108 protein-coding genes and 1 tRNA gene (2 of these 109 cut by a window edge) are annotated in these 112,960 nt (G+C 69.3%); 67 read left to right on the top strand and 42 right to left on the bottom strand.

Annotated features, from left to right (window positions below):
• From AC1MFI_RS01410 to AC1MFI_RS01395, 4 genes are all read left to right on the top strand, one after another.
• On the top strand, positions 1 to 258 hold the final stretch of the coding sequence (locus AC1MFI_RS01410; protein ID WP_479819058.1) for a tripartite tricarboxylate transporter TctB family protein. 285 nt of this gene lie to the left of the window's left edge; 258 of the gene's 543 nt are visible here — the last part of the coding sequence; its start codon lies off the left edge, out of view; the stop codon is at positions 256 to 258.
• Positions 251 to 1,870 (top strand): tripartite tricarboxylate transporter permease, encoded by a 1,620-nt coding sequence (locus tag AC1MFI_RS01405; protein ID WP_479820965.1) that lies wholly within the window; start codon positions 251 to 253, stop codon positions 1,868 to 1,870. The genes AC1MFI_RS01410 and AC1MFI_RS01405 overlap by 8 nt, the downstream gene beginning before the upstream one ends.
• Positions 1,867 to 2,262, top strand: a complete 396-nt coding sequence (locus AC1MFI_RS01400; RefSeq protein ID WP_479819056.1) for a universal stress protein — start codon at positions 1,867 to 1,869, stop codon at positions 2,260 to 2,262. Before AC1MFI_RS01405 ends, AC1MFI_RS01400 begins: the two co-directional genes overlap by 4 nt.
• Before the next feature lie 238 nt (positions 2,263 to 2,500).
• Positions 2,501 to 3,037 (top strand): GAF domain-containing protein, encoded by a 537-nt coding sequence (locus AC1MFI_RS01395; protein ID WP_479819054.1) that lies wholly within the window; start codon positions 2,501 to 2,503, stop codon positions 3,035 to 3,037.
• Positions 3,038 to 3,221: 184 nt separating this feature from the next.
• Here the strand turns inward: AC1MFI_RS01395 and AC1MFI_RS01390 are convergent, their stop codons facing one another.
• Positions 3,222 to 3,347: a hypothetical protein gene (locus AC1MFI_RS01390; RefSeq protein WP_479819052.1), complete on the bottom strand. Its 126-nt coding sequence runs from the start codon at positions 3,345 to 3,347 to the stop codon at positions 3,222 to 3,224.
• A 738-nt stretch (positions 3,348 to 4,085) separates the two neighbouring features.
• Here AC1MFI_RS01390 and AC1MFI_RS01385 point away from each other — a divergent pair.
• The 7 genes from AC1MFI_RS01385 to AC1MFI_RS01355 all read left to right on the top strand — a co-directional run bounded on the left by AC1MFI_RS01385 (position 4,086) and on the right by AC1MFI_RS01355 (position 11,104).
• Positions 4,086 to 5,198, top strand: a complete 1,113-nt coding sequence (locus tag AC1MFI_RS01385; protein ID WP_479819050.1) for a glycosyltransferase family 2 protein — start codon at positions 4,086 to 4,088, stop codon at positions 5,196 to 5,198.
• Complete coding sequence (locus tag AC1MFI_RS01380) at positions 5,198 to 5,365, top strand: hypothetical protein (RefSeq protein WP_479819048.1); 168 nt, start codon at positions 5,198 to 5,200, stop codon at positions 5,363 to 5,365. Before AC1MFI_RS01385 ends, AC1MFI_RS01380 begins: the two co-directional genes overlap by 1 nt.
• Positions 5,362 to 6,858, top strand: coding sequence for a glycosyltransferase family 39 protein (locus tag AC1MFI_RS01375; RefSeq protein ID WP_479819046.1), 1,497 nt, complete (start codon positions 5,362 to 5,364; stop codon positions 6,856 to 6,858). Before AC1MFI_RS01380 ends, AC1MFI_RS01375 begins: the two co-directional genes overlap by 4 nt.
• A gap of 109 nt (positions 6,859 to 6,967) precedes the next feature.
• A complete protein-coding gene (locus tag AC1MFI_RS01370; RefSeq protein WP_479819044.1) occupies positions 6,968 to 7,798 on the top strand; it encodes a polysaccharide deacetylase family protein in 831 nt (276 codons plus the stop codon).
• Positions 7,799 to 7,843: 45 nt separating this feature from the next.
• A complete protein-coding gene (locus tag AC1MFI_RS01365) occupies positions 7,844 to 9,022 on the top strand; it encodes a glycoside hydrolase family 18 protein (RefSeq protein ID WP_479819042.1) in 1,179 nt (392 codons plus the stop codon).
• A 90-nt stretch (positions 9,023 to 9,112) separates the two neighbouring features.
• On the top strand, positions 9,113 to 10,132 hold the full coding sequence (locus tag AC1MFI_RS01360) for an LLM class flavin-dependent oxidoreductase (RefSeq protein ID WP_479819040.1): 1,020 nt from the start codon (positions 9,113 to 9,115) through the stop codon (positions 10,130 to 10,132).
• A 156-nt stretch (positions 10,133 to 10,288) separates the two neighbouring features.
• Complete coding sequence (locus AC1MFI_RS01355; protein WP_479819038.1) at positions 10,289 to 11,104, top strand: GAF domain-containing protein; 816 nt, start codon at positions 10,289 to 10,291, stop codon at positions 11,102 to 11,104.
• 38 nt (positions 11,105 to 11,142) lie between these two features.
• Here the strand turns inward: AC1MFI_RS01355 and AC1MFI_RS01350 are convergent, their stop codons facing one another.
• The gene (locus tag AC1MFI_RS01350) at positions 11,143 to 11,862 is read right to left on the bottom strand and encodes a GAF and ANTAR domain-containing protein (protein WP_479819036.1); all 720 of its coding nucleotides are present in this window, start codon (positions 11,860 to 11,862) and stop codon (positions 11,143 to 11,145) included.
• A gap of 258 nt (positions 11,863 to 12,120) precedes the next feature.
• Between AC1MFI_RS01350 and AC1MFI_RS01345 the strand changes: the two genes are divergently transcribed.
• Positions 12,121 to 12,876 carry a GAF and ANTAR domain-containing protein gene (locus tag AC1MFI_RS01345; protein WP_479819034.1) on the top strand — a complete coding sequence of 252 codons (756 nt, stop codon included), beginning with the start codon at positions 12,121 to 12,123 and terminating at the stop codon, positions 12,874 to 12,876.
• 13 nt (positions 12,877 to 12,889) lie between these two features.
• Here the strand turns inward: AC1MFI_RS01345 and AC1MFI_RS01340 are convergent, their stop codons facing one another.
• Positions 12,890 to 13,600 carry a GAF and ANTAR domain-containing protein gene (locus AC1MFI_RS01340; protein WP_479819033.1) on the bottom strand — a complete coding sequence of 237 codons (711 nt, stop codon included), beginning with the start codon at positions 13,598 to 13,600 and terminating at the stop codon, positions 12,890 to 12,892.
• Positions 13,601 to 13,676: 76 nt separating this feature from the next.
• Positions 13,677 to 14,570, bottom strand: coding sequence for a hypothetical protein (locus AC1MFI_RS01335; RefSeq protein WP_479819031.1), 894 nt, complete (start codon positions 14,568 to 14,570; stop codon positions 13,677 to 13,679).
• A gap of 295 nt (positions 14,571 to 14,865) precedes the next feature.
• On the opposite strand from AC1MFI_RS01335, the gene AC1MFI_RS01330 reads away from it, so the two are divergent.
• Positions 14,866 to 15,675, top strand: coding sequence for a hemerythrin domain-containing protein (locus tag AC1MFI_RS01330; protein ID WP_479819029.1), 810 nt, complete (start codon positions 14,866 to 14,868; stop codon positions 15,673 to 15,675).
• A 172-nt stretch (positions 15,676 to 15,847) separates the two neighbouring features.
• Positions 15,848 to 16,003 (top strand): hypothetical protein, encoded by a 156-nt coding sequence (locus tag AC1MFI_RS01325; protein ID WP_479819027.1) that lies wholly within the window; start codon positions 15,848 to 15,850, stop codon positions 16,001 to 16,003.
• Between the two features lie 12 nt (positions 16,004 to 16,015).
• Here AC1MFI_RS01325 and AC1MFI_RS01320 read toward each other — a convergent pair whose 3' ends face one another.
• Together AC1MFI_RS01320 and AC1MFI_RS01315 are read right to left on the bottom strand one after the other, a co-directional pair.
• Entirely contained in the window at positions 16,016 to 16,249 is a 234-nt protein-coding gene (locus tag AC1MFI_RS01320) for a hypothetical protein (RefSeq protein ID WP_479819025.1), read from the bottom strand.
• A gap of 105 nt (positions 16,250 to 16,354) precedes the next feature.
• Positions 16,355 to 16,801, bottom strand: a complete 447-nt coding sequence (locus tag AC1MFI_RS01315; RefSeq protein ID WP_479819023.1) for a hypothetical protein — start codon at positions 16,799 to 16,801, stop codon at positions 16,355 to 16,357.
• Positions 16,802 to 16,876: 75 nt separating this feature from the next.
• Here AC1MFI_RS01315 and AC1MFI_RS01310 point away from each other — a divergent pair, with 75 nt between their 5' ends.
• The gene (locus AC1MFI_RS01310; protein ID WP_479819021.1) at positions 16,877 to 17,689 is read left to right on the top strand and encodes an SDR family oxidoreductase; all 813 of its coding nucleotides are present in this window, start codon (positions 16,877 to 16,879) and stop codon (positions 17,687 to 17,689) included.
• An 84-nt stretch (positions 17,690 to 17,773) separates the two neighbouring features.
• On the opposite strand, the gene AC1MFI_RS01305 is transcribed toward AC1MFI_RS01310, so the two are convergent.
• Together AC1MFI_RS01305 and AC1MFI_RS01300 are read right to left on the bottom strand one after the other, a co-directional pair.
• A complete protein-coding gene (locus AC1MFI_RS01305) occupies positions 17,774 to 18,748 on the bottom strand; it encodes an aldo/keto reductase (protein WP_479819019.1) in 975 nt (324 codons plus the stop codon).
• A gap of 263 nt (positions 18,749 to 19,011) precedes the next feature.
• Positions 19,012 to 19,659 (bottom strand): ScbR family autoregulator-binding transcription factor, encoded by a 648-nt coding sequence (locus AC1MFI_RS01300; RefSeq protein WP_479819017.1) that lies wholly within the window; start codon positions 19,657 to 19,659, stop codon positions 19,012 to 19,014.
• Between the two features lie 355 nt (positions 19,660 to 20,014).
• Between AC1MFI_RS01300 and AC1MFI_RS01295 the strand changes: the two genes are divergently transcribed.
• Entirely contained in the window at positions 20,015 to 21,394 is a 1,380-nt protein-coding gene (locus AC1MFI_RS01295; RefSeq protein WP_479819015.1) for an AI-2E family transporter, read from the top strand.
• A gap of 43 nt (positions 21,395 to 21,437) precedes the next feature.
• The gene (locus AC1MFI_RS01290; protein WP_479819013.1) at positions 21,438 to 22,403 is read left to right on the top strand and encodes a D-2-hydroxyacid dehydrogenase; all 966 of its coding nucleotides are present in this window, start codon (positions 21,438 to 21,440) and stop codon (positions 22,401 to 22,403) included.
• Here AC1MFI_RS01290 and AC1MFI_RS01285 read toward each other — a convergent pair.
• A complete protein-coding gene (locus tag AC1MFI_RS01285) occupies positions 22,400 to 23,353 on the bottom strand; it encodes an NAD-dependent epimerase/dehydratase family protein (protein WP_479819011.1) in 954 nt (317 codons plus the stop codon). The two genes, AC1MFI_RS01290 and AC1MFI_RS01285, sit on opposite strands and share 4 nt — an antisense overlap.
• A gap of 138 nt (positions 23,354 to 23,491) precedes the next feature.
• On the opposite strand from AC1MFI_RS01285, the gene AC1MFI_RS01280 reads away from it, so the two are divergent.
• A complete protein-coding gene (locus AC1MFI_RS01280) occupies positions 23,492 to 24,235 on the top strand; it encodes a TetR/AcrR family transcriptional regulator (protein WP_479819009.1) in 744 nt (247 codons plus the stop codon).
• A gap of 85 nt (positions 24,236 to 24,320) precedes the next feature.
• Complete coding sequence (locus AC1MFI_RS01275) at positions 24,321 to 25,580, top strand: hypothetical protein (RefSeq protein WP_479819007.1); 1,260 nt, start codon at positions 24,321 to 24,323, stop codon at positions 25,578 to 25,580.
• On the opposite strand, the gene AC1MFI_RS01270 is transcribed toward AC1MFI_RS01275, so the two are convergent.
• The 4 genes from AC1MFI_RS01270 to AC1MFI_RS01255 form a co-directional block, all read right to left on the bottom strand.
• The gene (locus AC1MFI_RS01270) at positions 25,567 to 26,412 is read right to left on the bottom strand and encodes an NAD(P)H-binding protein (protein WP_479819006.1); all 846 of its coding nucleotides are present in this window, start codon (positions 26,410 to 26,412) and stop codon (positions 25,567 to 25,569) included. The genes AC1MFI_RS01275 and AC1MFI_RS01270 overlap by 14 nt on opposite strands.
• A 98-nt stretch (positions 26,413 to 26,510) precedes the next feature.
• Complete coding sequence (gene glsA / locus AC1MFI_RS01265) at positions 26,511 to 28,325, bottom strand: glutaminase A (protein WP_479819004.1); 1,815 nt, start codon at positions 28,323 to 28,325, stop codon at positions 26,511 to 26,513.
• Between the two features lie 48 nt (positions 28,326 to 28,373).
• Positions 28,374 to 28,835, bottom strand: a complete 462-nt coding sequence (locus AC1MFI_RS01260; RefSeq protein ID WP_479819003.1) for a hypothetical protein — start codon at positions 28,833 to 28,835, stop codon at positions 28,374 to 28,376.
• A 70-nt stretch (positions 28,836 to 28,905) separates the two neighbouring features.
• Entirely contained in the window at positions 28,906 to 30,369 is a 1,464-nt protein-coding gene (locus AC1MFI_RS01255; RefSeq protein ID WP_479819001.1) for an APC family permease, read from the bottom strand.
• 276 nt (positions 30,370 to 30,645) lie between these two features.
• On the opposite strand from AC1MFI_RS01255, the gene AC1MFI_RS01250 reads away from it, so the two are divergent.
• Positions 30,646 to 31,242, top strand: coding sequence for a pentapeptide repeat-containing protein (locus tag AC1MFI_RS01250; protein WP_479818999.1), 597 nt, complete (start codon positions 30,646 to 30,648; stop codon positions 31,240 to 31,242).
• 59 nt (positions 31,243 to 31,301) lie between these two features.
• Here AC1MFI_RS01250 and AC1MFI_RS01245 read toward each other — a convergent pair whose 3' ends face one another.
• The 4 genes from AC1MFI_RS01245 to AC1MFI_RS01230 all read right to left on the bottom strand — a co-directional run bounded on the left by AC1MFI_RS01245 (position 31,302) and on the right by AC1MFI_RS01230 (position 34,439).
• A complete protein-coding gene (locus AC1MFI_RS01245; RefSeq protein ID WP_479818997.1) occupies positions 31,302 to 31,535 on the bottom strand; it encodes a hypothetical protein in 234 nt (77 codons plus the stop codon).
• A gap of 165 nt (positions 31,536 to 31,700) precedes the next feature.
• Positions 31,701 to 32,165: a Fur family transcriptional regulator gene (locus tag AC1MFI_RS01240; protein WP_479818995.1), complete on the bottom strand. Its 465-nt coding sequence runs from the start codon at positions 32,163 to 32,165 to the stop codon at positions 31,701 to 31,703.
• 143 nt (positions 32,166 to 32,308) lie between these two features.
• The gene (locus tag AC1MFI_RS01235) at positions 32,309 to 33,712 is read right to left on the bottom strand and encodes a CPBP family intramembrane glutamic endopeptidase (protein WP_479818993.1); all 1,404 of its coding nucleotides are present in this window, start codon (positions 33,710 to 33,712) and stop codon (positions 32,309 to 32,311) included.
• A 4-nt stretch (positions 33,713 to 33,716) separates the two neighbouring features.
• A complete protein-coding gene (locus AC1MFI_RS01230) occupies positions 33,717 to 34,439 on the bottom strand; it encodes a YoaK family protein (RefSeq protein ID WP_479818991.1) in 723 nt (240 codons plus the stop codon).
• Between the two features lie 125 nt (positions 34,440 to 34,564).
• On the opposite strand from AC1MFI_RS01230, the gene AC1MFI_RS01225 reads away from it, so the two are divergent.
• The 6 genes from AC1MFI_RS01225 to AC1MFI_RS01200 are packed head-to-tail and all read left to right on the top strand — an operon-like array spanning position 34,565 to position 42,257.
• The gene (locus tag AC1MFI_RS01225; protein WP_479818990.1) at positions 34,565 to 36,244 is read left to right on the top strand and encodes an ABC transporter substrate-binding protein; all 1,680 of its coding nucleotides are present in this window, start codon (positions 34,565 to 34,567) and stop codon (positions 36,242 to 36,244) included.
• A gap of 1 nt (position 36,245) precedes the next feature.
• Positions 36,246 to 37,199, top strand: a complete 954-nt coding sequence (locus AC1MFI_RS01220) for an ABC transporter permease (protein ID WP_479818988.1) — start codon at positions 36,246 to 36,248, stop codon at positions 37,197 to 37,199.
• Complete coding sequence (locus tag AC1MFI_RS01215; RefSeq protein ID WP_479818987.1) at positions 37,199 to 38,089, top strand: ABC transporter permease; 891 nt, start codon at positions 37,199 to 37,201, stop codon at positions 38,087 to 38,089. The genes AC1MFI_RS01220 and AC1MFI_RS01215 overlap by 1 nt, the downstream gene beginning before the upstream one ends.
• Positions 38,090 to 38,094: 5 nt before the next feature.
• A complete protein-coding gene (locus tag AC1MFI_RS01210) occupies positions 38,095 to 39,903 on the top strand; it encodes a gamma-glutamyltransferase family protein (RefSeq protein ID WP_479818985.1) in 1,809 nt (602 codons plus the stop codon).
• On the top strand, positions 39,887 to 41,542 hold the full coding sequence (locus tag AC1MFI_RS01205) for a dipeptide ABC transporter ATP-binding protein (protein ID WP_479818983.1): 1,656 nt from the start codon (positions 39,887 to 39,889) through the stop codon (positions 41,540 to 41,542). The genes AC1MFI_RS01210 and AC1MFI_RS01205 overlap by 17 nt, the downstream gene beginning before the upstream one ends.
• The gene (locus tag AC1MFI_RS01200) at positions 41,508 to 42,257 is read left to right on the top strand and encodes a GntR family transcriptional regulator (RefSeq protein ID WP_479818981.1); all 750 of its coding nucleotides are present in this window, start codon (positions 41,508 to 41,510) and stop codon (positions 42,255 to 42,257) included. Before AC1MFI_RS01205 ends, AC1MFI_RS01200 begins: the two co-directional genes overlap by 35 nt.
• Here AC1MFI_RS01200 and AC1MFI_RS01195 read toward each other — a convergent pair.
• Both AC1MFI_RS01195 and AC1MFI_RS01190 read right to left on the bottom strand, forming a co-directional pair.
• Positions 42,226 to 43,482, bottom strand: coding sequence for a phospholipase D-like domain-containing protein (locus tag AC1MFI_RS01195; protein WP_479818979.1), 1,257 nt, complete (start codon positions 43,480 to 43,482; stop codon positions 42,226 to 42,228). The two genes, AC1MFI_RS01200 and AC1MFI_RS01195, sit on opposite strands and share 32 nt — an antisense overlap.
• A gap of 52 nt (positions 43,483 to 43,534) precedes the next feature.
• Positions 43,535 to 44,278, bottom strand: coding sequence for an MBL fold metallo-hydrolase (locus AC1MFI_RS01190; RefSeq protein ID WP_479818977.1), 744 nt, complete (start codon positions 44,276 to 44,278; stop codon positions 43,535 to 43,537).
• A gap of 190 nt (positions 44,279 to 44,468) precedes the next feature.
• Here AC1MFI_RS01190 and AC1MFI_RS01185 point away from each other — a divergent pair, with 190 nt between their 5' ends.
• Positions 44,469 to 44,738 carry a hypothetical protein gene (locus AC1MFI_RS01185; protein WP_479818975.1) on the top strand — a complete coding sequence of 90 codons (270 nt, stop codon included), beginning with the start codon at positions 44,469 to 44,471 and terminating at the stop codon, positions 44,736 to 44,738.
• On the opposite strand, the gene AC1MFI_RS01180 is transcribed toward AC1MFI_RS01185, so the two are convergent.
• Positions 44,735 to 45,490, bottom strand: coding sequence for an SOS response-associated peptidase (locus AC1MFI_RS01180; protein ID WP_479818973.1), 756 nt, complete (start codon positions 45,488 to 45,490; stop codon positions 44,735 to 44,737). The two genes, AC1MFI_RS01185 and AC1MFI_RS01180, sit on opposite strands and share 4 nt — an antisense overlap.
• Positions 45,491 to 45,568: 78 nt before the next feature.
• The gene (locus tag AC1MFI_RS01175; protein WP_479818971.1) at positions 45,569 to 45,979 is read right to left on the bottom strand and encodes a hypothetical protein; all 411 of its coding nucleotides are present in this window, start codon (positions 45,977 to 45,979) and stop codon (positions 45,569 to 45,571) included.
• A 292-nt stretch (positions 45,980 to 46,271) separates the two neighbouring features.
• Between AC1MFI_RS01175 and AC1MFI_RS01170 the strand changes: the two genes are divergently transcribed.
• Entirely contained in the window at positions 46,272 to 47,150 is an 879-nt protein-coding gene (locus AC1MFI_RS01170; RefSeq protein WP_479818969.1) for a phosphodiesterase, read from the top strand.
• Between the two features lie 42 nt (positions 47,151 to 47,192).
• Here the strand turns inward: AC1MFI_RS01170 and AC1MFI_RS01165 are convergent, their stop codons facing one another.
• The 5 genes from AC1MFI_RS01165 to AC1MFI_RS01145 form a co-directional block, all read right to left on the bottom strand.
• Positions 47,193 to 47,993 (bottom strand): MSMEG_6728 family protein, encoded by an 801-nt coding sequence (locus tag AC1MFI_RS01165; protein ID WP_479818968.1) that lies wholly within the window; start codon positions 47,991 to 47,993, stop codon positions 47,193 to 47,195.
• Between the two features lie 42 nt (positions 47,994 to 48,035).
• Positions 48,036 to 49,667 (bottom strand): stealth family protein, encoded by a 1,632-nt coding sequence (locus AC1MFI_RS01160; RefSeq protein WP_479818966.1) that lies wholly within the window; start codon positions 49,665 to 49,667, stop codon positions 48,036 to 48,038.
• Between the two features lie 93 nt (positions 49,668 to 49,760).
• Positions 49,761 to 50,924 carry a glycosyltransferase family 4 protein gene (locus AC1MFI_RS01155; RefSeq protein WP_479818964.1) on the bottom strand — a complete coding sequence of 388 codons (1,164 nt, stop codon included), beginning with the start codon at positions 50,922 to 50,924 and terminating at the stop codon, positions 49,761 to 49,763.
• Between the two features lie 84 nt (positions 50,925 to 51,008).
• A complete protein-coding gene (locus tag AC1MFI_RS01150) occupies positions 51,009 to 51,788 on the bottom strand; it encodes a potassium channel family protein (protein ID WP_479818963.1) in 780 nt (259 codons plus the stop codon).
• Between the two features lie 87 nt (positions 51,789 to 51,875).
• The gene (locus AC1MFI_RS01145) at positions 51,876 to 52,511 is read right to left on the bottom strand and encodes a DUF1684 domain-containing protein (RefSeq protein WP_479818961.1); all 636 of its coding nucleotides are present in this window, start codon (positions 52,509 to 52,511) and stop codon (positions 51,876 to 51,878) included.
• A gap of 81 nt (positions 52,512 to 52,592) precedes the next feature.
• On the opposite strand from AC1MFI_RS01145, the gene AC1MFI_RS01140 reads away from it, so the two are divergent.
• Together AC1MFI_RS01140 and AC1MFI_RS01135 are read left to right on the top strand one after the other, a co-directional pair.
• Entirely contained in the window at positions 52,593 to 53,345 is a 753-nt protein-coding gene (locus AC1MFI_RS01140; RefSeq protein ID WP_479818959.1) for a TSUP family transporter, read from the top strand.
• Positions 53,346 to 53,425: 80 nt separating this feature from the next.
• Positions 53,426 to 54,706: a cell division protein PerM gene (locus AC1MFI_RS01135; protein WP_479818957.1), complete on the top strand. Its 1,281-nt coding sequence runs from the start codon at positions 53,426 to 53,428 to the stop codon at positions 54,704 to 54,706.
• Positions 54,707 to 54,726: 20 nt separating this feature from the next.
• On the opposite strand, the gene AC1MFI_RS01130 is transcribed toward AC1MFI_RS01135, so the two are convergent.
• Positions 54,727 to 55,167, bottom strand: coding sequence for a hypothetical protein (locus tag AC1MFI_RS01130; RefSeq protein WP_479818955.1), 441 nt, complete (start codon positions 55,165 to 55,167; stop codon positions 54,727 to 54,729).
• Positions 55,168 to 55,222: 55 nt separating this feature from the next.
• Here AC1MFI_RS01130 and purN point away from each other — a divergent pair, with 55 nt between their 5' ends.
• Together purN and AC1MFI_RS01120 are read left to right on the top strand one after the other, a co-directional pair.
• Positions 55,223 to 55,807 carry a phosphoribosylglycinamide formyltransferase gene (gene purN / locus AC1MFI_RS01125; protein ID WP_479818953.1) on the top strand — a complete coding sequence of 195 codons (585 nt, stop codon included), beginning with the start codon at positions 55,223 to 55,225 and terminating at the stop codon, positions 55,805 to 55,807.
• A gap of 1 nt (position 55,808) precedes the next feature.
• Positions 55,809 to 56,825 (top strand): magnesium and cobalt transport protein CorA, encoded by a 1,017-nt coding sequence (locus tag AC1MFI_RS01120; protein ID WP_479818951.1) that lies wholly within the window; start codon positions 55,809 to 55,811, stop codon positions 56,823 to 56,825.
• A gap of 96 nt (positions 56,826 to 56,921) precedes the next feature.
• On the opposite strand, the gene AC1MFI_RS01115 is transcribed toward AC1MFI_RS01120, so the two are convergent.
• Complete coding sequence (locus AC1MFI_RS01115) at positions 56,922 to 59,639, bottom strand: alpha-amylase family glycosyl hydrolase (RefSeq protein WP_479818949.1); 2,718 nt, start codon at positions 59,637 to 59,639, stop codon at positions 56,922 to 56,924.
• Positions 59,640 to 59,790: 151 nt separating this feature from the next.
• On the opposite strand from AC1MFI_RS01115, the gene AC1MFI_RS01110 reads away from it, so the two are divergent.
• On the top strand, positions 59,791 to 60,393 hold the full coding sequence (locus tag AC1MFI_RS01110) for a DUF6318 family protein (protein ID WP_479818948.1): 603 nt from the start codon (positions 59,791 to 59,793) through the stop codon (positions 60,391 to 60,393).
• An 82-nt stretch (positions 60,394 to 60,475) separates the two neighbouring features.
• On the opposite strand, the gene AC1MFI_RS01105 is transcribed toward AC1MFI_RS01110, so the two are convergent.
• Positions 60,476 to 61,828, bottom strand: coding sequence for an MFS transporter (locus AC1MFI_RS01105; RefSeq protein WP_479818946.1), 1,353 nt, complete (start codon positions 61,826 to 61,828; stop codon positions 60,476 to 60,478).
• Positions 61,829 to 62,063: 235 nt separating this feature from the next.
• On the opposite strand from AC1MFI_RS01105, the gene purH reads away from it, so the two are divergent.
• The 4 genes from purH (at position 62,064) to AC1MFI_RS01085 (ending at position 69,976) form a co-directional block, all read left to right on the top strand.
• Positions 62,064 to 63,668: a bifunctional phosphoribosylaminoimidazolecarboxamide formyltransferase/IMP cyclohydrolase gene (gene purH / locus AC1MFI_RS01100; RefSeq protein WP_479818945.1), complete on the top strand. Its 1,605-nt coding sequence runs from the start codon at positions 62,064 to 62,066 to the stop codon at positions 63,666 to 63,668.
• Between the two features lie 178 nt (positions 63,669 to 63,846).
• The gene (locus AC1MFI_RS01095; RefSeq protein WP_479818943.1) at positions 63,847 to 66,066 is read left to right on the top strand and encodes an NADP-dependent isocitrate dehydrogenase; all 2,220 of its coding nucleotides are present in this window, start codon (positions 63,847 to 63,849) and stop codon (positions 66,064 to 66,066) included.
• Between the two features lie 139 nt (positions 66,067 to 66,205).
• Entirely contained in the window at positions 66,206 to 67,288 is a 1,083-nt protein-coding gene (locus AC1MFI_RS01090; RefSeq protein WP_479818941.1) for a hypothetical protein, read from the top strand.
• An 87-nt stretch (positions 67,289 to 67,375) separates the two neighbouring features.
• On the top strand, positions 67,376 to 69,976 hold the full coding sequence (locus AC1MFI_RS01085) for a hypothetical protein (RefSeq protein ID WP_479818940.1): 2,601 nt from the start codon (positions 67,376 to 67,378) through the stop codon (positions 69,974 to 69,976).
• Between the two features lie 84 nt (positions 69,977 to 70,060).
• On the opposite strand, the gene AC1MFI_RS01080 is transcribed toward AC1MFI_RS01085, so the two are convergent.
• The 4 genes from AC1MFI_RS01080 to AC1MFI_RS01065 all read right to left on the bottom strand — a co-directional run bounded on the left by AC1MFI_RS01080 (position 70,061) and on the right by AC1MFI_RS01065 (position 73,916).
• Positions 70,061 to 71,140, bottom strand: a complete 1,080-nt coding sequence (locus tag AC1MFI_RS01080) for a Gfo/Idh/MocA family protein (protein ID WP_479818938.1) — start codon at positions 71,138 to 71,140, stop codon at positions 70,061 to 70,063.
• Positions 71,141 to 71,319: 179 nt separating this feature from the next.
• Positions 71,320 to 71,841, bottom strand: a complete 522-nt coding sequence (locus AC1MFI_RS01075; RefSeq protein WP_479818936.1) for a gamma carbonic anhydrase family protein — start codon at positions 71,839 to 71,841, stop codon at positions 71,320 to 71,322.
• Between the two features lie 53 nt (positions 71,842 to 71,894).
• The gene (purU, locus tag AC1MFI_RS01070) at positions 71,895 to 72,755 is read right to left on the bottom strand and encodes a formyltetrahydrofolate deformylase (RefSeq protein WP_479818934.1); all 861 of its coding nucleotides are present in this window, start codon (positions 72,753 to 72,755) and stop codon (positions 71,895 to 71,897) included.
• Positions 72,756 to 73,916 (bottom strand): FAD-dependent oxidoreductase, encoded by a 1,161-nt coding sequence (locus tag AC1MFI_RS01065; RefSeq protein ID WP_479818932.1) that lies wholly within the window; start codon positions 73,914 to 73,916, stop codon positions 72,756 to 72,758.
• 367 nt (positions 73,917 to 74,283) lie between these two features.
• Here AC1MFI_RS01065 and glyA point away from each other — a divergent pair, with 367 nt between their 5' ends.
• The 6 genes from glyA to AC1MFI_RS01035 are packed head-to-tail and all read left to right on the top strand — an operon-like array spanning position 74,284 to position 79,336.
• Positions 74,284 to 75,591 (top strand): serine hydroxymethyltransferase, encoded by a 1,308-nt coding sequence (gene glyA, locus AC1MFI_RS01060; RefSeq protein ID WP_479818931.1) that lies wholly within the window; start codon positions 74,284 to 74,286, stop codon positions 75,589 to 75,591.
• Positions 75,585 to 75,770: a hypothetical protein gene (locus tag AC1MFI_RS01055; RefSeq protein ID WP_479818929.1), complete on the top strand. Its 186-nt coding sequence runs from the start codon at positions 75,585 to 75,587 to the stop codon at positions 75,768 to 75,770. Before glyA ends, AC1MFI_RS01055 begins: the two co-directional genes overlap by 7 nt.
• Positions 75,745 to 76,638, top strand: a complete 894-nt coding sequence (locus tag AC1MFI_RS01050) for a bifunctional methylenetetrahydrofolate dehydrogenase/methenyltetrahydrofolate cyclohydrolase (protein WP_479818927.1) — start codon at positions 75,745 to 75,747, stop codon at positions 76,636 to 76,638. Before AC1MFI_RS01055 ends, AC1MFI_RS01050 begins: the two co-directional genes overlap by 26 nt.
• Positions 76,639 to 76,696: 58 nt before the next feature.
• Positions 76,697 to 77,638, top strand: coding sequence for an ABC transporter ATP-binding protein (locus AC1MFI_RS01045; RefSeq protein WP_479818925.1), 942 nt, complete (start codon positions 76,697 to 76,699; stop codon positions 77,636 to 77,638).
• Entirely contained in the window at positions 77,631 to 78,506 is an 876-nt protein-coding gene (locus AC1MFI_RS01040) for an ABC transporter permease (protein WP_479818924.1), read from the top strand. The genes AC1MFI_RS01045 and AC1MFI_RS01040 overlap by 8 nt, the downstream gene beginning before the upstream one ends.
• Positions 78,503 to 79,336: an ABC transporter permease gene (locus tag AC1MFI_RS01035; protein WP_479818922.1), complete on the top strand. Its 834-nt coding sequence runs from the start codon at positions 78,503 to 78,505 to the stop codon at positions 79,334 to 79,336. The genes AC1MFI_RS01040 and AC1MFI_RS01035 overlap by 4 nt, the downstream gene beginning before the upstream one ends.
• A gap of 3 nt (positions 79,337 to 79,339) precedes the next feature.
• Here the strand turns inward: AC1MFI_RS01035 and AC1MFI_RS01030 are convergent, their stop codons facing one another.
• Together AC1MFI_RS01030 and AC1MFI_RS01025 are read right to left on the bottom strand one after the other, a co-directional pair.
• Entirely contained in the window at positions 79,340 to 80,014 is a 675-nt protein-coding gene (locus tag AC1MFI_RS01030; protein ID WP_479818920.1) for a class F sortase, read from the bottom strand.
• Between the two features lie 15 nt (positions 80,015 to 80,029).
• Positions 80,030 to 80,809, bottom strand: coding sequence for a CHRD domain-containing protein (locus tag AC1MFI_RS01025; protein WP_479818918.1), 780 nt, complete (start codon positions 80,807 to 80,809; stop codon positions 80,030 to 80,032).
• A gap of 171 nt (positions 80,810 to 80,980) precedes the next feature.
• Between AC1MFI_RS01025 and AC1MFI_RS01020 the strand changes: the two genes are divergently transcribed.
• The 5 genes from AC1MFI_RS01020 to AC1MFI_RS01000 all read left to right on the top strand — a co-directional run bounded on the left by AC1MFI_RS01020 (position 80,981) and on the right by AC1MFI_RS01000 (position 85,065).
• Positions 80,981 to 81,469, top strand: coding sequence for a hypothetical protein (locus AC1MFI_RS01020; protein WP_479818916.1), 489 nt, complete (start codon positions 80,981 to 80,983; stop codon positions 81,467 to 81,469).
• A gap of 42 nt (positions 81,470 to 81,511) precedes the next feature.
• Entirely contained in the window at positions 81,512 to 82,345 is an 834-nt protein-coding gene (locus AC1MFI_RS01015; protein WP_479818914.1) for an exodeoxyribonuclease III, read from the top strand.
• A 16-nt stretch (positions 82,346 to 82,361) separates the two neighbouring features.
• On the top strand, positions 82,362 to 83,399 hold the full coding sequence (gene trpS, locus AC1MFI_RS01010; RefSeq protein WP_479818912.1) for a tryptophan--tRNA ligase: 1,038 nt from the start codon (positions 82,362 to 82,364) through the stop codon (positions 83,397 to 83,399).
• Positions 83,400 to 83,474: 75 nt separating this feature from the next.
• A complete protein-coding gene (locus AC1MFI_RS01005) occupies positions 83,475 to 84,002 on the top strand; it encodes a 2'-5' RNA ligase family protein (protein ID WP_479818910.1) in 528 nt (175 codons plus the stop codon).
• The gene (locus AC1MFI_RS01000) at positions 83,962 to 85,065 is read left to right on the top strand and encodes a YihY/virulence factor BrkB family protein (RefSeq protein WP_479818909.1); all 1,104 of its coding nucleotides are present in this window, start codon (positions 83,962 to 83,964) and stop codon (positions 85,063 to 85,065) included. The genes AC1MFI_RS01005 and AC1MFI_RS01000 overlap by 41 nt, the downstream gene beginning before the upstream one ends.
• A gap of 126 nt (positions 85,066 to 85,191) precedes the next feature.
• Here the strand turns inward: AC1MFI_RS01000 and AC1MFI_RS00995 are convergent, their stop codons facing one another.
• The 4 genes from AC1MFI_RS00995 to sdhC form a co-directional block, all read right to left on the bottom strand.
• Entirely contained in the window at positions 85,192 to 85,977 is a 786-nt protein-coding gene (locus AC1MFI_RS00995; protein WP_400484543.1) for a succinate dehydrogenase iron-sulfur subunit, read from the bottom strand.
• Positions 85,977 to 87,755 (bottom strand): succinate dehydrogenase flavoprotein subunit, encoded by a 1,779-nt coding sequence (gene sdhA / locus AC1MFI_RS00990; protein WP_479818907.1) that lies wholly within the window; start codon positions 87,753 to 87,755, stop codon positions 85,977 to 85,979. Before sdhA ends, AC1MFI_RS00995 begins: the two co-directional genes overlap by 1 nt.
• Before the next feature lie 88 nt (positions 87,756 to 87,843).
• Entirely contained in the window at positions 87,844 to 88,311 is a 468-nt protein-coding gene (locus AC1MFI_RS00985; protein ID WP_479818905.1) for a succinate dehydrogenase hydrophobic membrane anchor subunit, read from the bottom strand.
• Positions 88,312 to 88,317: 6 nt separating this feature from the next.
• Entirely contained in the window at positions 88,318 to 88,701 is a 384-nt protein-coding gene (gene sdhC, locus AC1MFI_RS00980; RefSeq protein ID WP_479818903.1) for a succinate dehydrogenase, cytochrome b556 subunit, read from the bottom strand.
• A gap of 303 nt (positions 88,702 to 89,004) precedes the next feature.
• On the opposite strand from sdhC, the gene AC1MFI_RS00975 reads away from it, so the two are divergent.
• The 19 genes from AC1MFI_RS00975 to AC1MFI_RS00885 all read left to right on the top strand — a co-directional run bounded on the left by AC1MFI_RS00975 (position 89,005) and on the right by AC1MFI_RS00885 (position 110,706).
• Complete coding sequence (locus AC1MFI_RS00975) at positions 89,005 to 90,144, top strand: mannose-1-phosphate guanylyltransferase (RefSeq protein ID WP_479818901.1); 1,140 nt, start codon at positions 89,005 to 89,007, stop codon at positions 90,142 to 90,144.
• Positions 90,145 to 90,217: 73 nt separating this feature from the next.
• Complete coding sequence (locus AC1MFI_RS00970; RefSeq protein WP_479818899.1) at positions 90,218 to 91,423, top strand: amidohydrolase; 1,206 nt, start codon at positions 90,218 to 90,220, stop codon at positions 91,421 to 91,423.
• Positions 91,424 to 91,668: 245 nt separating this feature from the next.
• Positions 91,669 to 92,781, top strand: coding sequence for a BMP family lipoprotein (locus AC1MFI_RS00965; protein ID WP_479818897.1), 1,113 nt, complete (start codon positions 91,669 to 91,671; stop codon positions 92,779 to 92,781).
• A 154-nt stretch (positions 92,782 to 92,935) separates the two neighbouring features.
• Positions 92,936 to 94,480 (top strand): ABC transporter ATP-binding protein, encoded by a 1,545-nt coding sequence (locus AC1MFI_RS00960; protein ID WP_479818895.1) that lies wholly within the window; start codon positions 92,936 to 92,938, stop codon positions 94,478 to 94,480.
• Positions 94,477 to 95,874, top strand: a complete 1,398-nt coding sequence (locus AC1MFI_RS00955) for an ABC transporter permease (RefSeq protein WP_479818893.1) — start codon at positions 94,477 to 94,479, stop codon at positions 95,872 to 95,874. Before AC1MFI_RS00960 ends, AC1MFI_RS00955 begins: the two co-directional genes overlap by 4 nt.
• On the top strand, positions 95,871 to 97,157 hold the full coding sequence (locus AC1MFI_RS00950) for an ABC transporter permease (protein ID WP_479818892.1): 1,287 nt from the start codon (positions 95,871 to 95,873) through the stop codon (positions 97,155 to 97,157). Before AC1MFI_RS00955 ends, AC1MFI_RS00950 begins: the two co-directional genes overlap by 4 nt.
• 13 nt (positions 97,158 to 97,170) lie before the next feature.
• On the top strand, positions 97,171 to 97,581 hold the full coding sequence (locus AC1MFI_RS00945) for a cytidine deaminase (protein WP_479818890.1): 411 nt from the start codon (positions 97,171 to 97,173) through the stop codon (positions 97,579 to 97,581).
• A gap of 107 nt (positions 97,582 to 97,688) precedes the next feature.
• Positions 97,689 to 98,975 carry a thymidine phosphorylase gene (locus tag AC1MFI_RS00940; RefSeq protein WP_479818888.1) on the top strand — a complete coding sequence of 429 codons (1,287 nt, stop codon included), beginning with the start codon at positions 97,689 to 97,691 and terminating at the stop codon, positions 98,973 to 98,975.
• Between the two features lie 259 nt (positions 98,976 to 99,234).
• On the top strand, positions 99,235 to 99,918 hold the full coding sequence (locus AC1MFI_RS00935; RefSeq protein ID WP_479818886.1) for a DedA family protein: 684 nt from the start codon (positions 99,235 to 99,237) through the stop codon (positions 99,916 to 99,918).
• Positions 99,919 to 99,942: 24 nt separating this feature from the next.
• Positions 99,943 to 101,100, top strand: a complete 1,158-nt coding sequence (locus AC1MFI_RS00930) for an adenosine deaminase (protein ID WP_479818884.1) — start codon at positions 99,943 to 99,945, stop codon at positions 101,098 to 101,100.
• 20 nt (positions 101,101 to 101,120) lie between these two features.
• Entirely contained in the window at positions 101,121 to 101,819 is a 699-nt protein-coding gene (locus tag AC1MFI_RS00925; protein ID WP_479818882.1) for a MazG nucleotide pyrophosphohydrolase domain-containing protein, read from the top strand.
• 155 nt (positions 101,820 to 101,974) lie between these two features.
• Positions 101,975 to 103,255 carry a phosphopyruvate hydratase gene (gene eno / locus AC1MFI_RS00920; RefSeq protein ID WP_479818880.1) on the top strand — a complete coding sequence of 427 codons (1,281 nt, stop codon included), beginning with the start codon at positions 101,975 to 101,977 and terminating at the stop codon, positions 103,253 to 103,255.
• 331 nt (positions 103,256 to 103,586) lie between these two features.
• Entirely contained in the window at positions 103,587 to 104,216 is a 630-nt protein-coding gene (locus tag AC1MFI_RS00915) for an FtsB family cell division protein (RefSeq protein WP_479818878.1), read from the top strand.
• 79 nt (positions 104,217 to 104,295) lie between these two features.
• Complete coding sequence (locus AC1MFI_RS00910) at positions 104,296 to 105,000, top strand: DUF501 domain-containing protein (protein WP_479818876.1); 705 nt, start codon at positions 104,296 to 104,298, stop codon at positions 104,998 to 105,000.
• On the top strand, positions 105,000 to 105,944 hold the full coding sequence (locus AC1MFI_RS00905) for a Ppx/GppA phosphatase family protein (protein ID WP_479818875.1): 945 nt from the start codon (positions 105,000 to 105,002) through the stop codon (positions 105,942 to 105,944). Before AC1MFI_RS00910 ends, AC1MFI_RS00905 begins: the two co-directional genes overlap by 1 nt.
• A gap of 4 nt (positions 105,945 to 105,948) precedes the next feature.
• Entirely contained in the window at positions 105,949 to 107,397 is a 1,449-nt protein-coding gene (locus AC1MFI_RS00900; protein WP_479818873.1) for a S8 family serine peptidase, read from the top strand.
• Positions 107,398 to 107,431: 34 nt separating this feature from the next.
• On the top strand, positions 107,432 to 108,871 hold the full coding sequence (locus AC1MFI_RS00895) for an NAD(P)/FAD-dependent oxidoreductase (RefSeq protein WP_479818871.1): 1,440 nt from the start codon (positions 107,432 to 107,434) through the stop codon (positions 108,869 to 108,871).
• A gap of 124 nt (positions 108,872 to 108,995) precedes the next feature.
• Positions 108,996 to 109,068 (top strand) — tRNA-Leu (locus tag AC1MFI_RS00890).
• A 237-nt stretch (positions 109,069 to 109,305) separates the two neighbouring features.
• Complete coding sequence (locus AC1MFI_RS00885; protein WP_479818869.1) at positions 109,306 to 110,706, top strand: ABC transporter substrate-binding protein; 1,401 nt, start codon at positions 109,306 to 109,308, stop codon at positions 110,704 to 110,706.
• A 139-nt stretch (positions 110,707 to 110,845) separates the two neighbouring features.
• On the opposite strand, the gene AC1MFI_RS00880 is transcribed toward AC1MFI_RS00885, so the two are convergent.
• The 3 genes from AC1MFI_RS00880 to AC1MFI_RS00870 form a co-directional block, all read right to left on the bottom strand.
• Positions 110,846 to 111,556, bottom strand: a complete 711-nt coding sequence (locus AC1MFI_RS00880) for a hypothetical protein (RefSeq protein WP_479818867.1) — start codon at positions 111,554 to 111,556, stop codon at positions 110,846 to 110,848.
• A gap of 198 nt (positions 111,557 to 111,754) precedes the next feature.
• Complete coding sequence (locus AC1MFI_RS00875) at positions 111,755 to 112,495, bottom strand: ABC transporter ATP-binding protein (RefSeq protein ID WP_479818865.1); 741 nt, start codon at positions 112,493 to 112,495, stop codon at positions 111,755 to 111,757.
• Positions 112,495 to 112,960 carry the 3' end of an ABC transporter ATP-binding protein gene (locus tag AC1MFI_RS00870; RefSeq protein ID WP_479820963.1) on the bottom strand. 518 nt of this gene lie beyond the right edge of the window, so only the last 466 of its 984 coding nucleotides appear in the window; its start codon lies beyond the right edge, outside the window; it ends in the stop codon at positions 112,495 to 112,497. The genes AC1MFI_RS00875 and AC1MFI_RS00870 overlap by 1 nt, the downstream gene beginning before the upstream one ends.

Genomic DNA, 112,960 nt, shown 5'->3' with positions numbered 1-112,960 from the left:
AAGACCGACTGGCTGACCGTCGGCAAGCTCGCCGCGTTCGTGCTGGTGCACGCCTTCCTCATCGTCCCGCTCGGCTGGCCCGTCGCCGCCGCGTTCCTGTTCTTCGGAGCGGCCTGGTCGCTCGGGGCACGCCCCTGGTGGCGCAACCTCGTCACGGCCATCGTCCTGGCCCTGGTGCTGCAGTTCGTCTTCGGCGGACTCCTCGGCGTCTCGCTGCCCCCCGGCTTCCTCGAAGGGTTCGGTGTCTTCGGTGGATAACTTCCTCATGCTGATGGAGGGCTTCGCCACGGCGATGCAACCCATCTACCTCCTCTTCGCGCTCGGCGGCGTGCTCGTCGGCACCGCGGTCGGCGTCCTGCCCGGCATCGGCCCGGCCATGACCGTCGCGCTGCTCATGCCCATCACCTACAGCCTCGAGCCGACGGCCGCGATCATCGTCTTCGCGGGCATCTACTACGGCGGCATGTACGGCGGATCGACCACGTCCATCCTGCTCAACACCCCCGGCGAGTCCTCCTCGATCGTCACGGCGCTCGAGGGCAACAAGATGGCCAAGGCCGGCAGGGGAGCGGCGGCACTGGCGACGGCGGCGGTCGGTTCCTTCGTCGCGGGCACCATCGCGACGGTCCTGCTCAGCTTCGTGGCTCCGTACGTAGCGGCCTTCGCCGTGCAGATCGGTCCGGTGGAATACGTGGCCCTGATGATCGTGGCCTTCCTGACGGTCGGTGCGCTCCTCGGCTCCTCCGTGCTGCGCGGTCTCGCCTCGCTCGGCCTCGGCCTCTTCATCGCGCTCGTCGGCTTCGATGCCCTCACCGCCCAGCAGCGCTACACCTTCGGCAGCCCCTTCCTGGCGGACGGGATCGACGTCGTCCTGGTCGCCGTCGCACTCTTCGCCGTCGGCGAGGCGCTGTACGTGGCGTCCCGCCTCCGTCACGGCCCCATCAAGGTCATCCCGGTGACCGGCGGCTGGACGAGCTGGCTCCGCAAGGACGATCTCCGACGGTCCTGGAAGCCGTGGCTCCGCGGTACCCTGATCGGCTTCCCCGTCGGGACCATCCCGGCAGGCGGTGCCGACGTCGCGACCTTCCTGTCCTACGCCTCCGAGCGGAAGCTCGCCAAGGGTGAGAACAAGTCGCAGTTCGGCAAGGGCGCCATCGAGGGCGTCGCCGGCCCGGAGGCCGCGAACAACGCGGCGGCCGCGGGCGTCCTCGTGCCCCTGCTGACACTGGGCATCCCGACGACGGCGACGGCCGCCATGATGCTCGTGGCCTTCCAGCGCTACCAGATCCCGGTCGGACCGCAGCTCTTCGAATCCAACAGCGCGCTCGTCTGGGCACTCATCGCGAGCCTGTACGTGGGCAACCTGATGCTGCTCGTGCTGAACCTGCCGCTGGTGGGCATCTGGGTCAAGATCCTCCAGATCCCGCGGCCCTACCTGTATGCGGGCATCCTGGTGTTCGCCGTGCTGGGCGCGTTCTCGGTGAACTTCACGCCGATCGACGTGATCATCCTGCTCATCGTCGGCATCCTCGGGTTCTTCATGCGGCGCTTCGGCTACCCGATCGCGCCGATGGTGGTGGGCCTGATCCTCGGGCCCATCTTCGAGAGCCAGCTGCGGCGCTCGCTCGCCATCTCGCAGGGTGATCCCGTGGCGCTCGTGCAGTCACCGGTCGCGGCGACCATCTACGTCGTCCTGATCGTGATCTTCGCGCTGTCCTTCTTGCTCAAGCGCCGCCAGCGCCAGTTCGAGGCGATGGTCGCCGCGAACGCGGATGCGCCCGACGTCGTCCGTGGTTCCGCAGGGACTCCCGAGGCCGCCGTCGCACCGACGACGACCGCCCCGACGTCCAGAGAGGACACCGACCGATGAACACGATAGTCGTTGGCTACGTGCCCAACGCCCTGGGCGATGCCGCCGTCGCAGAGGCGGTGGAGGAGGCCCGACGCCGGGACGCGGAGCTCGTGGTCATCAACACCACACGAGCCGACCGCCTCGTCAATCCGGCCTATGCCGACTCGGAGGACGTCTCGAGGCTCGAGGGCATGCTCAACGCCACGGGCGTCCCCTACTCGGTCCGCCACAGCATCTCGGAGGCCACCGCGGCCGAGGAGGTCGTGGACACGGCGCAGGAGCTGGACGCGGAGCTGATCGTGATCGGGCTCCGGCACCGGACCCCGGTGGGCAAGCTCATCATGGGCTCGACGGCACAGACCATCCTGCTCTCGGCCCGCTGCAACGTCCTGGCGGTCAAGCTGCCCTGACTGCCCTCTGGCAGGAGAAGGACGACGACGGCGGGCCGCCCTGGAAAGTCGGCCCGCCGTCGTCGCGCTGTATACGAGCAGGAAACTCCTGTTGCTTCGGGGAAAGCTCGCCAAACCCTGCACCAGGTGACGGCCGGCAGAGGGGTGACTTGAGGTTGACCGTGCAGAATGGAGTTATCCGGTTGCCGTGGCGAACGGAATCCCACGCTGCCACCCCCATCTGAGCGGACACCCCTTCTTGACCCTGCCCCACTTCGGCTACGTGCCACCCCACGGAGCCCCCCTGCGTGTCCCGGCCGCGCCCCTGGAGATCGAGCGCCAGCGGCTCCGTTCCCTGGAGCGCAGCGGTCTGCTCGATACCGGGGACGAGGAGCGTTTCGATCGGCTCACGCGACGGGCGCAGGTTCTCTTCGGCGTCACCACGGCCGTCATCTCGCTCATCGCCCGGGACCGGCAGTACCTGAAGTCGGTCGTCGGGCCCTTCCCGCGCAATATCCGGCGCGAGGAGGCGTTCTGCACCATCACCATCCAGGGTGAGGAGCCCCTCGTGGTGCCGGACCTCCGTGAGGACCGGCGCTTCCAGGAGAGCCCCCTGGTGGTGGGCTCGCCCTTCATCCGGTTCTACGCGGGAGTTCCCCTTCGCGGTCCCGGGGGTTGGTTCATCGGCAGCATGTGCATCCTCGACACCGAACCGCGAGACCTCAGCAGCACCGACCAGGCGCACCTGCGACGCCTCGCGGACGAAGCCGAGCTCGAGGTGAACGTTCCGGTCTGACCGTTCCCTCCAGGGCGCACCGAGGCCTACCCGCCCGGCCGCGGTGCTGCTCGTCAGCACGGCCCTCGCCGCCGTCATCGCTCCGGGCTCAGCAGTACTGTCCGCCAGGCCATGGCCGCGAAGAGTTCCAGTGCGATGCTGTCCGGATCGCGGAACTCCAGGAGGTAGCCCGCACCGATGTCCTTCACGCCGGCGTGAGCGACGCCCTGGTGGTCGAGCAGTGCGGCGGCCTCATCGAGGACCGCGCGGCTGCCACGCTGAAGGCGAGGCGGTCCAGGCCCACGCGGTTCTCGTCGAAGCTCTCCTTCACTACGGCCGGAGTCCCAGGAGCGTGTCCCCGAGCTGGCCGATGACGCCGCCGTAGAGGAAGCCGGCGGTGCCGCCTGGATCCGTCCCGCGGCGCATTGGGCCCCGATAAGCGCAGGCCACCACCTGACCCGTGCCCGGCCATCGCGAATCGAGTGAAACGAACGGGCCGGCCGAGTAGCCACCCTTCGATCTGGGGTACCACCTACTCGTGATCAGGCGTGATGGCGCAGCCATGCTTTCTACTGTGGCCAAGTCAAAGAGGACCCCATTCCCCTTCCGACTGTCGAGCGAGCTGTCATCGAGTGCTCCTTTGCATGCGCAAGAACGCATACCGGACCTCGGCACGGCAACCTGGCCATTCGAACGGCGGCGGTCACCTTCCGTCCTGATGCTGTGCGCTTCTCCTGCGGGTACAAGCGCATGGCCACGCGGAGGTCAGTGGGCGAGCAACCGGGCTTGGACAGGCCCTCCGGATCCATCAGCTTCGAAAAGGTCTCAATGAATCTCATTCGTTCAGTCCGACGTCACGAGCGCGGATCGCTGCGCACCCGCACCGTCGTGAGTCGTCCCGAGCCCGTGACCCCGCCCCAGGAGGATCAGCAGCCATGACCACCACGATCGATGCCCCTGCCCTGACGGCCGCCGTGCCGCGGGAGCGGCCGCAGCCCGAGCAGCAGGAGCGGGTCAGGGTAAGTTGCCGCCGCTGCGCCGAAGTCCAGCACGGAGGCCCGTCGTGCACGTGAGCAGCGACATCAGCCAGCGCCCCCTCGGGCAGGCGGTCGGGAAACCCCGGCCGCCCGCCCGCGTGATCGCGATCATCCCCGCCCACAACGAGGAGATCGGGATCGCGCAGACGATCGACAGCCTCCGCCGCCAGACCCAGGCCCCCGACCACATCCTCGTCACGGCTGACAACTGCACCGACGGCACCGTGGACATCGCCAGGGCCATGGGGGTCGAGGTCCTGGAGACCTGGGACAACACGGCGAAGAAGGCAGGAGCCCTGAACCAGGGGCTCGCCAAGATCCTCCCGGCGCTCCAGCCTCACGACGTCGTGCTGATGATGGACGCGGACAGCCGCCTGGACCTCCACTTCGTGGCGGCCGGCATGGCCTACTTCGAGCACTGGCCGATGCGAGGGGGTATCAGCGGCTCCTACGTCGCAGCCGACCACCCGTCACGGGTGGCCCTGCTGCAGAAGATCGAGTACACCCAGGGGCTGCGCTCGGTACATCGGCGTGCCGGGCGCATCCATGTGCTGTCGGGCGCGGCCACCATGTTCACGGTCGAGGCGCTGCGCAAGGTGGCCGAGATGCGAGGCACCCGTGTCATCCCCGGTGTCAAGGGACTGGTCTACGAGGAGTCCTCACTCACGGAGGACTACGAACTGACCGTGGCGCTGAAGCGAGTGGGCTACGACCCGCGATGCGCCGCCGACTGCATCGTCGACACCGACGTGATGCCGACGTGGCACGACTGGATGATCCAGAGACTGCGCTGGCAGCGCGGAACGCTGGAGACCCTGTTCACCTACGGATTCGTCGAGCACACCCGCAAGGCCTGGGTGGTGCAGGCGTGGACCTACTTCCGGACCATCATCCCGCTGCTGATGGTGCTGATCTGGACCTACGCCCTGACCCTCGAGGAAGTGGCGTTCCACCCGTTCTGGCTGCTCATCATCCCGGTGTTCATGCTCGACCAGTTGGTGGCCACCTGGAACGCCGGCTGGAGAGCGCGGATCTATGCCGCCCTCATCATCCCGCTATGGATCTATGAGGTCTACCAGTCGATCGCCTATTGGAAAGCACTTCGCCTCGCGCTGCGCGGCGGAGAGAAGGAGTGGCTGACCTGATGGATACCTTCCTGGGACTTCTGGAGGAGGTCACGCACCACGGCTTCATGGCGGGGGTTGTCGGGCTGACTGCTCTCACGCTGGTGGTCCTCGGGATCGCCGTCCGCCGCATGCTGCCCAAGCACGAGCACGACGCCACGCTGCCTCCGAGGAGGAAGCTCCCATGACCGACACTCTCGGCCGCCCGGTCGACGCGTACCGTCGCCCGGCCTGGAACGAGGCCGTCACCCAGGCGCTGCCGCACAGGCTCCAGGTCGAGAGCACGCCGCGCTGGGTGGGGCGTGCTCCGCTGATCGCCGTGCTGGCCGTGCTGGCCGTACTCGCTCTCCGGCTGTCCAACACCGCCTTCATCGATGAGGCGCTCTACCTCAACGCAGGGCATGACTACCTCACACACTGGCTGACGGGCGACGGCGTCGATGCCTACGGCGGTTCGTTCTCCGGTCTGCCGTTCGCCTATCCCGTGCTCGCTGCCGTCCTGGACACCCTCGGCGGGCTTCAGCTGGTCAGGGGATTCAGCCTGCTCTGCGTGCTGGCGGCGACGGTCTTCGTGTACCGCGCGATGGCTGCCCTGGGCTACCGGAGCGAGGGCATGCTCGCGGCCGCCGTCTTCGCACTGACCGGTCCCGTCGTGTTCACCGGTGCATTGGCCACCTTCGACGCCCTGGTGCTCGCCATGCTCGCCGCCGCTTTCTGGACAGGTGTCCGGAATGGCCGGGTATCCGCGGTGGCCACCGGAGCGCTCCTCGGGTTGGTTCCGATCATCAAATACACCGGCGCGATCTTCATCCCGGTGGTGCTCGTCGTGGTGCTCCTCACCTCGCAGCGCCGGCGGGCGGTGCTGGCCGGCGTGATCGCGATAGCGATCCCTGGGGCCGCCTGGCTCGCCTGGTCGCCCCTGATCACATCGGGCATCGCCCGCACCGTGACCGATCGAAGCGCATCAAGCCCGACGCCGACGGGCGACCTGGCGGCGTGGATGACGCTCGACATCGGCATCCTCATCCTCATCGCACTGGCCGGAGTGCTGCTGCTGGTCCGGCGCGGGCCGGGCCATGCCCTGCTGGGACTGGGACTGTTCGCCGGTGGTCTGGCGCTGCCCGCCGCCCATGTGGCGCTCGGCGAGGGTGTCTCCTTCGACAAGCACATGGCGTATGCCGCGCTCTTCCTGGCTCCCCTGGCCGGCTACTCCTTGGCGGAGCTGTCCAGGGGCGCATGGAAGCTGCTCCCGGTGGCGGTGCTGCTGCTGGTGGTCCTGCTGTTCGGGTTCGCCCGGTCGGAGGCCATCTACAACTCCTGGGCCAGCGTCCAGCCCGTCGTCGACGTGATAGCGGAAGATCCTCAGCGGGGCACCTACATCTCGCCGGCCACGGACGCCCTGAGATACCACCTGCGCGACCGCGCCGGGAGCCAGGGCCTCACCTTCTCCGATTATCCCGCCGACGAGGCCCTGATCAGGGTGGCGGTGGAGGACCAGCAGTTCCAGTCCGCCATTCTTCGCACGGTCAGCACCGGGTCACCCGATCAGGACGCAGCACAGGTGACGCTGCTCCAGGCGCTCCGGGACAGCCCGTACTACGAGCTCACCGCAACGATCCCCGCGCGGGAGCACTCGGAAACCGACTTGTGGCTGGTCTTCACCCAGAAGGGGACAGAATGAACACCCGCCGGAAGCGAGCCGACATGTCGACGCGGCAAGCACGGAACGCCGCGGCCGGGACGTCACCGGCATCCGAGGACGGCGTGGCCCGCGGGAAGGGCGACGCGGCATGAGCCGCACCCGACGCCGCAGATCGACGACGGTGACCGCTTCGGCCGCAGCCGCCGTCGTCCTCGCCGGGGCCATCCAGATGGTTGTCCAGGATCACTCGGCCTCGGTGGCTGCTGTCACCCCCGCCGCAAGCCGGAGCACTCCGATCGTGGAGCGTCCCCTGGACAACAGCTGCTCGGGTGGCCACGTCACCTTCACCTTCGACGACGGCCCGCGCGAGAACACCGAGAAGGTGCTCGATGCGCTGGATGGCTACGGCATCGATGCCGTCTTCTTCTGGAACGGCCAGAAGATCAAGGGGCGCGAGCGCACCGTGACCCGTGCCCTCGCCGAGGGCCATGTGATCGGTAATCACAGCTGGGACCACCCCGACCTGACGACCGGCGAGCTGCCCGACGGCAGCTCGCACGCCTGGTCCGCAGCGTGGGTCCATACCGAGCTGGAGCGGACGAACGAGGCCCTCGAGGCCGCTGGTGCACCTCGCCCCACGCTCTATCGCCCGCCCTACGGCGCGATCAACAAGCAGGTGGACGAGGTCGCCCAGAAGCTCGACCTGCGTCTCGTGATGCCGTGGGGGTACCACGAGGACGACAACATCGTGGACACCCACGACAACGAGGGTGCGAGCCCCCAGGAGATCATCGACGCCACGGTCCGGGGTATGAAGGACGAATCGATCATCACGATGCACGACGGCCAGGGACCGGCGACGCTCAAGTCCATCGACGCACTCCAGGCGATCGTGGACGCGATGAACGAGAAGGGACTGTGCGCCACCACCGCGATGCGCGAGGATACTACTGGAAACGTCCTGCAGATGTACGGCTGAAGAGATCCCGTCGTCCGGACCGACCCCCACGCAGAGGACGCTCCTGTGACTGCATTGCCGAGCAAGGTCGTCGCCGTCTACTGGACGCGCTGGAACCCCGACATCCGGCTCACCGAAATCCCGCAGTCGTACAACGTGCTCTACCTGTTCGCCGCTGGTCGCTCCGGCGGCGCCGGGGGTATCGGGTGGGGGATGAACGACATCGCCGCCGACATCCGGACCGTCCGCGCCAGGGGCCAGCGGGTCGTGCTCTCGACGGGCGGTGCCGGCCAGGGTATCGACTTCTCCTCGCGGGCCGTGAGCAGGCGCTTCGTGGACAGCGTGGTGCGCATCAACGCCGAGCTCGGTGGCACCCTGGCCAGCCCCGTGATCGACGGAGTGGACTTCAACACCTTCGAGGCCGAGGCCACACCGAACACCCCCGAGTACCTGTGGATGTTCGCCGAGCTGAAGCGCCGGTTCGGCCAGGACTTCGGGATCACGTCCCCACCTGCCCCCTGGAATGCAGAGGACAAGGCGATGATCCGCGATGCCCTGTCGAAGGACCTCATGACCTACGCCGGGCCGCAGTTCTACGACGGTCCGGGACTGGCCGACCCGGGATACATCATCGACACCACACGTGACTGGGTGCGGGACGTGGCCGGCGGGGACGCGAGCAAGATCGTCGTGGGCTTCGGCATGGAGGACATGGAGGACTACTCCTCCATGGCGCAGATCCGCACGGCCTGGCGTGCAATCGAGAAGGAGTTCCCGGCGATCCGCGGTGCGTTCCTGTGGCAGCACAAGACCGACGCCGACCGGGGCTGGGCCTTCGCGAGGCAGCTCGCCCCGCTCGTGCTGGACCATGCCGTTGCCTGGCGGACGATGCCCTCGACCCCGCCGCCGATGCCGTTCCAGCCTCCCGGCCTCGTCGTGACGATCGGCTCGGCCTCCTACCCGCTCGCCGGTATCGATGTCGCCCGGGAGCTCGATGCCCTGGTGGCGTACACGGACAGCGCGGCGACCACGTCCACCAATCCTTACGGCTGTGAGGTGACCGTGAGCGGAGGCAGGGTCATCCAGATCAACGATCGCCAGGGCGGCGGATCGGTGACCGGGACATCGATCCCGCAGGGTGGCTTCGTGCTCTCGGGGCACGGTGAGGCGCGTACGTGGCTCCTGGCCAACGCCGACGTCGGTGCAACGGTGGAGGGCGTCACCGTGGACCACGCCCGCTCGTGACGGTGCCCAGCGCAGCGATCGGACGGGGAGGGGGCCGGTGCCCGTCTGCCGGCCGGGAATGCGCGAGGGCTTCTTGGCGCTTCACCCGGCATGAAGAAGATCGGATTCCTGTCCTTCGGCCACTACCAGGACGTGCGCGGATCACTCGTGCCCACTGCACAGGACGCCCTCGTGCAGGCGGTGGAGCTCGCCGTGGCCGCCGAGGAGCTCGGGGTCGACGGCGCGTACATGCGCGTGCACCACTTCGCGCCGCAGTACTCGGCGCCGTTCCCCCTGCTCGCCGCCATGGCGGCGCGGACGAAGACCATCGAGCTCGGTACCGGCGTCATCGACATGCGGTACGAGAACCCGCTCTACATGGCGGAGGAAGCCGCGGTCACGGATCTCATCAGCAACAGGCGGCTGCAGCTCGGCATCAGCCGGGGGTCGCCCGAAACCGCGCTCGACGGCTCGCGCACCTTCGGGTACCTCCCCGAGGAGGGGTCGACCGACGCGGACCTGGCGCGGGGGAAGACTGACCTGTTCCGTCGGGCGATCGCCGGCCAGGGCGTCGCCGACGCCAATCCGCGTATGACGGGCAGCACCGGGAGGTTGCCGATAGATCCGCTCTCGCCCGGCCTGACCGAGCGCATCTGGTGGGGTTCCGGCACCCGCGCGACCGCCCGGTGGGCGGGGGAGCAGGGTATGAACCTCATGAGCTCCACGCTGCTGACGGAGGACACCGGCGTCCCGTTCGACGAGCTGCAGGCCGAGCAGATCTCCATCTTCCGCGAGGCGTGGGCTGACGCCGGGCACGACCGGACCCCGAGGGTCTCGGTCAGCCGCAGCATCCTGCCGATCGTGAGCGAGGCCGACGAGTACTACTTCGGCGTCCGCGCCCAGCGGGAGTCGACGGACCAGGTGGGCATCCTCGACGGCGCCCGGTCCCGTTTCGGGCGCAGCTATATCGGGCCGCCGGACGTCATCGCGGAGCAGCTCGCCGCCGACGCGGCCGTGCAGGCCGCGGACACCCTGCTCGTGACGATTCCGAACCAGCTCGGCGTGGACTTCAACGCGGCGCTCCTCGGGAACATCGTGAAACTCGTCGGACCGGCGGCGGGCCTGCGCTGAGGCCGATGCGGCGCCGACTACGCCGCATCGGCGACGGGGAAGCGCTGGGTCCAACCGTCCACGGGGTTTCCCGCCTGGCGAACCTCGGGTAACGTCGATCAGTAAGGGTGCTGACCATTTCGGCGACAGCATCGATGACGACCTCGAGGAGACGCAGTGGACCCGGTCCAGCGACGACTCATGCTCGAGGCTCTCGCGCTCTGCAACCTGCCGCTCGAGAAGGTATGGCTCCACTACTGCGGCAATGGTGGACACCTCTGCGAAGCACAGGTGGACCTCTTCCTGCGGGGCGCGGCGCCGATGGGGGAGCTCGAGCGGGACATCCTGGCGCACGCGATCAATGAGATGCTCTGGGATCGCCGGCTACCGAGCCTCGTACCCTACGCCTCCTCGCCCGCCGCCGACCGGGAGGCATCGGACGGCCCCGAGATCAGCGCGGCAGCAGCGTGGCTGCTGACCGACGGCGAAGCAGAGGCCGAACGGCTGCGGTCACTCGCCGCCACCGGGCTGATGCATCCGGGCCCGGCGCCGGCGCTGGGCGCGCTCGTCGCGGAAGCGCGTGAGGCCTTCGGTGTCAGCTCCGCAGGCGTGTCGCTCGTCGGTGCGGACCACCAGTACCTCAAGGCGTCCGTCGGAGCCTTTCGGCAGCACCTGCCCCGGCGGGAGGCATTCTGCGACGAGGCGATCAGGACGGCAGACCCGCTCGTGATTCCTGATACGCACGCCGACGACCGCTACAGCGACCACCCGCTGGTCGTGGGCGAACCCTACCTGAGGTTCTATGCGGCGCACCCGCTGCGGGGCCCGGGAGGCTGGAACATCGGTACCTTCTGCATCCTCGATCAGCGTCCCCATGTCTTCTCCAGCGCGGAGCGGCATAGCTTCCGCTCATTCGCCCGCCGCGCCCAGCAGGAGATCGGCCGGACACGGCACGCCGAGGAGGCGTGGCGGCGGACCGCCGAGAGCAACTGACGGTGGGTGGGTCGCTCCCGGTCAACCGCCGACGGCGTCTAGGCGTCCGGCGCGCCGGTACCACCGGTCAGTTCCAGGGCGACGTCGGCCACCGAGCGTCGTGTGTGCTCGGCGCGCGCGACGAGTTCCCGGAACGCACTGCGGTCGTCGACGCCGAGCTGCGCCATCAGGATCCCCTTGGCCATGCCGATCCGGTCCCGCATCTGCAGGGCGGTGGAGAGCTCTGAGCGGATCTGCTGGGGCGTCTCCGTGGTCTGGACGTGGCTGAGCAGCGCGGCAGCGGGCACGGCGAAGCGCGTCAGAGCCCTCTCTGTGGTCTCGTCGAAGGCGCCGGCCTCGGTCGAGTAGACCTTCATGGCCCCGATCGCGGTCCCGTTCTGGATCAGGGGTACGCTCTGGCACGATCGCACGGACATCGCGGCTGCGGCCGCCGCCCACCGGGGCCAGCGCTGGTCCTCCGACATGGTGTCGTCGGCCCGGACCGGGGTGGCGGTCGACCACGCGCTCAGGCAGGGACCCTCCGACAGTTCGTACTGCAGTTCATCGGCGCGGGTGACGAGGCGGTCGGTTGCGCCGGTGCTCGTCCGTCGTCCGCGATGAATGAGCGAGACGCCCGCCCCGATCGCCCCGGGGATGAGGTCACGGGCCGCTTCGGCGAGGAGGTCCACGGCGTGCTGCACCGTCTCTTCGGTGAGCAGGAGTCCGCGAACACGGCCGAAGACCACGGCGAGTTCGTTGAGGTTGGGCTCAGAATTCAAGGTAAGCCTCGATATGTCCTGATGCCGGCCGTGCCGGCGGTAGTCAGCGCCCACTTCTGGACGTCGATTAATGTAGTCATCTCCCGGAATCAAGGCAAATCAGGCGTCGAAGCGCTACTCGTTTTCAGCTGCCTCGGACCGCGCATCTGGTCTGACCACCACCTGCTCAGTAGGATTATCTGCAGTTGTTCAGCATGTAGCAGCGTTCCTGTTCGCCGTGCCGCACGCCAGGTACAGGCAATCCGAGGGGGATGTGCAATGAGTGACTCACTGGGGTTCCGGTCCGCACCGGACACGAGGAGCATGCTGGACGACCTGGTGGTCGTCAGTGCCGATCTGGACGAGTTCCTCGAAGGGCTCGTGGGCGCAGCGGCGGCGATCCTGTCCGACGACGACGCCGAGATCCTCACGAGCGTGACGCTCCTCCGACCGCGTACCAGGGCCACGATCGCGAGCAGCTGCCAGACGGCGCGGCGCCTCGCGGACCTCCAGTATCGTTTCGACGACGGACCGTGCATGAGGGCTGCCGCCACGAGCAGGACCGTCGGGGTGGAGGACTTCGCGCAGGACGCCACCTTCCCCCTGTACAGCTCTGCGGCGCTGCAGAAAGGTATCCGCTCCGGACTCGGAGTGCCGGTGCAGCTCGACGGCCTGGAGAAGGCCGCCGTCAATTACTACTCGCCCCGGCCCGGTGCCTTCTCGGACGCGAAGGTGGAACTGGCGGAACTCTTCGCCGAGGAGGCGTCCACGCCGTTGCGGCTCGCGCTCCGCCTCGCACGCCTCACGGAGAAGGCGGACCATCTGGCCGCGGCGATGGAGTCCCGCACGACCATCGACCTGGCGGCGGGTGTGATCATGGCCCAGAACCGATGCAGCCAGGACGAGGCCATCGAGATCCTGCGGGCGGCGTCGAGCGCCCGGAACATGAAGCTCCGCGACCTCGCTTCGAACGTGCTCACCAGCACCGCGGACGCCCCCGTCAGTACCCACTTCGACGGCCCCGAACCCGCCTGAGCCGTAGTCCGGATCAGCTCTGCCGGGTCGCCGACTCCACCACGTGTTCGGCTATCAGCCGGAGCTTCATGTTCCGGCTGCTGGAGGCGCGCTGGAGGATCGCCAGGGCGTCCGCCTGTGAGCACTTGTTCTGGAACATGATGACGCCGACCGCGGTGTTGATGGTCTGGCGTGAGGCCAGCGCGGCGGCCAGGTTGTGCTGTTCGTCCTCTGCCGACGCCGCCCGCACCGCGAACCTGAGGGACGAGGACGCGGTCTCCGCGAGGCCTTCGGCGGCCTTGATGCTCGCCGGTGTGAACGCGTCGGGTTGGGGGGAGTAGAGGTTGAGTGCAGCGCGCCCACTGTCCTCGAGTGCGAAGGAGACCCCGAGGATGGAACGGATCCGGGTCGTGTCGAGGCGCCCGAGGTACGCAGGCCAACGCGCGTCCAGGGTCGCGTCCGGGCAGTACACGGACGTTCCCGTGGCCGCGGCCTCGAGGCAGGGGCCCTCGTGGAAGCGGTTCTGGAACTCGTCGGCCGAGCGTGCGAGAGCGTCGCTCACTGCGAGGGTTCCGGCCTTCTTCCGACGAACCAGGGTGATCGCGCAGGAGACCTCACTCGTGCGTGAGAGACGGCGCGCGGCCATGACGGCGAACTCGTCGAGGAATTCCTGGATGCCCGCCGTCTCGGCCAGGAGGGCGAACAGCTCGTCGTTGACGTCGCTCAGTACTTCCTGCTCGGTCACAATTCTTCCCTCGGCTGGCGGTTGCCGTTCTTGTCCGTCACATCCTACGCCGTCGCCGCATCGCCGAGGCGCTCCGTCAGGCGCCGAGACCCTCCATGGCTGTTCGTGCAGTTTCCTCCGCGTGCTTCGCATCCGTGACCGACCGTTCGGCGTCCTCTGCTTCGTGCTCGAGGCCTTCGGCTTCCGTGTCGAGATCGGAGAGTTCCCGCCGCAGCGCAGCGAGCCGCTCCTCCAGATCCTCGATGGAAGCCGTCAGTCCGTCGTGCCGCACCGTGAGCCGCTGCGATTTCCGCTGGATCTTCGCAGCGGTGTCCTCTGCGGACGCGAGGGCATCGCGCGCGGCCGCGAGACGGTCCTGCGCCTCCTTCCGCTGACGCGCGGAGTACTGCCCGGGCGGCCGCGTCCGCTCATCGGCAGCAGCGGAGCCGTCCCCCTCCGGCCCGTCGTCCTCCATGCCCGGGGGAGTGAACGGGCCGGCGACGGCGCCTGCCAGGTCCGCCGCGTCCCACCCGGTCGCCTCGAGCGTCCGCACCAGCCGTCCGGTGAGTACGGCCGCTGCCGCCCGAGGGTCCGCGAGTGCCGCGCGGAGTGTCTGTTCGACGCCGGGCAGGGCCGTGTCTCCGGTGTCCTGGCCTGCTTCGGCGGCTGCGTCCAGAGATTGGCGGGCGACGGCGGCGAGGAGTCGCTGGCGTTGCTGGCCGAGCGCATGGAGCTGCGCCCGGTCGAGGCTCGCCTGCGCCTCCTTGAGAGAAGCACCGAGCTCGAGCACCTGCGCCACCTCGTCCCTCCGCCGGGTGACGAGCATGTTGACGAGCCAGGCGGCCGTTGCGGGCTTGGGAAGCCTGCGCAACGTGGCGGCGAGCTCCTTGTCGCCCTGCCTGGCCGCCTCCTTGGCCGCGGCGTTCCGCGCTCCGACGAACTGGTCGAGTGGGAGCGCGTAGAGGGCCGCCGCCCGGTCCGCCGGATCCATGTGTGCCGTCCTTCCGCGATGTCCGCCGCCCCGAAGCGGGGCGAGGTCCCTCCCACCGTCCCATGGCGCCTGCACCCCGGCCACCGGATGGGACCGGTCGGGCACGGCGAGGGCCGTGCCTCCCGCTTCGGCCGCGGGGCCCAGCCCAGGCGGTGAGCACGGCCGATTATAGGCACCGGTGGCAGGGCACACCAGAACGAAGCGTGACTGTATCGGCCGGCGTGACGCGGGTAGGAATGGGGGGTCCTTCCGGTGCCGCGCAGGGCGCCCTGTCCGTCCAGTCCCAGGAGAACGCATGTATACCTCGGTTGCAGACCAGACCACCGACCAGCTCGGCGGGCCGCTCAGCGTCCTCGTGCGGCAGAAGCGGGACCATGTGAAGCTCCATGGCCTGATCGAGCAGCTCAGGGGGACCACGGGCGAGGACCAGGCCGCCGTGCTGCTCGACATCTACCGGCTGGTGTTCCCCCATGCCTTCGCCGAGGAATCGGTCCTGTGGCCGGTCATGCGCAGGGTCCTGCCCGACGGCGGTGAGCTCACGCTCGAGGTGGAGCGGGAGCACCAGGAGGTCAACGAGCTGGTGCAGAAGCTGGAGGGCCTCGCGGACGGGTCTGCCGAGCGCGCGGACGTGCTCGGCCGGCTCACCGAGGTGCTCGACGACGACGTCCGTGACGAGGAGGACGCCCTCTTCCCGAGGCTCCAGGCCCGCGTCACCCGCCGGGAGCTCCAGGTGCTGGGCGTGCTGTGGGAGCTGGTGCGGCGCATTGCCCCCACCCGCGCCCACCCCGTGGTGGCGCGGCGGCCACCCGGGAATGTCGTCGCCGCCCTGCCCCTGTCGGTGCTCGACCGCGGACGCGACGTCGTCGACCACGCGCTCCTCGGCGCACCCGGGATACTCGAGCCGGCGCTCCACCGGCTCAGCTCCGTGCTCACGCGCGCCTCGCACGCCGTGGAACTCCTGCCGATCATGCGCGCCGGCGAGCACCCGTCGACGAGGTATGTGGCAGGCAGGCCGTCCTTCCCATGGGTGACGGCGATCGTCGCCGGTGCCGCCGTCGGCCTGGTGGTCACAGCGGTCCGGAAGAAGACCCGCAGGGCCGCTTAGCTCCTGGCCGGCGGCTCGTCCAGAACCCTCCGGAGCCACCGGTCCCGGTGGCGCGGGCGTCGCGGCCGGTGTGTACTGGGCCGGGTACTGGGCCGGGTACCGTCCCCACTGCTGGTGCACGACGGATCAGTCGCGCCGCGCCGGTCCTGATGCGAGGAGAGGATTCAGAACGATGGATACCCGATGCCCCAGTTGCGGTTCCGGACTGATCGAGGTGAGCGAGGACCAGTGGCCCGCCGAAGGGCCCGTCCCCGACGGGACTCTCGCGGTCTTCCACTGCGAACAGAACCACCGGATCACCGTGGGACGGACGCAGGTCCAGGCATAGGTCCCGGCGTCTTCAGGAGCCGGAGCTGCCGGCGTCCTGGATGATGCGCGTCAGCTCGTCCCGCAAAGCACGTGCCTCGTCCACCGATATCTCGAGCCGCTGGCCCTCTTCCACCCAGCCGACGCTGATCATCGGCAGGCCCTGGTCATCCGCCGCGTGGGCCAGCCCGACCGCCAGCGCCCGGCCGCCGGTATGCGTGACGTCTCCGACGATCAGTTCGCCGCCGTCGTCCCCTGCAACCGCCATGGTTCCTCCTCCGTCCGGCCTTCCTGTCCACCCCATGCTAGGCGCGCCGGGCAGGGCGGTGTCCAGCCCTTCCTCGTGGCACCGCTCAGGCACCCGGATCAGCAGCTAGTCGGCCTCGGCAGGGCGGACCGCCAGATTGGGATGCAGCAGGTCGAAGCCTTCATCCGCAAGGGCGTTCCGGTCGACGTCGTCGGGCAGGAGCGCGGCCGTGACCCTGCTGTCGCGGATCGTCGCGCCTGCCCTGCCCCGCTCGAGCGGCGCGCATTCCAGTCCTACTCCGATGCCCTCCTCGACGAGCAGGCAGACGGTGCCCTCCGCACTACTGCCGTCCACCGGTGTCGCCGCGAAGTACTCGACGCCGTCGCGCTCGGCCAGGAACCGCGTGCTCGCGAGGTCGATGCCTTCGAGGTCCGTCCGGATGGTCAGGATGTCGCGGTCCGCCTGGTCCTTCTCCAGCACGCCCAGCACCGGACCGGCGCACCCGGCCAGTACGAGCACTACCGCGCACATCCCCGCAGCGATCACGCCTGAGCGGTCGGGCAGACTGCGCATGGTTCTCCTCGGCACGGGCACGGATGGATCGGCGTGCTCCCAGCCTAGCGAAGGGCGCGCGCCTAGGCTGTGGCCATGAGCACCTCCGCGGCACTGTCAGGGCGTACGTTCGTGATCACCGGGGTGAGCCGCCGCAAGGGCATCGGGTACGCGGTCGCCGCACGCCTCGCCGACATGGGAGCGAGCCTCTTCCTGCACCACTACAGCCCGCACGACGCCGAGCAGCCGTGGGGCGCGGACAGCGTCGACGACATCATGGCCGCCCTGCGGGGGCGGCTGCAGGAGGGCGCCTCGCTCGCCGAGGCCGGCATCGACCTCGGGCAGCGGAACGGTGGCGAGCGGCTCATCGCGGAAGCCGGCGCGGCACTCGGGCACCTCGACGGGCTCGTCTGCAACCACGCGAAGAGCGGAGGGGACGGGCGCCTCGACGAGATCTCCTGGGAGGACCTCGACGCGCACTGGCAGGTGAACGCCCGCTCCACCATCCTGGCGACCAAGTACTTCGCCGAACAGCATGACGGCCGGGAGGGAGGCCGCGTGATCTGGATGACCTCCGGGCAGGTCGCGGGGCCGATGGCGGGGGAGATCGCGTACGCCGCATCGAAGGCGGCGCTCGCCGGGTTGACGGCTTCCGTCGCGGACCACCTCGCGGGGCAGCGCATCCTGCTCAACACGGTGAACCCGGGCCCGGTCAACACGGGCTACCTCGACGACGACACGGCCGACCGGCCACTCGACACACTCCGGGCCGTCCTCGCGCATTTCCCCTCGGGTCGCTTCGGCGAGCCGGACGACCCGGCACGGCTCATCGCCTGGCTGCTGAGCGACGAGGGCCGATGGATGGTGGGCCAGGTGCTGAGCACCGAGGGAGGCTTCCGGCGCTGGTGACGGTGGTGGTGCTAGCGGAGGTTCCGTCCCGGGATCAGCGGGCGCGCGGCACCTCGTGGGGCCCGACCGCCGTGAGGATGAGCATCAGAACCCGACGAGGGGGTGCGGCACGTAGTGTTCCTCCAGGGCACGGACCTCGTCCTCGGAGAGCTCGAGGTCCAGTGATGCGAGCGCGTCCTCGAGGTGCCGCGGCTTGCCGACCCCGACGATCGGCGCGGAGACCACGGGATTGCGCGAGACCCAGGCGAGGGCGACCTGCGCACGGGTGACGCCACGGGACTCGGCCACCGCCCCGACGGCGTCGGACACGCGGCGGTCGGAGTCGAGCGTGCCGTACAGGGTCTTGCCGAACTGGTCCGACTCGGAACGCGACGTCGTCTCGTCCCAGGGGCGCGCGAGCTTGCCGCGGGCGAGCGGGCTCCCGGGCAGGACGCCGATGCCCTGGTCGGCGCACAGCCCGTACATCTCGCGTTCCTCCTCGCGGTTGATCAGGTTGTAGTGGTCCTGCATCGTCACGAACCGGGTCCAGCCGTTGATGCGCTGCAGGTACAGCGCCTTCGAGAACTGCCAGGCGTACATCGACGACGCACCGAGGTAACGCACCTTGCCCGCCTGCACCACGTCGTGCAGGGCCTCGAGAGTCTCCTCGAGGGGAGTCAGCGGATCGAACCGGTGGATCTGGTAGAGGTCCACGTAGTCGGTGCCGAGGCGCCGGAGGCTGTTGTCCAGTTCCGTCATGATCGCCTTGCGGGACAGCCCGGCTCCGTTGGGCCCGTCATGCATGCGGCCGTGGACCTTCGTGGCGATCACGGTCTCATCCCGGCGCGTGAACTCCGCGAGTGCGCGTCCGACGATCTCCTCGCTGGAGCCATCGGAGTAGACGTTCGCCGTGTCGAAGAAGTTGATGCCGGCATCGACTGCGGCGCGGATCAGGGGGCGGCTCTCGTCCTCCGGCAGGGTCCATGCGTGATTCCCGCGGTCGGGAGTGCCGTAGCTCATGCATCCGAGGGCGAGCGGCGAGACGTCGAGGCCTGTGGAGCCGAGTTTCACGTAGTGCATGGGATCACCTTTACTGGCATCGGGGGTTTTCCCCCACCCTAGTCCGGCCCCGTCCGGAATGGGCGGGAGCGGAAGGAGAGTCCCCCCGATGGCATTCCGCGGTAGGGGTGCGGAGGGCGGGCGCCCGCGGCCCGTTCGCGGCCGCGGGTGCCCGCAGGCACGACCCTCGCGGGTCGAGGCAGGAGGCTTCCCCCACGGATTCCCTGCCGTGCCAGAAGCAAGAGTAGTCGCGATCGACGCCGAAACAAACCGCGTGACCGGTTTTACGCCGTCCTGCCGTGGCGGAAGAGGCTCACCAGGTGCGGAACGTCCTCCTGCCGTTCCGCAGTGACCACTCCGGGGAGCAGCATCTCCCACAGGTCGCCGAGGCGCTCGAGCACGTCCTTCCGGCCCGTGAGGATGTTGGACACCATCTGCACGCCGGTATAGGAACCGACGATCAGGCGGGCGAAAGCGTCAGCGTCCAGATCGGGGCGGAGGTCGCCGTCCTGCTGGGCTGCCCGCGCCAGCTCGCCGAAGCGCGACGCCCAGTCGAGGTAGGGCTTCCGGACGTCGTGCCCGAAGGCCGACGCTTCGAAGGTGAGGCGTATTCCTGCCCGCATGACCGAGTGCTCGATCAGCTGCAGTGCGAATCCCCGGGTGATCAGCACCATGGTCTCCAGTGCCGGGCGACCGAGGGCCTGCACGCGCGCTCCGTCCGCCGAGGCGATGGCATGCTGTTCCTCGATCACCGCGACAGCGAGCTCCTCCTTCGCGGCGAAGTGGAAGTAGAGCGCACCCTTGGTGACACCGGCGCCGGCGGAGACCGCGGCCAGGGAGGTCCCGCCGTAGCCGTACTCCTCGAAGATCCGGGCGGCAGCACGGATGATGGCAGAGCGCGTGGACCGCGCTCGTTCCTGCTGGGCCCTCATGAAACCGTCCTCGGCGTTCTGCGCTCGCCGGCGGTGATGCGGCGAGCGCGGCGGGTGCGGGGAGTGCGGCCCGGACCTACGCGGACGCACGGAACGCGGGTGTGGCCGCCGGGACATGTCGCTTGCCTCATGCTCCAATTGTCCGCCAGGGAACGACGTCGGCCCGGGACGCCCGCTCATCCCGGCCGGGCCCGCTGCCGGGCGGCGGCGAGAGCGTCGTGGGGCGGGAGCCTTCCGACGGCGGGAGCGGGGTGCCGCCCGATGGCACGAGCAGGAGGCACTTCCCGGGGGTGCAAGGGACGCAGTCCTCCGCACCGCTACGGCTGCCTTCTCCCGACTAGGGCAGGATGGCTACGTGACACGTGCAGATTCCGGGCGGCCGGACAACCAGGACACAGTCGACGGCGGACCGGACGGCCCCGGGCCGGCCGGTTCCGGAGCGGCGCAGTCCGGAACGCCCGCACGACCGGGCAGGCGCTGGAGGCCCCAGGCTCCTCCGGCACCGCCGGAGCCGCACGGGTCCTCCGTAGCCCGCCGATTCCGCCCGCATGCCTTCGCTGACGGACTCAAGGTCAGCGCTGCCTGGACCGCCCGCTGCATCATCGTCCTCGCGGGCCTGGTGATCCTCTGGTACGTCACGAAGGCCCTGTGGTCGATCGTCCTGCCCACGCTGTTCGCGCTGCTCCTCGCCTCGGTGCTCTGGCCGGTCAACCGGTTCCTGCGCAAGGCGCTCCCCAAGGTCTTCGCCGCACTCGTGACGCTGATCGGATTCATCGGCGTCGTCGTCGGAATCGGCGCGCTCACGGTGCCCGCCATCGCGACCGGGATCACCGAACTCTCCCGCCTCGCCCGGGACAATGTCGCCGACCTCGCCGAGTTCGCGGCCGGGCCGCCACTGAACCTCGACGGCGCGAACCTCGACGACATCGTCGACACCGCCCTGGCGCAGCTGCAGTCCAATGTGGGGAACATCGTCTCGGGCATCACCACGGGGCTGGGTGAGCTGACGTCGGGAACCGTCGTGGTGCTGCTGGCACTCGTCTTCACCTTCTTCTGCCTGAAGGACGGGGACCGCTTCATGCCGTGGGCGTCCCGCTGGACCAACTCGGCCGCCTACGGACACGCCTCGACCATCGCCAGCGGGACCTGGAGGACGCTGTCCTCCTACATCTTCGCGCAGGCCACCGTCGCCCTGGTGGACGCGGTGTTCATCGGGCTGGGCCTGGTCCTCCTGGACATCCCGCTCGCCATCCCGCTGGCCGTGCTCGTGTTCTTCTCCGCCTTCATCCCGGTGGTCGGCGCCGTCGTGTCCGGCCTTGTCGCCACGCTGGTCGCCTTCCTCGCATACGGCTGGGTCACGGCGCTGATCGTGCTCGGGCTGGTCGTGCTCGTGCAGCAGCTCGAGAGCAACTTCATCCAGCCGCTGCTCGTGGGCCGGACGCTCGAGATCCATCCGGCCGTGGTGCTCGCCTCCGTCACCGCAGGCGGCACGATCTTCGGGATCATCGGCGCCTTCTTCGCCGTTCCGGCCACGGCCGTGGCCATCGTGGTGCTCAGGTACCTGCGGGACCTGTCCATCGAGAACCGGCCCGAGACCGGTGTCGCCTCCGGTGATCCCGGAGCCCAGCCGGCGACCGTCGCCGGGCACGACGACGCAGGGCCGGGACGGACGCCGGACGCCGACGTGCCGGAGGCCGGACCCGTGGGACACCGTGCGGGCCAGGCCGATGACTAGGGGAGTGCGGGAAAGCGCTGTCCGGCCCCCTGGGAAGCGTCCTGTGGTCGCCGTCCTGGAGGGTGCGCGGCCGGTGCGCGGCCTGGAGCGCGTCGCCGGGCTCGCGGACGTACGGGTGGCGAGGGCCTCGGACCTGGACCGGGCGCTCGACGGCGCCGACGTGCTGTACCTCTGGGACTACTTCTCCGGTGCCCTGCCGGCTGCATGGCATGCGGCCGGTTCCCTGCGCTGGCTGCACGTGGCCGCGGCCGGCGTCGACAAGCTCCTGTTCCCGGACCTGGTGGCCTCCGACGTCGTCGTGACCAATGCGCACGGTATCTTCGACCAGCCGATGGCGGAGTACGTCCTGGGTGCGATGCTGCATTCCGCGAAGGGCTTCGGGCCCCTGCGGGACCAGCAGGGCGCCGAGGAGTGGACGTGGCGCGAGGGCCGCAATATCGCCGGCTCCCACGCCCTCGTCGTGGGGACGGGCAGCATCGGCCGCCACACCGCACGCCTCCTGCGGGCCGTCGGCGTCCGGGTGGCAGGGGCCGGGCGCCGTGCCGTGGAGCACGACGACGACTTCGGCGTCGTCCACGCCTCGGCCGACCTCGCCCGCGTGGTCGCCGACGTCGACTGGCTGGTCCTCGTCGCGCCCCTGACACCTGCCACGGAGAACCTCGTCAGCGCCGGTGTGATCGACGCGCTGAAGTCCTCCGCCGTCCTGATCAACGTCGGCCGCGGCAGGCTCGTGGACGAGGACGCGCTCGTCCGCCGCCTGCACGCGGGAACGCTCGGCGGCGCCGTGCTGGACACCTTCGCCGTCGAGCCTCTCCCGCAGGGACATCCCCTGTGGTCCCTGCCCTCCGTGCTCGTCACGCCCCACATGGCGAGCAATGCCGACTCCTGGCTGGACGACCTCGCTGCGCAGTTCGAGCGGAACTTCCTGCTGTGGCGGGAGGGCCGACCGCTGCCCGGCGTCGTCGACAAGGCGCTCGGGTACGTGCCGTCGGGGAACGGCACCGCCTAGGCGGAGGCAGGCGATGCCGGAGCGCCGAGCTCCCCGCGCCACCAGCGCAGGGTCTCCGCGACGGCGTCCGCGAGGGGGGTGGGTGCCAGCGCGAGCACCTCCTCCGAGGCCGAGGAGTGCATGACGAACGGCCGGTCGAACTGGTAGGTCATCTCGCCGATCTCGCGCATCGAGGGCATGACCACTCCGAGTGCGCGGACCAGTCGGCCGGGAGTTCCGGCGAGCCGCGGGGCAGCGGCACCGGCCTCCTGAGCGAATGCCTCCGCGAGCCTGCGCTGCGTTAAGGCGGGCAGCGTCGGGGCATGCAGCACCCGGTCCGGTGTCCGCGGCAGGCCGACGGCCGCGATCATGGCGGCCGCGAGGTCCGGGACGTAGGTGAACGAGTGGGGCACGTCCGGTCCGCCGATCAGCTGGATCCGCCGTCCCCGCAGGACGGCCGGCACCATGCGCTCGCCGGCATGGGACATGCGCACCCGGGGGCCGAAGAAGTCTGCGGCCACCACGGAGACGGTGTCCGTGGTGGAGGAGGCCCGCGCGGCGAGCAGCGCGGTGCGGACGCCGCGCTTTCCGCCGTCGGCTGCCCGCTCGCTGTCCTCCCGCATCACCTGGTCCGGACGGCTGTAGGAGTACAGGCTCTCCGGGAAGACGACGACGGCGCCGTGCCGGCCCGCGGCGTCGAGCACCACGGCCTCGGCCGCCGGTAGTTCGCGCTGCCACGCCGCCGCGGTGTAGGCGCTCCCATGGATGCAGTGGAACACGGCTTCCGCTCCGGTCACGGCGGCCGGGAGCGCCGATGCATCCGACGCATCGACTCGCCGCTTCTCGATCAGGGGATGGTCCGGGCCGCTTCCGGACCGGGTGAGGATGCGCACGGAGTCCCCGCGCTCGGCGAGTTTCTCGGCGACGGTCCAGCCGACGGGTCCTGCTCCGGTGACGACGTACAGGGTCATGAGGGTGCCTTCCGTGGAGGATCGGACAGAAACGAGAGCAGTGCTCTCACAACCAAGCGTGGACGTGCGGATCGTCGATGTCAAGAGCACTGCTCTCATCAGTTGACGGTGCTCTCTTGTCGGTGCCAGAGTGACCCCATGCCAGGAACACCGCGGGAACGCGCCCGCGAGCAGACACTCGACGACATCACCCGCATCGGGCGCCTCCAGCTGACCGAAGTGGGCGCCGCTGCCCTCTCCCTCCGCGCGGTGGCGCGCGAGCTGGGCGTCGTCTCCTCGGCGGTCTACCGCTACGTCGCCAATCGCGACGAGCTGCTGACACTCCTCGTCGTCGACGCCTACACGGAGCTCGGGGACGAGGTGGACGCCGCCGTCGCGGCAGCGGGGCCCGCCGCCGCCGACCGCTTCACGGCACTCGCCCTGGCAGTTCGGGCGTGGGCCGTGCGGGAGCCCTCGCGGTACGCGCTGCTCTACGGCAGCCCCGTGCCGGGCTACGCGGCTCCGGCCGAGCGGACCACGGCGCAGGGCACGCGCGTCGTCACGCTGCTCGCCCGCATCATGGATGACGCCTGGCGCTCGGGCGACCTGAGCGACGGCGGCCGGGGGAGCGGCCCGGACGGCGGGAACCGGGACGCCGGGAACGAGATGCCGCCGGCCGAACTCGCGGGCGACTACCGGACCATCCGCGAGCAGCTGTCCCTGGCCGCACCGGACGGTGTCCTCGCGGCGACCGTGCAGGCCTGGTCCGCCCTGTTCGGCGCCGTCTCGTTCGAGGTCTTCGGGCAGTACGGGACGGGCACCTTCGCCGACCTCGACGCACTGTTCCGCTACACCGTCCGCCGCCTCGCCCGGCAGTTGGGCCTGGACCCGGGCGGAGCGTGAGCTGCACGCCGGGAGCAATTAGCGCGGGCCGTGCCGTGAATGAGAGACTTGCGGCTGCCGCCACCCCGCCGACCAGGAGCTCTTCGTGCGCATCCGCCTTCCCCGACCGGAGACCCGCAACAGAGCCCGTTCGGTCTGGCTGTTCTTCGCCCTGATCCATGTCGGCTTCCTCGCGCGGCTGCTGCCTTTCATCATCGGCGGGGGAGTGCTCAGCGACATCCGCTTCTACCGTGAGTGGGCGTACCAGGCACTGGGCGACGGCGTCTGGGAGGGCATCGACACGGCGTGGGTCTACCCCGTGGGGGCTCTTGCGCCCATGGTGGTCGCCACCGTGTTCGGCCCCTACCTCTACCAGCTCGCGTGGTTCCTCCTCTTCGCCGGCCTCAACGCCGTGGGGACCGCGGCACTGGTCCGCGGGGGGACGCCGTCGTCGTTCACGGCCGCCTACTGGTGGCTCACCGCCACGGCGCTCCTCGGTCCGGTCGCCGTGGGCAGGATCGACGGCCTGACGGCGCCGCTGGTCGTCGCAGCGCTGCTCATCGTCGCGGCACGCCCCTTCGTCGCAGCACTCGTGCTCAGCGCGGCGACGTGGATGAAGGTGTGGCCGGCCGCCGTCGTCCTCGCCTCCCTCGTCGTCGTCCGGCATGCACGGTTCCGCATCCTCGGTGCCGGGCTGGCCCTCACCGCGGGGATCGCCGCCGTGGTCGCGGTGTTCGGCGACATCCGGAACCTCACCGGCTTCCTCAGCGCCCAGGGAGCCCGCGGCATGCAACTCGAGGCGCCACTCAGCACCCCCGGGGTGTGGCAGGCGATCACGGGGACCTCGGGCGCGTACTTCTTCGAGGACGAGGTCATCAACACCATGGAGGTCCGGGGCGCCCTGAGCGGCGTCGTCGGCGACCTGATGACGCCGCTGCTCGCCCTGACCGTCGTCCTGGTCGCCGCGTTCCTGGCCGTCGCCCTGCACCGGGGTGCGCAGGCCGGTGCCCTCCTCGCAACGGGATCGCTCGCGCTCGTGAGCACCCTGGTGGTGTTCAACAAGGTGGGGTCCCCGCAGTTCATGCTGTGGATCGCGGCCGTGATCGCCGCCGGGCTGGTCCTCGACCGCGCGGATGAATGGCGGTACCCCGCAATCGCGATGCTGGCCACCGCCGGCCTGACCACCCTCGTGTACCCGGTGTTCTACGACGCCCTGCGCTATGAACTCGACCCGGCGGTCGCCGTCCTGCTCACGCTCCGCAACCTGCTGGTGGTCAGCATCTTCGTCTGGTCGCTCATGCGGCTCGGCCGGCTCACCGCGCGCGCCCGCGTCTCCGAGGGTGCCGGTTCGCCTACGGGTGCCTGACGCCGTGCCCGGCGAGGACCGCCCGGTAGCCTTCGCGGTACGTCGGGTAGGTGAAGGAGAAGCCGCTGGAGCGCAGCAGGGAGCTGTCCACGCGGCGCGCACCGCCCCGGCTCGACGTGGCCTCGCCACGCGGTGGGTGCGGCAGGCCGAGTTCGCCGGCCAGGAACAGCAGCACCTCGCCGAGGTCCACCGGTAGTTCGTCGCTGCCGAGGTAGACCGGCGCGGGGGATTCGACGTCCATGACCAGGTGCACGATCGCGGCCGCGGCGTCGTCGCGGTGGATGCGGTTGGTCCACTGCGGTTCCGCCGGCAGGACGGCCGTCCCGCCCTTCACCTGGTCGATCAGGCGCGTCCGGCCCGGACCGTAGATCCCCGAGAGCCGGAGCACCGTCCCGCGGTCCGAACGCTGGAGGAGCACCTGTTCGGCCTCCCGGATCAGGCGCGCCGTGGGCGCGGCACTCTCCGCCGGCGACTCCTCGGTGACCAGGCCGCCGTCGACATCCCCGTACACCGCGGTGGAGGACACGAACAGGATGCGCCGGGGGTGCACGCGGTCGCGCTCGAGCGCATCCAGCACGTTCCGTGTCGGGTCCACGTACGCGCTGCGGTACGCGGCCTCGCTCCGGTCCCCGGCAGCGGTCGCGATGACCACGACGTCGGTGTCCGGCGGGAGCGGGGGCAGGGGCTGTGTCAGGTCCGCCGCGACGCCCTCGATCCCTGCCGGGATCCGCTGGGGCGAGCGTCGCAGGCCGACGACCCGCTCGCCCCGGGCGGCCAGTCGCAGCCCCACCTCGGTCCCGAGGTCTCCGCAACCCGCGATCAGCACCGTCATCCCGACATCCTTCCTGACGGCCGCCCTCGCGGCAGCCGCGCATGTCGCCAGTCTAGGACGGACCCCGATACGGACAGGGACGCGGTGCCGCCGTCGTCCTAGTCGCGGATACGTACCGCGGTCTCCCGCAGGTAGAGGTCCACCCGCGTGTAGGCATCGCGCGTCAGCGCCTTCCAGAGTTCGACGGCGAGCCGCGGGTCCTCCTGCTCGATGGTCCGGATGGCCTGCGCCGTGAGGACCTTCACGTGCACGTCCTCGAGAGCCTTCACCGTGGTCTCCTGGCGGTCGTCACTGCCGAGGGCCAGTTCGCCGAAGGTCATGCCGGCACTCAGCGTGGTCAGTTTGAGGCGCTGGCCGGAGGGGCCGGGTACGGAGGTCACGATCTTGCCGGAGAGGATGAAGTACACGCCGCCGAAGTTCTGCCCGACGCGCCGCACGACATGGCCCCGCTCGTAGGTTCGGTCCTCCATCCAGCGGGTCAGCGCTTCGACGTCCTCCTCGCTGAGCGGGCTCAGTGCCGGGCACTGGGACACCTCCACCGCGGACGGCAGCACGAGGTCCCCGCCGTACCGCGTGATGAGCTCGTTCTCGCACCACTCGACGGCGGCAGTCCGTGTGTCGAAGGTCGGCACCGCCCTGTCGACGTCCCTGAACGTCTCCGCGAGGGTGCCCTCGCCGTCGATCAGGACCAGCTCGCGGTGCACCTTCGCGAGGTTCTCGCGGACCTCGCCGAGCAGCCTGAGGGAGACGTCCGCGACCTCGTCCACGCGGCGCAGGTCGAGGATCACGTAGTCGACGTCGTCGTCCAGGCTGCTGAGCTCACGCACCATGGACTCCGTGCCCGCGAACAGGAGGTCTCCGTTGAGCTCGATGACCATGGCGCGATGGCCGTGCTCCCGGAGGACATCCATGGCCTCGTCGGCCCGCCGGATGCCCGAGGGGGCTGCCGTGATGTCGTAGGTGGCCCGGATGGCCGAACGGCCGGCCCGCGCCGCGCGCACGAAGTGGAGTTCCATGTCCCGGGACAGGCGCTGGCTCGTCGCCATGCCGCGCACGCTGCTGCCGTGTTCGTCGAGCGGTGGGGAGTACACAGCCAGGCCCACCTGTCCGGGCAGGACGGCGATGGTCCCGCCGCCCACGCCGCTCTTGGCCGGCATGCCGACCGTGCTGATCCACGAACCGGCGTCGTCGTACATGCCGCACGTGGTCATCACGGACAGGACCCGCTCGACGGCCAGCAGGTCCATGGCTTCGACGCCGGTGAGCGGATTCCGCCCGGAGTTGGCGAGGGTCGCGGCCATGACGGAGAGGTCCATGCAGTTGACCATCACCGAGCACTGGCGGAAGTAGTCCTCGATGACCGGCGTCGGGTCGTCCTCGATGATGTCGAACGAACGCAGGAGGTAGGCCAGGGCCCGGTTCCGGTGGCCGTGTTCGAGCTCGGACCGGAAGATCTCCTCGTTCACGCCCAGCTGGCGGCCCGCGAATTCCGAGTACGTCCGGAGGATGCGCTTGAAGCGCTTGTTGCCGCCGCGGGACTGCACGAGCGACGTCGCCGTGAGGGCGCCGGCGTTGATCATGGCGTTGGAGGGACGGCCGCTTCCGGGCGCCAGCGAGATCTCGTTGAAGGAGTCGCCCGAGGGTTCCACATCCACCTTCGCGTCCACGGCGTCCATGCCGAGGTCGGCGAGGGCCAGCCCGTAGGTGAACGGCTTCGAGATGGACTGGATCGTGAATTCCTCGCGCGTGTCACCCACCTCGTACATGTAGCCGTCCACCGTGGTCAGGCAGATCCCGAAGTTGTCCGGATCCACGTTCGCCATCGCGGGGATGGTGCTGTAGGGCTTGCCGTCCCGCAGATCGGAGATCTCCCGGTGGATGGTCCTCAGGTAGCTTTCGATCGGCGATTCCATGCAGTCCACCCTACGGGGCCGGGCCGGGCCCCCTGCCCCGACCGGGGGTCAGCGGCTACGCAGCGTATGCCTGATGGAGTGCACGAAGAGCTGGACGACGGCGGTCGCGACGCCGAGAAGGATCAGGGGCGGCGCAGCCATCGAGGTGTAGTTGAACCACGGCATCGAGTACGGCGGGGCCATCTGGCCGAGGTTCTCCGCGTACTGCCGCTCGTACATCATGGGCGCCGAGATGAGGTAGACCCCGAGGGCCGTGAGGGCCGCCGCCACGACCCAGATCCATACGTCGAAGGGGTTCCGGGCCCGGTCGTCCTCCCGCGCGGCTTCCACCTCCCTGGGGCCGACCTCGCGGATGGCCGAGGAAGCGGCGGCAGGCTCTTCGGCTGCGGGCAGCGACGGCGCGAGCGGCGCGGGAGACGCGACCCGGTCGGCCGTCCCGGTGGCGCCGCCGCGCTGGTAGATCCCGTCGTAGCGCGGGTCGTGGGTGTCCTGCAGATGGTCGCTGCTCATCGGTTTCCTCCCCCTGGACTGACGAATGCTCCCTAGTAAAGCACGTCGTCCGGCACGGCCACCGGCACTCTCACGGGCGTTGCGCCGGACGGTCGCCGAGGCGCTCGAGGAGTCGTTCCTCGGCGTCGTGTCCCGGCGCGATTCCCCGCGGGATCCGGAGCAGGAAGACGATGCCGAGCACCCACCACAGGCCGAACAGGATCCACGGTGGTGGGGTGAGCGCTGCCGGCATGCCCGGCAGGTACAGGCTGAGCAGCCCCACGCAGAGGACCACGGCGATCCAGCCGATCACGGTCCCGCCATTACCGGCCCCACCGATCCGCAGCGGCCGCTCCATCGCGGGTTCCTTCCGGCGCAGGATCACGAAGACCAGCGCCACGAGGATATAGGCGAGGACGATGCTGGGCGCACCGGAATCGACGAGCCAGCCGAGCATCTGCGTGCCGAAGAAGGGCGCCGCGAAGGACAGCGCACCGATGAAGACGAGGGCGTTGACCGGCGTCCGGTAGCGCGGATGGAGCACGCCGAACCACCGTGGGAGCATGCCGGAGCGCGACATCGAGTACATGAGGCGGGACGCGCCCAGCAGCAGCGAGTTCCAGGAGGTGAGGATACCCGCGATGCCGCCGGCGATCAGCACCTTCGCCATGATGTCGGAGCCGAACATGGCGCCCATCGCGTCCGCCGTCGCGATGTCCGCGGTCGCCAGCTCTCCCGCCGGCATCGCCGACGACGTCGTCAGGATGGTCATCACGTACCAGATGGTCGCGAGGAGGACGGCGACGACCACGAGCCGGCCGATCTGCCGGGCGGGGATGTCGACCTCCTCCGCGGACTGCGGGATGACATCGAAGCCGACGAACAGGAACGGCACCACCACCAGGACGGCGAAGAACCCGGCGGATCCGCCGGTGAAGAAGGGCTGCATGTTCGACGCCGACCCGCCGGCGAAGCTGCCGAGCACCAGGGCCAGCCCGATGACGAGCAGGAACACGACGACGAAGGTCTGCGCCGCTCCCGCGATCTTCACGCCGCCGATGTTGACCAGGGTGATGATCACGGCGGCGACGGCACCCACGAGGGCCCACGTCAGGTGGACCTCGTCGCCGGCGACCGTCCAGAGGGGGACGCGGCTGAGGTCCGGGAAGATGTACTCGGCGGTCCGGGGGAGGGCCACGGCCTCGAAGGCGACGATGGTGACGTATCCGCCGGTGATCGCCCATGACCCCACGAAGGACCAGCGCGGACCCATCCCCCGGAGGAGGAAGTTGTGCTCACCTCCGGCCTTCGGCATGGCAGCGGTCAGTTCGGCGTAGGTCAGGCCGACCACTCCCATGATGACTCCGCCCGCCACCATCGCCAGCACCGCGCCTCCGGTACCCGCGGAGGCGATCCAGCCACCCGTCAGCACCACCCAGCCGAAGCCGATCATCGCCCCGAAGCCCAGGGCCAGTGCGTCCCAGTTCCCCAGGACCTTCAGGAGCGAGGCGTCCTGCCCGCTCGTCGCGCCTGCTGTGCTGTCGGGTGTCGTCATGGCCGCTCCATCCTCGCTTCACGGGCCCCCGGGTGCGCCGGGGCCCACGGCCTGTGGGCGGGCCCTGGCATCCGGCGTTGTGCTCGGGGTGATCCACTGTAGGGGATCGACGCCTGTGCGGGAACCGTTGTGGCGGCGGCGGGTGATTGGATGAAGAGGTGGCCGTCACGGGTACGGCACGGATGACGATCGGATGTAGCAATGCCACCGCGGTCCACGCGCAGCACGACCAACGCCCCACGCCTGTCGCTGCAGGCGCCGAGGGGCGTGACACCGGTGACGGAACCACGCCTGCTCGACGGCGACCACCGCGAGGGCGAGCACTACCACCGGGTGGAGCTGGACGGGGAGGAACTCGCGGGCATCACGCTGCAGGAATGCCTGCTCGAGGGAGTTTCCCTCAGCGACACCGAACTGCGGGGCGCCCGCTTCCTCGAGTGTTCGTTCAGGGAGCTCTTCGCGCCGGTCTTCCGCGCACCGCGCAGCACCTGGCGGGAGACGTCCCTGCAGGGAACACGGTGGGGATCGGCGGAGCTCTACGACAGCAGGTTCGACGCCGTGCATGTCGACGGCGGGAAGCTCGACTACGTGAACCTCCGCAGCTCCCGACTGACCGACGTCCTGATGAGCGGGTGCATCATCGGGGAACTCGATCTGACCGGCGTGCGGGCGACCCGGCTCGCCCTGCAGGACTGCACCATCGGTGCCCTCACGCTGGACGGCGCCCAGCTGCAGGACGTCGACCTGCGCACCAGCAGTTTCCGGGGCATCCACGGCCTCGACGGCCTGCGCGGCGCCACCATCGACGAACACCAGGTGCAGCTCCTGGCGCCGTTCCTCGCCGAGAGCATGGGCCTGCGGATCGAGGGCTGAGCACGTGCCCGTCGGCGGCGCGGACCGCGGTGGCCCCGATCATCCCGGCGTGCGACGGATCACGCCGAGTAGGTGTACCGGCCTCCGGGCGCCGCCTGGGACGGGGTCGACGTCGTGACGTAGGTCCCGCGGCTGGTCGGACGCGCGAGCTCGCCCTGGGTGACATAGGTTCCCTCCGTGCCCGGCTGGAGCGGGCGGCCCGTCACGTAGCGGCCCCCGAGGGGCGCCGGTGCGACAGCACGGGCGGCGGTGGTCTTCGCCGAACGGCGTGTGGTGCGGTCGAGCAGTGTCATGGTGGTTCCTTCGATGGATGCCTTGGGCATGGTGGAGGCAGGCGCGAGCACGTGTCGGCTGCTGCGCCCGCTGTTGAGGAGGTCCGGGCATGCAGCCACCGCGCCTGTTGTCGGGCGCGGCGGAGCTGGGAGCCCGGTCCGGTAGGTCAGGCCGCCTGCCAGGGGCTAGGCGGGATCTTCCTCCGGTGGTGTGTCCTGGCACTCCTGGCAGAGGCCGTTGAACGTGACTTCGGCCGTGAGGACGGCGAAGCCGGATGCATCGGACGGTGTGAGGCAGGGAGCCTCCCCGATGACGCAGTCGACATCCCTGATCGCACCGCACCGGATGCAGACGAGGTGGTGGTGGTTGTCGCCCACCCTGCACTCGAAGAGCGCGGGCGATCCCGGAGGATCGAAACGGCGGACGAGTCCCGCGCCGGTGAAGGCAGCGAGAATGCCGTACACGGCCTGGCTGGACGAACCGCTCAGGGCGGTCCGCACCACAGCCGTCACCTGCTCCACGCTGGAATGGGGGTGGTCCTTCAGTGCCTGCAGGACCGCGAGGCGTGGCGCGGTGACCTTCAGGCCGGACGCCCGGATCGACTCACGGAGCGTTTCCGCCCGGGAGTGCGGATCAGTGGAAATCGCCATGACATCAGCCTATGCGTTGTTTTGGTCTATACAAAACTGACGGGCCGTTAGTTCGATCACGTCGCCGGGCACCTGCAGGGCGGGGTCCCTTCCATGCGGCTGCCCGTCCTGCTTCAGCCCGCCTTCGGCCGATGCCTAGGACCTCACGCAGGGTCCTGGGCGCTCGCGCGACCGCCGGGGTAGCCCGGTCCCGCGGGGTGGGAGGGGCCCGGCGGGTAGCCCGGTCCCGAGGGGTGGCCGGGACCGGCAGGGTGCCTGTCGGCACTGTAGTCCCGGGCGGGGGCGGCAGGTGCTGCAGGAGCAGGGGATGCCGGCGTGACCGGCGGCACGAAGGCGGCCGGTGGCACAGGCCGGGGATGCGACGACGACGGCAGGGGACCTGCCGTCTGCCCGCTCTCGGGACGGGATGGACCGGAAGCAGGCGGCACCTGGTAGTGGGAGGAGTCGTACTGCGACGGGTCATGGTGGGCGGGCGGAGCAGCGGGCCATGCCGGCACCGGTGCCCTTCCCCAGGGATCGTGCGCCGGTAGAGCCCGGGCGCCGGCGTGCACCCGGCCGTCCGGGCCTGCGGCGTACGGTGCAGGGGAGACCGGTGCGAAGGGGTGCGTGGGCTGGAGCATCGGCGGCCGGGCCGCCTGCGGCGTGACGGTGCGCGTCCGGGCGATACCGCGACGGTCCGCGAGCCGGACGATGACCACCGCGGTCACCGCCATGGTCCCGGCGGACACGATGAGTCCGCCCACCGAGCCCTCACTGGAGTTCACGTCCACCAGGCCGAAGGCCCCGAGCACGAAGATGGTCATGTTGTTGACCGCGTGCACTGCGATCGCCGCTTCCAGTCCGCCCGTCCGCCAGGTGATCCAGCCGGCGAAGATCGCGAAGACGGCGACGTCGGTCTGGCCGAGGGGGTCGTAGGTGTGGCCGAGCACGAAGAGCGGGACGGGCAGCAGGATCGCGAAGGCGGGGTGCCGCAGCCAGCTGCCGATGGCCTGCATCAGGAAGCCCCGGAACACGTACTCCTCCGCGGCGGCCTGGAACGGGACCGCGAGGATGGACAGGGCGAGCAGGACCAGCAGGGTGGAGGTGTCCTGCTGCACGGGCGCTGCGGCGGCTTCCTCCGGGAAGAAGAAGCCGATCACCGTCGAGATGGCGAGGCTCACGAGGAACACGGCCAGGGCGGCTGCCGTGCAGGCCGCCAGCCACCGCCAGCGGATGTGGCCCGCCACCGAGGAGAGCAGGCCCACGGGCCTCGGTCCGGTGACGAGAGCGGCGAGCAGGAGGGCCGGGATCATGAGGATCAGCGAGACCAGGGTGAAGGCGAAGATCACCGGGTCGCTGAGGTCGATGGACGCGGCGGCATCCATGTAGTGCTCGATATCCGCCGAGGTGGCGAGTGCCGCGATCGCCCCGACCGCCAGCAGGGCGATGGTGAAGACCAGGTAGAACGCGAGGCCGAGCAGCGCCGTGAGGAGGGGCTTCCACCAGCGGTGCTGGGGCCACGAGCGGGAGAGGCGGTGGAATGCATACTGCCGGTCGACCAGTTCCATGCTTCTACCGTAGTGCGGATTCCTTGGCGTTCTCTGCGGGGTGTTCGTGGCGGTCCCGCCGGTGGCGGAGGTGCCCGAGGAGGGTGACGACGGCGGAGAGCAGTGCGGACACGGCGACGCCGAGCCAGAGGTCCACCTTCAGGGTCAGGGCACCCACGACGGCGCCGGCCAGGATGAGCGCGATCGCGGCGGAGCGGCGAGCCCAGAAGGGGCTCTTACCACCGGCCAGCCGGGAGTCCGAGGCGAGGCCCGTGATCGTCGAGGTCACCACCACGGTGGTGATCTCGGCGACCTTGAGGCGCTTCGCCGTCGCGGCCTGGATGCCCATCATGGCGGCGAGCACCGACGTCGTGATGCTGCCCAGCACCTCCTGGGCGTGCACGTCGACCAGTGCGACATAGACCGCGAGCGCGGTCAGGCCTACCGTCACCGTGAGGAGGGAGCTCGAGGTCCGGCCCGACCACCCCTCCGGTCCCTTGCGCAGTACACGGCCCGCGAGGGCGGCGCCCACCATGAAGAAGACGAGGGCGAGCGCGGGGCGGAGGATCGGCAGGTCGGCGCCGCCGGCGAAGGCCATCCCGAGGAGGACGACGTTGCCGGTCATGTTGCCCGTGAAGACGCGGTCGAGGCCGAGGTAGCCGACGGCGTCGATCACTCCCGTGGAGAACGTCAGGACCAGCATGAGCCACAGATGGAGGCGATCCGTCGCCACCCGGTTCTTCTTCACGATGTTTTCCTCCGGTAACAACCTTGAAACGAATGTATACGAAGCTTATCGTCGTACTGGCGATTGTATTCAATCCAAACGCTGTGCAGAAGGCAGTTGGATCCCGTCCCTTCGTGAGGAACCCCATGCAGCACCCCACGCACCCCCTGTTCCGACATCCCTTGCGCCCCACACGGCCCGGCAGGGCCGCCGGGCTGCTGGCCGCAGCCGCCATCGCCGTGACAGCCCTGACCGCCTGCCAGCCGATCCAGCCGCTACCGGCCACACCCGTCCGGGAGGACAGCACGGGTGTGCCGATCGGGGAAGCGAGGATCCGCGAGGGAGGCGACCTCGTCATGGCGCTCTCGGCCGAGCCGGACCGCCTCGACCCCACGACGTCGTCGTCCCTCTACACGCGCTACGTCATGCAGACCATGTGCCAGAAGCTCTACGACATCGACGCCGAGGGCGAGCTCGTCCCACAGCTGGCCACGGCCCTGCCGGAGATCTCCGACGACGGCCTGACCGTCACCATCCCCGTGCGTACCGACGCCGTCTTCGCGGACGGCGTGCCGTTCGACGCCGATGCCGTCCGCGCGACCCTCGAGCGCCACCTCACGCTCGAGGGATCCACGCGCAAGAGCGAGCTCGGACCGATCACCGACATCCGCGCCGTCAGTCCGGACCGCGTCCAGATCAGCTACGAGAAGCCCTTCGCGCCGCTCGCCGCCGCGCTCGCGGACCGTGCCGGGATGATGCTCTCCCCCAAGGCCATCGAGGAGAAGGGGGCGGAGTTCGGCAACAGCCCCGTCTGCGTCGGGCCCTTCAAGTTCGTCGACCGCGTACCGCAGACGTCGATCACGGTCGAGCGCGATCCGCTCTTCTACGACGCGGAGAGCGTCCACCTCGACACCATCACCTACCGCATCATCACCGACGCGAACATCCGCGCCGCGAACCTCCGCTCCGGGGACGTCCAGGTGGCCGACACCATCTCCCCGCAGGACGTCGACGCCCTGCTCAAGGAGGACGGCGTGGGTGTCCTGCAGGTCGGCTCGCTGGGCTACCAGGGACTCACGGTGAACGTCGGCAACACCGACGGCGTCGGGGAACCACCGGGCACCATCGACACCCCGATCGCGCAGGAGAAGGCGATCCGCATGGCGCTGTCCATGTCGATCGACCGCGAGGCCCTCGTGAACACCGTCTTCAACAGCTGGTTCGAGCCGGCGTGCTCGCCCATCTCACCGGACAGCCCCTATGCCTCCGAGCTGAGCGAGGACTGCCCACCCTTCGATCCCGAGGGTGCGAAGAAGATGCTCCAGGACGCTGGAGTCGAGACGCCCTACCCCATCCGGATGCAGGTCACCAACACCCCGGACACGCTGCGCTACGGCCAGGCACTGCAGGCTGCGGTCGCCGACGGCGGCTTCGACCTCACCGTGGTGCCGGTGGAGTACTCCACCCTCCTCGACGTGCAGTCACGCGGTGACTTCGAGGCGCTGCAGCTCGGCTGGTCAGGACGCATCGATCCGCACGGCAACATGTTCAATTTCCTCTCGACAGGCGGCGGCAACAACTACTCCGGCTACGGGAACCCGGAGGTGGACCGGCTGCTCACCAGTGCGGCACAGATCAACGACGTCGGGGAGCGCGCGGCCGTCTACGGGCAGGCCGTGGAACTGATCCAGCAGGACAACCCCCTGATCTACCTGTACCGGCAGCGCAACCTCACCGCCTACAGCACCGACATCGCGGGCGTGGAGACGTTCGCCGACGGTGTCGTCCACCTCAGCAACGCCGCATTCATCGAGACGGAGAACTGACATGGGCCGCTACCTCTTCACCCGGCTCTGGCAGTCGGTCGTCACCCTGGTCCTCGCCTCGATCGTCGTGTTCATCGGTGTGCGCCAGCTCCCGGGCGACCCCGCCCTCGCGATGGCGGGGGAGGAGGCGACGCCGGAACAGCTCGCCGCGGTGCGCGCGGAGCTGGGCCTCGACCAGCCACTCGTGGCGCAGTACTTCGCCTTCGTCCGCAACATGTTCCGCGGCGACTTCGGCGAGTCCACCCGCACGGGCACCCCGGTGACCGAGCTGATCGCCACCACGCTGCCGGTCACGCTCTGGCTCTCCGCCTATGCGATCGTCGTGGCGATCGTCGTCGGGATCCTCTTCGGGGTGGTCGCGGAGCGGTTCCGCGGACGCTGGCCCGAGTGGGTCGCGAACGCGTTCGCCCTCATCGGACTCTCCGTCCCCAACTTCTGGCTCGGTATCCTCGCCATCCTCTACCTGGCGGTCACGCTCGGCTGGTTCCCCGCCTCGGGGTACGTGGACGTCCTCTCGGATCCGCTGCGCGGGCTCTACTACCTCACGCTGCCGGCCCTGATCCTGGGCACCGGCCTCGCCGCCGTCATCATGCGGCAGACCAGGGCCTCGATGATCGAGACCATGACCACCGACTACGTGCGGACCGCCCGGGCCAAGGGCCTGGGCCGGGGACGGGTGCTGATGCGCTACGGACTGCGGAACTCGCTCATCGTCGTCGTCACCATCGTGGGCCTGCAGCTCGGCGGACTCATCTCGGGCGCGGTGGTCACCGAGCGCATCTTCGCGCTGCCGGGCTTCGGCAAGCTGACCCTCGACGCCGTCTTCACGCGCGACTACCCCGTCATCCAGGCGGTGGTGCTCATCATCACCGTCAGCTACATCCTGATCAACCTCGCCGTGGACATCCTGTACTCGGTGGTCAATCCCAAGATCCGCGTCGGAGGAGCAAACTGATGGCCGTCGAAACACTGCCCCCCGGAGTAGGCGGCGCCGGGCTCGGCTCCGGTCGTGGCCGCATCTGGTCCTCGCTCCGCTCCAACCCGCTGGGGATCACCGGAGGCATCATGCTCGTCGCCGTCGTCCTGGCGGCGCTCCTCGCCCCGTTCCTCGCGCCCTACCCGCCCACTGAGGTGCACTTCGACACGCCGTTCCAGCGACCCCTCACCGAGGGATTCCCCCTGGGGACGGACGACCTCGGGCGGGATGTCCTCTCCCGCCTGCTGTTCGGCATCCAGACCTCGCTGCAGGTCGGTGTGCTCTCCGTGCTCCTCGCCGTCGTCATCGGGACGCCGCTCGGCCTGCTCGCCGGCTACTCGCGGGGGTTCGACGCCGTCATCTCCCGCGTGACCGACGTCACCCTGGCCTTCCCCTTCCTCATCATCGCCGTCGGGCTCGCCGCGATCAGCGGACCCAGCCTCGGCAACGCGGCCGTCGCGCTCGGCATAGCCCAGATCCCCACCATGATCCGCGTGGTGCGTGGCGAGACGCTGCGCATCAAGGAGAGCGACTTCGTGCTCGGCGCCCGCACGATGGACGCCTCGCCGGCGTGGATCATGATGCGGCACGTGCTGCCGAACGCCACGTCAGCCATCATCGTCCAGGCCACGGTCATCATGCCCGTCGCGGTGATCGGCGAGGCGCTGCTGTCCTTCCTCGGGCTCGGCATCCAGCCACCCACGCCGAGCCTCGGCATCATGCTCTCCGACGCCCAGCAGTACATCTTCCGCGCTCCCAGTGCCGCGATCTTCCCGGGCATCGCGATCGCCGTGATCTGCTTGGCCTTCAACCTGTTCGGTGACGCCCTGCGCGACGCCTTCGACCCGACGAACTCCACCCGAAAGTGACCACGATGACGTACACGCCCCCTCCCTCCTTCACCACCAGGCCGACCCTCCAGGGCACCTTCGGCATGAGTGCATCGACGCACTGGCTCGCCACCGCCTCTGCCCAGGCCGTGCTGGAGCGCGGCGGCAACGCGTTCGACGCCGCCGTCGCCGGTGCCTTCGTCCTGCACGTCGTCGAGCCGCACCTCAACGGTCCCGGCGGGGACATGACCGGCGTCTTCGCCACGGCCGAGGAGCCGGGCCGGCCCGTGGTGCTCATGGGTCAGGGCCCGGCACCGGCCGCCGCGACCCGTGAGCACTACCTCGGGGAGGGCCTCGAGCTCGTCCCGGGTGCAGGGGCCCTCGCCGCGGCGGTGCCCGCGGCCGTCGACGCCTGGCTGATCCTGCTGCGCGACCACGGCACGTGGGAGCTCGAGGACGTGCTGGCCTTCGCGATCGGCTACGCACGCGACGGCCACCCGATCGTCGGCCGCGTGGGAGCGACGATCGCGGCCGTGGCGGACCTCTTCACCGAGCACTGGCCGACGTCGGCCGCCCTCTGGATGCCGGACGGCAGGCCTCCGCGGGAGGGCGAGGTCATCCGGAACGAGGCCTACGCCCGCGTCCTCGGGTCCCTCGTGAGCGCGGCGGCGGACGGCGCCACCCGGACCGAGCGGATCGACGCCGCCCGCCTCGAGTGGCGTACCGGGCTCGTGGCGCAGGCAGCCGCGGAGTTCGTCCGCACGCCCCACCGGCACTCGTCCGGGCTGGACCACGCCGGCGTGATCACGGTCGAGGACTTCGCCGGGTTCGAAGCCGGCTACGAGGCGGCGACCACCTTCGAGTTCCGCGGCCACACCATCGCCAAGACCGGTCCCTGGGGCCAGGGACCGGCCCTGCTGCAGACCCTGGCCATCCTCGCCGGATTCGACGACGAGCGGCTGGATCCGTCCACGGCGATCGGTGCGCACACCATCCTCGAGGCGCAGAAGCTCGCGATCGCCGACCGTGAGGCCTACTACGGCGACGCCGACGTGCCGATGGATTATCTGCTCTCCCCGGACTACGCCGCCGAGCGGCGTGCCCTCATCGGCGACGAGGCGTCCGTCGAGTTCCGGCCCGGGACCGTGCCCGGCCTGACGCCGTTCACCCCGCCGCTGCGCACCGACTACACGCCCCCGGCCCTCGTCGGTGGCAGCGGCTTCGCCGGGGTCGGCGAGCCCACGGTCTCGCGCAGCGGCGAGACGCGCGGGGACACCTGCCACATCGACGTCGTCGACTCGGCCGGGAACATGGTCTCGGCGACGCCGAGCGGCGGCTGGCTGCAGTCCTCACCCGCCATCCCGGAGCTCGGGTTCTGCCTCGGCTCCCGGCTGCAGATGACCTGGCTGGAGGAAGGCGCGCCGTCCACGCTGCAGGCCGGCAAGCGCCCCCGCACCACCCTCACGCCCACGCTCATCCTCAGGGACGGCAAGCCCGTCGTCGCCCTCGGCTCGCCCGGCGGTGACCAGCAGGACCAGTGGCAGCTGCTCTACATCCTCCGCACCGTCGTCGGAGGCTACACGCCGCAGCAGGCCATCGACGCACCGTCCCTCCACACCACGTCCATCCCCGGCTCCTTCTGGCCGCGCACGTGGGAACCGGGCGGCGCCGTCGTCGAGGACCGGCTGGGCGAGGACGTCATCGCGGACCTCGAACGCCGGGGCCACGTCATCACCCGGGCGGGGGACTGGGCGCTCGGCCGGCTCTCCTCCGTCACCAAGGACCACGAAACCGGTGTGCTCTCCGCCGCCGCCAACCCGCGAGGAGCACAGGGCTATGCTGCAGGACGCTGAGAACATCCTCGAAGTCACCGAGCTGGAGGTCGCCTTCGGCGGGACCACCGTCCTGCACCGCGTCGGCTTCTCCATGCGGCGCGGAGAGCGGGTGGCGATCGTGGGCCAGTCCGGCTCCGGGAAATCCACGGCCATCGGCGCCATCCTCCGCCTGCTGCCCGGGAGCGGGCGGATCACCCACGGATCCATCGTGCTCGGCGCAGGCCGCACCAGGGGAGACGTCGTGGACCTCGCCACCGCCACCGAACCGGTCCTGCGCAGCATCCGCGGCCAGCGCGTGGGCCTGGTGCCGCAGGATCCGATGTCCAACCTGAACCCGGCCATGAAGATCGGACCCCAGGTCGCGGACGCGATCGTCGCGAGCCGGCGCGACGTGGCGCGGCCGGACCGCGCGGAGGTGCGGAAGCGGGCGATCGCCCTGCTCACCGAGGCCGGCATCCCCGACGCCGAGCGCCGCTACGGGCAGTACCCGCACGAGTTCTCCGGCGGCATGCGCCAGCGGGTGCTCATCGCCATCGCCCTGGCGGGGGAGCCGGAACTGCTCATCGCGGACGAGCCGACGTCGGCGCTCGACGTCACCGTGCAGCGGCAGATCCTGAACCACCTGCAGTCGCTCGTCGACGCCCGGGGAACGTCCCTGCTGTTCATCACGCACGACCTCGGGCTCGCGGCGGATCGGACCGACCGCATCATCGTGATGTCGGAAGGCCGGATCGTCGAGGTGGGGACCCCCCGCCAGATCCTGCTCGATCCCCAGGAGGAGTACACCAGGCAGCTGGTGGCGGCAGCGCCCTCGGTGGCGGCGGTGCTCGATGCCGAGCCGCTCGTCGACGTCCCGCCCGCGGCGGGTAAGGCGCCGTCGATCCTGGTGGTCGAGAGCCTCGTCAAGGAGTTCGCCCTCCGTGGCCAGCGCGGCAGCACAGTGCGCGCGGTCAACAACGTGTCCTTCGAGGTGGCACGCGGGACCACGACGGCGGTGGTCGGCGAGTCCGGGTCCGGCAAGACAACGGTGGCGCGCATCATCCTCGGCCTGGAGACGGCGTCGTCGGGGGAGGCCCTGATCGACGGCGAATCGCTCACGACCACCCGAGGCGCCCGGCGCCGGGCGCTCCGCCGCAAGGTGCAGCCCGTCTTCCAGGACCCCTACGGCTCCCTCGACCCCACGTACAGCATCGAGCGCCTGATCGACGAGCCGCTGCGCATCTTCGGCGTCGGTGACCGCGGAGGCCGCCAGGCACGGGTCGCCGAACTCCTCGACCAGGTGGCCCTGCCACGCGCCGTCGCCCAGCGTCGGCCGAACGAGCTCTCCGGGGGCCAGCGGCAGCGTGTCGCCATCGCACGGGCGCTCGCCCTCGAGCCGGAGCTGCTCATCTGCGACGAGGCGGTCTCGGCGCTCGACGTGCTCGTGCAGGACCAGATCCTGGCGCTGCTCGCAGACCTGCAGGACAGGCTCGGACTCACCTACCTCTTCATCACGCACGATCTCTCGGTGGTGCGGCAGATCGCCACCGACGTGGTGGTCATGAGATCGGGCGACGTCGTCGAGAGCGGTTCGGTGGACGACGTGTTCAACCGGCCGCGGGCGGACTACACGAAGGAGCTTCTTGGAGCCATCCCGGGCGCGGCGTTTGCGGCCTGAGCAGGACGCCGCTGCGCCGCAGCGCGTCCTCGACGCCATCCGCCGCGACATCATCTTCGGTACGCTGCCTCCCGGCGTCCGGGTCACGGAGGCCGCCCTGGCCGCCAAGTACGGGGTGTCACGCGTGCCCGTGCGGGAGGCGCTGCGTGCGCTGGAGGCCGAGGGTTTCGTGGAATCGAAGCCCTACGCAGGCTCCACGGTGGCGGAGATCCCGCTCGACGACGCCGAGGACCTCTTCGCCGTCCGGCGGGTCATCGAAGCGACGATCGCCCGACGCGCAGCACGTCGGGCGGCAGCGCAGTTCGCAGCCGACGCCCCGAGCACGGAGTGGTTCTCCGCGCGGCGGGCGCTGGCGGACATCCTCGACGACGGCGACCGCGCCGTCGCGGCGGACGCCCTCGCGGACCTGCCCGAACTGAACATCCGCTTCCACCTCGGGGTCGCCGAGCTCAGCGGCAGCGCGTCACTGACCGCCCTGCTGCGCCAGATCTCGGGGAAGATCGAGTGGCTCTACGCCGCCGACGTCGACAACCGCGGGAAGCAGTCGTGGGGTGAGCACCGGCTGATCATCGCGGCGATCGATGCGGGGAACGAGGCCGAGGCGGAGCGGCTGATGGCAGGCCACGTGGAATCCTCGCAGCACGGATACCTGGAGCGGTTCTCCGCCCCGGATCGCGCGCGGGCTACAGGAACGGACGCAGGGGAGCGAGGATGAGTTCGCTGGCGCGGGCCACCAGGTGCCGGCTGTCCCACTCCTCCTTCGTCAGCACGCGGCTGTTGGAGGAGTCCACCTCGAAGATCTTCTCCATGGTCGCGGCGAGCGCCCGGTCGAAGATCTCGAGGTTGATCTCGTAGTTGCCGGTCAGGCTGAGGCGGTCGATGTTGGCCGTGCCGACCGTGCTCCACTCGCCGTCGATCGTCGCCGTCTTCGCGTGGATCATGGAGTTCTGGTACAGCAGGACCTGTACCCCGGCGCCGATCAGGGAGGAGTAGAACCCGCGGGACAGCCAGTCCGAGACCACATGGTTGGAGTCCTCGGGGAGGATCACCCGCACGTCCACCCCGCGGCGGCTCGCCCGCAGCAGGGCGTCGAGGATCTGCCGGTCCGGGATGAAGTACGCCGTCGTGATGAAGATGTGCTTCTCCGCGCGGTTGATCGCATCCAGGTAGACGCCGCGGATCGGGAACACCAGGAACGCCGGGTTGTTGTTGACGGCCCGGATGCGCGGTTCCCAGAACGAGGCGCTGAGGTCGGGGAGTTCGGGGCGGCGCGGGATGGCCCGGATGTTCCAGAAGCTGACGAAGGCCTCCCGGAGCTCCCACACCGACGGCCCCCGCACCTCGAGGTGCGTGTCGCGCCATTTCGTCGCGTATTCCGAGCCGAGGTTGTACCCGCCCACGAACCCCACCTCGTCGTCGACCACGAGTACCTTGCGGTGGTCGAAACCGGTTCCGCGGATGTTGGTGAAGATGATGGACGGGCGGAGCACCGGGAAGCGGTAGGTGTTGACGAGGGGGTGGAACGTGTAGAAGGAGGGGTTGACCACCAGGTTGGCGAAACCGTCGTAGATGAGATAGACGTTCACTCCGCGCTCGGCGGCGCGGTTGACGGCGTCGCGGAACCGGGCGCCGACCTCGTCGCCCTTCCAGATGTAGGTCTCGAGCAGTACCTGGTGCTCGGCCTTGTCGATCGCCCCGATCATGGCGTCGAACAGGTCCTCGCCATAGGTGTACACCGTGGTCTCGGTGTTGCCGATGGTCGTGTGGAACGTGCCGGGCTGGGGGAAGACCGGGCGTCTCGTGCGCTGGCGCTTCTGGTAGGCGTCCACGCCCACGATCCCGGCGATGACCATGGCCTGCGCGGAGAACAGCGCGACCGCCGCTCGTTTCACCGTGCCGCCTGCGAACCCCATGATCGTCCGACGCTTCAACCAACCCATGCGCCCAGCGTATCGCCTCACCGTGGCGCGCGACGGCGTCGCAGGGCCGTCCCTAGTGGCCACCGACCTCGAGCGCCTGTGACACCGCGGACTCCACCCCGGCCAGCCACGGGAAGCCGTGTCCTGGCAGGACCGTCCCCGCCGCGGTCGAGCGCAGGGCCTCGAGAGACCGCAGCGCCGCTGCGGTGTCGGCCGTGGCGGCCCTTGCCACGACCTGCGGACCGGGGTGGCCTGTGTACGGGTCGAGGGTCACGAGGGCGTCCCCGCTGATGACCGAGTCCCGGTCCGGGAAGTGCAGGGCACAGTGGCCCTTGGTGTGGCCCGGCGTCGGGACCACGAGCGGCGAGCCCGGGAGCGCCGCCGCTGCCTCGGGGGTGAGGGGCAGGGTATCGCGAATCCCCTTGACCGTGACGGCTCCCGCCGCGGTCATGCGGAGCAGGCCCGGGACGGCCCGCGGGTACCTCAGCGGGTAGAGGAACGGCGAGCGCTCCCGCTGGTAGCTGTAGGGGTGTGCGGCGATGTGGGCGTCGTCGGGATGGCAGTACACGGGGATGCCGTAGCGCGACCGCAGGTGGTCCGCCGTCCCGACATGGTCGAAGTGCCCGTGGGTCAGGACGATCGCCCGGACGTCCTGCACCGGACGGCCGATCCGGTCGAGAGCTTCCACAAGGAGGCCTTTCGAGCGGGGCAGGCCGGTGTCCACCAGGAGCACGCCGTCGTCGTCCTCCACGAGGTAGACGTTCGTCCTGGCATGCTCGAGGTAGTGGATCCCCGGGGCGATGTCCGTCCTGATCATGCGTCTCCTTCGCTTACGGCCTGACTCCGACCCTAGGCACGCCGGCTCCCGGCAACAAGCGAAGAAGCGGCACCGGTGCGGGGTTCCCATATCCGGCGCCCCTCGCTACGTTGAGAACCGACCGGAGAAGGCACGACGACGGTTCGGCTGCGGCCGCGCGGGCCCGTCCGGGGGCCAGGAGGGTACGGGGATGACCACGGGCATGGGGGAGCACGAGCAGCAGCGCCGGACGTGCGCTGCGTTCCGCTCGACGAGCCTGTCCACCTACGAGCTCTGGCTCCGGTACTTCAGCATCGGCGGGAACGCCGGCGAGGAGGAGATCGACGCCTACCTCTACAGCTCGCTCCTGCTCCCTCCCTTCGAAAGGGACATGCTGGCGCTCGCCGTGAACGAGTACATCGCGGACCTGCCGCCTGCTCCCCGCGCTCCGTACAGCGGCACGGAGCGGCCACGCGGCTAGAGGAGGGTCTGCTGCTCGCCGTCCGCGGTGTCGTCCCCCGGGAGGGGATCGATCAGGTCGGGGCCGTTGTTCCGCACCGAGCCGACGCGGTTCCCGACGACGCGGGGCACGAGGTGCGGGTCCGGGATCGCGTCGAGGAGTTCCTGGACGGCCGGACGCGAGTCGTTGCGCGGATCGAGCCAGTCGCCGCGCAGCGCGGGCGGGACGATCACCGGGGTGCGGTCATGGATCTCCCCGAGGGCGTCGCTGGCAGGGCGCGTGATGATGGTGCAGCTCACCACCCAGGACCCCTGCGGGTGTTCCTCGGAGACCGTCGCGGGGTCCCGCCAGAACTCGTAAAGCCCCGCGAATCCCAGGGGGGCTCCGTCGGCGCCATGGAGGTAGACGGGCGTCTTCGAACCGTCGGCGTTCCTGCGCCACTCGTAGTACCCGTCGGCCGGGACGATCCCGCGGCGCTTGAGTGCTGCGCTTCGGAACGAGGGTTTCTCCAGCACCGTCTCGCTGCGTGCGTTGATCATCCGGGCACCGACGGAGGCCGACTTCGACCAGGACGGGATGAGGCCCCAGCGCGCCGGTTCGAGCCGGCGCGTCAGTTCGCCCGTCTCCGGGTCGAGCCGCTCGACGACGATCTGCACGGTGTCGGTGGGTGCCACGTTCCAGGACGGCTCCACCTCGTCCACGACCGCCTCGTCCACCTCGAAGGCGTCGATGAGGTCCGCCTTGCTGCCTGCGATGACGAAACGTCCGCACATGGCCCGGGTCTCCTGTGTCCTCTGCGGGAAAAGCACCGTGGCCCCGCCGACGACGGGGCCACGGAGGTGCTTCGTGGGCTACTTCTTCTTGCGGTCGAGGATCAGGGACAGTGCGATGCCCACCATCCAGATGTCCTTCGCCACGGACGTGCCGTCCTGCGTGGGGCGGATGCCGTCCTCCTGCGTGAGCTCGGGCGTCCTCAGGTACATCGTCATCATGCCCGCCGACAACGCCAGGAGGCCGAGGCCTGCCAGCCTGCTCGGGATGAAGGGAGCGAGCAGTGCCGAGCCGAGGGTGATCTCCGCCGCGGCGAGGGCCTTGCCGAACTGCTGCGCCTCGAGCTGGCTGAGCTGGGGGAAGGCCTTGGACGCCATGGACTGCAGGTACCCTGCGGACCCCTCGTCCAGGTTCGTCTTCCCGAGGCCGGAGTTCAGGATGAAGGCGCCCGTCGTGAGGCGGAGGGGAATGTGGGTGGGGCGGAATCCCATGATGGTGCCTTTCGCTGCGGGGATGGTGGTTCGTGTGTGAGCCTACGGCCCGTGGTGCCGCCCCGCCAGCCCTGCCGCACGTCCGCTGGGGCTCCTTGCAGATCACGTCCTGCCCGGATTGCGCACGGTGTTCCGCCAAAGTTTTTCGACCTGCCGTGGGGAGTTCACGGAGTTCACCGCTCACCTCTGCTTGTATGGCAGGCAGGCTAGCGAAGACCCATCGGCTATCGGAGTAGGTTTCATGGTCCCCCGGACAGCAGAACACCCTCGGCCCCAGCACTTCCTCCTGCACATGAGCGACACGCACCTCGTCGCGGGGGACGGCCCCCTGTACGGGGCCGTGGACAGCGAGCAACGGCTGCGGGAGGTGTTCGACGACCTCGAGGCGTCCGGCGCCAGGCCGCAGGCGATCGTGTTCACCGGCGACCTCGCGGACAAGGGGGAGCCCGGCGCCTACGCGAAACTCCGGGCCGTCGTCGACCCGGCGGCGGCCCGGCTGGGGGCGGACGTCATCTGGGCCATGGGCAACCACGACGACCGCGCGGCCTTCCGGGTGGGCCTCCTCGACGAGGCGGCGGGCGCGGGGCAGCCGGAGGCTCCGGTGGATGCCGTCCATTTCGTCGACGGACTGCGGATCATCACCATGGACTCGACCGTTCCCGGCCACCACCACGGCGAGTTCACGAGCCGGCAGCTCCGCTGGCTCGCCGCCGAACTCGAGGTGCCGGCCCCCCACGGGACCATCCTGGCCCTGCATCACCCGCCCGTGCCGAGCGTGCAGGATCTCGCGGTGCTCGTGGAGCTGCGCGACCAGCGCTCGCTCGCCGATGTCGTCCGCGGCTCGGACGTGCGTACCATTCTCGCCGGGCACCTCCACTACTCGACGACGGCGATGTTCGCCGGCGTCCCCGTCTCGGTGGCGAGTGCCACGTGCTACACCCAGGACCTGCTGTTCGACGGCGGCGGCAGCCGCGGACGGGACGGTGCGCAGTCCTACAACCTCGTGCACGTCTACGAGGAGACGATCGTCCACTCCGTGGTGCCGGCCGGCCGGCACGAGTCCGTGGGCGAGGTGGTCCCGCGCGAGGAGACCCGGCGCAGGCTCGAGGCCCACGGTGTGACCATCGCCGAGGGCTCCCGCGCCCGGCGGCTCGCTGCGGTGTCGGCCTGACCGGAGCCCGCCCTGCCAGGGCCGTCCAGGAGGTGTGGGCCGTCAGGCGTCCAGCGCCTCGGGGAGCCGCACGCTGAAGAGGGTCCGCGGATCCTGCAGCAGGGCCGGCGGATCGAAGTCCGAGCGCTCCAGCCAGCCGTGCAGGTGCGCCGGGCGCAGCAGCCCGTCCTCGTGCATCAGCACGCGCCCCACGCGCCCCGTCCGGAAGTGTTCGCCGTCGGGGTCGGCGATCGCCACGGCATCGCCGTCCTCGATCGATTCCTCGAACCTGTGCAGCTGGCGTTCCCACTTCGGTGCGGCCCGCCCGCCGGGTGGCTCGGGCGGCATGAGCAGCGTCGCCTGACCCTCCGGAGGATGGGAGGCCGCCCGCCACACCCACAGCCGCCGGCCCTCCGGCTCATCGGGGATCCGCACCTCCTCGGGCTCGGGCCAGTAGTACGGCAGGTCCTCGGGCACACCGGGGAACCGGCTCCGGTAGATCTCCGGGGCCTTCTGGACCAGGTTGGACTGATGGCTCAGGTGGAAGGCCTGCTCGCCGAGCCAGGGCGGCATCGGCACGACCGGATCCTCCAGGACGTGGGGTGCGAACTCGAGGATCTGGCGGTGCGTCGAATCAGCGTGGCCGCGGGACACCCACTCCGCGACCATCGCCAGTCCGTACACCGTCAGGGCCGGCACGTACCCCATCCACATGCGGATGGCGGGGTGCTGCCGCCAGCCGTAATCCGGGATCACGAGGGCGCGAAGCGCCTGCAGCGTCTCGACGCGCTGCTTCCCGAGCCTCGCCTGGTCCAGCGCTCGTGCGCTCGCGGCGAAGTCCGGATAGGGCAGGAAGGTCTGCATGCCGCCAGTCTCGCACGCAGCGGTGACGCCCTGCCGGGCCTCCTAGATCTCCCAGGGCGCCTTGACCGGGAAGTACTTCTCCAGGAAGTCCGTCACCAGGTAGGCCCGTTCCTCGGCCGGGACTTCCGGGAAGCTGCCGTCATTGAGGCAGAAGAAGTCCTGGCTGCGCTTGTCGAGCATCTTGCTCAGGCTCTTCAGCCCGGAGCGCATCGTGGTGTCGACGTACTTGACGCGTGCCATCTCCTGCGTCACGGCCCTGCCGGTCAGCAGGGCGTAGTAGTGGTAGAGCGAGTTGGTGACGGAGATGTTGTCCTTGGCGCGGAAGCGGGAAGCGGCCGTGGCCTCGAACTCCGCGGCGAATTCCGCCTCCATCTCGAGCAGCACGCTCTTGCGCAGGGGAGCGGCGGTGTGCTCGAGGTGCCGGGTGGTGATGCGGCCGAAGCGCTCGTGCAGGAGCCGCCGGTTCACGCGCGCGGCGTTCTCGAACCCGCTGCGCTCGGTGTCGTTCTCGCCGAGCCCAATCCGCGTGTCCGCCTCGATGAACTTGGTGACGCCACCCGGGGAGAAGAACATGTCCGGGGCGACAGGGCGCCCGAAGAACATGTCGTCGTTGGAGTAGAGGAAGTACTCGGAGAGACCCGGGATGTGCTGGAGCTGGGCCTCGACGGCCTGCGAGTTGTGCGTCGGCAGCACGGAGGGGTCCTTGAAGTGCTCCTCCGACCTCACCAGCGTCACCGACGGGTGGTCGGCGAGCCAGGCGGGGCGGTCCGAGTCCGTGGCGATGAAGATGCGGCGGATCCAGGGCGCGAACATGTAGACGGAGCGCAGGGCGTACTTCAGCTCGTCGATCTGCCGGAAGCGCGCTTCGTGGTCGTCGCCCTCGCCGACCACCACGCCCTGCATGCGGGCCGCTCGGGCTGCCCGGTACTCGGGGCTGCTGCCGTCCACCCAGGAGAAGACGAGGTCGATGTCGAAATCGATGTCCGTGGCATGGTCCGCGAACATGTTGTCGATCGTGGGCCAGACCAGGCCGTGGCGTTCCACCTCGCCGCGCACCACCTCGGCGCCCGGCAGGGTGCGCCGCGTCAGGGAATTCTCGACGGGCAGCTCGATGGCCGTCTCGCCGAGCGCCCACAGCTCGATCTGCACTCCTGCGGAAGGGCCGTAGGCAAGGCCCCCGAGGGGTTCGATGCGCGGGCGGAAGAGCCGGAAGATCCGGGCCTTCCTGCTCTTGGAGAGCTCGCCGTCGCTGACCAGGAGCGTGGTGCGGCGCTTCGTGTCCACCGTGCGCGAGTAGAACGGCTCGTCCCGGCAGGCGTCGACCAGTGCGGCGCGGAGCTTCTCGCGGTCGTTCAGGTCGACGGCGATGACGGGGCGCTGGTCGTTCCCGCGGACGAGGAGGAACTCGACCCCGGCCCTGTCGAGGGCTGCGCGGATGAACAGCAGGTCCTCGACCATCGCCTGGTGTGGGGTGCGGTCCTGGTTGATCAGCGTGAAGCGGCGCTTGATCGTGGTGATGTCCGAGCGGCCGTCGAAACGGGCCACCGCTGCGCGAGACGCCGATTCCAGGATCTCGGCTTCATTCTCCGGTTCGGGTGCACCGAAATAAATGTCGTGTTGGGCAGCCGTGTCTGTAATCGGAACCTCCGGAGAGTAGGTGGGTTTGTTCCCCATGATAGGGCCTGCGGGGGTATCCCGGATGCGAGCGAGCACCATACCGCTTCGGACCGGAGGAGTCCAGAGTCCCGGCCGGACGATCAGAGGTTGCTACGACACCCTGCGCACCCGGTCCGCCACCGCGGCCCGTCTCAGCTGCACGGCGATGGCCTTCTCGTAGTAGGTGACGAGCTGTTCGCAGAGCACGGGCCAGGTGCGCCCCTGTACCGAGGCGTGGGCCGCCCGGCCGAAGGCGCGGCGCTTCGCGTCGTCACCGAGCAGGTCGGCGACGGCGGATCGCAGGCCCTGCAGGTCACCCGGTTCGTAGGTCCACCCCGTGCGTGACGGGTCCACGAGGTCGAGGGGCCCGCCCCTGCCCACGGCGACGACAGGGACGCCGGACGCCATGGCCTCCTGGATGGTCTGGCAGAAGGTCTCGGACTCTCCGGGGTGGACGAAGAGGTCGAAGGTCGCGACCATGCGTGCGAGGTCGAGGCCGCTCCGGAAGCCCGCGAAGTGGGCGCCCGGCAGCCGTGCACGAAGGGCCTCCTTCTGGGGGCCGGAACCGATGACGACCAGCCGCGTCCCGGGCATGGCGTCCAGGACGGCGAGATCCTCGACCTGCTTCTCCGGCGCGAGCCGTCCCACGTAGCCGATGATGCGCTCGTGCGGCGCGGCGACGGTCGCACGCCACGCGGCGTCGTACCGCGCGGGGGAGAACCGGTCGGTGTCGACGCCCCGCCGCCACAGGTTGAGCCGCTGCACCCCGCGGGACCGCAGCTGTTCCTGCGCGAAGGAGGACGGCACGAGGGTCAGGGTCGAGGCGTCGTGGATGTTCTCGACGCGCTGCCACAGGAGGGACTCGAGCCAGGGGAACCCGTAGCGCGCGGCGTAGGCCGGGACCTCGGTCTGGTAGACGGAGACCGTGGGGATGCCGAGCTGCTCGCACGCCTGCACGGCACGCCAGCCGAGGACGAAGGGTGAGGCGACGTGGACGACGTCGGGCCCGAACTCGGCGAGGACGCGGCGCACCCGGGCCACGGTGCCCGCGGCGAGGCGTACGTTCGCGTAGCCCGACAGGGGGACGGAGGGCAGCGAGTGGACGGCATAGCCCTCCACCGAGGCAGGCGCCTCGTCGTCGAGCCAGGACGACGACGGCGCGATCACCAGGACCTCGTCACCGCGGCCGCGCAGGTGGGCGAGCACCTTCAGCAGCGAGTGCGTGACCCCGTTCATGTGGGGCAGGAACGATTCTGCGACAACGGCGATCCTCACGCTCCAACCCTCGTCGGCCCGGGCGGAGGGGCGGCCACCGCGGGATGGAGGCCGGGTGAACGTTCGGCGAAATCCGGCGGAGCGCTACTCCCGGTCGGTGCGTCCCTGGTGCGAGCCGTGGGTGAGCTGCCGGGTGAGGGTGTCGATCTGCAGGCCGACGCTCCTGAGCTGGTCCTGGACCTGCGCATCCGATTCAGCCGTCCTCGCCTCCGCCGCGCGCGTCGTCGCCACGTTCTCCACGAGCCAGGAGGCGAAGGCTGCGGTGACCGCGCTGAGGACGCCGATGCCGCCGATCATGAGACCGGCCGCGACGAGGCGTCCTGCGCCCGTGACCGGGTAGTAGTCGCCGTAGCCCACGGACGTGACCGTCGTGAGCGCCCACCAGAGGGCGTCGGGCAGCGTGAGGATGGTCGCGCCGGGAGCATCCTGTTCGACGTCGAGCACCGCGAGCGCACCGGCGTATCCCAGGACCGTCATGGCCGAGACGACGTAGAGGACGATGTGCCCGCGCAGGGCGTCCCCGCCCGAGCGGTTGAGCACGCGCAGCAGGGGAAGGAGCCGCAGGAGGCGGAGGGGCCGCAGCATGGGGAGCAGGAGGATGACGATCTCGTGGAGGTGGCGGACGAACCACCGGCCCGGAGCGTCGGCGAGCACGAGGTTCGCCACGTAGTCCACGAGGAACAGGGCCCAGGTGGCCCAGATGACGCCTTCGAGGGCACGGCCGACGGAGGGCGGGGGATCCGCCGTGACCTGGATGGAGTACGCCACGAGGTACATCACCGCGGCGATGATCAGGGGCACCTCCGTGCGTCGCCGCCACCGGCCCTGGGTCATCGGACCCTGCGTCATCGGACCCTGCGTCATCGGACTCTGCTCATCTCGCGGTGCTCCTCGATAGGGCGCCTCCGCGCCGGAATCCTCAAGCCTACGGAGTGGCACGCGTCCGTGCAGTCAGTACTGCCGGTAGAGCTCCCCGACCGGCACCCCGTCCTGCAGCCGGTTGCCCGGACCGGGGAGGGGACAGGCCCACTCCTCGTCGTAGGCGCAGGAGGGGTTGTAGGCGAAGTTCAGGTCGACCACGAGGCTGCCCGCGGGGCGCCCCTCGCCGAGGTGCGCGCCCTTGATGGTGTCCAGGACGTAGCGTCCGCCCCCGTAGGTGCCGCCGGGCTTCCCCGCCGTGCCGTCGTGCAGCGGCAGGAAGAGCCCGCCGCCGTAGGACGCGAGCTTCCAGAGCGCAAGTTTCCCCAGCCCCGGCAGCAGGACCGTGCCGAGGCGGCGGAAGGGTACGACGCCGTCCGTGCCGGTCGCGACATCCATCACCTCGCCCGCGCCGTCGTCGTCCACGAGTGCCTCGAAACGGAACGCCGGATCGTAGGGCGCCACGGCGAGCCCGGCGAAGGCCGCCCTCGCGCGGTCGTCGAGTGCGGACGCCGGATGGTCGCGGAACAACCCGTCACGGCCCGTCCGCCACAGCGCATGGGCCGCCTCCGGCGACTCGGACACCGCCCGCGCGCGCACGTCGTCGTACAGGCCGAACACACGCCGTCGCCAGTCGGCGGTGGCCAGTGCAGTGGTAAGAGCGGTCATCGTGTCAGGCTACCGCCGGTAAGCCCGTCATGAGGCCGGGAGGAAGGGAAGGAAGCGGTTGCCCCGGCGTACTGTAGCGGGGTGACCCTCGGCATCTTCTGCATCGTGCTGGCCTCCGTCCTCGTCGGGGCGGTCGCGCAGCGCATCGCCGGGCTCGGGTTCGCCCTGCTGATCGCGCCGTTCCTGGTGATCATCCTCGGGCCCCACGCAGGAGTGCTGCTCGTCAACATCTGCGGGGTCGTCTCCTCCACGATCATCGTCGGCAGGGTCTGGAAGGACATCGACTGGAGCATGTTCCGCTGGCTGGTGTTCCCCTCCCTGTTGGGGTCCATCCCGGGGTCGTTCCTCGCGGTGGCCATCCCGTCCGCGCCGCTGTCGGTGACCGTCGGCGCCGTCGTCCTCCTCGCCCTGACCATCTCCCTGGTGCTCCAGCGCTCGGACGTCGTCCTGCGCGGGAACGCGCCGAAGGTCGTTGCGGGCTTCACGGCTGGCCTCACCAACTCGATGGCCGGGGTCGGCGGCCCGGCCGTGAGCGCCTACGCCGTCCTCTCCCGGTGGCCGCAGCGCCCGTTCGCGGCGACGCTGCAGCCCTTCTTCGTCTGCATCGGGAGCGTCACGCTGGTCGCGAAGCTGCTGCTCGACCCGTCGCAGGCCCCGGTCCTGGCGCCGTGGATGTGGGTCGCGATCGGGCTGGCCATCGTGGGTGGGATCGTCGCCGGCGAGAAGCTCGGGCGCTTCGTCCGCGACCACCAGGCGCGGCTGTTCGTGGTCGTGATCGCGTTCGTGGGCGCGGCCTTCGCCGTCGTCAAGGGTCTCGTGGACCTGCTGGGGTGACCGGCGACACCCCGCCGCAAGCGCTGTCCGCCCCGCGTCGCTCGGTGTCCGCGGCCCCTGCCGATGGCACCATGGAAGGGATGAGACTCCCCACCAAACCCCGTGCCCTTCCCATGCCCCTGTGGCTGCAGGGGGTCCTCGAACTCGGCCAGGCCGCCGTGATCTCGGCGCTGCTCGTGGTCCTCCCGATCGCCGCGGTCTGGCTCACCGGCGGATTCGCGGACCGCTCACCCGAGTCGGCGGCCCGCCTGGCCGGCCAGGGATGGCTGGTGATGCACGGGGTCCCGCTCGTCCTCCGGTTCCCGGCGGGAGTAGCCGGAGCGGATGCCGTGTCGGGACTGATGCACGTGATACCGCTCGGCCTGGTCCTCGTGCCGTTGCTCCTGGCCTGGCGCGCCGGACGGCGGCTCGCGCGGGCCTCCTACACGGACCAGTTGTGGCAGGCGCTCCTCGGGGCCCTGCTCACCTACGCGGCGATCGGTGCGGGCGTGGCCTACGTGTCCGCGACCCCGGACGCCTCGGCGTCCCTCGTCGCGGGGGCCCTGATCCCGCCGGTTTCCGCCGGGATCGGCCTGATCACCGGCGCCTACCGCGAAGCGGGGGCGTGGAGTCGACTGGTCGGCGTCGACTTCGCCGCGTGGGTGGGCCGTACCAGCCAGCACTCCCGCTGGGCGGGGTCCTACATGTGGTCGATCCTCCGCTCGGGCTTCCTCGCGGTGTTGGTCGCCGCCGGCCTGTCGGCTGCGTTGCTCGCGGTCGCGATAGGGCTCAACTGGGCCGGGATCGCCGCGATCTACGAGCGGATCGACGGCGGGATCGCCGGCGCCACCGTGGTGACCCTCGTGCAGCTCGGGCTCCTGCCCAACCTCGCCCTCTGGACCATGTCCTGGTCCACAGGAGCGGGATTCGCGCTCGGCACGGGGAGCTCCCTCACGCCGCTCGCCAGTACCGTGGGTCCGCTGCCCGCCCTGCCCATCCTCGGAGCACTGCCGGCAGGCACGCTCGAGTACGGCTACGCTGCGCTGGCCATCCCCGTCCTCGCCGGGCTTCTCGCGGGCTGGTGGTTCTTCCGGGAGGGGGAGAACCACTTCGACGAGTGGCTCGTCCTCCACAGCAGCCGGCGCTGGCTGACCTCGGCGGCCTCGACCCTGGCGCTCGCCGGCCTCATCGGCATCACCGCGGGCCTGTGCGGCGCCGTCGTCGCCCTCGCCTCCCGTGCCTCCCTCGGCCTCGGACGCTTCACCGACCTCGGGCCCGATCCGCTGGCTGTCGGCCTCTGGCTCGCCGCCGAAGTCGCGGTCGGAGCCGTCCTCGGCCACGCCGTCGGGCCGCTGCTCGAGCGGGAGCCCAGGCGCCGCTGAGCCTCTCCGCCCGGCCGGGACTACCGGCCGAAGCCCTCGAGGTTCCGTAGGCCTTCCTCGCACTCCTTCTGTGCCTGCAGAGTCAGGGCGCGGGACATGCAGTCCTCGTAGTTCTGCGTGACGGGCCAGAGGAGCACCGACGCTCCGGTGCCCGCCGCGAGGAAGAGGGCTGCCGCGAGGCCGAGGGCCGTCGCGAGTACAACGAGCCGGGGGAGTTTCGCGCTGATCGCCTTGACGAGCGCGACCACGCCGGTCGCCAGTGCGAGGACCGACAACACGAGCGCGAGGACCTTCCAGGGGAGCACCAGGCCGCTCGTCAGGACGCCGCCGAGCAGTGCCGCGAGGAACAGGCGCAGCCACAGACCCGCGGACGCAGCCTGCGCGGACCGTGCGTCGTCGGGGCCCTTCTGCCCGGACCCGGTACTACCCCGCCGGCCCTGTCCGGTGCCCTGCTGCGTCATCGTTCCTCCCTCGCCATGGTTCAACCCTAGGCGAGCAGCGACCTAAGGTTGAGCCATGCGCATCGTAGTCCTCGTCTCCGGAACCGGATCGAACCTCCAGTCCGTGATCGACGCCGTCGCCGACGGCAGCCTGCCCGTGACCATCGCCGCCGTCGGAGCGGATCGGACCGGTACCGGCGGCGTCCGGCGTGCCGCCGATGCGGGGATCGCGACCTTCGAGGTCGACTTCCGGCAGTACGCGGACCGCGCGGACTGGAACCGCGCGCTCACCGAGGCCGTCGCCGAGCACGAGCCGGATTACGTCGTCTCCTCGGGCTTCATGCGGATCGTCGACCAGCACTTCCTGGACAGGTTCCCGAACCGCTACCTCAACACTCATCCGGCCCTCCTGCCGAGCTTCCCCGGCGCCCACGGCGTCCGCGATGCCCTGGCCTACGGCGTGAAGGTGACGGGCTGCACCGTGATGATCGCCGACGCCGGCGTGGACACGGGCCCCATCCTTGCCCAGACCCCCGTCGCCGTCCTGCCCGACGACACGGAGGACACCCTGCACGAGCGCATCAAGGTCGAGGAGCGCAGGCTGCTGATCGAGACCCTCGCCGGGCTCGCAGCCGGCGGTGCCACCGCGGGCGGGGCCTGAGGTGCCGGTGGTCGCCAACGCCGTGTATGTCGGCGGGACGAAGCGCATCAACCCCGAGACCCTCGACCAGACCTTCGAGATCATGCGTGAGAGCGGCGGCATGGGCTGGATCGGCCTGTACCGTCCGCAGCGCGAGGAGATCCACGCGGTCGAGGCCGAGTTCGGCCTGCACCCCCTCGCCGTCGAGGACGCCACGAACGGACACCAGCGCGCGAAGCTCGAGCGCTACGGGGACACCCTCTTCCTGGTGCTGCGCCCGGCGCGCTACCTCGACGTCGAGGAGAAGGTGGAGTTCGGGGAACTGCACCTCTTCGTAGGGCACGACTTCGTCGTGACCATCAGGCACGCGGAGTCACCGGACCTCGGCATCGTGCGCCGCAGGCTCGAGGAGGACCCGGCACTGCTCGGCGCCGGGCCGCAGGCCGTCCTCTACGCCCTGCTCGACCAGGTGGTCGACGAGTACGAACCCGTGGTGAGGGGTCTCGAGAACGACGTCGACGAGATCGAGGACGAGCTGTTCGGGGGCGCACCGGATGTCTCGCGCCGGATCTACGAACTGCACCGCGAGGTCATCGAGTTCCAGCGCGCCACGCAACCCCTGCAGACCATGATGGATGCCCTGCTGCGCGGATCCGACAAGTACCAGATCGACTCCGAGCTCGGGCGCAACCTGCGTGACGTCCAGGACCACGTGATCCGCGTCGTCGAACGCGTGAACACCTTCCGGGCGCTGCTGCAGAACGCCCTGACCGTCCAGTCCACGCTCGTGGCGCAACGGCAGAACGAGGAGATGACGCGGCTGACGGAGACGTCGCTGCGGCAGGGCGAGGAAGTCAAACGCATCTCCTCGTGGGCCGCGATCCTCTTCGCGCCCACCCTGATCGCGTCCGTCTACGGCATGAACTTCGACGTGATGCCCGAGCTGCACTGGACGCTGGGCTATCCGTTCGCCCTGGTCCTCATGGCCGGCATGGGAAGCGGCCTGTACTGGGCCTTCAAGCGCAACGACTGGCTGTAGCACCCACCGGGGCCGTTCCGCCACCACGGCGCTGGCACCCGGACACGACGACGGCCAGGATCCGAGGATCCCGGCCGTCGTCCCTGGGCAGTGCGGCTAGCGCGTGGTGATGACGTGCGTCCGGTGGTCGTACACGAAGGTCACCGGTCCGCCCGCGTGCTCGAGCACGATGTTGCTGCCGTCGCGGCCGCCGCCGGCACCGTAGTTCTCGGTCCAGCTCCGGTTGAGGGCCGCCTTGTACTCATAGCTGCCGGCGGGCAGGTCGGCGACCTGGAGGATCCAGGTCTGCGACGCGGCGTCGAAGGTCATCTGCGCCTGGTCGCACGCCGGATCCCAGTCCCCGCCGCAGCCCAGCTCGGAGTCGAGGCTGCCGGCCACGGCCACCGTGCCGGGCTGCTCGACGACCGAGCCGACCGTCACGGTCCTGATGTCGCTCACCGACGTGCCGAGCAGGGCGCGGTACTGCACCTGGGTGCCCTCGGCGAGGTTGAGGGCCGCGAGATCGTCGACGGCCGTGTAGGTCGGCGACGAATCGTCGGTGCCGACGGCCGTCCATGCCCCGCCGGCGATGCTGCGCTCGAGGGTCACGGCGTGCCCGGAATTCTCCGGGCTCGCGGTGGCCGTGACCTCGACCTCGCCCTGCACCTGGGTGCCCTCGGCGGGAAGGCCCATCGTCAGCCGCGGCTGCGGCACGGTGGCGGACGCCGGCGTCGAGGTCCGCGTGTGGCGGGCGTTGTCGAGGACGACCGCGCGGTACTCGACGGCCGATCCTGCGGACAGGGCGCTCGTGTCGTGGTAGACGCTGTACGGCGCGTTGTCGTCCGTGCCGATGCTCGTCCAGGGCGAGCCCGGCGTGCGGGACTCGAAGGTGACCTCGTAGAACGAGGAGCCGGCGACGTCGGCGGCCACCTTCACACGGCCGTTGTCCTCGGCGGCCGGCGCCGGCTGCTGCAGGCTGATGGCCGGCGCGGCCTTGGAGTTCGGGATCTTCCCCGCCAGCTCGTACACCACGGCGGACAGTGCGGGGACCGTGATGCTCAGGGTGCCGTCGGCGGCCGATCTCGCTCGCTCCGGTGCGTCCCCGTAGACCAGTCCGAAGCTTCGCTTGGCGGCGTAGGTGGGGATGGCAGCCGTCTGCGGCTCGGTGCTGTTGTTCAGCGCCACCACGTACTCGCGCTGGTCCTCGGCGTCGGTGCGGGAGAACGCGTAGATGCCCGGGCCGTCGGAGGCGTACCGGTGCTGGTGGGCGCCGTTCCGCAGGGCCGGGTGCTCGGCCGTGACCTGCGCCAGTGCCGCGATGCCCTGGTAGAGCGGGTGCGCGGCGTCGAAGTTGTCCGTGGCGTGCGTCGCGGCCGTGCCGAGCAGGTCGTCGTCGAGGTACTCGGGCACCTGGCTCGCGAACATCGTCTGCCGCGCGTCCTGGTCGCCGCCGGGGCCGGTGAAGCCCTGCTCGTCACCGTAGTAGATCACGGGGTTGCCGCGCGAGAAGTACATGAGTTCGTGCGCGAGGGTGTCCCGGGCCAGCAGTTCGTCCTCGGGGGCGCCCGGATTGTCCGAGGCGATGAAGCTGCCGATCCGGCCCATGTCGTGGTTCCCGAGGAACGTCGGGAGGCTGTAGGCGTTCGAGTCCGCATCCGTGTACCAGTCGTCGCCCGCGAAGAAGGCCTCCAGGTCCGTCGCCGGCGTTCCCTGCGACGCGTATCCACGCGCCGCGGCCTGGAACGGGAAATCGAGCACGGACTGCATCCGGTTGCGCGTCGTGAACTGCGAGGTGAAGGACTTCGTGGTGTCGAAGACCTCGCCGAACATGAAGAATTCGTCCTTGCCCTGCTCCTGGGCGTAGGAGAGGACCTCGGGCCCGAAGGCCTGCCAGAACTCGTCGTTGACGTGCTTCATGGTGTCGATCCGGAAGCCGTCCACGCCGAAGTCCGCGATCCACGTCTTGTAGATGTCGATCATGCCGTCCACCACCCGGGGGTGCTCGGTGGAGAGGTCGTCCAGGCCGAAGAAGTCGCCGTAGAAGGAGTCCTCACCGGCGAAGGTCGTGTCGCCGCGGTTGTGGTAGAGCGTCGGGTCGTTCAGCCACTCGGGGACCTTGAGGTTCCTGTCGGCCTCGGGCACCACGGGCACGTAGGGGAACGACGTCCGCGCGTCGAGTGCGGGGAAGGTCCCGGTGCCCGCGTAGTCGCGGTCGTCGAACGCGTTGCCGTCGGCGTCGCGGTACGGCTCCTCGTCCTTCGAGACATAGGGTGCACGTTCCCCGGCGTCATAGCCGATGACGTCGGCCGTGTGGTTGGTGATGATGTCGAAGTACACCTTCATGCCACGCGCGTGGGCCGCATCGATGAGGGCCTTCAGGTCCTCGTTCGTGCCGAGGTGCGGATCGATCTGGGTGAAGTCGGTGATCCAGTAGCCGTGGTAGCCGGCCGAGCCGTCCTCCGGCTGCACGGCGCGGTTCTTGAAGCTCGGGGTGAGCCAGATGGACGTGGTGCCCATGCCCTGGATGTAGTCGAGTTCCTGCAGCAGGCCCTTGAGGTCGCCGCCGTTGTAGTAGCCCTTGCGGGTGGGATCGAAGCCGGACACCGACGGGTCGGGGCCGAGCCCGCCGTCGTCGTTGGCGGTGCTGCCGTTCTTGAAGCGGTCTGCCATCACGAAGTAGAAGTTCTCGTCCGTGACGGCGGCGCGCAGCGAGTGCTGGGCCGAGGCCGCGGAGGAGTCTCCGGGGTTCTGCGGGGCGGAGAAGGCGGGCGGGGCGGCGACGGAACCGGCAACAAGGGCGGTCAGCACGACGACGGTGGCGTGGCGAGGTTTCACAGGGTCTCCTTCGGGGTCAGGGAACAGCGTGTCCCAGCTCACACGGGAGAGTCAATCCTCGGGCGCAAATTAAGCGAAAACTATTTCGGGGGACGCTAGGCTAGTGGTGGCCTCGGGCCACTACCTCATTCGCCGATCACCAGAGGGACCCATGATCTTCCCCCGCCTCGCGGCCACCGCCGCACTCACCCTGCTGGCACTCACCGCCTGTGCCGGCACCCCGGAGGCCACGCCGGCTACCCCGGCCGACACCAGGCCCTCGCCCGCGAGCTCCTCAGCCGCCGCAGCGAACATCGAGCGGCCGGCGAGCAACGACCTCGTCGGGGAGTCGACGCCCGGGGGAGCCCGCGCGTTCCTCTACTACTACTTCGACCAGAAGGCGTACGTGCTGCAGACCGGCGATGCCTCCGCGATGCTGGAGCTCATCGACGGTGCCGCGGGCGAGCAGGCCGAGGCGGAGCGGCTGCAGGACGTGTACGACGACGGGGGCTGGGTACTCGGCGGCCAGCCGAAGGCGGAGAACGTCTACGTCGTCACGCCGGAGGAGCAGGTAACGGAGGGCACGGACGTCGCCGCTCTCATCCCCGTCAACCCCGATGCCTACACCGAGTTCGCCGAGGACGGTTCCATCACGGAGCAGCGCCCGTTCACGCCCGAGGGCACCATCTACAGTGCGACCATCCGCTACTCCGACGGCGCATGGAAGGTGACCTCGGTCGAGGAGACCCCCGACGCGGAGCTGCCCGAGGCGTAGTTCCGGCAGTCGGCCGGTTCCAGCAGATGACGAAGGGGTGCCACCGCGGTCGCGGGGGCACCCCTTCGCGGTCCTGCCCCGGTCAGCGCAGCGTGACGCTCCGCGTCTCGGGGGCGTTGAACGCCATGAACACGACGGCGAGGACCACGAGGCCCCCGATGAGCGCGAAGGTGAGCGGCAGCCCGAGGTAGGGCCACAGGAGCGTGCCGAAGATCAGCGGCACGAGGCCCGCGCCGATCCTCGAGATCGTCGACGCCCAGCCGAAGCCGCTGCCCCTGAGCTCCGTCGGGTACAGCTCCGAGACGTACGTGTACAGCACCGGGATGGCCACCTGCACCACGAAGCCGAAGCCCAGCAGCCAGGCCGTCGCGACGGCCGGCAGGTCGAGGGTCAGGGCGAAGGCCACGAGGAGCGCGGCGGAACCCGGTCCCGTGATGGCGAGGAGCCACTTACGGCCTACACGTTCGACGAGGAGCGCCGCGGCGAGAACTCCGAGGAATCCGACGCCCGTCATGAACGTGGTCGTGATGAACGCGACCGACTGCGCGTAGCCGGAACTGATGAGGATGCGCGGCATCCAGGTCAGCGCCCCGTAGTAGACGAGGAGGATGGTCAGGAAGAGGCTCCAGGCCGTGAGGGTGATGCGCCAGTTGTAGCGCCACAGCCCGGTCAGCTGACCCGAGATGCTGCCCAGCGAGAGCCGCGGCGTCTCCTCGGGGTCGGGCAGGCGCCACGGCTGCTGTTTGCCTCCGGTACGGGCGACGAGGTCCTCGATGACGGCCCGGGCCTCCTCGCGCCGGCCGCGCTGGACGAGGTAGAGAGGCGACTCGGGAACGCCGCGGCGCACCCAGAACACGAGGAGCGCGGGAAGCACCATGACGAGCATCGCGTAGCGCCAGTCGCCGAACTGCGCGACCACCGCGGTCGTCACCACGCCGCAGAGGAACGCACCGACGGGCCACCAGGCGTCCATCGCGGTGAGGACGCGTCCGCGCTGACGCCGCGGTGTGAACTCGCCGACGAGCGCGTAGTCCACGGGGATGCAGCCGCCGAGGCCGAAGCCGGCCAGGAAGCGGAAGATACAGAACCAGACGATGTCGGGGGAGAACGCCCCGAGCACGGTGAAGACGGAGAAGACGAGCAGGGTGAGGGTGAAGGCCCTCTTGCGCCCGATGATGTCCGCGACGGACCCCCAGGCGAAGGCGCCGACGGCCATGCCGATCAGGTTCGACGTCGCGATCCACGCCGCCTGGCCGGGGACGAGCCCCCAGTCCCCGATCAGCAGGGGGATCAGGTACGCGTTGAGGGTCACGTCCCAGGCGTCGAACATGAAGCCGAGGCCGCCGATGAGGAAGATCTTCCCCTGGACCTTCCAGCGCCACGGGAGGTCCTGCACCACCTGGTCGCCGGTGGGGAGCTGAGTGTTGACGTTCATGATGCCTTCGTGGAGGGGCGGGTACTGCGAGAACTGTACGTCAGGTGTTCGCCTCCCTCGCCGCTCGTCCGTCGCCCGAGAGGACAGACGCAACAGGCAGGGCCGGATCCCCGGGCTCTCCTGTCCTCTTGCCGTTGGACTGTCCATGCGGGCGAGGCCATGACCCACGGACCATGCAGGGCCGCACCTATAGACTTGGGGCGACCCCCAAACGACGTTACTGACGGAGATCTGCGTGAGCCTGACCCACCTCGACCGTGTCCCCATCCGTCGAGCACTCATCTCGGTGTTCGACAAGACAGGCCTGGAGGATCTGGCGCAGGGCCTCCACCGCGCCGGCGTCTCGATCGTCTCCACCGGCTCCACCGCGCAGCGGATCGCCGCCGCAGGTGTCCCGGTCATGGAGGTGTCCGAGGTGACGGGCTTCCAGGAGACCCTCGACGGACGAGTCAAGACACTGCACCCCAAGGTCCACGCGGGCATCCTCGCCGACCGCCGCCGCCAGGAGCACGTCGACCAGCTCGCGGAACTGGACATCGAGGCGTTCGACCTCGTCGTCGTGAACCTCTACCCGTTCGTCGAGACGGTGCGCTCGGGCGCGGAGCCCGACGACGTCGTGGAGCAGATCGACATCGGCGGCCCCGCCATGGTCCGCTCAGCGGCCAAGAACCACCCGTCGGTCGCCGTCGTCGTCGACCCCGCCCGCTACGGTGACGTGGTCACCGCCGCCGCCGAAGGCGGCTTCGACCTCAGGGCACGACGTCGGCTAGCTGCGCTCGCCTTCGCGCACACGGCCGCCTATGACACCGCCGTCGCATCCTGGACGGCGGAGCAGTTCGAGACGGACGACGACGGGTTCACCTGGCCCGGCTACGCGGGCCTGGCCCTCGAGCGTTCGGAGGTGCTCCGCTACGGCGAGAACCCCCACCAGCAGGCCGCGCTCTACGTGGAGAAGGGTGCGACGCCGGGCATCGCCCAGGCGGACCAGCTCCACGGCAAGGCCATGAGCTACAACAACTTCGTCGACGCGGACGCAGCCCTCCGCGCGGCCTTCGACTTCGCCGAGCCCGCCGTCGCGATCATCAAGCACGCCAACCCGTGCGGTGTCGCCGTCGGCTCGGCGGACGCTGACGATCCTATTGCCGACGCCCATGCCAAGGCGCACGCGTGTGATCCGGTCTCCGCGTTCGGTGGGGTGATCGCCGCGAACCGTGAGGTCACCGCCGGGATGGCCCGGACCGTCAGGGACATCTTCACGGAGGTCGTGATCGCCCCCTCGTTCTCCGAGGAAGCCGTGGAGATCCTCTCGCAGAAGAAGAACATCCGGCTGCTGACCCTGCCGGAGGGCTACGGCCGGAACCCGGTGGAGTTCCGCCAGGTCTCCGGAGGCGTCCTCATGCAGGTTGCCGATGCCCTCGACGCCGACGGCGACGACCCGGCCGGCTGGACCCTCGCCGCCGGCGAGGCGGCCGACGACGCCACCCTCGCGGACCTGAGCTTCGCCTGGAAGGCGTGCCGCGCTGCGAAGTCCAACGCGATCCTGCTGGCGCGCGACGGCGCGTCGGTCGGCGTGGGCATGGGGCAGGTCAATCGCGTGGACTCGTGCCGGCTCGCCGTCGAGCGGGCGAACACCCTCGCCGGGACCGAGCGCGCGCGTGGCTCCGTCGCGGCGTCCGACGCCTTCTTCCCCTTCGCCGACGGACTGCAGATCCTGCTCGACGCCGGTGTCCGCGCCGTCGTCCAGCCGGGCGGATCGGTGCGCGACCAGGAAGTGATCGACGCGGCGAATGCCGCCGGCGTGACCCTGTACCTGACCGGAGCGCGGCACTTCTTCCACTGACGATTCCCGCAGGTCGCCGGTGCCCCTGAGCTCCGGCTACCTGCGGAACCCGCCCGTCCACGCCGTCGTTCCCCGCCTGCCCGCCGTTAGGCGCAGCCCGGAGACGTCGGTAAGTTAGAGCCGATGGGCAACCCCCAACCCGACCGCACAACGCAAGAGCACCAGGGAGAGCCAACCCATGGCCAAGATCATCTACACCCACACCGACGAAGCGCCGATGCTGGCCACCTATTCGTTCCTGCCGATCATCGAGGCGTTCGCGTCCACGGCCGGCGTCGAGGTGGAGACCCGCGACATCTCGCTCTCGGGGCGCATCATCGCGCTCTTCGGTGACCACCTCACCGAGGACCAGCGACAAGCGGATGCGCTCGCCGAACTCGGCGCACTGGCGAAGACGCCGGAAGCCAACATCATCAAGCTGCCCAACATCAGCGCGTCCATCCCGCAGCTCAAGGCGGCCATCGCGGAGCTCCAGTCCCAGGGCTACGCTCTCCCGGACTACCCCGATCACCCCTCCACGGACGAGGAGAAGGACATCCGCGCCCGCTACGACAAGGTCAAGGGCAGCGCCGTGAACCCCGTCCTCCGCGAGGGCAACTCGGACCGTCGCGCTCCCGCGTCGGTGAAGAACTACGCGCGCCAGAACCCGCACAGCATGGGCGCGTGGACTCCCGAGTCGAAGACGAACGTCGCACACATGACGAGCGACGATTTCCGCTCCAACGAGCAGTCGGTCGTTCTGCCCGCGGACGGCACCATCTCGATCCAGCACGTCGCCGCCGACGGCACGGTGACCGAGCTCAAGGGTGCCTTCCCCGTCCTGGCCGGCGAGGTCGTCGACGGGACGGTGATGCGGGCCGACGCGCTCAACAGCTTCCTCAAGGCGCAGGTCGCCCGCGCCAAGGCAGAGGGCGTGCTGTTCTCGGCCCACCTCAAGGCGACCATGATGAAGGTCTCCGACCCCATCATCTTCGGCCACGTGGTCCGTGCCTTCCTTCCCGAGCTCTTCGAGACGTACGGTGAGCAGCTGACGGCTGCCGGCCTGAGCCCGAACAACGGCCTGGCATCGATTCTCGGTGGCCTCGACAAGCTCCCCGAGGACGTGCGCGAAAGCGTGCAGCAGGCCATCTCGAAGGGCATGGAGGACGGCCCCGCCATCGCCATGGTCGATTCCGACAAGGGCATCACCAACCTGCACGTGCCGAGCGACGTCATCGTCGACGCATCGATGCCGGCCATGATCCGCTCGTCCGGCCACATGTGGGGACCGGACGGCAAGGAAGCGGACACGCTGGCGGTCATTCCCGACAGCAGCTACGCGGGTATCTACCAGGTCGTCCTGGACGACTGCCGCGCCCACGGCGCCTTCGACCCGACCACCATGGGTACCGTCCCGAACGTTGGCCTCATGGCCCAGGCCGCCGAGGAGTACGGCAGCCACGACAAGACCTTCGAGATCCCGGCAGCCGGCACGGTGCAGGTCATCGATGCGGAGGGCACCGTGCTGATCGAGCACGACGTCGAACCGGGCGACATCTGGCGCGCCTGCCAGACCAAGGACGCCGCCATCCGAGACTGGGTGAAGCTCGCCGTGACCCGCGCACGTGCCTCTGCCACTCCGGCTGTCTTCTGGCTGGACCGGGGCCGTGCCCACGACGCCAACCTCATCGCCAAGGTCACCGAGTACCTGACGGAGCACGGGACCGACGACGTCACGCTGGAGATCATGACGCCCGTCGACGCCACCGCCTTCACTCTCGAGCGGATCCGCAAGGGTGAGGACACCATCTCGGTGACGGGCAACGTGCTGCGTGACTACCTGACCGACCTGTTCCCCATCCTCGAACTCGGTACCAGCGCCAAGATGCTCTCGGTGGTTCCGCTGATGAACGGCGGCGGGCTCTTCGAGACCGGCGCCGGTGGGTCCGCTCCCAAGCACGTGCAGCAGCTCGTGAAGGAGAACCACCTCCGCTGGGACAGCCTCGGAGAGTTCCTCGCTCTCGCCGTGAGCTTCGAGCACCTGGCGACGTCGACCGGTAATGCGCGCGCGCAGATCCTCGCCGACACCCTCGACCGGGCGACCGGCACCTTCCTGCTCGAGAACAAGTCGCCCAGCCGTCGCGTGGGCGAGATCGACAATCGCGGCAGCCACTACTTCCTCGCCCGTTACTGGGCGGAAGAGCTGGCCAAGCAGGAGCAGGACAGCGAGCTGGCCGAGAGCTTCGCACGCGTGGCCGAGGCGCTGACGGGCAACGAGGACACCATCGTGTCCGAGCTGCTCGCCGTTCAGGGCTCGCCCGTCGATATCGGGGGCTACTACCACCCCGACGTCACCAAGGTCACTGAGGTGATGCGTCCGTCGGCGAAGCTGTCGGAGGTCCTCGCGATCCTCGCGTAGTAGCTTTCCGCACCTGATCCATCAGCCGATGCACCGCTCCCGCGGCGCATCGGCTGATGTATTTAAGCAGAAACTGTTTACAGCGTGAGACGTGCCGGTCTATGGTTTCCTCAGGTCTCAGCCGGGGGGTGGAAGTGTGATGAAGACGCAGCAGCGTCGGTCTCTCCTCTCCACCGTGCGCCTTTCGCTCTTGGCAGGAGCCGGCGCCCTCGGGTGGATGGCTATCGGCGTCTCGGGTGCCTCCGCTGCCGAGATGCCAGCCGATTCCGGGCTCCTCGGCTCGGTCACCGGCGCAGTCGAGTCGGCCACAGCACCTGCCACAAGCGCACTGTCGGCACTGACGGCCCCGCTGCAGGAAGCTTCTGCTCGTGTCCTGCCGGCCTCCACGGGCTCGCAGCCACTCCCGCAGAACCTCCCCGTGCTGCCTGACGTCGCAGCACTGGTGCCCCAACTCACCTCCGAGCCCGCGGGGACCGTCCTCATGCCGGTCACCCGTCTGGTCGACGGAGTGGTCGCAGAGGTTCCCATCGTCCAGTCGGTGATACCCGCTGGAACGATGACAGGGGTCACCGCTCCTGTCGTGGGTACCGTGGACGGTGTGGTCGGCGGTGTTGTACCGCCCGTCATGAACGTGGTGGCGCCCGTGGTGGACGTCATCGATCCTGTCGTCGACGTCGTCGTGCCGGTTCCTGAGGTTGCCTCGCCGACTCCGGTTGTGCACGGTCCAGCTCCGATGAGGAAGATTCTTCCTGAGCAGTCGCCCTCCATCCCTACCTCGGCGTCGCCGTCAGCGTCTTCGGACGTATCAGGCGCCGACATCGACGCTCTCCCGGCTGAGCCAGGAACCTTGAGCGGCCCCGCCGCAGCAGACAGCGCAGGCACGGCTGTCACTGCGGACCGCGTCGGCGTGCTGCGGGCATCCCTGCCCACGGAAGTTCTCTTCGGTGCCGCTGTTCCGGCCGCGATCTTCGATGCCGCCGTCCTTCCAGTGCTGGCCGGAGCGGCACAGGCCGCGCAGGAGATCCCGGGCTCGCCCGTGGTCCCGCTGTCCTCGGCCGGCGTCCTGTCATCCATGACGGGTGCGGGGTCCGCAGCACCCATCGCTGCCCTCTGCGGCGCGGCCTTCCTGATCTTCCTGCTCTTCACCGGCGTCGATCGGCACTCCGCTGGGTCTGTCCTACCGTCGAGCCCGAGCTTCGATCCCGGTTCATCTCCTGATTAGTGGTGGCCTCGCCGCGCTTCTTGCGCGGCTGACGGCTCACGGTGCCTGGGGCACTGTCCAATCCACTTTGATTCACAGGAGAACATCATGCGTACATGCGTGCAGCGAGGGCTTTACGGAGTCCTCCTAGCCGGGGGCGTCGTCGTCCTCGGAGCAGGAGCAGCGACAGCCGCGGACCTGCCACCAGGAACCGCGGGGGCCGACACGAGCCTCAGCGCCGTGATCACGGCGCCCCTCCAGTCCGGCACGACGAGCGGCTCGATCATCCAGGAGGCCGCGGTGGCCCTGGATGCTTCACTCGACGTCGACCTCGGTGCTGCCGACGGCGGGTTGCTGGGTGGCGATCTGCTCGACGGCGGAATCGCGAACGGCAATGTGGTCTCGCCTGAGGTCGTGGTGCCGGTGAATGTGTCGGGGAATTCGGTGTCGGTGATCGGGGATTCGTCCTCGACCGGTGATTCCGGTTCGACCGGCGGGACCACCGGTGGCAGCACCGGTGGCACGACCGGCGGGGGGATCCTGGACGGCGGGTTGCTGGGTGGTGGTCTGCTCAACGGCAATGTGGTCTCGCCTGAGGTTGTGGTGCCGGTGAATGTGTCGGGGAATTCGGTGTCGGTGATCGGGGATTCGTCTTCGACCGGTGATTCCGGTTCGACCGGCGGGACCACCGGTGGCAGCACCGGTGGCACGACCGGCGGGGGGATCCTGGACGGCGGGTTGCTGGGTGGTGGTCTGCTCAACGGCAATGTGGTCTCGCCTGAGGTCGTGGTGCCGGTGAATGTGTCGGGGAATTCGGTGTCGGTGATCGGGGATTCGTCTTCGACCGGTGATTCCGGTTCGACCGGCGGGACCACCGGTGGCAGCACCGGTGGCACGACCGGTGGCACGACCGGCGGTGGAATCCTGGACGACGGGTTGCTGGGTGGTGGTCTGCTCGACGGCGGAATCGCGAACGGCAATGTGGTCTCGCCTGAGGTCGTGGTGCCGGTGAATGTCGGTTGCAACGGTGTCACCCTGATCGGTGACAGCGTGTCGGATTGCACGACCGGTTCGACCGGAGGGACCACCGGTGGCAGCACGGGTGGTAGCGCCGGTGGTACGACCGGTGGGGGGATCCTGGACGGCAACGTGGTCTCGCCTGAGGTCGTCGTGCCGGTGAATGTCGGTTGCAACGGTGTCACCCTGATCGGTGACAGCGCGTCGGATTGCACGACCGGTTCGACCGGAGGGACCACCGGTGGCAGCACCGGCGGGACCACCGGTGGCAGCACCGGTGGCACGACCGGCGGGGGAATCCTGGACGGCAACGTGGTCTCGCCTGAGGTCGTCGTGCCGGTGAATGTCGGTTGCAACGGTGTCACCCTGATCGGTGACAGCGCGTCGGATTGCACGACCGGTTCGACCGGAGGGACCACCGGTGGCAGCACCGGCGGGACCACCGGTGGCAGCACCGGTGGCACGACCGGCGGGGGAATCCTGGACGGCAACGTGGTCTCGCCTGAGGTCGTCGTGCCGGTGAATGTCGGTTGCAACGGTGTCACCCTGATCGGTGACAGCGCGTCGGATTGCACGACCGGTTCGACCGGAGGGACCACCGGTGGCAGCACCGGTGGTACGACCGGCGGGGGGATCCTGGACGGCAATGTGGTCTCGCCTGAGGTCGTGGTGCCGGTGAATGTGTCGGGGAATTCGGTGTCGGTGATCGGGGATTCGTCTTCGACCGGTGATTCCGGTTCGACCGGCGGGACCACCGGTGGCAGCACCGGTGGCACGACCGGTGGCACGACCGGCGGTGGAATCCTGGACGACGGGTTGCTGGGTGGTGGTCTGCTCGACGGCGGAATCGCGAACGGCAATGTGGTCTCGCCTGAGGTCGTGGTGCCGGTGAATGTCGGTTGCAACGGTGTCACCCTGATCGGTGACAGCGTGTCGGATTGCACGACCGGTTCGACCGGAGGGACCACCGGTGGCAGCACGGGTGGTAGCGCCGGTGGTACGACCGGTGGGGGGATCCTGGACGGCAACGTGGTCTCGCCTGAGGTCGTCGTGCCGGTGAATGTCGGTTGCAACGGTGTCACCCTGATCGGTGACAGCGTGTCGGATTGCACGACCGGTTCGACCGGTGGCAGCACGGGTGGTAGCGCCGGTGGTACGACCGGTGGGGGAGTCCTGGACGGCAATGTGGTCTCGCCTGAGGTCGTGGTGCCGGTGAATGTCGGTTGCAACGGTGTCACCCTGATCGGTGACAGGAGCCTTGATTGCGGCACGGGGGCCGAAGCGCCGTCGACTCCGTCGAACCCGCTGAACCCGCTGAACCCGTCGACTCCGTCGAACCCATCGACGCCGTCGACTCCGTTGAACCCGCTGAACCCGTCGACTCCGTTGAACCCGTCGAACCCGCTGAACCCGCTGAACCCGTCGACGCCGTCGGACCCGAGGCCCGCTCCTGAAGCCCCCGAAACGGGCGACGATGGTGCTGATGGCCCGGAGGCAACGCCCGGTACGATCTCCGTCGCGGCAGCCGGCATGACGGCATCCGCAGGCACTGCGACCACCGGAACGAGCACGCCGAAGGCACTCGCCTCCACGGGCTTCGATGAGCAGCAGATCCTGCTGTTCGGATCGCTCTTGCTCGTCACCGGTGCAGGTACCCTACTGGTCCTGCGCCGGCCGAAGGCCAACGCCTAGACCGGACGGGCCCCGAGAACGAGGAAGGACGGGTTCCCTGCGGCATCTGCTGCGGGGAACCCGTCCTTCAGCACGGGGTATCGGTCAGGCGGCATCGTTCGCGTAGCGGAGGCCGATCTGGGCACGCACGCCGTCGAGCAGGCGCATGGTCTTCACCGTGTCTCCTACCGGCATCGTGGGGCTCTCCGTCAGGCCCTCCTGGATGCAGCGGGTCACTTCGCGCAGTTCGTAGGTGTAGCCGGCTCCAACCTGCTCGAACTGCTCCACGCGGGCCTCGCCCTGGCCGGTCTTGATGGTCAACTCCGTCGGGTTGTGGAGGTGACCGCCTCCGGTCTTCAGCCAGCCGTCCGACCCGCAGACGGTGGCCTGGCCGGGGCATGACGAAATGAACGACGACGACAACTGGGCGTAGGCGCCACCCTCATAGCTCAGCGTCACGGCGTTCTGCAGGTCAACGCCGTCGCTGTTGAGCGTGCCGACGGCGGACACCGAATCGGGGAAACCGAGCGATCCAAGGGCCCAGGTGAGCGGGTAGACGGTGAGATCCAGCAGGGCACCACCGCCGGCCTTCGGGTCCCAGAGGCGGCTGCTCGGGTCATCGGGGGCGGTGAAGCCGAGGTCGCCCTGGACCCAGCGGATATCGCCCAGTTCACCGGAGTGGATGATCTCCCACGCTCGGTTGACGCTGGGCAGGAAGCGCGTCCAGACGGCCTCCATGAGGAACAGGCCCCGCTCGGAGGCCAGTCCGGCCAACTCCTCCGCCTCGGTGGCGTTGATGGTGAACGGCTTCTCGCACAGCACGTGCTTGCCGGCCGTCAGCGCTGCCTTGGCGACGTCGTAGTGCTGGCCGTGGGGGGTAGTGATGTACACGACGTCGACCTCGGGGTCGTCGACGAGCCGCTGGTAGCCGTCCACCCCGCCCCTGTTCCCGTAGCTGGTGGCGAACCCGAAGCGCTCGGCGAAGGCTGCAGCGCTGTCCGCGTTCCGGGAGCTGACTGCGTGGAGCACCGCATCCTCGAGCAGGGCGATGTCCGCGGTGACCTTGGAAGCGATGCCGCCGGTCGCGATGACACCCCACTTCAGGGGGCGGCCGGTAGCGGTGATGGGGCTGGGAGCTCCTGCTTCCGCGCAGGGAGGAACGGCGATCCGGTTCTGTGGGTTCATGGACCTATCCTTGCCGCTGGCCCGTCCCGCGTCCATCCTGGGCAGGGCTTCACGGAGGGGAGCACCCGCACGCGATGGTGCAGGAGCCCGCTGAACCCTGACACCGAAGGACCGCCCGGGACAAAGCCCGGGCGGTCCTTCGGTCCTGACTGCCGGAGGAATCCAGGCTCCCCCTGCCGTCAGGAAGTCAACGCTCGACGATGTTCCTGGGCGAGGTCCCGGTACCTGTCGGCATTCGCTCTGATGGCACCGATCTCGTCGTCGTCCAGTTCCCTGCGCACCTTGGCCGGGACGCCCGCGACGAGCGAGCGCGGAGGGACGACGGTCCCCTCGAGGACGACGGCGCCCGCGGCCACGAGGGAACAGGAGCCGATGACGGCGCCGTTCATGACGGTTGCGCTCATGCCGATGAGGCAGTCGTCCTCGATGGTGCAGCCGTGCACCACGGCGCCGTGCCCTACGCTCACCCGGTCGCCGATGGTCGCCGCGTAGCCGGGGTCCGCGTGAACCACCACATTGTCCTGCAGATTGGTTCCTGCGCCGATGGTGATGGAAGCGGTGTCCGCGCGGACGCTCGCCCCGTAGAAGATGCTCGCGAACGCGCCGAGCGTCACGTCCCCGATGACGGACGCGGTAGGTGCCGTGAAGGCGGAATCGCCGATGCTGGGGGTCCTGCCCCGGAAGGGAATGAGGTGTGCCATGGCGTCAGCCTAGGCGACGACGGTCACGCCCCGCCGGGCACAGGGGAGTCGTGTCAGTTGAAGACGATGGTGCGGCGCCCGTCGAGCAGCACGCGCCGTTCAGCGTGCCACTGCACGGCCTGGACGAGGGCGCGTCCCTCGAGCTCGCGCCCGATGGAGGTCAGCTGCTCCGCCGTGCGCGCATGGTCGACGCGGATGACCTCCTGCTCGATGATGGGTCCCTCGTCGAGAGCGCCGGTGACGTAGTGGGCGGTGGCGCCGATGAGCTTGACCCCGCGTGCGTGGGCCTGGTGGTAGGGCCGGGCGCCCTTGAAGGACGGCAGGAACGAGTGGTGGATGTTGATGGCCCGGCCGAGCAGGTCCTCGCAGAGTTCGTCGCTGAGGATCTGCATGTAGCGGGCGAGGACCACGAGCTCGATGTCGTGCTGGTCCATGAGGGCACGCAATGCATCCTCGGCGTCCTGCTTGGTCTCCGGCGTCACCGGGATGTGGTGGAACTCGATCCCGTAGAACGCTGCGAGGTCCTCGAGGTCGCGGTGATTGGACACGATCACGGGGATGTCGATCGCGAGGGTGCCGGACCGGTGCTGGAACAGGAGGTCGTTGAGGCAGTGCGCGGCCTTGGAGACCATGATGAGCGTCCGGGTGCGCCGATCCGACGCTGCGAGCGACCAGTCCATCCCGAACTCCGAGGCGATGGGCTCGAGGGCCCTCCGGAGATCCTCCTCGCCCGCGTCCGTCGTGAGTGCCACCCTCATGAAGAAGGTGCCCGTGTCCGGACTGCCGTACTGCTGCGACTCGGTGATGTTGGCGCCTACGCCGACGAGGGCGCCGGAGACGCCGTGCACGATTCCGGGCCGGTCGGGGCACGACAGCGTGAGCGAATAGGAGCGGGATGCGTCGGGGGAGGTCACCTAAGCCAGATTACCGTCAGCCCCCGAGTGTGACGCGATGTCTCGGAGGGACCGGGCGGCTGCGGTCGCAGCTGCCCGGCCCGCCCGTGATGCACCGAGCGTGGACGCCGAAGCGCCGTAGCCGACGAGCAGGAGCCGCGGCTCCTTCACCACGCGGACGCCGTCCATCAGGATGCCCCCGCCTGGCTCCCGGAGGTGCAGCGGAGCCAGGTGGTCCAGTGCCGCCCTGAAGCCGGTGGCCCAGAGGACTGCATCGATGGGCTCCTCCGAACCGTCGGTGAAGACCGCGGAGTACTCGCGCAGTTCCGCCAGCGGGCCCCGTGAGACGAGGATCCCGGCGTCGATGCCCGCCTGGTACTGCGCGGTGAGGGACAAACCGGTCACGGACACCACGCTGGCGGGAGGAAGCCCCGCGCTCGTGCGTGCGTTCACCTCCGCCTCGACCTCCCGGCCCCACTCCGGGTCGAACGGGCGGCGGGTGAAGGACGGCGGGCGCCGGGTGGACCAGAGGGTCCGGGCGCCTGCCTCATGGAGTTGGAGGAGGAACTGCACGGCTGACGTGCCGGCGCCCACCACGAGCACGCGGCGGCCCTGGAACTCTGCTGCGGACCGGTAATCGTGCGTGTGCAGCTGGCGGCCCTCGAAGATGTCGCGGCCCCGGTAGTAGGGCCAGTACGGGCGGTCCCAGGTACCGGTCGCGCTGATGACGACGTCCGCGATCCACGTTCCGCCGGTGGTCGTCACCCGCAAGGGCGTGTCCGGCGAGCTGTGGTGCGCATCGGAGCCCGGGTCCGCCTCCGGTTCGACGCGGACCACCTGCACCGGCCGCACGACCGGCACCTCGAACTCCCGCTCGAAGGCTCCGTAGTACCGGTTCACCACCCGGGAGGCGGGCTCCTTGGGGTCAGGCGCGCCGAGGGGGAACCCGGGGAGGTCGTGCAGGGCGTGTGCGGCGTCGAAGGTCAGGGCGGGCCAGCGGTGCAGCCATGCCCCTCCGGGCGCGGGGTTCGCGTCGAGAACCACGAAATCGCGGTGCGGGTGCAGGCCCCTGCGCCTGAGGTGATAGGCGCTGCTCAATCCCGCCTGGCCCGCACCGATCACGACGACGCGCACGCGGCGGGCTTCCCCGCCCATCGACACTCCCCGAGCCTGATCGCGCATAAGTCAGGATCCTTCCTGGCGGACCCCGTCAGTCGGGCACCCGTTCCACTCATCCCGAACGGATGAGGCGGATCCCGTATTCCGGGGAGTACCCGCGCTCGCCTGAAGTGCGGGGGCGGCGGTGGCGAGCCACGCCGTCGTACCGCTAGCATGGGACCGTCGCGACTGGCGTAGGGTGGGCAACCACCAGGAAGCGGCGTGGAGCCAGGATGACCCCCCGGGAGCGCCTGTGCTTCCAGTGCAGACCACGGATCGCACGCCTGGGCCGCGGGTCACGTTCCATGAGCGGCCGGGGTGCGGATGATCGATCCGACGCCCATCCGCGACTCACGCTGACCTCTTGCGATACCCACAGAAGGATCAACCGATGACCACTTCGCCCACGGCTCCCTCCCGCGCTGCCGCAGATTCCGTCACCAACGCACCACTGTCCGAGGTGGATCCGGAGATCGCCGCCGTCCTGCGGGACGAGCTCGCCCGTCAGCGGGACACCCTCGAGATGATCGCCTCGGAGAACTTCGCTCCCCGTGCTGTCCTCGAGGCCCAGGGCAGCGTCCTGACCAACAAGTACGCGGAGGGTTACCCCGGACGCCGGTACTACGGCGGCTGCGAACACGTGGACGTCGCGGAGAACCTCGCGATCGAGCGTGTCAAGGCGCTCTTCGGTGCAGAGTTCGCGAACGTCCAGCCGCACTCCGGCGCCCAGGCCAACGCCGCAGCGCTCGCCGCGATGATCAAGCCCGGCGACAAGATCATGGGCCTGTCCCTCGCCCACGGCGGGCACCTCACCCACGGCATGAAGCTCAACTTCTCCGGCAAGCTCTACGAGGTCGCAGCCTACGGCGTCGAGGAGGACACCCATCGGCTCGACATGGAACGCGTCCGGGCGCAGGCCCTCGCCGAGAAGCCCCAGGTCATCATCGCCGGCTGGTCCGCCTACCCCCGCCAGCTGGACTTCGAAGCCTTCCGTTCCATCGCGGACGAGGTCGGCGCCCTCCTGTGGACGGACATGGCGCACTTCGCGGGCCTCGTCGCGGCCGGGGTGCACCCCAGCCCTGTGCCGTACTCCGACGTCGTCACGTCCACCGTCCACAAGACCCTCGCCGGGCCGCGCTCGGGCGTGATCCTCGCCAGGCAGGAGTGGGCGAAGAAGCTCAACTCGAGCGTCTTCCCGGGACAGCAGGGCGGACCGCTCATGCACGTCATCGCGGGCAAGGCCACGGCCTTCAAGATCGCAGGATCCCCCGAGTTCAAGGAACGCCAGGAGCGCGTCCTGGAGGGCGCGCGCATCATCGCCGAGCGCCTGAGTGCTTCCGACGTCGCCGAGCACGGCGTCTCGGTCCTCACCGGCGGTACGGACGTGCACCTCGTGCTGGTGGATCTGCGCAACTCGTCGCTCGACGGGCAGCAGGCCGAGGACGTGCTGCACTCGGTCGGCATCACGGTGAACCGCAACGCGGTGCCGTTCGACCCCCGCCCGCCGATGGTCACCTCGGGCCTGCGGATCGGCACGCCGGCCCTCGCCACCCGGGGTTTCGGCGCTGCCGAGTTCACCGAGGTCGGGGAGATCATCGCCGCCGCACTCAAGCCCTCGCCCGACGTCGAGGCCCTCCGTGCGCGCGTGTCCGCGCTCGCCGCGGACTTCCCGCTCTACCCGGGCCAGGAGGAGTGGTAGATCCGATTCCGCCCGGCGCCCTCGCCTCGAGGGCTGCCGCGTCGACGGGCTTCGACATCCCCACCGAGGAATGCTGCTTCACCGGCTGCTGCGACCGCGGCAAGGCATTCCTGCTCGAGCAACTGGACCAGCACGTGGAAGAGGACGATTCGCATGAGCACGACAGCCCGCATCCTTGACGGCAAGGCGACCGCCGCGCAGATCAAGGCGGAACTGACCGAGCGCGTGGGCGCACTGCGCGAGCGCGGCGTCACGCCGGGCCTCGGCACGGTCCTCGTCGGCGACGATCCCGGCAGCCACTCCTACGTGGCGGGCAAGCACCGCGACTGCGCGCAGGTCGGCATCACCTCGGTGCGGCGGGATCTGCCGGACACCATCACGCAGGAGGAGCTCGAGGCCGTCCTGGACGAACTCAACGAGGATGACGCGACGACCGGCTACATCGTGCAGCTCCCCCTCCCCGCGCACATCGACACGAATGCGATCCTCGAACGGATCGATCCGGCGAAGGACGCCGACGGGCTGCACCCGACCAACCTGGGCAAGCTGGTCCTCAACGTCAACGCAGAGATGGACTCGCCGCTGCCCTGCACCCCGCACGGCATCGTCGAACTCCTGCTCCGGCACGGCGTGGTGCTCAAGGGGCTGAACGTCCTCGTGGTCGGACGCGGCGTGACGGTCGGCCGCCCGCTGGGCCTGCTGCTGACGCGCAAGCAGATCAATGCGACCGTGACCCTCGCGCACACGGGGACGGTGGACCTCGCCGATCACCTCGGCCGGGCCGACGTCGTCGTCGCCGCCGCCGGCATCCCGCACATGGTCAAGGCCGAGCAGCTCAAGCCGGGAGCGATCGTACTCGACGTGGGTGTCAGCCGGGTCGAGGACCCCGAGACGGGGAAGGCGAAGCTCACCGGCGACGTCGATCCGGAGGCCGCGTCCGTGGCGAGCTGGCTGTCGCCGAACCCCGGCGGTGTCGGCCCGATGACACGGGCCATGCTGCTCACGAACGTCGTCGAGGCCGCGGAGCGCCAGGCCGTCCGCCCGTAGGGTTCGCAAGAACCCCCATTGGCTTCTCCCAATGGGGGTTCTCGCCTAGGCTGGGCGGGTGCTCACCACTCCGTCCGGCCCGCCGGTCATCTCCGCCCACCAGCTCAGCAAGCACTACGGCGACTTCAGGGCGGTCGACGGGATCTCCTTCGAGGTGCCTGCCGGTGAGTCCTTCGGCCTTCTCGGCCCGAACGGAGCCGGGAAGTCGACGACCATGCGCATGATCGGCGGTGTCTCCCAGCGCACCTCGGGCCGTCTCACCATCATGGGCCTGGACCCGGAGGAGCACGGACCCGAGGTACGCGCGCACCTGGGTGTCGTCCCGCAGCAGGACAACCTCGACGAGGAACTCAAGGTACGCGACAACCTCCTCGTCTACGGGCGCTACTTCGGGCTGCCCATGAGCTACCTCAGACCGAAGGCCGACGAACTGCTCGAGTTCGCGCAACTCACGGACAAGGCGACGGCGAAGGTCGACGCCCTCTCCGGCGGCATGAAGCGCCGCCTGACGATCGCGCGGTCGCTCATCAACGAGCCGAGGATCCTGCTGCTGGACGAACCCACCACGGGCCTCGATCCGCAGGCACGCCACATCCTGTGGGACCGCCTGTTCCGGCTCAAGGAGTCCGGCGTGACGCTGATCCTCACCACCCACTACATGGACGAGGCGGAGCAGCTCTGCGACCGGCTCGTCGTCGTCGACAAGGGCCGGATCATGGCGGAGGGCTCGCCTGCGCAGCTCATCCGCGAGCACTCGACCCGCGAGGTCCTCGAGCTGCGCTTCGGATCCGAACGCAACACCACCGTCGCCGGGGACCTGCAGGGCATCGGTGAGCGCCTTGAGCCGCTGCCGGACCGCGTCCTGATCTACGCGAACGACGGGGAGGCGGCACTGGAGCAGGTGATGGTGCGGGGGCTGAGGCCCATCACGTCCCTCGTACGGCGCTCCTCCCTCGAGGACGTCTTCCTGCGCCTGACCGGGAGGAGCCTCGTTGACTGACCACGAGCCCGCCGCCGTCACGCAGGACTCCGGCGACCGGCCGTATCGGCTGCACGCCCACAAGCCCGAGGTGTCGGCGAGCCGCGCCCGGACGTTCGGCTCGTGGTACTACGCGGAGCACGTCCTGCGGGCCATGGGCAGTTACCGCTGGACGCTGCTCGCCTCCAGCGTAGGCACCCCGGTCATGTACCTCTTCGCCATGGGGGTAGGGCTCGCCACCCTCGTCGACCAGAACTCCGCCGGAGCCTTCGGGGGAGTCAGCTATCTCGCCTTTGTCGCGCCGGCCCTGCTGGCCTCGGCGACGATCATGACCGCGGCTACCGAGTTCACCTACCCGGTGATGTCCGGCTTCAAGTGGCGGCGGCTCTACTACGGGCCGCACGCGTCGCCGCTGACCACGGACCAGATCGTCAACGGTCACGTCATCGCGATCACGGCCCGCCTGACGGCCACCACGATCATCTACTTCCTGATCGTCGCCGCTTTCGGCGCCTCACCGTCCGCCACGGGTGCTGCCGCGATCCCCGTCGCGGTACTCGCGGGCCTTGCCTTCGGGCTCCCGCTCATGGCCTACTCCGCGAGCATCGAGGAGGACAAGGGACAGTTCGCCCTCGTGATGCGCTTCGTCGTCACGCCGTTGTTCCTCTTCTCCGGGACCTTCTTCCCGCTGGACACCCTTCCGCTGTTCCTGCGGTGGATCGGCTGGATCTCACCGCTGTGGCACGGGACGGAACTGGGCCGGGCCCTGACCTACGGGTACGCACTACCTCCCTGGCTCGCCGCCGTCCACGTGCTGTTCCTCGTGGTCCTCGTCGTCGCCGGCCTGCGTCTGGCACATTCGGTCTACGCGAGGAGGCTGGGCAGATGAGTGCGCAGCTCACCGCCCGGGACCATGCCCTCGACGGATCGAAGCGTCCCCTGGCCGCCCTGTACTCCCGCAATGCCAAGGCCGTCATAGCGCGCGGGCTCCTGGCCACGCGGAGCAGCAACTGGCTGATCATGGTGTCGGGTTTTTTCGAGCCGGTGCTCTACCTCCTGTCCATGGGAGTGGGCCTCGGCGCGCTGATCGGTACGGTCCAGGGGCCGGACGGGCAGGAGATCAGCTACGCGGCGTACATCGCCCCCGCATTGCTCGCCGTCTCCGCGATGAACGGCGCGGTGTATGACAGCACCTGGAACGTGTTCTTCAAGATGAACTTCGCGAAGCTGTACCAGGGCATGCTGTACACCTCGCTCGGGCCGCTCGACGTCGCGATCGGAGAGATCTTCCTGGCCCTGCTGAGAGGCGCCATGTACGCCACGGGCTTCACCGCGGTGATGGCGCTCATGGGGCTCATCACCTCTCCGGTGGCCCTGCTCGTGATCCCGGCGTCCGTGGTGATCGCGTTCGGCTTCGCGTCCTTCGGCATGGGCATCACGAGTTTCATGAAGACGTTCCAGCAGATGGAGTGGATCAACTTCGTGATGCTGCCGATGTTCCTGTTCTCGGCGACGTTCTACCCGCTCAGCGTCTACCCCCAGGGCATCCAGTGGTTCATCCAGGCACTGCCCCTGTGGCACGGGGTGGAGCTGCTGCGCCAGATCAGCGTCGCCTCGTTCTCGCCGGCGACCGTCCTCCACCTCAGCTACTTCCTCGTCATGATCGCGGTGGGCATGCTCCTCACCACGCTGCGACTGCGGAAGCTCTTCCTCAGGTAGGGATCAGGCCACGAGGGTCGCGTAGACCACGTAGTTGTCGTCGAAGTCGCCCGTGTCCGGGTTGTAGCCGTCGCACGTGATCAGTCGCAGTTCCGAGCCGGGCGTGTTCCCATACACCGTGAGGGTGGGGAACTCGTCCTTCTGGTACGCCTCGCCGCGCTGGAACTCGAAGACCGCCGTCGTGCCGTCCTCCCGAACCACGCTGATGCGGTCACCGGACGTGAGCGAGCGGAGATCCGCGAAGACACCCTTGCCGCCGTCGGTGGCGTTGACATGCCCGAGCAGAACGGCGGGTCCGCGGTCGCCGGGGGTGGGGGACTGGTCGTACCAGCTCGCGGGAGCACCAGGCCCGTCCGGCGGGACCTCCAGACTCTGGTTCTCGCGCAGGCCGAGGCGCAGCAGATCGGTACGCACCCCGATGGACGGGATCTCCAGCGTGACCGGCGCCGAGGCGGGGAGCACGGAAGGCTGGGCCGTCGGGGCCGCCGCAGGAGCTGTGGGATTTGCGGACGGTCCGGCCGGAGACGGAGACGGAGCCGCGCTTGCGGTGGTCGCGGAAGCCGAAGCAGACGGGGTGGCGGCGGGAGCGTCCCCGGTTCCGCAACCGGCAAGGAAGAAGAGGGCGGCCACCGCCGGGGCGGTGAAGCCCCAGCGATGGCCGGTGATCCTACTGATCATGGGAAGTGATCAGGATTATGCGTTGCTGGCTGCGCGGCGACGCACGGCGTAGGTTCCGCCGGCTGCCGCGGCCAGGACGAGCCCGCCACCGAGGGCGATCATGCCGGCGTTGGAACCGGTCTCCTGGGCAACGCCGGTGTCGGCTCCGCCGTACGGCATTTCGCCCATCTGGGTCTTCACGAGGGTGCCGCACAGGGCGGGCGACGTGGCACCGAGGGGGAGTTCCGGCTTGAGCTCCGACGGGCTGTTGAAGACCTCGGCGGGAACACCGGCGGTGGCGGGATCCAGTCCGTGGACGACGACGACGGCGGTGCCGGCGGCGAGAGCCTTCTGGGTTGCATCATCGATGGTGATGGTGCGCTGGATGGAGTAGGTGCCGCCCTGGCCGCCGAGTGCCAGGTTGAGGCCCTCTGCTGCCGTGCTCGCACCGGACGTGGTGACCGTCGTCAGGATGTCACCGTAACCGGCGGCGCTCTCGGCGACGTTGACGATGCCGTCACCGTTCGCGTCGTTCGCCGGCGTGGGGCACACACCCTTGGCGCCACCGTGGATGTGCTGGACGTGCGGGTACGGCGCATCCATGAACGTCTGGGCGAGGCCGGACACCTGGAGGTTGACAGTCGCCTGGTCGCCCGTGACATCGAGCGTGATGCTGCCGGAGCCCGTGGTGCCGTTGAGCTGGCCCAGGGTCGAGGAGTAGCTGCCGTCATGGGCGGCCATCGCGGGGGAGCCTGCCATAGCGACGGCGCTGATGGCGAGGGCCGGTACTGCGAGGAAACGCATCTTCTTGTTCATAAGGAACTCCTCCATAGTGCGAATGAAGCGCACCGTGGGGCGCGCATGACTGTACTTCGGGGTGACTGCCATCACGGATGGGCGCAGATGGGAGGAAACTTCGAGAATCCTGACAGTTCGCCCGCGGTGGAAGGGACAGGAGCGCCGTCGGGCATGCGGGAGAATGGACGGATGCAGCAACTAGGGAATGATGGGCGGCCCGCGGGCCGGGGTGTGAGCATGCGCATGGGCAGTGCCGGGATGGCAGTCATGCTGGTCGTGTTCCTGGTCGCGGTCGTCTTCGCGGCCAACCAGAACGACGTCATCGGTTGGCTGGTGGTGATCGTCTCCCTCGGTTGGCTCCTGGTCTTCGCCTTCGTGGTCTTCAGCCTGCGTTCGGCGGCACGGAAGGCCGCCGCGCGCCTCCAGGGCCATGCCGGGTTCGGCGCTTCCGGGCCGTCGTCCGCCGTTCCGGCCGCCGTCGACAGGGCACGGGACCTCAAGCTCGACCACAGCTTCAAGATCGTCCAGGTGCAGGTCGGTGTGGTGCGGGAGTACCTCGGCACGGACGACGGCATGGTGGAGCGCGCCCTCGAGACGATCGAGATCACCTCGCACAATGCCCGCTCCATGATGAAGGGATCCACCGACGGCCCCGTCGAGGGTACCGTCGTCGACTGAAGTGCGGCAGCCAGGATGAATCGGAATACCCCGCGGGGTAGGGTGGATAGAGTGAGTCCGGCATCGAATCCTCCGCAGAAACCGCTGCGCATCGCCTCTGTCAACGTCAACGGAATCCGGGCCGCGTACAAGCGCGGCATGCAGGAATGGCTCGACGGCCGGGACGTCGACATCCTCTGCCTGCAGGAGGTCCGAGCGCCCGACGCGATCGTCCGCAGCCTGCTGGGCGACGGCTGGCACATCCTCCACACGGAGGCCGAGGCGAAGGGCCGGGCCGGGGTGGCCATCGCCTCCCGCCGCGAGCCCACGGCCACACGGACCACCATCGGCGACAGCTACTTCGACACCGCCGGTCGATGGGTCGAGGCGGATTTCGAGATCGACGGCGCGAACCTGACGGTCGTGAGCGCCTACGTTCATTCGGGCGACGTCGGCACGCAGAAGCAGGACGACAAGTACCGCTTCCTCGACGCGATGATCGCGCGACTGCCCCAGCTCAGGGACGGTGCGGACCATGCCGTGGTCATGGGCGACCTGAACGTAGGCCACACCCAGCTGGACATCAGGAACTGGAAGGGCAACGTCAAGAACGCCGGCTTCCTGCCCGAGGAACGGGCCTACTTCGACCGGTTCTTGTCGGACGAATGCGGTTTCGTCGACGTGGCCCGGCTCCTCGCGGGCGAGGTGGACGGTCCGTACACGTGGTGGTCCTGGCGCGGCAAGGCGTTCGACAACGACACCGGCTGGCGCATCGACTACCAGATGGCCACCCAGGCCCTCGCGAAGAGCGCGCTGAGCGCCGAGGTCGACCGGGCGCCGAGCTGGGACACGAGGTTCTCGGACCACGCCCCGCTCGTCGTCGACTACCAGCTCTAGGATCCAGGACAGCACCATGACAACTTCCACGCCCGCGCCGGCACGGCGCCAGCGCATCCTCTCCGGCATGCAGCCGTCCGCCGGTTCGCTGCACCTCGGCAACTACCTCGGAGCGCTCGTGCACTGGGTGCGCCTCCAGGAGACGTACGACGCCGTGTTCTTCATCCCGGACCTGCACGCGATCACCGTGCCGCAGGACCCGCAGGAACTGGCGCACCGCACCCGGCTCACCGCCGCGCAGTACATCGCCGGAGGCGTCGATCCGGACGAGGCGACGCTCTTCGTGCAGTCGCACGTGCCCGAACACGCGCAGCTGGCATGGGTGCTCAACTGCTTCACCGGTTTCGGCGAGGCGTCCCGCATGACCCAGTTCAAGGACAAGGCGTCGAGGCAGGGTACGGACGCCGCGAGCGTGGGGCTCTTCACGTACCCGGTCCTCCAGGCCGCGGACATCCTGCTCTACCAGCCCGACGGCGTCCCGGTCGGCGAGGATCAGCGGCAGCACGTGGAGCTGAGCCGCGATCTCGCCCAGCGCTTCAACTCCCGCTTCGGGGAGACCTTCGTGGTCCCGAAGCCCTTCATCCAGAAGGAGTCGGCGAAGATCTACGACCTGCAGAATCCGACGGCGAAGATGTCGAAGTCGGCCTCGTCGGCCGCAGGGCTGATCAACCTGCTGGACGACCCGAAGATCACGGCCAAGCGCATCAGGTCGGCCGTCACCGACGCCGGCACGGAGATCCGCTTCGACACGGCGGAGAAGCCCGGCATCTCGAACCTGCTCGCCATCTACTCGGCCCTGACGGGCAAGGGCATCCCCGAGCTCGAGGCGGACTACGAGGGACGGATGTACGGGCACCTCAAGGTGGACCTGGCCGAGATCGTGGTCGAGGTGCTCACCCCGGTCCGGAACCGCGCCGAGGAACTGCTGTCCGATCCCGCGGAGCTCGATCGCCTGCTGGCGAAGGGAGCGGCCAAGGCACGCGCCCTGGCTGCTCCCACGCTGGCCGACGTCTACGCCCGCGTGGGGTTCCTCCCCGCCGCGGGAGCCCTCTGATCCATGTGCGTCCCGACCGATCGGCCCAGCGGAGCGAGGACAGCCCTGTCCGCGTCCCGGGTCGACGGTAGCTGCGTGGGGATCACCATCCCCATCCCGGAACCGCTCGCCGGCAACCTGGAGTCGTGGCGGGCGTCCTTCGGTGATCCCATGGCCGCGCTGGTACCCCCGCACATCACGCTCATCACGACGACGCCGGCCTCGGACTGGGACGCGACGATCGACCACGTGCGTGCCGTCGCCCGGCGGCAGCGGCCTTTCACGGTCCGGCTGAGCAGCACCGGGTCCTTCAGGCCGGTGTCGCCCGTGGTGTTCCTGAAGCTCGTCGACGGCTTCGACGAGTGCGTCGAGCTGCACTCGAGGCTCCAGGCGGGCCCCCTGGAACGCGATCTCGATTTCCCCTTCCATCCGCACGTCACGGTGGCGCACGATGTCTCCGAGGCCGGGATGGACGCGGCCGTCGAGGAACTCCATGCGTTCGAAGCCTCGTTCGAGGTGCGATCCATGGGACTCTACGAGCACGTGCCGTCGGGGCTCTGGAAGCTGAGGGAGGAGCTGCACTTTGGCGAGGACACTGACGGCTCCCAAGCCGCCGCGGGTTGAGCAGCCCTCTCCGGCGAGCCTGACCGACCTCCACCGCAGGGTGGTCGACGCGCAGGTGCGCGTCGGCCGGCTGACCCGCACCGGACGCGGGGGCTCCGAGCTCCTGCTGGCGAGGGTCGATCTGGCGATCTGCCGGTTCTATACCCTGCGACCCGTGCGGGTCGTCCAGCTCTACTACGAGCGACGAGGTCCGCTGATGGCGGCCGGGCTGGCATACCGCCTGTTCTTCGCGATCGCGGCACTCCTCGTCGTCGGGTTCGCCGCGCTCGGTATCGTCGTCGCGGGCGACGAGAACCTCCGCGAGCTCTCCGTGGACGCCCTCGACCGGGCCGTACCCGGACTGATCGACATGGGGGAGGACGGGCGGGGGCTTCTGACCCCTGCCCGTCTCTTCGATGCCACCAGCGGACTGGGCTGGACGATCGTCGTCTCGTCGGCCGTGATGCTCGTGACGGCACTGGGCTGGATCGGGGGAGTACGCCAGGCGATGCGCGGCATCTTCGCGCTCCAGCCCGTGACGGCGCCCCCTGTCCTGCTCTGGCTGAAGGACCTCGGCACGCTCGCGGTGCTCGGTGTCATCATGCTCGTGACCACGGGACTGGGTATCGTCGCCACCAACACGCTGGACGCACTCCTGGCCCTCCTCGACCTGGCCGCGGTGGGCCAGGTGCTGACGCGGGCGGCAGGGTTCGCCGTGATGATCCTGCTGGACATCCTCGTGGCCGTGGTGCTGTTCCGCTCGGCCTCGGCCATCGAGATGCCGCGGCGGGTCATGCTGGAGGGGGCGATCATCGCCGGGCTCGGGACCACACTGCTACGGACCTTCTCGGCTCAGATCCTCGGCAACTTCGGCAACAACCCGCTACTGCTGTCCTTCGCCGTGATCCTCGCGCTGTTCATCTGGTTCTTCCTCCTCAGCCAGGTGTACCTGCTGGCGACGGCCTGGTGTGCCGTGGGTACGGCCGACGCCGAGACCAGGGCGCAGCGCGAACACCACGCGAAAGCTGGAACCCTGCGCCAGCGAAGCCGCCGGAAGCTCGGCACCGGGAATCCTCCCACCTGACCTGCCCATCCTGCTGCCGGACGGATCGCTCCGTGCCGCGACGTGCAAGGGCACCAGGAAGGGCGGCCCGCTGGTGCGGGCCGCCCTTCCTGGTGTATCGAAGTGCGTGGTCGCTCCTACCGGATGTCAGACCCTGCGGGTCAGGATGGCCTGCTTGACCTCCGAAATGGCCTTCGTCACCTGGATGCCGCGGGGGCAGGCCTCCGAGCAGTTGAAGGTGGTCCGGCAGCGCCAGACGCCTTCCTTGTCGTTGAGGATCTCGAGGCGCATGTCCCCGGCGTCATCACGTGAGTCGAAGATGAACCTGTGGGCATTCACGATCGCGGCCGGCCCGAAGTACTGCCCATCCGTCCAGAACACCGGGCAGGACGACGTGCATGCGGCGCAGAGGATGCACTTGGTGGTGTCGTCGTAGCGGTCGCGTTCCTCGGCGGACTGCAGGCGCTCCTTCGCGGGTTCGTGGCCCTTGCTGATCAGGAAGGGCATGATCTCGCGGTACGACTGGAAGAACGGCTCCATGTCCACGATCAGGTCCTTCTCCACGGGCAGGCCCTTGATGGGCTCCACCAGGATGGGCTTGGACGTGTCGAGGTCCTTCAGCAGCGTCTTGCAGGCAAGGCGGTTGCGGCCGTTGATGCGCATGGCATCTGATCCGCAGACGCCATGGGCGCAGGAGCGGCGGAAGGAGACGGAGCCGTCATGCTCCCACTTGACCTTGTGCAAGGCGTCCAGCACGCGGTCCGTGCCGTACATGGTCAACTGCCATTCGTCCCAGTGGGCCTCGTCCGAGACCTCCGGGTTGTAGCGGCGGACCTTCAGCGTGACGTCGAACGTGGGGATCTCCCCGCCGGCGACGTCCTTGCTGAGCTCGATCTTCGAGGCCGGTTCTTTCTCTACTGTTTCGGTGCTCATCAGTACTTACGCTCCATGGGCTGGTATCGGGTGAAGATCACCGGTTTGGTCTCAAGGCGGACGCCGCTGGTCTCAGTGGCGCGGGGGTCCTTGTAGGCCATGGAATGGGTCATGAAGTTCTCGTCGTCGCGCTCGGGGTAATCCTCGCGGAAGTGGCCTCCACGGGACTCCTTGCGATGCAGTGCCGCCGCCGTCATGACCTTCGCCATGTCGAGGAGGAACCCGAGTTCGACGGCCTCCAGGAGGTCCAGGTTGAACCGCTTGCCCTTGTCCTGCACGGTGATGCGCGTGTAGCGCTCCTCCAGCGTGTCGATCACGCGCAGGGCCTCGAGCAGCGTCTCCTCGGTGCGGAACACCTGCACATTGGCGTCCATCACGTCCTGGAGTTCCTTGCGGATCAGGGCGACGCGCTCACCGCCTTCCGAGCTGCGTGCCCGGTTGAGGAGCTCCTCGGTCTCGACCGTGGGGTTCTCGGGGATCTCCACGAAGTCGGCCGTCAGGGCGTATTCCGCGGCAGCGAGACCCGCGCGCTTGCCGAACACGTTGATGTCGAGCAGGGAGTTCGTCCCCAGGCGGTTCGAGCCGTGCACGGAGACACAGGCGACCTCACCGGCTGCGTACAGCCCGGGAACAACGGTGTCGTTGTCCGCCAGGACCTCCGCCTTGATGTTGGTGGGGATGCCACCCATGGCGTAGTGCGCCGTCGGGAAGACCGGGACGGGTTCCGTGTAGGGCTCCACACCGAGGTAGGTGCGGGCGAACTCGGTGATGTCGGGGAGCTTCGCGTCGATGTGCGCAGGCTCCAGGTGGGTCAGGTCGAGGAGGACGTAGTCCTTGTTCGGCCCGGCCCCGCGGCCTTCGCGGACCTCGTTCGCCATGGACCGCGCGACGATGTCACGGGGGGCGAGGTCCTTGATGGTCGGTGCATAGCGCTCCATGAAGCGCTCACCCTCGGAATTGCGGAGGATGGCACCCTCGCCGCGTGCGGCTTCGGACAGGAGGATGCCCAGGCCGGCGAGGCCGGTCGGGTGGAACTGGAAGAACTCCATGTCCTCGAGGGGGATGCCCCGGCGGAAGGCGATACCCATGCCGTCACCCGTCAGCGTGTGGGCGTTCGACGTCGTCTTGTAGACCTTGCCGACACCACCCGATGCGAAGACGACCGACTTCGCCTGGAAGACGTGCAGCTCGCCCGAGGCGAGGTCGTAGGAGACCACGCCGGCGACGCGCTTCTGGATGCGCGTCACGCCGTCGACGGTGACTTCCTCGTCGACCATCAGCAGGTCGAGGACGTAGTACTCGTTGTAGAACTCGACGTTGTGCTTGACGCAGTTCTGGTACAGCGTCTGCAGGATCATGTGCCCCGTGCGGTCGGCGGCGTAGCAGGAGCGGCGGACGGGCGCCTTGCCGTGGTCACGGGTGTGTCCGCCGAAACGCCGCTGGTCGATGCGTCCCTCGGGCGTGCGGTTGAAGGGCAGGCCCATCTTCTCGAGGTCGAGGACCGCCTCGATGGCTTCCTTCGCCATGACCTCGGCCGCGTCCTGGTCGACGAGGTAGTCGCCGCCCTTGACGGTGTCGAAAGTGTGCCACTCCCAGTTGTCCTCCTCGACGTTGGCGAGTGCCGCGCACATGCCACCCTGCGCCGCACCCGTGTGGGAGCGCGTGGGGTAGAGCTTCGTCAGGACGGCGGTGCGGGCGCGCTGCCCGGACTCGATGGCTGCGCGCATCCCTGCGCCGCCGGCGCCGACGATGACGACGTCGTACTTGTGGACCTGCATGCTGGTCGCTCTTTCTGTTGGAACTGGTGGTGCACGTCGGGCGCGGTGGTGCGCCTGCCGTACGGGAACTGCCGGAGACCGGCAGGTACTACGGTGCGGGGCAGTAGTCCGCGACGTGCGCGACGCCGTCGATGACCGGGCAGGGATCGAAGGTGAAGATCACCAGCGTGCCGAGGACCAGGATGACGACGGTCGCCGTGTACAGGACTCCCTTGAGCCACATGCGCGTGCTGTTCTTCTCGCCGTAGTCGTTGATGATCACGCGGATGCCGTTGGTGCCGTGCAGCATGGCCAGCCACAGCATCGTGAGGTCCCAGATCTGCCAGACCGGGCTGGCCCACTTGCCGGCCACGAAGCCGAAGTCGATCCCCGTGATGCCGTCTCCGGCCACGAGGTTCACGTACAGGTGGACGAGGATCAGCACCAGGAGGATGGCGCCCGAGATGCGCATGAACAGCCAGGCGAACATCTCGAAGTTGCCGCGCGAGGAGGCAGTGCGCGAGTAACCCGGGGCGACGCGGCCCGAGCGGGGGCTTTCAATGGTTGGCGTAGCCATGGGGTACTAACCTCCGAAGACGTGCGAGAGATGGCGGATCGAGAAGGCGATCATGACGACCGCCCAGAGGCCTACGACGCCCCAGAGCATCTGGCGGTGGTATTTGGGGCCCTTCTTCCAGAAGTCCACGAGGATGACACGGATCCCGTTGAAGGCATGGAACAGGATGGCTGCGACGAGCCCGAGCTCCCCGAGGCCCATGATGGGGTTCTTGTACGAGGCGATGACGGCGTCGTAGGCTTCCGGCGAGACGCGGACGAGCGACGTGTCCAGGACGTGGACCAGGAGGAAGAAGAAAATCACGACCCCGGTAATCCGGTGGGCGACCCAGGACCATTGGCCTTCGCGGCCACGGTAGAGGGTGCCTGCTGGTGTCAGTGTCTTCGGCATTGAAATTACCTCCCTGCATCGCATGGGCGTTAGCGCGTTATACGCAGGGATTACGCCGGTGCGACAGCACTCTTCGATAAGAATAATGTAGGCCGGTGACACTCCCCGTTCAATTTAGGGGCGCCTCACCTGTGACCTTGTTAACACCCGCGGGTAGCAGGTGGTTCCGGACCGGCGCTGGACGGCGGCTGAAGGCTCTCTGGATACCGCGAAGCGCGGAATCACGGGCCGAACGGGCCGTCCTCCCCTCCTGATCGTGCGGGAAGCGCTCCTACGGTCCCCTCGTCGGTTACCGTGGAAGCGATGAGTACCGAGAGGGCGGCTGCCCATACCCCTGACAGTGTCCTGGACCGCTTCCACGGCGTCATTCCCGCGGGAGGCACCGGCACCAGGCTGTGGCCGCTCTCGCGTGCTGCCGCCCCGAAGTTCCTGCACGATCTCACCGGTTCCGGCAGCACCCTGATCCGTGCGACCTACGACCGCCTGCGTCCGCTCTGCGACGGGCGCACCATGGTGGTCACCGGCATCGTGCACCGGGGTGCCGTCCTTGCGCAGCTGCCGGAGATCGAGGACATGAACCTCGTGCTCGAGGCCGAACCCAAGGATTCCGGGGCGGCCATCGGGCTCGCCGCGGCGATCCTGCACCAGCGCGATCCGACCATCATCATGGGATCCTTCGCCGCGGACCAGGTCATCGCTCCCGTGGAGGTCTTCCAGGACGCGGTGCGGGAGGCGATCCACACCGCTGCGCGGGGATACATCGTCACGATCGGCATCAAGCCGACCCACGCCTCGACGGGCTTCGGCTACATCCGTGCAGGCGAGCCCCTCGCCGTGGACGGGGCGCCCAGCGCCCGTGCCGTGATCGAGTTCGTCGAGAAGCCCTCGCAGGAGATCGCCGACGGCTATATCGAGAGCGGCAACTACTCCTGGAACGCCGGCATGTTCGTGGCGCCGGTCGACCTCATGCTGAAGCACCTCTCCGCGAACGAGCCGGAGCTCTACGAGGGCCTGATGGAGATCGCCGTGGCCTGGGACACGCCCCGCCGCGTCGAGGTGGCCCGCCGCGTCTGGCCCACGCTTCCGAAGATCGCGATCGACTACGCCGTCGCGGAGCCTGCCGCGGCTGCCGGCGACGTCGCCATGATCCCCGGCGAGTTCAGCTGGGACGACGTCGGCGACTTCGCCGCCATCGGCCGGCTGAACCCCGCCGAGGAGAACAGCGAGCTCACGGTCATGGGGGAGGGTGCCCGCGTCTTCTCCGAGAACGCTTCGGGGATCGTGGTCTCCGACACGAAGAGGGTGATCGCCCTGATCGGCATCGACGACGTCGTGATCGTCGACACCCCGGACGCCCTGCTCGTCACCACGAAGGATCATGCGCAGGAGGTCAAGAAGGCCGTCGAGCGTCTGCGGGCCAGTGGGGACACCGACGTCCTCTAGCCCGTTCGGGTGAGGAGCGGAACGTCCGAGTCGCTGTGTGGGGGCGTCGGCCCCCTGTCGGTAGGCTGAGGGAGTGGAAAAGCCCAGCACCCAGAGCCCGCCGACCGCCCGTGTGGGGGCATCCCTCGAACCGCTGCTCGCCGAGCTGATCGAGATCCGGCGCGACATCCACCGGCACCCGGAGCTGTCCTACAAGGAGCACCGCACCACCGACCTCATCGTCGCCCGGCTCGAGCAGGCCGGACTCGCTCCGCAGCGGCTCGAGGGCACCGGTGTGTTCGTGGACGTCGGGCAAGGACCGCTCCGGCTCGGCCTGCGCGCCGACATCGACGCGCTGCCGATCATCGAGGAGACGGGGCTGCCGTACGAGTCCGCCGCGACCGGCATCACCCACGCCTGCGGACACGACATCCACACCACCGTGATGCTCGGCGCCGCCCTGGTGCTCGCCGACCTCCATGCCCGGGCCCCGTTGCCGGGAACGGTGAGGATCATCTTCCAGCCCGCCGAGGAGATGATGCCCGGCGGCGCCATCGATGTGATCGCCCAGGGTGTCCTCGACGGGCTCCCGCGCATCCTGGCGCTGCACTGCGACCCGAGGATCGACGTCGGCCTCGTCGGCACGCGCATCGGCGCGATCACGTCCGCCTCGGACACCATCCGGGTCGAACTGAGCGGGCGGGGCGGGCACACCTCGCGCCCGCACCTGACCGAGGACCTCGTGTTCGCCCTCGCGGCGATCGCCGTGAACGTGCCGGCCGTCCTGTCGCGCAGGATCGACGTGCGCAGCGCGGTGTCCGTGGTGTGGGGGCAGATCCACTCAGGGTCCGCTCCCAATGCCATCCCCGCCCACGGATTCATGTCGGGCACCCTGCGCTGCCTCGATGCCGAGGCCTGGGAATCCGCGGGCGAGCTGCTCGATCGTGCGGTGCGGGAGGTGGCCGCGCCCTTCGGCGTCGACGTGAAGCTGGAGCACATCCGCGGAGTGCCGCCGGTGGTGAACCAGGAGGCCGAGACCGGGCTCCTGGAAGTGGCGGCCCGCGCCGAACTCGGTCCGGGTGCCGTCGTCCTGACTCCGCAGTCCATGGGGGGCGAGGATTTCGCCTGGATGACCCAGGAAGTGCCCGGAGCGATGATGCGGCTCGGGACGCGCACGCCCGGCGGGGAGACCTACGATCTGCACCGTGGGGACTATGCGCCGGACGAGCGCGCCATCGAGTGCGGGATCCGGGTCATGGTTGCCGCGGCACTGCAGGCCGTGCTGGGCCCGGACTACTGAGCGGAACGCTCCCGCGCACCTCCTCAGTCCGCTGTCCATAACGAAATCCGAACGATCGTTCCCTGCGGGCGGCCCGTGTAGTGTTCCCCGTCACTTGGCCCTTAGGATGTCTCCATACGTGCTGCACCGACGGTGTCGCGGCGCCACGGTCTTTCAGTGAAAACAGTGCCTCGGGTCAATCGTGAACCGTTGATGGACACTCACTGGTATTCGTCCCCGTGGCGCATTTCTTTCCTGGAGGCATTTTGAAGAACTCACTGCGCAGGTTTTCGCGCGGAACCGGCCTGTCCGCCGCCGTTCTCGGCGTATCGGCCCTCGTCCTCTCCGGCTGCGGCGCGCCGCCGGCCGAGGACTCGTCCGGCGGCGGCGCGAGCGCCGAGGCGGGCACCGACTACCTCGGCTGCATCGTCTCCGACTCGGGCGGATTCGACGACCGCTCGTTCAACCAGTCCAGCTACGAGGGACTGAAGAAGGCCGAGTCCGATCTCGGCATCAAGATCAACCAGGCCGAGTCGCAGGCCGAGACCGACTTCGGCCCCAACGTCGACAGCATGGTCCAGGCCGGCTGCGACCTCACCGTCACGGTGGGCTTCCTGCTCGCCGACACCACGAAGGCTGCCGCCGAGCAGAACACGGACGCCAACTTCGCGATCGTCGACGACAACTCGATCGACCTGCCCAACGTCAAGCCCATCATCTACGACACGGCGCAGGCTGCGTTCCTGGCCGGCTACGCAGCGGCGGCGACCAGCGAGTCCGGCAAGGTGGCCACCTACGGCGGCATCAACATCCCGACCGTCACCATCTTCATGGACGGCTTCGCCGCGGGCGTCGAGCACTTCAACGAGGAGACCGGCGGCGACGTCCAGCTCCTCGGCTGGGACAAGGAGAGCCAGAACGGCACCTTCGTCGGCAACTTCGAGGACGCCGCAGCCGGCAAGACCAACACCCAGAACTTCATCAACGAGGGCGCCGACATCATCATGCCGGTCGCCGGCCCGGTGGGTTCCGGAACGCTCGACGCCGTCATCGAGGCCAACGCCGCGGGCAAGGACGTCAAGGCGATCTGGGTCGACTCCGACGGTTACGAGACGGCCGGCAAGGGTGAGGAATTCATCCTCACCTCCGTCATGAAGCTCATGGGCGACGCCGTCGAGGACGTCATCAGCACCGACGTCGAGGGCAACTTCGACAACACGCCGTACGTCGGCACCCTGGAGAACGGCGGAGTGGCACTCGCGCCGTTCCACGACCAGGAGGCCAACGTGCCCGCCGATCTGCAGACCAAGCTCGACGAGCTGAAGGAACAGATCATCTCGGGCGAGATCACGGTCGATTCGGCCGCCAGCCCCAAGTAGTACAGCAGCGCACCGCACACCGCCTTCCTCCCGCGGCTATCCGCCGGGAGGAAGGCGGTTTGCGTTCGTGCCGGATGCGTGCCCCGAAGCCGCAGCCGGTATCCTTTCCGATGACCTCCACGGAGACAACAGAACAGAACAGGCTGGCTGGGTTGTGAAACTCGAACTGATCGGCATCACGAAGCGCTTCGGATCGCTCGTCGCCAACGACTCCATCGACCTCGTGGTGGAACCCGGGCAGGTCCACAGCCTGCTCGGTGAGAACGGGGCCGGCAAGTCCACGCTCATGAACGTGCTGTACGGACTGTACGACCCGACCGAGGGCGAGATCCTCGTCAACGACAAGCCGGTGACCTTCAAGGGACCCGGGGACGCGATGGCTGCGGGAATCGGCATGGTGCACCAGCACTTCATGCTCGTGCCGGTGTTCACCGTGGCCGAGAACGTGGCGCTGGGCAACGAGGCCACGAAGGCGGGCGGCATGCTGAACCTGCAGGAGACGCGCACGCGCATCCGGCAGATCTCGGACCAGTACGGGTTCGACGTCGACCCCGACGCCGTGGTCGAGGATCTCCCGGTCGGAGTGCAGCAGCGCGTCGAGATCATCAAGGCGCTGGTCCGGGACGCCGAGGTGCTGATCCTCGACGAGCCGACGGCGGTGCTGACGCCGAAGGAGACGGACGAGCTCCTCGGGATCATGGCGCAGCTGAAGGCCGACGGGAAATCGATCGTCTTCATCTCCCACAAGCTGCGCGAGGTCAAGGCCGTGTCCGACGTCATCACCGTGATCCGGCGCGGCAAGGTGGTCGGAACGGCCGACCCGAGCGCCCCGACCACCGAGCTCGCGTCCCTGATGGTGGGACGCTCGGTCAACCTCACGCTCGACAAGAAGCCCGCCGCGCCCGGCGAGGTGACCTTCAGGGTCCGGGACCTCACGGTCCAGGCCGCCAACGGCCAGCGCGTGGTGGACGGCCTGAGCTTCGACGTCGCGCAGGGGGAGATCCTCGCGGTCGCGGGCGTGCAGGGCAACGGCCAGACCGAGCTCACCGAAGCGATCATGGGACTCCAGGACCACGTCACGGGCTCGATCACGCTCGGCGGCGAGGAGCTCGTGGGCCGCAGGGTCAAGGACATCATCCGCGCCGGCGTCGGGTTCGTCCCGGAGGACCGCAGCGTCGAGGGGCTCGTCGGCACGTTCTCCGTCGCCGAGAACCTCATCCTCAACCGGTACGACGACGCTCCGTTCGCGCGCGGCCTGTCCATGTCGCCGTCGGCCATCCAGAAGAATGCCGACGAGAAGATCGCCGAGTACGACGTCCGCACGCAGTCCGCCTCCGCTGCGGCCGGCACGCTCTCCGGCGGCAACCAGCAGAAGGTCGTCATGGCCCGCGAGTTCTCGCGGCCGCTCAAACTGTTCATCGCCTCGCAGCCCACCCGCGGCGTCGACGTCGGATCCATCGAGTTCCTGCACCGACGCATCGTGGCGGAGCGCGACGGCGGAACGCCCGTCATCATCGTCTCCACGGAACTCGACGAGGTCCTGGAACTGGCCGACCGGATCGCCGTGCTCTACCGCGGCCGACTCATGGGCATCGTGCCCGGCGACGTGTCGCGCGATGTCCTCGGCCTCATGATGGCCGGCATGCCCGCCGACGAAGCGCTCGCGCAGGCACATGACGTTCAAGGAGGAAACCTGTGACCCCGCAGGACGACCGGCCGGTATCCCCGGCCAACGACGGCGACGCGCGGCCGACCCGCCGGGAAGCGCAGGACAGTGCGCGCCAGGACGAGGTGCGCCTCGAGACCGCCGTCGAGACGGCGGGGGGTGAGCTCCCGCCTCCCGCCGTTCCCGCGACGGCGGCCGGTCCGGGCGCGGATCCCGCACCCGAGTCGACGCTCCTGCAGCGCATCATGACGGGGAACGCGCTCGTCGCCTTCCTATCCGTGGTCCTCTCCCTGATCCTCGGCGGCCTCCTCATCGCGGTGACGGACCAGAACGTGGCGCGGGCGTCGTCCTACTTCTTCAGCCGGCCCCAGGACACCCTCGGCGCGGCATGGGCCGCTGCATCGGGTGCGTACATCGCGCTCTTCCAGGGCTCGGTCTTCAACTTCGAGGGAGACTCCTTCACCCGGATGATCTACCCGCTGACGCAGACCCTGACCGTGGCGACGCCACTCATCTGCGCGGGGCTCGGCGTGGCGCTCGCCTTCCGCGCAGGTCTCTTCAACATCGGCGCGCAGGGGCAGATCCTGATCGGCGCGACCTTCGCGGGCTGGATCGGTTTCACGCTGCACCTGCCCGTGGGCATCCACCTGCTGCTCGTGATCCTCGCGGGCATGGTGGGAGGTGCCGTCTGGGCGGGCCTGGTAGGACTCCTCAAGGCCCGTACCGGTGCACACGAGGTGATCCTCACCATCATGTTCAACTACATCGCGACGAACCTCGTGCTCTACTTCCTCAGCACTCCTGCGTTCCAGCGCCCCGGCTCGACGAACCCGATCAGTCCGCAGCTCGACGCCACGGCCCTGTACCCGCCGCTCCTCGGTCCGGCGTTCCGCCTGCACTGGGGCTTCGTCGTCGCGGTGCTCGCCACCGTCTTCGTGTGGTGGCTGCTCAACCGTTCCACGGTGGGCTTCGAGCTGCGGGCGGTCGGCGCCAACGCGAGCGCGGCCCGCACCGCCGGCGTCAACGTCAGCAAGGGCTACATCCTCGCCATGGCCATCGCCGGGGCGCTCGCGGGCCTCGCGGGCGTGGCCCAGGTGGCCGGGACGGAGAAGGTACTGACATCGGGTGTCGCCGCGAGCTTCGGCTTCGACGCCATCACGGTCGCACTCCTCGGACGCTCCTCGCCGTGGGGCACGTTCGCGGCGGGCATCCTCTTCGGTGCCTTCCGCGCCGGGGGAGTCACGATGCAGGCCTCGACGGGTACGAGCATCGATATCGTCCTCGTGGTGCAGTCGCTGATCGTCCTCTTCATCGCAGCGCCCCCGCTCGTCCGCGCGCTGTTCAGCCTCCCCACGCCCGGCGCCACACGCGCCGGCAAGGGCGGCTCCACGACCCGCACGCCAGCCTCGACCGGAGCAGCAGCATGAGCACAGCAACCACCACGGCGCCCGTCCGCGGCGCAGGTGAGGCGAACGTACGGAGTTGGAAGAATCCGATCATCCTCTCCGTCGTCGCCCTCTTCGCCCTCCTCGTCTTCGCGCTCGGTGCGCCGGGCAACGACGTCACGTTCAGGCTCTCCGAGGAGAACGATCCGATCGTCCTGCCGTCGATCGTGGTCTCCGCCCCGGTGATCGGGTGGATCGCGGCCCTGGCGATGCTCGGCCTCGCCGTCCTCGCCGTCCTCCGCACCCGCTCGGGGCGGAAGGTACCCGCCTGGGCCCTGGCCGTGTTCGCCGTCCTGTTCCTCGTCGCCTTCCTGACGTGGGTCGTCGGCAGCGCACGCACCCCGAACGTCGCCCTCTACGGGCTCCTCGCGGGGTCCGTGACCCTCGCGGTCCCGCTGATCTTCGGTTCGCTCTCGGGTGTGCTCTGCGAGCGGTCCGGCGTGGTCAACATCGCCATCGAGGGACAGCTCCTGTTCGGCGCCTTCGCCGCAGCGGTGGCGGCATCGCTCTCGGGCAGCGCCGTCGTGGGGCTCCTGGCGGCGGCGGTCGCCGGCGTCCTCGTGTCCCTCGTCCTGGCCGTCTTCAGCATCCGGTACGTGGTGAACCAGGTGATCGTCGGCGTCGTGCTGAACGTGCTCGTCTCCGGTCTCACGGGCTTCCTGTTCTCCGCCGTGCTGAGCGAGGACGCGGAACGGTGGAACTCGCCGCCGCGCCTGCCCGTGATCGAGATCCCGCTGCTGGCGGACATCCCGGTGATCGGCCCGATCCTGTTCCAGCAGACCATCGTGGGCTACCTGATGTACGTCGCGGTCGCCGTGGTCTACGTGGCCCTCTACCACTCGCGCTGGGGCCTGCGGACGCGTGCCGTCGGTGAGCACCCGAAGGCGGCGGACACCCTGGGCGTGAACGTCAACCGGATGCGCTTCATGAACGTGCTGCTCGCCGGCGTCGTGGCGGGCATCGGCGGGTCCTTCTTCACGCTCGTGGCCGTGTCGGGGTTCGGCCGCGACATGACGGCGGGCCAGGGCTACATCGCCCTGGCAGCGCTCATCTTCGGGCGCTGGAATCCGATCGGCGCGTTCTTCGCGGCCCTGCTGTTCGGGTTCGCCACCAATCTGTCCAACGTGCTGAGCCTGCTCGGCACGCCGGTGCCGGACCAGTTCCTGCGCATGCTGCCCTACGTGGTGACGGTCTTCGCCGTCGCGGGCCTCGTGGGCCGCTCGCGGGCACCGGGAGCCAGCGGCATCCCGTACATCAAGGGCTAGGAGGCTCAGCAGCATGACCGAGAACAGGATCCTCGAGAACGAGATCCCCTGGGACCAGCTCGCCGCCACGGCGAGGGACGCGATGGGACGCGCCTACGTCCCCTATTCGAAGTACCCCGTGGGAGCTGCGGCACTGCTCGACGACGGCCGGATCATCTCCGGCTGCAACGTGGAGAACGCCTCCTACGGCCTGACCCTGTGCGCCGAGTGCGCCCTCGTCAGCGCGCTGGCCATGAGCGGCGGCGGGCGCATCCGGGCCTTCAGCTGCGTGGACGGCGGGGGCAACACCCTCATGCCGTGCGGGCGCTGCCGCCAGCTGCTCTACGAGTTCAGGGCGCCGGACATGGTGCTCATGACCGGAAGCGGCATCCGCACCATGGACGAGGTCCTGCCGGACGCCTTCGGCCCGCAGCACCTCGCCTGACCCAGGGGTGCGGCCGGACAGGCCGCGCCCCTCCCGTCCGAACCACCGCGACCGTGCGGTTCCCACGAGGAGCCGGACGATCTTCCGAACAACCCGAGGATCCCCCCATGACCGAAGCCTTCGACGCCGTCGACATCATCCGCACCAAGCGTGACAGGGGCACGCTGAGCCCCGAGCAGATCGACTGGACCATCGACGCCTACACGCGCGGCGTCATCGCCGACGAGCAGATGGCGGCCCTCAACATGGCGATCCTGCTCAACGGCATGGACCGGGCGGAGATCTCCCGCTGGACGGCGGCCATGATCGCCTCGGGGGAGCGCATGGACTTCTCCTCGCTCGGCCGCCCGACCAGCGACAAGCACTCCACCGGCGGCGTGGGTGACAAGATCACGCTCCCGCTCGCGCCACTGGTCGCCGTGTTCGGGGTGGCGGTCCCGCAGCTCTCCGGGCGCGGCCTCGGCCACACCGGAGGAACCCTCGACAAGCTCGAGTCCATCCCCGGCTGGCAGGCACACCTCAGCAACGAGGACATGATGCGGCAGCTCGCGGAGGTGGGGGCCGTCATCTGCGCCGCCGGCACCGGCCTCGCGCCCGCCGACAAGAAGCTCTACGCACTGCGCGACGTCACCGGAACCGTGGAGGCCATCCCACTCATCGCGTCCTCGATCATGAGCAAGAAGATCGCCGAGGGGACCGGCTCGCTCGTCCTGGACGTGAAGGTGGGCAGCGGCGCGTTCATGAAGGACCTCGACCAGGCGCGCGAGCTCGCCGAGACCATGGTGGCGCTCGGCAAGGACGCCGGCGTCAACACCGTGGCGCTCCTCACCGACATGAGCACCCCGCTCGGCCTCACCGCCGGCAATGCCATCGAGGTCGAGGAATCCGTGGAGGTGCTCGCGGGCGGGGGGCCTGCCGACGTCGTCGAGCTCACAGTGCGCCTCGCGGAGGAGATGCTGGCCTGCGCCGGAGTGCACGACGCCGATCCCGCGGCCGCGCTGAGGGACGGCCGCGCGATGGACGTCTGGAACAGGATGATCGAGGCGCAGGGCGGGGATCCCCGCGCCACCCTGCCGGTCGCGAAGGAGTCCGAGGTCCTCCTGGCGCCGGCCGACGGCGTCCTCGTGGGACTCGACGCGCTGTCGGTCGGCATCGCGGCGTGGCGTCTCGGCGCCGGGCGTGCCCGCAAGGAGGACCAGGTGCAGGCCGGCGCGGGCGTGCGGCTGCACGCGAAGCCCGGCGCCCACGTGCGGGCCGGCGAGCCGCTCATGACGCTGCTCACCGACACCCCGGACAAGTTCGACCGGGCCCGCGAGGCCCTGACCGACGCCGTCGTGATCGCTCCGCAAGGATCCCGCCCGGCGCATCAGCTCATCATCGACCGGATCGCCTAGCCGACCGGTCCGTGATGGGGGGACCCCTAGGGGCACGGCCGGCGGCCCTCATCCCATGGGGTGAGGCCCGCCGGGGCGCAGGTCGCCCACAGGGGCGACGACCCGCCCGGCGGCCCGCCGGTAGCGTCGGGGGCAGACGCAGGGCGACGCATGGCGGTCCGACCGGAACCGCGGCCCGCCGGCGTCGGGCCTCGGCTGACGCTTCCGTTCCCACCCAGGGGAAGCGGAGGCGCGGGGCGGACGAGCGGAGGAGCCCCGGATGGACGCGATCACCAGCGCACTCGACGGCATCAGCGGGTTCGTGCTCGCCGCTGCCGAGCAACCCTGGGTGTACGTCCTGGTCCTCGTCTGCTGCGTGGTGGACGGGTTCTTCCCGCCGTTCCCCAGCGAATCCGTCGTCGTGGGGCTCGCGTCCCTCGTGATCACGCAGGGCGTCCCGAACCCGTGGCTGCTGATCCTCGTCGCAGCCCTGGGCGCGTTCGTCGGCGACAACGTCGCCTACGGCATCGGCCGGGGGATCGGCACCACCCGGTTCCGCTGGATGAGGCGGCCCCGGGTGGAGCGGTCCTTCAGCTGGGCGGGCAACGAACTCTCGAAAAGGGCCGCGTCGCTGATCCTCGTGGCACGCTTCATCCCGATCGGGCGCGTGGCCGTCAACCTGACGGCCGGGGCCACCGGCTACTCGCGGCGCCGCTTCGTGGCCCTCACGGCCCTCTCGGGGGCGGTGTGGGCGGGCTACTCCGTGGGCATCGGCGCCGTCGCCGGGACCTGGTTCCAGCACAATCACCTGCTCGGTGTCGCCGTGGCCGTCGGGATCGCCGTCGGAATCGGCTGCGTGGTGGACCGCGTGATCGCGCTGGTCCGGGGGTCGACGCCGCTCCGGGCCTCGCCCGAGGAACTCCAGGAGGAGCCCGGGCCGGTCCGGGAGACCAGCCCGTCCTGAAGCGCATCGCGTAGGCTTGGCAGTGTGACCCAGAGCCAGAACGACGCCGTCCCCGACGCTGCCATCGACATCCAGACCCTGCCGAAGATCTCGCTGCACGACCACCTCGACGGCGGCCTGCGGCCGGCCACCATCCTCGAACTCGCCGCGGAGATCGGCCACGAGCCGCCGGCATCGGACGCCGAGTCCCTCGGGCGCTGGTTCCGCGAGTCCGCGGACTCCGGTTCACTCGAGCGGTACCTCGAGACCTTCGACCACACCATCGCCGTCATGCAGACGCGCGAGGGCCTCATCCGGGTGGCCAGGGAGTTCGTGGAGGACCTGGCGCTCGACGGCGTGGTCTACGGCGAGGTGCGCTGGGCACCCGAGCAGCACACGCAGAAGGGGCTGACGCTCGACGAGGCCGTCGAGGCCGTGCAGGAGGGCCTGGAGGCGGGCGCAGCAGCGGCCATCGCCGCCGGACGCCTCATCCAGGTGGGCCAGCTCATCACCGCCATGCGCCACGCCGATCGCGGCCAGGAGATCGCGGAGCTCGCCGTACGCCACCGTGATCGCGGCGCCGTCGGCTTCGACATCGCCGGAGCGGAGAACGGCTTCCTGCCGTCGCGCTTCGCGGACGCGTTCACGTACCTCGCTTCCGAGCAGTTCCCGGTGACCGTGCATGCGGGTGAGGCAGCCGGGCTGGAGAGCATCCAGGATGCGCTCGTGGCGGGCCGGGCCCTGCGCCTCGGTCACGGTGTCCGCATCGCCGAGGACATCGAGATCGAGGAATCCCCGGACGAGGAGGCGGCGGACGGCGAGGAAATCGGCATCGCGAACCTGGGCCGCATCGCCTCGTGGGTCCGCGACCGGGGCATCCCGCTCGAGCTGTGCCCGTCGTCGAACCTGCAGACCGGGGCCATCGAGGCCTTCGGGAACACGATCGATGCCCACCCCTTCGACCTGCTGTACCAGCTCGGCTTCAAGGTCACCGTGAACACGGACAACCGGTTGATGAGCGGCGTGACCCTGACGGGCGAGTTCGAGCTGCTCGTCGACACCTTCGGCTACGACCTGGGCGACCTGCTGGAGCTCACGCTCAATGCCGTCGACGCCGCCTTCCTGCCGCTCGAGGACCGCGAGGCGCTCGCCGAGCACGTCACCGTCAGCTTCGACCGGGCTGCCGACCAGGCGTCCGCCTGACGGACGCAGGAGCGGACCCGGTGGCGGACCCGGTGGTGGAGCCCGCGGCATGCGGCGCGTCCGGGCCGCTCCCCGGCGAGGCGGTCGACCGCCTCGTGCAGGTGGTGGACCTCCTGCGGCGCCACTGCCCGTGGACGGCCGCGCTGGACCACGCGGGCCTGCTCGAGTACCTGGTGGAGGAGGCGTACGAGCTCTACGAGGTCGTCGACGACGTCGCCCGGTCCGGGGAACCCGACGCCCACCTCCTCGGGGAGCTGCGCGGTGAACTCGGCGATGTCCTGTTCCAGGTGGTCCTCCACGCGCAACTCCAGGCCGAGCAGGGCTCCTTCGGGCTGGCCGACGTGGCGGAGGGGCTGACGGCGAAGCTCGTCCGCCGGAACCCGCACGTGTTCCGGCCGGACGGCTCGCTGCAGGGAGCCTTCCCCGCCTCGGTGGACGAGATCGTGGCGACCTGGCAGGCGGTCAAGCAGCAGGAGCGGCCCGACTGCAGCTCGCCCTTCGACGGCATCCCCCGCCACCTTCCCGCCCTCGCCTTCGCCGCCAAGACGGTCAGGCGCGCAGGGGAGGCCGGTGACGGCCGGACGGGATCCGGAGAGACCGAGATCGGCGGCGAGCTGCTGGCGGTGGTACGCCGGGCGGTCGCAGCCGGTGTCGATCCCGAGCGGGCACTCCGCCGCGCGGTGCTGGACTACCAGCAGGGCGTCCCCGACGGCGCATGAGCATCCCGGGAAGCCGGGCCGCGGCGTCACATCCGGGTGATGCACACCACGGCCGTGACTGCGTGAACTAGGCTGGGAGCAACACCTCCGTTGCTCCGACAAAGACGTCCCAACAAGATGTGAACCCCTACACTCCAACGAAGAGGAGCAAATCCATGGCCATCATCGACGCCATCCACGCGAGGGAAATCCTCGATTCCCGCGGTAACCCCACGGTCGAGGTCGAGGTCCTGCTCGACGACGACACCTTCGGCCGCGCGGCCGTCCCCTCCGGCGCCTCCACCGGAGCGTTCGAGGCCAACGAGCGCCGCGACGGCGAGAAGGACCGCTACCTCGGGAAGGGCGTCCTCCAGGCCGTCGAGGCGGTCATCGAGCAGATCCAGCCGGCCCTCCTCGGCTTCGACGCCGCGGACCAGCGCGCCATCGACCAGGCGATGATCGACCTGGACGGCAGCGAGAACAAGTCCAACCTGGGCGCCAACGCGATGCTGGGCGTCTCCCTGGCGATCGCCCGCGCAGCAGCCGAGTCCTCGGCCCTCCCGCTCTACCGCTACCTCGGCGGACCGAACGCGCACGTCCTGCCCGTTCCCCTCATGAACATCCTCAACGGTGGCTCGCACGCCGACTCCGACGTCGACGTCCAGGAGTTCATGATCGTGCCGCTCGGCGCGCAGTCCTACTCCGAGGGCCTCCGCTGGGGCGTCGAGGTGTACCACGAGCTCAAGTCCGTGCTGAAGGAGAAGGGCCTGGCGACCGGCCTCGGCGACGAGGGCGGTTTCGCGCCGAACCTGCCGTCCAACCGTGATGCGCTGGACCTCATCACCTCCGCGGTCGAGCGCGCCGGCTACACCCCGGGCACGGACATCGCGTTCGCACTCGACGTCGCCGCCTCGGAGTTCTACAAGGACGGCGCCTACCAGTTCGAGGGCAAGTCCCTCAGCACCGAGGAGATGAGCGCCTACTACGTGGAGCTCGTGCGCGACTACCCGCTGGTCTCCATCGAGGATCCCCTCGACGAGGAGGACTGGGAGGGCTGGAAGCACCTCACGGACGCGATCGGTGACAAGGTGCAGCTGGTCGGCGACGACCTGTTCGTCACGAACCCGACGCGCCTCTCCCGGGGTATCCAGAACGGCACGGCGAACTCGCTCCTGGTGAAGGTCAACCAGATCGGCACCCTGACCGAGACGCTCGACGCCATCTCCATGGCGCAGCGTGCCGGCTACACGACGATCACCTCGCACCGCTCCGGCGAGACCGAGGACACCACGATCGCCGACATCTGCGTGGCCACGAACGCCGGCCAGATCAAGACCGGTGCGCCCGCCCGCAGCGAGCGCGTCGCGAAGTACAACCAGCTGCTGCGCATCGAGGAAGAGCTCGACGACGCTGCACGCTACGCCGGCCGGGCCGCCTTCCCGCGTTTCACGGCGTAGTTGATCCTCAGTTGAGGCGGAGGGCGGTTACCCTCGTTAGACGGGTCCGGCGAGGGACCCGACGCGACCATACGCGAAAGCATTGACGAGGAGCTCCATGACTGCCCGCCGCCCCAACGTGCCGCGAGCCGGCCGTCCCACGCCTGCGGCGGAGGAACGGCCGGCCCCCGGGACGGACAGGGGTCAGACACCCGCACACGGTTCCAGGGGTTCCGGATCGCCGGCACCCTCCGGCGTCGGCACCCGGGGCTCCGGCCACGTGCCGGGCCCGGCACGCCCTACGCAACCCCGGCCCGCCGGGTCGTCCCCCCGGAAGCCGACCGCCCCACGCGTGGCCGGCCCCTCGGCGACCAAGGACCCCCGCGCCACGGCAGCGACCGATGCACGTACACCGCGCAGCTCCGCCGGGACGACGTCGGCGGGCGCGCCCCGTCCGGGCGCCGGCCCGGGTGCCTCGAAAGCGGCATCCCCCTCGGAAGCCCGCGCAGCCGAACGGTCGCAGCTCGCGGGGAGCATCCGTCGTGGACGGCTCGGCTCCAAGCGCGTGGACTCCGCGATCCAGCCGGCCGAGGAAGCCACCCCGATCCCGGCGAAATCCTTCTCCGGCCGGTTGCTCGCCCTCGCCGTCGTCCTCGTCGCCGTGATCGTGCTGCTCGCGCCGTCCGTGAGCAGGTACCTCCAGCAGCAGTCCGAGCTCGACGCGCTGCGAGCCGACATCGCCCGGCAACAGCAGGAACAGGCCGACTACCAGTCCGAGCTCGCGCGCTGGAACGACCCTGCGTTCGTGAAGCAGCAGGCGCGGGAGCGCATCTTCCTCGTGATGCCAGGGGAGACCCGGTACCTGGTCAAGGGGGCCGACGGCCTCGAGGAGAGCACGGGGGAGGGCTCCGCCGCGGACCCTGCCGAGCTCCCCTGGGTCGATGCCCTCTGGAGCTCGGTGGCGCGCGCAGCAACAGATTGAGCGGCGGGCAACAGGTACCATCGGTGCCGCCGCCCGCCGTGAACCGTACGCCCACGGCGGCGTACCAGGAAGGAAGAGCGTGACCCAGCAGGACCAGCACGATGCCCAGGACCCCCAGGGGCGGGATCCGAGGATCCCGAGCGCACGCGATCTCGATGTCCTGAGCCGCCAGCTCGGCCGGCCCGTGCGGGACGTCGTCGAGATCGGTGCCCGGTGCGTGTGCGGCAACCCGCTCGTCGCCACGACGGCTCCGCGCCTGTCCAACGGCATCCCCTTCCCCACGACCTACTACCTCAGCCACCCGGTGATCACCTCCGCCGTCTCGCGCCTCGAGGCGGACGGCGTCATGACCGAGATGAGCAGCAGGCTGTCCACCGACACGGCCCTCGCCGACCGCTACCGCTCGGCGCACGAGGCGTATCTCGCGGCGCGGGACGCCGTTGGGGCCCGTGCCGGCACCGGGGCGGTACCCGAGATCGACGGCGTGTCCGCCGGAGGGATGCCGACGCGGGTCAAGTGCCTGCACGTGCTGGTGGGCCATTCGCTCGCAGCAGGCCCCGGCGTCAACCCGCTCGGCGACGAGGCCATCGAGCGCATCGCGCAGTGGTGGACGCCCGGCCGCTGCTACTGCGAGGGAGCGTGGGACACCACGGGCCAGGCGCCGGACGCCGACCTCAGCAGGCACACCCGGACGCAGGGACTGAGCCCCGAGGAGCTCGAGGCGAAGCGCGAGGCACGACGGCGCGGCGCGACCGGCCCCACCGCAACCAGCGAGGAGAAGTAATGCGCACAGCTGCCATCGACTGCGGAACCAATTCCATCCGGCTCCTCATCGCGGACGTCGAGGACGGCGTCCTGACCGACGTCGTCCGCCTCATGCGCGTGGTCCGCCTCGGCGAGGGCGTGGATGCGACCGGGCGGCTCTCCGAGGCGGCGCTCGCCCGGACCTTCGCCGCCACGGAGGAGTACGCACGCCTCATCGACCGGCACGGCAACCCGCCCGTGCGCTTCGTCGCGACCTCCGCATCACGGGACGCCGAGAACCGCCACGAGTTCGTCGACGGCATCCGTTCCCGGCTCGGGGTGGAACCCGAGGTCATCTCCGGGGACGAGGAGGCGAAGCTGTCCTTCGACGGCGCCGTGAGCGTCCTCGCCACGGGCGGCGACGAGACCGTCCTGGTGATCGATCTCGGCGGGGGGAGCACGGAGTTCGTGGCGGGCACCACCGCCGGACTGATCGCCGCACGGAGCACGGACATGGGCTGCGTGCGCTACATGGAGCGCTTCCTCAGGGACAACCCCCCGCACCAGGACCAGATCGAGGCCATGGAGGCCGAGGTAGGGCGCATGATGGACGACGCAGCGGCCGATGTACCGCTGGAGCGCGTCACCAAGATCGTCGGGGTCGCGGGAAGCGTCACCACGGTGACTGCGCACGCGCTCGAACTGCCGGAGTACCAGGCCGAACGCATCCACGGATCGGAACTGCCCATCGCGGTGATCTCGGCGGCCGCGTCGGACCTCCTGCACATGCCGCGTGCGGCGCGGGCCGCCTTGCCCTACATGCATCCGGGACGCGTGGACGTGATCGGGGCGGGTGCGCTGATCTGGAAGTCGATCGTGGAGCGGGTCGCTGCCGTGACCGACGGACGTGTCACCAGTGCGATCACCAGCGAGCACGACATCCTCGACGGCATCGCGCTGAGCGTCGCGGAGCGGAACGGCTGAGCCGATGAGCAGCACAGGGCGCCTTGCTCTGCGGCCGGCGGCGGCTGTCGCCGTCGTCCTGGCCGTCCTGCTGCCTGCGGCCCTGCCCGCCGCAGCGGACGAGGTCCGAGCCAAGGAGTACTGGCTGGAGGACTACGGGATCACCGAGGCCTGGAAGAGCACGCAGGGCGAGGGTGTCACGGTGGCCGTGATCGACAGCGGGATCGATGGCAGCCACCCGGACCTCGCCGGGGCCGTGATCGGTGGGACCGATGCCTCGGGAGCGGGGGACCCCCGGGGACAGCGCGGCATCGGCGAGGTCCCGGGTCACGGGACCCTCGTCGGCTCCCTCCTCGCCGGGCGCGGACACACCGACCAGCCGGAGGCCGCGCAACCGGCCACCCGTCCCTCCGGCGCAAGCACTGCCGCCGCGACACCGCCGCCCGAGCCGTACAGCCAGTACGGGCGGGGTCCGGACGGTATCGTCGGCGTCGCGCCCGGAGCCCACCTGCTCGCCGTCTCCCTCTGGATCGAGGGCGCGAACAGCGGTCCGAACCCTGCCGGGGTGCCGGTGGACGAGCAGGTGCCCCATGCCGTCCGCTGGGCCGTGGACAACGGCGCGGACGTCATCAACATGTCGCTCGGCAGCACCAGTACCGCCTGGCCCGAGAGCTGGGACGAGGCCTTCCTGTACGCGGAGCAGAACGACGTCGTCATCGTCGCGGCCGCCGGCAACCGCGCCGGCGGCCTGGCGCAGGTCGGCGCGCCCGCGACCATCCCCGGCGTCCTCGCCGTGGCCGGACTCGACCGGGCGGGGGTCGCCAGCGCGGAGGCGTCCAGCGAGGGCATCAGCATCGCCGTCGCCGCACCGTCCGAGAACCTCGTCGGCGGACTGCCGGGCGGCTTCTACGCCGACTGGTCCGGGACGTCCGGCGCGGCGCCCCTGGTGTCCGGAGTCGCCGCCCTGATCAGGGCCAGGTACCCCGACCTCTCGGCCGCACAGGTGGTCAACCGGATCGTGGACACCGCCAGGGATGCCGGCCCGCCGGGCTTCGACACCCTCTACGGTTACGGCGTGCTCGATGTCGCCGCCGCCGTGGGGGCCGACATCAGCGTGCCGGAAGAGAACCGGCTCGGCAGCATGGCCGAGTGGATCCAGCTCTACCGGCGGGAGGGCCAGCCACCCGAGGCGGCTCCGGCCCGGCCCAGCCTCCCGCCCGCGGAGGTCATCCCTGCGCCCCCGGCCCCCGTGGCCGAGGATCCCCTCGCCCCGGTGCACAACGTGGCCGCGTTCGTGGTGCTCGGTTTCGGGGGCCTGATGATCGCCGTCCTGCTGGGCGGGGCCGTCCATACGGTCCGGGTGCGGAAGCGTCGGCCGGCGCCGATGGACGACGACACCGGGCGCATCGACCGCGTGCCGGGGGCCAGGAACGAGCAGGGTCGGGGAGAGGTTCCGGGCCCGCCTCCGAGCTAGTGAAGATTTTCACAAAGTCCGGTAGCATCGGGGAATGGCATCCAACCCACACCTCTCCGACCGCCCGCGCATCCTCGTCGTCGGTGGCGGCTACGTCGGCCTGTACGTCGCGCACAGGCTGCAGAAGCAGGTCAAGGACCACGGCGGAATCGTCACGCTCGTCGATCCCCTGCCCTACATGACCTACCAGCCCTTCCTCCCGGAGGTGGCCGCGGGCAGTATCGAGCCGCGCCACGCGATCGTGTCGCACCGCAAGCACCTGAAGAAGACGGAGCTCATCTCCGGCAAGGTCACCTCGATCAACCACGCCGGCCGTACCGCGACGATCGCCCCCACGGGCGGTGGCGAATCCTTCGATCTCGGCTACACCGACGTCGTCGTCGCCGCAGGATCCATCACGCGCACCTTCCCGATCGACGGCCTGAAGGACCAGGGCATCGGCCTGAAGACCATCGAGGAAGCGGTGGCCCTGCGCGACCGTATGCTCGAGCGCATCGAGACCGGTTCCCTGCTCCCCGAAGGCCCGGAGCGCGACCGCGCGCTCACCTTCGTCGTCGTCGGCGGCGGTTTCGCCGGCATCGAGGCCATCACGGAGATGGAGGACGCAGCCCGCGACGCCGTGAAGGCCAATGCGCGCCTCAGCCGGACCGACCTCCGCTTCGTCCTCGTCGAGGCGATGGGTCGCATCATGCCCGAGGTCACGGCCGAGCAGGCAGAGTGGGTCGTGGAACACCTCCGCTCGCGCCAGATCGAGGTCCTCCTCAACACGTCGCTGTCCAGCGCCCTCGACGGCACGCTCAAGCTCATCAACATGCCGGACAAGACGCCCGCCGATGAGTTCGAGACCGACACCCTCCTCTGGACCGCCGGCGTCCAGGCCAATCCCGTGGTCCGTTCCACGGACTTCCCGGTCGATGAGCGCGGTCGCGTGCGCGCCACCGCAGACCTCCGTATCACGGGCGACGACGGTCCTGTCGAGCACGCCTGGACCGCCGGCGACGTCGCGGCCGTTCCCGACCTGACCGGCGGGGGAGTCGGCGGCTTCTGCGTCCCCAATGCCCAGCACGCGGTCCGCCAGGCCAAGCTCCTCGCCGCCAACATCCTCGCTGCCAACTACGGCGTCGGCGAGGTCAAGGAGTACCGCCACACCAACCTCGGCGCCGTGGCAGGCTTCGGCCAGTTCAAGGGTGTCGCGAACATCATGGGCTTCGGCATGAAGGGCTTCCCGGCCTGGCTCGCGCACCGCGGCTACCACGGCTTCGCCATGCCGATGTACGAGCGCAAGGCGCGCGTCATCATCAACTGGAGCATGAGCTTCCTGTTCGGGCGCGATCTCGCACCTCTCTCCGACCTGCAGACCCCGCAGCGCCAGTTCCGCGAAGCAGCCACGCCGCCGCCGAAGAAGGACACCGCGCTGCAGAGCCAGCCGCCCACGCCGGCCGGCCAGGCCGCGGCGGCCAAGGCCTCTGCCTGACACCTGGCAGTACCCGCACGAAGAACGACGGCGACCGCCTTCCGGGGGGTCGCCGTCGTTCTTTGCGGTTTCCCGTGCGCCGTGGTCCGGACTCCTGTCCGCGGTAGGCTGGTCCGGCGGGACGGCCCCAGTAGCCCAATGGCAGAGGCAGCAGACTTAAAATCTGTTCAGTCAGGGTTCGAGTCCCTGCTGGGGCACCCACTCCATCCTCGACGTCCGCGCGACGTCCTCCTGCTGATCCTGCACATATAGGCAGGGCACTGAGCAGCGCCCGCTGTCAAGAGTGTGAAGCAGGGCCTGTGATGAGCGTTACAAGGATGTAACCCGATTCCCTTATCTCAGACACATTTTTGGATTAGCTTTTCCTACAAGCCAGGAACACCTGGCAAAAGCATCAAAGGCAGCAAGAGCCTTTCGGTCGAGGAGACTAATTCATGACTGCAACACGAAACCCGATGCGTTTTGGCATCGGGGAGAGTGCCCCGCGAGCGGCGAAGGTCGCGGCACTGGGCCTGGGCATCGCGCTCTTCGCCTCCGGCTGTGGCGGGTCCTCGAGTACCGAGGGCGGGAGCACCGAGACCGAGGCGGGAACCGAGACCAGCGCAGCTGCCGCGTCGGCTCTGGCATGCCCCGAGAGTGAAGGCGGCGGCGGCGAGGAGCAGGGCGAGAAGGGTGATCCAGCAGCCGTACCGGCGAGCAAGACCACGAGCCCCGAACCGCTGAAGCTCGGCTCCATCCTGCCGACCACCGGAACCCTCGCGTTCCTCGGCCCGCCCGAGATCGCGGGCGTCAACCTCGCCGTCAAGGAGGTCAACGAGGCCGGCGGCGTCCTGGGCCAGGACATCTCGATCACGCACCGCGACTCCGGCGACACCACGACCGACATCGCGACGCAGTCCGTGACGGACCTCCTGTCGCAGAACGTGAGCGCCATCATCGGCGCGGCGTCCTCGGGTGTCTCGAAGACCGTCATCAACCAGATCACCGGCGCCGGCGTCGTGCAGTTCTCGCCCGCCAACACGTCGCCCGAGTTCACCGACTGGGACGACAAGGGCCTGTACTTCCGCACCGCTCCCTCGGACGTGCTCCAGGGCCGCACGCTCGGCAACTACATCATGACGTGCGGTGCTCAGACGGTCGGCATGATCACCCTGAACGACTCCTACGGCACCGGCCTGCAGAGCAACATCCAGGAGACCGTGGAAGCGGCAGGCGGCCAGGTCGTGGCCAACGAGATGTTCAACACGGGCGACTCGCAGTTCTCCAGCCAGGTGGACGCCATCGCTGCGGCGAAGCCCGATGCGATCGTGCTCATCAGCTTCGACGAGGCCAAGAGCATCGTCCCGCTGCTCGTCGCGAAGGGCATCGACGCGAGCTCCCTGTTCATGGTCGACGGCAACACCTCCGACTACAGTGCGGACCTCGATCCCGGAACCCTCGAGGGAGCCCAGGGCACCATCCCCGGCCCCTTCACCGGAACCGGTTTCCAGGAAGCCCTCGCAACCGTCGATCCGAACCTGAACAGCTACGCGTACGCCGGTGAGAGCTACGACGCCGTGAACCTGATCTCCCTCGCCGCCGAGGCAGCCGGGAGCGTCGAGGGCCCTGCGATCGCCGAGCAGCTCGCGGCCGTGTCGAAGGACGGCACCAAGTGCTTCGACTTCGCAGGCTGTGTCACGCTCCTGCGCAACGGTGAGGACATCGACTACGACGGCATCTCCGGTCCCGTGTCCTTCGATGAGAAGGGTGATCCCACCGAGGCAGCCATCGGCATCTACAAGTACGACGCCGACAACAAGCCCCAGCCGAGCCGCTCCGAGGTCGGACAGCTCTAGGTAATCCGCCAGGGGGCTCGTCCCCTGGGTGGTACGAAGCACGAGGCCCCGGCCGCCCTCCCCAGGAGGTGCGGCCGGGGCCTTTGCCATGTCCGGCGGAGCCGTCCGTCGACGGGCTCCATCGGGCTCCGCAGGGACCTCAGGAGTCGCCCGGTCCGCGCCTGGACACAGCGTAGGAGGGCTCGCGCACCGTCCGGGCCCACTCGTAGCTCCGCGCCCCTGCGAGCGGGTGGAGGACGGCGTCAAAGCGCAGGTCCTTCTCCTCGGCCTCGGGGTTCAGCTGCAGGGTGAGGGTGCCGAAGTGCTGCCAGGAGCCCATCGGCGTGGCGTAGTACAGGCCGAGCTGCCACGGAGAGGATCCGAGGGAGCGGCTGAAGCCCCTGAGGGATGAGGGCAGCCCGCCCGGGCTGATCGTCCTCGCGCCGAGCAGGACGGGCCCGTTCTCGCCGCGGTAGGGCATCATCGTGTTCAGGGGCGCGCGTGAGACCCGGAGCCGGGGCACCAGCACGAAGCGGCCGGGAAAGGACCATCCGGTCGAGGAGAGCAGCACGTCGGAGAATGTCGACGGCGCGGGACCGGCCTCTTCATGGTGGATCCGCAGGGCGAGCCCGACGATGTCCGGCAGTCCGTCCGGCGTACCCACGGACCGCGAGATGCGCCCGGTGGCGGGGGACCCGCTCGGGCGATCGATCCACGCGATGCCGCTGCGCCCGCCGTGGTCATGGACCACCACGGTGCCGTCGAGCCTCAGTCCGCGGGAGTGGATGGGGCGGTGCCGCCGCACGTGCTTGATGCCGCGGAACACCACCTCGAACCCCTTGCCGATCGCGTTGCTGGCCAGTCCTGCCATCTGCCGGCGTCCTCTCCTGGATGTGCTTCCGGTCCTCCCTCCCAACGTAGCGGTCGTTAAAAGGAAGTGGGCGGAACCGTTACCGGTTCCGCCCACCCCTTGCGCCGCGCGCACACATCCCCTGTACCGCGCCCGATCAGCTGCCCGTGCGCGTGGCCGTGCGGCGCAGGGCAGTTGCAGGCCCGCACAGCGAGGACCTCAGGCGGTGTCCGCGAGGGTTCCCAGGTAGAGCTGGATGACCTTCGGATCCTTCATCAGTTCCCGGCCGGTGCCCGTGTAGGCGTCCTTGCCCTGGTCCAGGACGTACGCGCGGTCGCAGATCTGGAGGCAGCGGCGGGCGTTCTGTTCCACCATGATCACCGAGACGCCGGCCCGGTTGATCTCGTGGACGCGGAGGAACGTCTCGTCCTGCTTCACGGGGGAGAGGCCGGCGGAGGGCTCGTCCAGCAGCAGCACCGCCGGATCCATCATGAGCGCGCGGCCCATGGCGACCATCTGCCGCTCACCGCCCGACAGCGAACCGGCCCGCTGCGCCTTCCGCTTCCCCAGTTCCGGGAAGAGGCTGGTGACGAAGTCGAAGCGCTCCTTGAAGTCCTTGGGCCGCTGGTACATGCCCATCTGGAGGTTCTCCTCGATGGTGAGCGTGCCGAAGACGTTGTTGTTCTGCGGCACGAAGCCCACGCCGCGGCTCACGAGCCGGTTCGCCTTCAGTCCCGTGAGGTCCTGGCCGCGGACGACGACGGTGCCCGAGTGGACCTTCACCAGCCCGAACATCGCCTTCAGGAGCGTCGACTTGCCCGCCCCGTTGGGCCCGATGATGCCGATGAGCTCACCCCGGCGGGCCTCGATGCTGCAGCCGTTCAGGATGTTCACGCCCGGGATGTAGCCCGCGACGAGATCGGTGACCTTGACGACCGAGTCTCCCTCGAATTCATCCATTACTTCGTCTCCTCGTCCTTGTGCGTGGAGCCGGCGGCATGTGCCCCGCCGACCTCGGTGACGCCGTGTCCGAGGATGCCCTCGTCCTCCGTGCCGACCACCGACTCCTCGTCGTGGGCGAGCTCCTCCTCGAGGCGCTCGATGCCCGTGGAGTCACCGAGGTCGACGTCGTGGTGTGCTCCCAGGTAGGCGTCGATGACGGCCTGGTCCTTCATGACGATGTCCGGTGGACCCTCCGCCACGACTCTGCCCTCGGCCATGACGACCACCCAGTCCGCGATATGGCGGACCATGTGCATGTCGTGTTCGACGAACAGCACGGTCATGCCCTCGGCCTTGAGGTTCTTGATGTGGTCCAGGAGCGACTGCGTCAGTGCCGGGTTGACGCCCGCCATCGGCTCGTCGAGCATCACGAGTCGTGGCCGCACCATGAGCGCGCGCGCCATCTCGAGGAGCTTGCGCTGC

The organism is Arthrobacter sp. BC5 (assembly GCF_056680255.1).
Note: the sequence above shows the minus strand (reverse complement) of the source record. Positions and strands in the feature narration are given on the sequence as shown.

Excerpts from the sequence above, each read along its gene's own strand:
- AC1MFI_RS01400 (WP_479819056.1), top strand. The coding sequence starts at position 1,867 with ATGAACACGATAGTCGTTGGCTACGTGCCCAACGCCCTGGGCGATGCC.
- AC1MFI_RS01380 (WP_479819048.1), top strand. The coding sequence starts at position 5,198 with ATGGATACCTTCCTGGGACTTCTGGAGGAGGTCACGCACCACGGCTTC.
- AC1MFI_RS01375 (WP_479819046.1), top strand. The coding sequence starts at position 5,362 with ATGACCGACACTCTCGGCCGCCCGGTCGACGCGTACCGTCGCCCGGCC.
- AC1MFI_RS01370 (WP_479819044.1), top strand. The coding sequence starts at position 6,968 with ATGAGCCGCACCCGACGCCGCAGATCGACGACGGTGACCGCTTCGGCC.
- AC1MFI_RS01360 (WP_479819040.1), top strand. The coding sequence starts at position 9,113 with ATGAAGAAGATCGGATTCCTGTCCTTCGGCCACTACCAGGACGTGCGC.
- AC1MFI_RS01345 (WP_479819034.1), top strand. The coding sequence starts at position 12,121 with ATGAGTGACTCACTGGGGTTCCGGTCCGCACCGGACACGAGGAGCATG.
- AC1MFI_RS01335 (WP_479819031.1), bottom strand. The coding sequence starts at position 14,570 with ATGGATCCGGCGGACCGGGCGGCGGCCCTCTACGCGCTCCCACTCGAC.
- AC1MFI_RS01330 (WP_479819029.1), top strand. The coding sequence starts at position 14,866 with ATGTATACCTCGGTTGCAGACCAGACCACCGACCAGCTCGGCGGGCCG.
- AC1MFI_RS01325 (WP_479819027.1), top strand. The coding sequence starts at position 15,848 with ATGGATACCCGATGCCCCAGTTGCGGTTCCGGACTGATCGAGGTGAGC.
- AC1MFI_RS01320 (WP_479819025.1), bottom strand. The coding sequence starts at position 16,249 with ATGGCGGTTGCAGGGGACGACGGCGGCGAACTGATCGTCGGAGACGTC.
- AC1MFI_RS01315 (WP_479819023.1), bottom strand. The coding sequence starts at position 16,801 with ATGCGCAGTCTGCCCGACCGCTCAGGCGTGATCGCTGCGGGGATGTGC.
- AC1MFI_RS01310 (WP_479819021.1), top strand. The coding sequence starts at position 16,877 with ATGAGCACCTCCGCGGCACTGTCAGGGCGTACGTTCGTGATCACCGGG.
- AC1MFI_RS01305 (WP_479819019.1), bottom strand. The coding sequence starts at position 18,748 with ATGCACTACGTGAAACTCGGCTCCACAGGCCTCGACGTCTCGCCGCTC.
- AC1MFI_RS01300 (WP_479819017.1), bottom strand. The coding sequence starts at position 19,659 with ATGAGGGCCCAGCAGGAACGAGCGCGGTCCACGCGCTCTGCCATCATC.
- AC1MFI_RS01285 (WP_479819011.1), bottom strand. The coding sequence starts at position 23,353 with ATGACCCTGTACGTCGTCACCGGAGCAGGACCCGTCGGCTGGACCGTC.
- AC1MFI_RS01280 (WP_479819009.1), top strand. The coding sequence starts at position 23,492 with ATGCCAGGAACACCGCGGGAACGCGCCCGCGAGCAGACACTCGACGAC.
- AC1MFI_RS01270 (WP_479819006.1), bottom strand. The coding sequence starts at position 26,412 with ATGACGGTGCTGATCGCGGGTTGCGGAGACCTCGGGACCGAGGTGGGG.
- glsA (WP_479819004.1), bottom strand. The coding sequence starts at position 28,325 with ATGGAATCGCCGATCGAAAGCTACCTGAGGACCATCCACCGGGAGATC.
- AC1MFI_RS01260 (WP_479819003.1), bottom strand. The coding sequence starts at position 28,835 with ATGAGCAGCGACCATCTGCAGGACACCCACGACCCGCGCTACGACGGG.
- AC1MFI_RS01255 (WP_479819001.1), bottom strand. The coding sequence starts at position 30,369 with ATGACGACACCCGACAGCACAGCAGGCGCGACGAGCGGGCAGGACGCC.
- AC1MFI_RS01245 (WP_479818997.1), bottom strand. The coding sequence starts at position 31,535 with ATGACACTGCTCGACCGCACCACACGCCGTTCGGCGAAGACCACCGCC.
- AC1MFI_RS01240 (WP_479818995.1), bottom strand. The coding sequence starts at position 32,165 with ATGGCGATTTCCACTGATCCGCACTCCCGGGCGGAAACGCTCCGTGAG.
- AC1MFI_RS01235 (WP_479818993.1), bottom strand. The coding sequence starts at position 33,712 with ATGGAACTGGTCGACCGGCAGTATGCATTCCACCGCCTCTCCCGCTCG.
- AC1MFI_RS01225 (WP_479818990.1), top strand. The coding sequence starts at position 34,565 with ATGCAGCACCCCACGCACCCCCTGTTCCGACATCCCTTGCGCCCCACA.
- AC1MFI_RS01220 (WP_479818988.1), top strand. The coding sequence starts at position 36,246 with ATGGGCCGCTACCTCTTCACCCGGCTCTGGCAGTCGGTCGTCACCCTG.
- AC1MFI_RS01215 (WP_479818987.1), top strand. The coding sequence starts at position 37,199 with ATGGCCGTCGAAACACTGCCCCCCGGAGTAGGCGGCGCCGGGCTCGGC.
- AC1MFI_RS01210 (WP_479818985.1), top strand. The coding sequence starts at position 38,095 with ATGACGTACACGCCCCCTCCCTCCTTCACCACCAGGCCGACCCTCCAG.
- AC1MFI_RS01205 (WP_479818983.1), top strand. The coding sequence starts at position 39,887 with ATGCTGCAGGACGCTGAGAACATCCTCGAAGTCACCGAGCTGGAGGTC.
- AC1MFI_RS01195 (WP_479818979.1), bottom strand. The coding sequence starts at position 43,482 with ATGGGTTGGTTGAAGCGTCGGACGATCATGGGGTTCGCAGGCGGCACG.
- AC1MFI_RS01190 (WP_479818977.1), bottom strand. The coding sequence starts at position 44,278 with ATGATCAGGACGGACATCGCCCCGGGGATCCACTACCTCGAGCATGCC.
- AC1MFI_RS01185 (WP_479818975.1), top strand. The coding sequence starts at position 44,469 with ATGACCACGGGCATGGGGGAGCACGAGCAGCAGCGCCGGACGTGCGCT.
- AC1MFI_RS01180 (WP_479818973.1), bottom strand. The coding sequence starts at position 45,490 with ATGTGCGGACGTTTCGTCATCGCAGGCAGCAAGGCGGACCTCATCGAC.
- AC1MFI_RS01175 (WP_479818971.1), bottom strand. The coding sequence starts at position 45,979 with ATGGGATTCCGCCCCACCCACATTCCCCTCCGCCTCACGACGGGCGCC.
- AC1MFI_RS01170 (WP_479818969.1), top strand. The coding sequence starts at position 46,272 with ATGAGCGACACGCACCTCGTCGCGGGGGACGGCCCCCTGTACGGGGCC.
- AC1MFI_RS01165 (WP_479818968.1), bottom strand. The coding sequence starts at position 47,993 with ATGCAGACCTTCCTGCCCTATCCGGACTTCGCCGCGAGCGCACGAGCG.
- AC1MFI_RS01160 (WP_479818966.1), bottom strand. The coding sequence starts at position 49,667 with ATGGGGAACAAACCCACCTACTCTCCGGAGGTTCCGATTACAGACACG.
- AC1MFI_RS01150 (WP_479818963.1), bottom strand. The coding sequence starts at position 51,788 with ATGACGCAGGGTCCGATGACGCAGGGTCCGATGACCCAGGGCCGGTGG.
- AC1MFI_RS01145 (WP_479818961.1), bottom strand. The coding sequence starts at position 52,511 with ATGACCGCTCTTACCACTGCACTGGCCACCGCCGACTGGCGACGGCGT.
- AC1MFI_RS01135 (WP_479818957.1), top strand. The coding sequence starts at position 53,426 with ATGAGACTCCCCACCAAACCCCGTGCCCTTCCCATGCCCCTGTGGCTG.
- AC1MFI_RS01130 (WP_479818955.1), bottom strand. The coding sequence starts at position 55,167 with ATGACGCAGCAGGGCACCGGACAGGGCCGGCGGGGTAGTACCGGGTCC.
- purN (WP_479818953.1), top strand. The coding sequence starts at position 55,223 with ATGCGCATCGTAGTCCTCGTCTCCGGAACCGGATCGAACCTCCAGTCC.
- AC1MFI_RS01110 (WP_479818948.1), top strand. The coding sequence starts at position 59,791 with ATGATCTTCCCCCGCCTCGCGGCCACCGCCGCACTCACCCTGCTGGCA.
- AC1MFI_RS01105 (WP_479818946.1), bottom strand. The coding sequence starts at position 61,828 with ATGAACGTCAACACTCAGCTCCCCACCGGCGACCAGGTGGTGCAGGAC.
- AC1MFI_RS01095 (WP_479818943.1), top strand. The coding sequence starts at position 63,847 with ATGGCCAAGATCATCTACACCCACACCGACGAAGCGCCGATGCTGGCC.
- AC1MFI_RS01090 (WP_479818941.1), top strand. The coding sequence starts at position 66,206 with ATGAAGACGCAGCAGCGTCGGTCTCTCCTCTCCACCGTGCGCCTTTCG.
- AC1MFI_RS01085 (WP_479818940.1), top strand. The coding sequence starts at position 67,376 with ATGCGTACATGCGTGCAGCGAGGGCTTTACGGAGTCCTCCTAGCCGGG.
- AC1MFI_RS01080 (WP_479818938.1), bottom strand. The coding sequence starts at position 71,140 with ATGAACCCACAGAACCGGATCGCCGTTCCTCCCTGCGCGGAAGCAGGA.
- AC1MFI_RS01075 (WP_479818936.1), bottom strand. The coding sequence starts at position 71,841 with ATGGCACACCTCATTCCCTTCCGGGGCAGGACCCCCAGCATCGGCGAT.
- AC1MFI_RS01065 (WP_479818932.1), bottom strand. The coding sequence starts at position 73,916 with ATGCGCGATCAGGCTCGGGGAGTGTCGATGGGCGGGGAAGCCCGCCGC.
- glyA (WP_479818931.1), top strand. The coding sequence starts at position 74,284 with ATGACCACTTCGCCCACGGCTCCCTCCCGCGCTGCCGCAGATTCCGTC.
- AC1MFI_RS01050 (WP_479818927.1), top strand. The coding sequence starts at position 75,745 with ATGAGCACGACAGCCCGCATCCTTGACGGCAAGGCGACCGCCGCGCAG.
- AC1MFI_RS01035 (WP_479818922.1), top strand. The coding sequence starts at position 78,503 with ATGAGTGCGCAGCTCACCGCCCGGGACCATGCCCTCGACGGATCGAAG.
- AC1MFI_RS01030 (WP_479818920.1), bottom strand. The coding sequence starts at position 80,014 with ATGATCAGTAGGATCACCGGCCATCGCTGGGGCTTCACCGCCCCGGCG.
- AC1MFI_RS01025 (WP_479818918.1), bottom strand. The coding sequence starts at position 80,809 with ATGAACAAGAAGATGCGTTTCCTCGCAGTACCGGCCCTCGCCATCAGC.
- AC1MFI_RS01020 (WP_479818916.1), top strand. The coding sequence starts at position 80,981 with ATGCAGCAACTAGGGAATGATGGGCGGCCCGCGGGCCGGGGTGTGAGC.
- trpS (WP_479818912.1), top strand. The coding sequence starts at position 82,362 with ATGACAACTTCCACGCCCGCGCCGGCACGGCGCCAGCGCATCCTCTCC.
- AC1MFI_RS00995 (WP_400484543.1), bottom strand. The coding sequence starts at position 85,977 with ATGAGCACCGAAACAGTAGAGAAAGAACCGGCCTCGAAGATCGAGCTC.
- sdhA (WP_479818907.1), bottom strand. The coding sequence starts at position 87,755 with ATGCAGGTCCACAAGTACGACGTCGTCATCGTCGGCGCCGGCGGCGCA.
- AC1MFI_RS00985 (WP_479818905.1), bottom strand. The coding sequence starts at position 88,311 with ATGGCTACGCCAACCATTGAAAGCCCCCGCTCGGGCCGCGTCGCCCCG.
- sdhC (WP_479818903.1), bottom strand. The coding sequence starts at position 88,701 with ATGCCGAAGACACTGACACCAGCAGGCACCCTCTACCGTGGCCGCGAA.
- AC1MFI_RS00975 (WP_479818901.1), top strand. The coding sequence starts at position 89,005 with ATGAGTACCGAGAGGGCGGCTGCCCATACCCCTGACAGTGTCCTGGAC.
- AC1MFI_RS00950 (WP_479818892.1), top strand. The coding sequence starts at position 95,871 with ATGAGCACAGCAACCACCACGGCGCCCGTCCGCGGCGCAGGTGAGGCG.
- AC1MFI_RS00945 (WP_479818890.1), top strand. The coding sequence starts at position 97,171 with ATGACCGAGAACAGGATCCTCGAGAACGAGATCCCCTGGGACCAGCTC.
- AC1MFI_RS00940 (WP_479818888.1), top strand. The coding sequence starts at position 97,689 with ATGACCGAAGCCTTCGACGCCGTCGACATCATCCGCACCAAGCGTGAC.
- AC1MFI_RS00935 (WP_479818886.1), top strand. The coding sequence starts at position 99,235 with ATGGACGCGATCACCAGCGCACTCGACGGCATCAGCGGGTTCGTGCTC.
- eno (WP_479818880.1), top strand. The coding sequence starts at position 101,975 with ATGGCCATCATCGACGCCATCCACGCGAGGGAAATCCTCGATTCCCGC.
- AC1MFI_RS00905 (WP_479818875.1), top strand. The coding sequence starts at position 105,000 with ATGCGCACAGCTGCCATCGACTGCGGAACCAATTCCATCCGGCTCCTC.
- AC1MFI_RS00900 (WP_479818873.1), top strand. The coding sequence starts at position 105,949 with ATGAGCAGCACAGGGCGCCTTGCTCTGCGGCCGGCGGCGGCTGTCGCC.
- AC1MFI_RS00895 (WP_479818871.1), top strand. The coding sequence starts at position 107,432 with ATGGCATCCAACCCACACCTCTCCGACCGCCCGCGCATCCTCGTCGTC.
- AC1MFI_RS00885 (WP_479818869.1), top strand. The coding sequence starts at position 109,306 with ATGACTGCAACACGAAACCCGATGCGTTTTGGCATCGGGGAGAGTGCC.
- AC1MFI_RS00880 (WP_479818867.1), bottom strand. The coding sequence starts at position 111,556 with ATGGCAGGACTGGCCAGCAACGCGATCGGCAAGGGGTTCGAGGTGGTG.
- AC1MFI_RS00875 (WP_479818865.1), bottom strand. The coding sequence starts at position 112,495 with ATGGATGAATTCGAGGGAGACTCGGTCGTCAAGGTCACCGATCTCGTC.